Genomic DNA, 115,343 nt, shown 5'->3' with positions numbered 1-115,343 from the left:
TGGTGTTCATTGCCTCGCAGATCGATACCAGCGAGATGGGCGTCGGCTTCCCGCAGGATGTGGATCAGAAGGCGCTCTATTCCCAGTACAGCGTGTTCTGCGAGTACCTGACCAATCCCGAGAATGCCCGCCGCATGGTCGCCATCGCGGCGCAGAAGGCGCTGGCGGAAGGCGGGGTCGCGGTGCTGATCGTGCCGGGGGATCTGTTCACCCAGAAGCCCAAGGGCTCGCTGCCGTGGCGTGCCCATCGCTTTACGCCGGTGATTCGTCCCGGCGAGCAGGAGCTGGCCGCCGTCGCCGAGGCACTGAATGCGCCGGGCAAGGTCTCGATCTATGCCGGTATCGGCTGTCAGCACGCGCAGGAGGAAGTGCTGGCGCTGGCAAGACGGCTCAAGGCACCGGTCGCCTGGACGTCGCGCGCCAAGGACTTCATCGAGCCCAACAATGAGCTCGAAGTCGGCATGACCGGCGTATTCGGGCTGCAGGGCGGCTACGAGGCCGTCGCGGAGTGTGACACCTTGCTGCTGCTCGGTTGCAGCTTCGCCTGGACCCAGTTCTATCCGGACAAGGCGACGGTGATCCAGGTGGATCTGGACCCCGGCAAGATCGGTATTCGCCACCCGGTGGATCTCGGGGTCGTCGGTAGCGTCAAGGACACCTGCGCGGCGCTGCTGACCCGCGTCGACCCGCGTGATGACAGCGCCTGGCTCGACAGCTGCCGCAAGAAGTATCTCGAGGCGCGAGACGATGCCGCCGTCACCTCCGATGACGAGCGCCTCATCCACCCGCAGGAGCTGACACTGGCGCTGGATCGCCACGCCAGCGAAGACGCCGTATTCACCGCCGATGGCGGCAGCCCGATGGTCTGGTGCCTGCGCCATATTCGGGCCAACGGCAAGCGCCGCACGCTGCCGAGTCTGATGCATGGCACCATGGCCAACGCCTATCCTCAGGCCATCGGCATCCAGAAGGCCTACCCGCAGCGTCAGGTGATCGCCATGTGCGGCGATGGCGGCCTTGCCATGCTGATGGGGGACCTGTTGACCCTCAAGCAGGAGAAGATCCCGCTCAAGATCGTCATCTTCAACAACAGCACGCTGGGCTTCGTCGAGCTCGAGCAGAAGGTCGAGGGCATCCTGGATACCTACACCGAACTCGAGAACCCTGACTTCTCGCTGCTGGCACAGTCCATGGGGCTGTGGGAGCGTCGCGTCGAGGAGAAGCACGAGCTGGATGAGGCGGTGCAGAGCCTGCTGGCCCAGGACGGCCCCGGGGTGCTCGAGGTCAAGGTCAACCGCATGGAGCTGGTGATGCCACCGCATGTGGAGGCCGGGCAGGTCGCCTCCACCGCGCTTTACTCCGCCAAGGCGGTGCTCAATGGTCGCATGGATGATGTGGTCGACCTGGTGCGCAACAACTTCACCAAGCGCTGAGCAAATGATATGAGCCGGTAAACTGCTCAGTTATCTGTGCGAAGCTGATGCGAAAGAAGGCCCCGATCCTGTGGATCGGGGCCTTCTTGTGAGTGCAGCTATCGCACTATTACGTAGGTCAGCTCTTTACGTAGACCGCCGCGCGGCAAAGACCATCTCATGGCGTCGTTCACTTCCAGACCTGGGAAGAGAAGCCGCGCCAGTAGTCATCCATGTCGCGATAGCTGGTCATGTCATACAGGCTGAACTTGCGATTGAGGCGAGCGCCACCATCGCGGGTCAGCGGGTTCCAGGCCAGGCCGACAGTGTCGCGGCTGGAGTGCATGAAGAACGCATCCAGCGGCAGCACGATGTAGAGGCCCTTGTCGAAGCTACCCTCGCCGAAGTCGTCGCCGGCATCGGTGAAGGTGGCCCAGGCGCCCATGCGTGCGCCATTGGCGAAGCCGCGTGAGACATCCAGCGTCATGCCGACATCTTCTGCCAGGTAGCGGCCGAAGCTGGCCTTGGCCAACACGTCTTCATAGCCGGTATCCCAGTAGATGCTGGCATGGCCAGTGGTGGTCGAGTAATCGCGCAGGCCGAACTGCTGATCGAACTCGCGCTGCTTGACCCAGTTCACATCGACCCCGTAGGCCAGTGGTGAGCCCAGCGGGCGGTAGAGCACCTCCGCGCCGACACCGGCATACATCATCTCCAGAATGCCGCCGTAGGCCATGCCGTACCAATCGCGCCCGAACTGGTGAGTGCGGGTGTACTGCAGGTTGTCGATACCGACGTCGGTCTCTTCGATATAGCGACCGATATAGGAGCGAACCCTGGGCAGCTTGGAGTCTGAGATGTAATCGAACTTGTCGAAGTTATCGAACAGGGTCAGCTGTGCCGAACCGGAGAGCCAGCCGTGACGATCAGTACGCCAGGCGGCGGAGCCGCGCAGATAGGCCTGATACAGATAGCCATCCGGACCGCCGATGTTCTGGTTGAGGCCAGGCGAGAAGCCGGCACTCCAGCGATCATCGGGATTCTCGAGCAGCACCTTTTCACCGCTGTAGCGGGCCGCGCCTTCGCCATGCTCATCGGTCGGCTCGGTGGCCGCCAATGCATAGACGCTGTGGGTATAACGCAGCTGCTGGCGCGCATCGTGTCCGGCGCTGACGACATCGGCGCGCGAGTGGACATCTTCGCGCGTGTCCAGACCGCCAGAACGCAGGCGGTAATGGAAGCTCTCGAAATAGTCATCCAGCCGGTTGTGCAGCACGCGGTTGGCACGCCCTTCGGCCTGAGCGGTGGAGCGGAAACGCGTGCTCTCGCCACTGACGATCAAGGCGGTTCCCTCACGGGAGAGGCTATCGACGCGAATGCCCGATTGCGCCTGAATCTCGCGGGAGAGTTCAGGCCAGCTGACCTGGTTGCGCGTGGGGGCCTCGGCATTCAGACGCTCCGGCGGGCTATCCAGCTTGGCCTGCGAGAGCCCGGCGAGATCTACCCCGAAGTTGACGCCGAACATCGCGGTATTGCCACGCTCCCAGCCGGCCTTGACGGTCAGGTTGTCAGTCACGCTCAGGCGGGCACCCAGGTTGATCGGGCTGTCCTGCTCTTGATCGTTGTCCTGCGGCTCGCTTTGATAGTCATTGCCATCAAGCTCTGCCATCAGCACCAGCGGGTCCCACGGTGTCTGCCATTCCACGCCGCCGAAGATACCGACATCGCCCTTGAACAGGCTGTTGAGGGAGAACTCACCGCCCTGATCACCGCCAGTCTCGCCAGTGCCTGGGCGGTCGTTGTAGCTGTCACGCACCCAGCCGAGCGGGTTGCTGATATCACCGCGTGAACCGAGATAGCCCCAGCCCAGCCCCAGCGTGAAGTCGAGGTCATACCAGCGCTTGCTGGCGACCAGGTACTCGCTGCCGAACAGGCTGGTACCGCCCATGTCGCGCAGGCCGACCGCGACTTCGGGCAGATAACGACTCTCTTCCCACAAGCGGAACTTGGCGTCGACGCCCTTATCCAGGTAATCGCGGTCGCCGGCGATGGCTTCGCCATACAGGCGGTTGGTGACTTCCGTGTAGCGGAAGCCGACCTCCAGCCAATCGAGAGGCTGCAGGCTGACGTTATAGCGCCGGTAAGGTTCGACCTGGCTATAGGAGAAGTGAATGCTGCCCGGTTTCTGCATGCGCGCAGTCGGGGTCTGCATCAGGCCGACGCCACCGAAATCCGATTGCCCATGCCCGAGGCCACTGAGACGTGTCTCGATCGGCTGCGGACCATCCAGCAGACCGGCGTAGCTCATCGGGGCCAGCAGCACGCCCGCACTGAGCATGGCCAGCTGCCGGATGGCGCGCGTCAAGGGGGTGAGCCCGGCACGCGCCGGCGCCATGGAAGTGAAGTGCGAATGATCCATGCTGTCTGCTGCCATCCTTTGCCTGCCTGAGCACGAGGCGTCCTGCTGTGTCATTGTCACGTCGCTCATGGAGTGTCGCCCTGAGGGAGCGAGCCACTGTCCGCGTCATCACGGTGATCACTGTCATTACGGTTATCACGGTCATCACTGTCAGCGTATTGCCGCGCTACCTGCAGATAGTCGCGCTGCTGCGGTCCCCCCGTGATGGCATCCACGCTGCGGCACTCCTTGCCCGGCCATTGCAGACTCAACCACTCGGGCAGGCTGCGATTGACCCAGGCGGCTGCCGCCGAGATACGCGGCATGTTGACCACGACACGGTCGCCCGGCGCCAGCGTATAGGGCTGGTCATTCCAGGCGCTGATACCGCGGACAATGATCCTGCCGCCCAGCGTGATGACGCTGGCGTGTTCCGAGTCCGCCTGCGCGCCCGGCAGGCCAGCGATGGCGTCGTGCAGCGTCAGCCCGGGGCGCCAGTCCAGCTGACGCACGCCAACGGCACTCCAGAGCTGAATGCGCGTCTCGGCCTGGCATTGGCCTATCCAGTCACCCGTCGTGAGCGGGATGTCCAGCCGCGGAAAACGCCACAGGGCAATGGGATCGATCCGCCCGACCTGACGCCCCTCGACCGGTGTACGACCGATGATGCGCATCCAGTGCTTGAGCCCTTCAGCCGACAGCCGATCATCAAAGACGGCTTGCGAGCTCAGTTGACGCAGCTCGAAGAACAGGCGGCGCCCCAGCTCACGTGTCCTGTCGCGTGCCTGCTGGGTGGCCACGAACGCATGCGGCCACTCGATACCATTGGCATTCGTCAGCACGCCGAGCTGGCGCGATAGCGCCTCACTGATGGTCAGTGTCTGGGCGCTGGCATCCCGGTCTTGGGATGGGGCTGACGATGCTGTCGGAGTCTCGATGGCCAGCGCTGCGCCAGGCAGCAAGAGTGCACCGCAAGCAGACGCGAGCATCGCGACGCCAAGGGCGGCCTTCAGACGTTCATGCAGATAGCTTTTCACGACACCTCGACGGGCAAGAGACACGGCACCTCGATGGACAGAAGGCACGCTGCCGACTCGTGCAACCGGGGCGGCATGATCATGGCGCTGAAAGAAAATTTCTTGGCATTTACCACCAGCCACGCGCGACCTCCCAGCTCCAATAATGAGAATCCGGCCATGGTTGAACATCCGCCGCCCAGATTCTTGGTGCCGCATTGGCATCAGTCGCGGGGGGATCATTCACAGTAGCAACCGCATAGCGATTGACGCTACGCGAGCCATCTTGCCAGAGGATGTTTTCCTCACACTGGGCCACTGTCTGATCGCCCAACGGCAAGGCCTGCACGGAGGGGGCCGCGCATTGCCAGCTTGCCTGGCCCTGCGCATAGCCCTCTATCCCATCGGCGCGCTGCCAGCGTGAGTAAATCACGTAGCTGGGCGTGGATTCGCCCCTGTCCAGCGTAGACATCAGCGTGGTCAGGGATACATCGCGTCGCATGTCCAGCAGGTCGGTGTCGAAGCCGGCGGTACCGCTCAGCCAGCCGTTCTCCAGACGCACGAAGGCATGTTCCGCGGTTTCGAAACGTGCCAGCTCTGTCGTGCTCGAAGGCTGTCTTGCCTTCGACTCAACAGGCGTGGCGGAAGAGGGCAGGGCTGCCAGAGGTGTCAGCCCTGTGTGTTCTTGCTGATAGGTCGCGTCCGTTGCGTCCATGTCTTTGCGGGTCGCTGTCTCCAGAGACGCCAACACCACCATCCCGGTGTTGCCGTCATAGCTGAAGCGCAGCGTGGCATAGGGCAGGGCGCGCGCACGCTCAGCATCGAATTGATCGCTGCCGAGTATTGCGCTGGCCGTCTGCCCCAACTGCCCCTGCTCAAGCGCGGAGCAGCCCCCAAGCATCAATGCGCCGGACACAAGCAAAGGGGCCGCGAGGCGGCCCCCCATCATGATGGATGTCGGCTTCATGGTGATCAGAAGGTACCTGTGGTGCCGGTGGTGCCAGTCGTACCAGTAGACCCTGTGGTGCCAGTCGTCCCGGTCGTACCCGTTGTGCCAGTGGTACCGGTGGTGCCTGTCGTGCCCGTTGTACCGTCGCCATCACCCGGCTCGCCGCCTTCATCCGGGTCACTGCCGTCATCAGGGTCGGTGGTGCCGGTAGAGCCTGTGGTACCGGTCGTGCCGGTGGTGCCAGTCGTGCCAGTCGTGCCAGTCGTCCCGGTGGTGCCAGTCGTGCCGTCGCCGTCACCCGGATCCGTGCCATCACCCGGATCAGTGCCGCCATCGCCACCGTCACCCGGATCAGTACCGCCGTCGCCACCATCACCCGGATCAGTGCCGCCATCGCCACCGTCACCCGGATCAGTGCCACCGTCGCCGCCATCACCCGGATCAGTACCGCCGTCGCCGCCATCACCCGGATCAGTGCCGCCGTCGCCACCATCGCCCGGATCAGTGCCGCCATCGCCACCATCACCCGGATCAGTGCCGCCATCGCCACCATCACCCGGATCAGTGCCGCCATCGCCACCATCACCCGGATCAGTGCCGCCATCGCCACCATCACCCGGATCAGTGCCGCCATCGCCACCGTCACCCGGATCAGTGCCGCCGTCGCCACCATCGCCCGGATCAGTGCCGCCTTCGCCACCATCACCCGGATCAGTACCGCCGTCGCCACCGTCACCCGGATCAGTACCGCCGTCGCCACCGTCACCCGGATCAGTACCGCCATCGCCGCCATCACCCGGATCAGTACCACCGTCGCCGCCAGTGCTACCGCCACTGCTGCCGTCACCACCGGAGGCGACGGTAGCAGCGACACCGACCGCCGCCGCCAGGCCAGCGGCGACAGCTGCAATGGTGCCAGCGGCCATGCCACCAGCGGCGCCAGCGCCTGCTGCCGCACCGCCAGTACTGCTGCTTCCTGTGCTGGAAGATGCTGTGCTGGAAGGTGCCGAACCTGTCTGAGCCGGTGCTTCACTTTCGGCACGGGCTATCCCGGCAACCAGAGGAGATAAGGCCAGTCCCGCGATGACCAATGTTGTAGCAGTGCGTTTCATGTGCGTTCCCTTGTCTTCCCGTGTAGGAAATTCTCACGCTCTCTGTGTTGGCACAGGCGCTGATATGACTTGCTGGGCGATTGATTCTATATGAGAAACAATAGAGGGTGTTGGAGACTTGTCGTGCACAACGTTCTATCGCCTCGTGAGACAGATTTCAATACGCGAATGTTGTGGAAATTAACAGAGTTCAGGTTGTTGGTCGACTGACATCTAACCGTAAACAACCATCGAATATGATGATCGCGGCATCATGCTTGACAAGAATGGCCTCGGGCTCTCGACAATAATCGCAAGAAATGCGAGCCGGTAAAAATTGGCCAATCTCGGAAGAGAGCATACGGGCTTGAATTCTGGGTCGTCATACTCGTTATCTTTATCGGTAAGCCCATTTCAATACTGATTGATGATGCTTTGATGAGAAGGCTAGTCATTTTGTTATTGGTTAATTGGTACTTTGTGTAAATTTTTCGTTTCTGATTGATGCTGATGCGTATCTCGGTCAGCCGTGGCCGATCTAGGTGTCTCTTTTTGGATACGCAAAGATTCATGATCTAATGCCCTGCAATGCGGCTCCTGGCGCCCAGTGGTCCACATAATACTAAAAATATCAGTCATTTAGGTGTTATCGTCTCGCTTTCATGCCTTGGTGGGCGGCAGGGGAATATGAATAAAGGGTGGAACGAGAGTCCCAGAATGCAGTATCATGCGTCCCTTATTGAAAAGGCTGTGTTTCTTTTTTGCGACACAGGAAGGATGGGTCACCGGTGGAACGTCATGCCGCGTTGACGACACGCAGGAAGGATCTTGCGCTTGCGGTGATGGTGTCTCTACCAACGCCCGATAGATTCTCTCCTCAGCAGTGTCGGTTACAGGCTGTCATGGCGTGTCAGCCATTGGATTTGCAGTGACTGGTACCATCCAGGCAGTGCGAGCCGATAGGGTTGTACAAGTCTTATTAGTTCGAAACCTGAATACTGTACTCATTTGAACAAAAACAAGTCCTCATCTGATAGCACTGGCGATCTACAAGACGATTGCTCTGCTAGGGTTTGTTGCGTCTTGAATTTCGGGATTACCTTTCTGGTTGTTAAGTATTAGCTAATTGAATTTTGTGCTCGATATCTGTCCACGAGTTCAGTGCGCCGGATTTTCCTCAAGGGGAATGATCTTGTCTTGAATTTGAGGCGCCACTCGTAGCAAGGCTTTCTTGCGTCAGTGAAGGATTGATGCTGCCTGGGAAACAGGTGGCCAGGCACGACACAAGCTGGAAGATATCAAGATCTTCATGTCAGGGCCTCAGGGATGCGCCGTCAACCACCCTGGGGCGGTAGCGTGCCTAAAACCAGCTCACGCTCACGAAGCCGATTGAGTCGGGAAGACACATCGCAGGCCTTGCGCAATGCAGGCCAACATCAGACGGCTTTCTGGCTGTTCTCGAGATTCACCCTGCGCATCCTTTTCTACATTTTGTCTCTTCACCCTGACTCTTCTCCCTGACTGGCATGTCGGGTTTGGGCTGCTGAGCCTATTTTCGGTTGACGACTTTCGATTGACTACGTCGCGGCCTGACCACGACGCCTTCTCTTCCAGGGCAGCATGAGGCTGCCCATTCCATCTTGCAGTTTTCGGGGGTTTTACATGATCAAGGTCACCATGTTTGGCAAGGGCTGTGCGCTGTCGCCGCGCCCCCGCCTGGCAATGACCACCGCGCTGTTGATTGCCATGTTGTCTACCACGGGCTGTGCTTTCGCCCCCGGTGGCGATATGGACTATCAGACAGAAACGGCCCCGCTGGATGATGCGCTTGAGGTCAAGCCGATCACCTTCGGCATGGTAGATGCCCTGAATGACAGTCGTGGCCAGGGCCAGCGTGACAATCAGCTGCTTGAGCAGCAGTTGGCCGATTACGATTACCGCATCGGTCGCGGTGATGTGCTCAACATCATCGTCTACGATCACCCCGAATTGACCATCCCGGCCGGCTCTGAACGCAGCGCCATCGAATCCGGCAACAGCGTGCACAGCGACGGCACCATCTTTTATCCCTACATCGGGCGCGTCAAAGCAGCGGGGCTGACGGTCAAGGAACTGCGCGCCGTCATCGAGCGCCGCCTGTCTGGTTATATCGCTTCACCGCAGATCGATGTGCAGGTGGCGGCATTCAAATCCCAGAAGGTATACGTCACCGGCCAGGTGGAAACGCCTGGAATCCTGCCGATCACCAATGTACCGCTGACCATCCTCGATGCGGTCAATCAGGCAGGCGGCCTGTCGCCGCTGGCCAACTGGCACGACGTGGTACTGACGCGTGATGACAGTGATGAACACTTCTCGCTGTATGACTTGCTGCAGAACGGCGCACTGAGCAACAACCGCCTGCTGCGCGACGGTGATGTGCTGCACATCCCGGATGTGGGCAATCAGAAAGTCTATGTAATGGGTGAGGTGCAACTGCCGGGCAGCCTGGCAATGGGCAATTCGCGTATTTCACTGACGGATGCCATTGCCCAGTCTGGTGGTATCGATGAAGGCCAGGCCGATGCCAAGGGCATCTTCGTCGTGCGCCGTGCCGATACCAGTAGCGGCAAGCTGGCGACCGTCTATCAGCTGGATGCCCGCGATTCAGCAGCCTTCGTCATCGGTGCCGAATTCATGCTCCAGCCTTCTGATGTGGTCTATGTCACCGCCGCGCCGCTCAGTCGTTGGAATCGTGTCGTCAATCAGTTGATGCCGACCCTGACCGCCGTTTATCAGGTGACGCGTTCTGCCAGTGATTTTGATGACCTGCGCGGCGATGACTGATCCGCACGAGCATCTCATACCCCTGTTCATTACCATCTACCACTGGTTCTCACGAGAGCCGCAGCACTCGAAGGGTGTTTCATGAATCAGACCCCGCAAAATCCGACCACTGGGGCGATGCCAACGGCTGCCACTCGCGACAACGATGACGATGCCATTGATCTGGGGCGCCTGTTCGGCATCTTGGTTGATCACAAGCAATGGATCATCGCGATCACGGGTCTGTTTGCCGTCATCGGGGTGGTCTATGCACTGTTGGCGACGCCCATCTACAAGGTGGATGCCCTGATACAGATTGATGACGCCCCTTCGACCAACCCGCTGGCGGATGTCAATTCGCTACTAGGCAAGGAGCCGCCTTCCCAATCCGAGATCGAGATCATTCGTTCGCGGATGGTGCTAGGGCGCGCGGTAGACTTGCTTAATCTGGATATCACCATCACCCCGAAGCGCCTGCCAGTGCTGGGTGACTTTCTCGTAAGGCGTGGGGTGCAGCGCCCGGATTTTGCACAAGGCTGGGCAAGCACCTGGGCAGGGGAGAGCATTGCTGTCAGTGAAATGCCAGTCGATGATGCCATGCTCGGTAGCACTATTACCCTTCGAGTCATCGATGGTACACACTACGAGCTGTTTAAAGAGGACGAGTCGCTGGGCAAGGGTAGCGTCAATAAGCTAGAGAGCTTTGCCGACGGCCAGCTCAATTTGCGTGTGACCTCCTTGAGTGCTGCGCAAGGTGCGGAATTCGCGCTTACCCATATCAGCCGCATGCAGGCAATTCAAAATCTTCGTGGTGCTTTCTCCGTTACAGAGCAGGGCAAGGAAACCGGCATTCTCTCCTGGTCGATGACGGGCGAGAAACCCAGTGAGCTGCAGCGTACCCTGAACACTATCGCCGATATCTATTATTCCCAAAATGTGCAGCGACAGAGTGAAGAAGCGCGTAATAGCCTAGAATTTCTTGATAACCAGGTGCCCAAGGTGCGAGCGCAGCTGGATGCAGCAGAATCGCGCCTGAATGAATTCAGGACTTCACGTGACAGTGTGGATCTCTCGTTGGAAACCCAGTCGGTGCTGGAGCGTATCGTGAACCTGGAAGCTCAGGTCAATGAGCTTGAATTGACTGAGGCTGAAATCGCCAAGCGTTATACGCCCAGCCACCCGACTTACAAAGCATTGCTCGAGAAGAAGGCACAGCTAAAGCGTGAGATGGACAAGCTCAATGCTCAGGTGAAGAACCTGCCAGAAACCCAGCAGGAAGTGTTGCGCCTCACGCGCAGTGTCGAAGTGACGCAAGCCATCTATGTGCAGCTGTTGAATAAAGTCCAGGAAATGGAGATTGCCAAAGCCAGCACGGTCGGCAATGTACGTATTCTGGATGAAGCCGGTATCTTGCCCGGCGCAATCAATCCGAAGAAAGCCATGATCGTGATTATCGCGACACTGCTGGGTGGCTTGCTGTCTGTGGGTATCATTCTTCTGCGTGCAGCTTTCCGGCATGGGGTGGAATCGCCAGACCAGTTGGAAGCGCTGGGTCTGTCGATGTATGCCACCATTCCGCTCTCGGATGAACAGGGCAAGCTGAGCCGTAAGGTAAAGCGTGCGACGGACAAGCACTCACGTAAGATTCCCAATGGCTTGCTGGCTGCCCGCAATCCAGCTGACCTCGCGATTGAGGCGATACGCGGACTGCGTACCAGTCTGCACTTCGCGATGATGGAATCTTCTTCCAATACGTTGATGATTACTGGCCCTAGCCCGGGCATCGGCAAGAGTTTCGTTGCTGCGAACCTGGCGGCCGTCTGTGCCCAGGCCGGTCAACGTGTACTGGTAGTAGATGCCGATATGCGCAAGGGGCATATGCACTCCATCTTCGATGAGCGATCCGAGTGTGGTTTGAGCGATTACCTGGCAGGCAAGAAAACTTTGGAAGACGTTATCCGCCCGGTTCCCGCGCTTGAGACTCTCTCCTACGTGGCGCGTGGCATTGCGCCACCTAATCCCTCCGAGCTGCTGATGAGTGAACGTTTCAAGGACTTTCTGACTGCAGTAAGTGAGTGCTTTGATCTGGTTATCATAGATTCCCCGCCAATCCTTGCTGTCACCGATGCTGCCGTAATTGGTAAGCATGTAGGAACGACGCTATTGGTGACTCGCTTTGAGGTGAATACGCCAAAGGAGGTGGAAGTCTCTTTCAAGCGGCTGGCGGCCTCTGGTGTTGCAGTCAAAGGCGGCATACTCAACGCGATGGAACGCAAGGCCGCCGGCGCCTACGGCGAAAATTATGGCTATTACAATTACAGCTATAAATGATTTCATTTCATTGTGCTAAAAGCCGCATTGATTTCGAAGGGAACCAGATATGAAAGAGATAAGCTCTACCATGGAGCATCAGCGTCGTTATTCACGCCATTACGAGCGCTTGCTGGCTAGCAAGCGCCTGCAGACCTGCTTTGGTGTCTTGCTAGTCGTGGCGCTACCTGCCATGTACCGTTGGGGGGTTGATTTCTGGAATACTTCTACACTAGCACAATGGAATGCGATCCTGGGGACAGCGGCTGCCTTTACATTGTCCTTGACCCTTATCAATCGTCTTTGCCAGCTACCGGGGACGCGCTCTTTCACCTATGTTATCCCTACAGTCGCGGCTTCCTATACTTTACTGATCATCATCTGCAGTGGGTTGGAAATTGAAGTATCTCGCCTTCAGGTGGGTATCTCCTTTGCACTGGCCATTATCTTTGGCGGGGCTTTCTATTATGTCGACAGTAAACTGACCACCAAACGTATGGCAGTGGTGCCTTTCGGCAAGGCGCCTGCGTTGTGTGATGATCACAGCAAATCAGTGTATTGGTATCAGTTGGAGACCCCGACACTTGTAGGTATGAAACGAATCGATGCGGTTGTCGCAGATTTACGTGCGGACCTCCCTGAAGAGTGGCAACGCTTCCTTGCAGATTGCACGATTCACCGAATTCCGGTGTATCACGCAACCCAGGTACATGAAATGATTACCGGCAAGGTACTGCTGGACCACCTCTATGCCAATGAGTTTGGCTCACTGACGCCGCGTGAAGACTATGAAGTCATCAAGCGTGGCATGGACATTCTCGCTGCCTTGATTCTGATACCGTTATTGTCCCCCGTCATGCTGTTGACGGCGCTTGCCATTCGTCTGGATAGCCCTGGTAAAGCACTGTTCTGCCAGCCGCGTATGGGCTTCCATTGCCGTCCGTTCACCGTTTATAAGTTTCGCAGCATGTATGTCGATATGAAGGGCACCGGCTTCACCCAGGAAGGTCATGATCCACGTATCACACGCGTTGGTCGTTTTATACGCAAATGCCGCTTGGATGAGCTTCCCCAATTGTTCAATGTCTTGACGGGAGACATGAGCATGATTGGTCCACGCCCGGAATCTATGGAGCTAACAGAATGGTATGAAAAAGATGTGCCATTTTTCCATTATCGTCATGTTGTCAGACCGGGAATTACGGGGTGGGCTCAAGTAGAGCAAGGGTATGCAGCGGAAGTTGAGGGCATGGTAGAAAAGCTAGAATATGATTTTTACTACATTAAAAATTTTTCATTATGGTTAGACCTGTTAATTATAATCAGAACTATTAAAACTATAATCTTTAGTAAAGGTAGTCGTTAGATACGTGAAATATTGTTTGCAATTTAGGTGAAATGTTTTGTAAGTACTTCTTCGCAGAGGCCCGACGGTGATACGAATATTAGTGAATAACGCGCTGTGGAGCTCGGCTGCACAATTATTTAATAGAGGAGGGTTGGTAGTTGCATCGATTTTACTTTCGACCAGATTAAATACGGATAGTTTTGCAGCATATAGCTATTTTTACCTTACCGTTTCTATGATAGCTACTTATGCGGCCCTAGGAATGGGTGTGACTGCTTCAAAGTTTTTCGCAGAGAGTAGTATTAGTGAGGACAAACCACCAATAGGATCCTTATGGTTACTTTCGATAGTGTTCGGAGTGATAGTTTCAATAGTGCTTTTAACTATACCGAATTCGTGGGTTGATGGTGAGTTGGATACACCTAGTTGGTTATATGCGGTTGGCGTATTAATCATAACTTTAGGTATAATACCAAATGGTGGTATACTCGGTTTAGAAAAATATGCACAAGCAACATTCGTATCAGCCCTTTCTACTATAGTCCTTTTGGTCGGCACCCTTTTGTTTTCTACTAGTGGGAATTCTTCACATGCAATATATATATATATTGCTGCAAACTTAATACAAACTATCGGTACTGTTATTATTGTAACTAAGACTCTAGGAATTACGTATCTCAAAGACACAATTATATTTACTTCGGAGAGTTTTAATAAAATACTAATGTTTACAGGTCCAATGATAGGAGTATCTATACTTTCAGCATCCGGACCCTGGATAATGGGGAGAATTATGCTTACACAGCCAATGGGGAATGAAAATTTTTCTTTATATGCTATAGGTATGCAATGGTTCTCGTTAGCCTTATTTTTACCTGGTATGGTCTCTAGAGTTTTATTGCCTAGACTTATAAGGTCAGGCTTTGAGTATAACAACGTAGACGAAAGTAAGAAAACGGTGCGTTATGCTTGTTTAATCACAATGTTACTAGCCACGGTTACAGCATGTATATGTAGTATCTTGAGCCCCTGGTTACTTAGTATGTATGGGGATATATATACAGGTAAAAGCTGGGTGATAATAGGGTTTTTATTTTCAGCAGCTTGTTTAGCTCCAGCTAATACTCTAGGTAATGCGATCATCTCTAAAAACGGCCAGCTCAAATGGCTTATAATAACCTCTACATGGTTTATTATATTAATAGTTAGTTATGCTACTACAATTGGCCTCGGTATAAAAGGTTCAATTATATCTTTATTTATAGCTGCATTGACGATGTCGACTTTATCATATTTTATAGCTAAGCGGATGAATCTTGTATGATTAATACGATTAATTTGTATATAACTGATATTGTTTTTAAATTCTTACCAGAGACGCGATGCTATAAAATTAAACGAATGCTACTAAGATGGTCCGGGGTGAGAGTAGGTTCGAACGTTAGAATAGCATCTAGTGCAACGATAACAATGAATGGTAGTTTGAATATTGAGAATAATGTATGGATCGGTCATAAAGTTCTTATTGCTGGTGGAAATGCAGAAATTACTATAGAAGAAAACGTAGATATAGCACCATGTGTTACATTGGTTGCAGGTACTCACGAAAAATTCACTATCGAAGGACGAGCTGCGGGCCGTGGTTATTGTTTGCCTATTGTGATTGGTAAAGGGTCATGGATTGGTGCAAATGCAACTATTTTAGGTGGAGTTACTTTAGGAAAATGCACTTTAGTTGCTGCGGGGGCAATGGTAACTAAAAATTTTCCTGGAAATAATATTATAGCTGGCGTACCTGCTAGAGTGATAAAAATTAATTAAAGGGGTTTTTATGTGTATCACCAATGCTTTAGTAACATGTGTTATACCTACAAAGAATAGACATGATAAGCTTAGGCTTGCAATAGATAGTGTGTTAAATCAATCATATGAAAATGTTGAAGTTATTGTGGTTGATGACGGGTCAGATGAAAAAGTGGAAAATCACTACGATAGCCGTAGAGTTACTATAATAAATAATAAATTTAGTGTTGGTGGAGCTGCAGCAAGAAATTTGGGAATTAAAAGTGCGAAAGGAGACTTTATTTGTTTTTTAGATGATGATGATGAATATTTACCTACTAAAATTGAGGTTATGCTTAAAGAATTTGACAAGAGTACTGATGCTGTAGTGGCAGAGTGCTTACTGCTATCTGATGGAGAAGTTGCTTTTAATCCACAAACTACATTTTCTGGTAAAAATAACTTTGTAAAAAATAAAATACACAACAATGCTACTCTAGTTAGAGCAAAGGTATTTGATAATTTATCTTTTAATGAATCATTAGAAAAATTCCAAGACACACAGTTTAATGCAGACTTGTGCTATTTGTATAAAGTTAAATATATACCAATAGCGGTAGCAAATTGGAATTTATCTTGGTCTACGAATCAAATAACTACAGTTAGATATAGATTTAGAGATTTTACTAATTATTTCAGACTGATCAAACATTTTTTATTTAATACGAGAGCACCAATTTGGTTGATGTATAATCATGTGGCAATATTATTATATTTTTTAATCAAAAGAAGATAATTCATGGCGTATTCTTTAAATTTTAGGAAGCTTTCAATTTTTTTATTTACAGTCATGTTCTTATCGTTCTCATTAGCTTTGTGGAACGAAGGGATGCTTTTAAAAAGATTAGGTGAGTTGCTTAAGTGGCCTTCTCTTTTATCCATTTCATTAGTTAGTTTGTTTTTATATAGAAATAACAATTTAAAAAAAATTAACGTATTATCTTTATTGGTACTTACTTTCATTATATCGATTGGATTATCTACAGCGCTATCGCCTTATTTAAATTGGGGGGGAGTGGGGAATTATATTTTATATGTATATCTATTCATTATATGCTTTGTAATACCCGTAGGTATTAACGGTAAAGATTTAAACTATATAATAGCAGTATCCATTGGCTTTGTTTCGTCTATAACTGTTGTAATCAGTGCCGCTTCTTTCATGTCCACTTCTAGTTGGTGGGATGGAAGATATAGTGGTATTTTTCACAATCCTAATGGTATGGGCTCTATGGCTTTAGTTGCTCTATTAAGTGCTATAAGTTTTAGAAAAGATATGCCAAGGATACTTTTTTGGGGCTTAATATTTACTTCGGTGAGCATAGTATTTTTGTCACAGAGTCGAGCCGTTCTTCTAGGTTTAATAGTATGTATAATAATGCTGTCTTACAAGTATTTAGATTTTAGAAAAACTATTGGTTCTATATTTTTTGTTTCCTTAACTTTACTTTTATATATTATTTATTTTAAATCTAGTGAAAATTTTAAGTCACGAGATGTTGTAATAGGGTTGGATGATGCAAGGGCAAATATGCTCGATACTCATATATCATTATTCTTAGACTCCCCATATATAGGTCAAGGCCTATCTGAGAACATTAATGGTGGGAGGCTTGTGTCAGAGCTTGCATATGCAGATATATTATCTTTCTCTGGTATTATCGGTTTTACTCTATTCATTCTTAGTCTGCTATATGTATCATGGCAAGGGTTCAAAGTATTTAAAATGTATGATGATTACCATGTCGGCAACTACTTAATATTTTTGTCTGTTTTGGTAATGTCTATAGGTGAAGGTTATATTTCTAGTATTGGCAACTCACTCCCTTTATTTTGCTGGTTTTATTTTTCTACGTTTCGGTGTCAAAAAAACTAGTTTTATTTACAGTAAGTAAATAACTTATTGGCAAGTGGTAATCAATAAATATCGAATAAAGTCATTTTTAATGGAGTGTTCTTAAATGTCGATTAAAGATATATGGATATGGCAGCGTATGGTAACCCCTCATATGGCAAATTTAGCAACTAGTCTTGCCGCTATGGGGATCAATGTTACTTACGTAGCTGAATGTGAAATATCGGAAGATAGAAAAGCGCAAGGGTGGGTTTCACCTGATTTGCCTGGTGTGAATTTGCTATTTATACCCAATAGGTCTGAGATTAAAAATTTAATATCAAATGCTTCAACAGATAGCATACATATTTGTCAGGGTATGCGTGGTAATGGGAGTATAAGTTTCGCACAAAGTCAGATATCAAAGAAAGGGCTAAGACAGTGGGTAGTAATGGAGACAGTAAATGAATTAAAATGGCATAAATATATAAAAAGATTAGAGTACCGGAGGATTATTCATTCAATTAGTAAGAATATAGATGGTATTCTTGCCATAGGCCATACCACTCCTAGTTGGTTAGTGTCGAGAGGTATGCAAAGTAATAAGATTTTCCCATTCACTTATTTCTTACCTAGTTGCAAACCCTCTTATAATGTTGCGGATAGATCTATTGATAAGTTTGTTTTTCTTTTTGTAGGTCAGTTTATAGATATAAAGCGTCTCGATCTTTTAATTGATTCATTAGCAGAGTTAAAGACTAGTAATTATGTACTCAGGGTTGTCGGTTCAGGGCCATTGGATGATGAACTGAGAAAACACTCAGAAAAATTAAAAGGACAAGTACAATGGATTGGACGAAAGTATATTGATGAAATCCCTAATGAAATGGCAGCTGCAGATTGCTTAATCTTACCAAGCGCCCATGATGGCTGGGGAGTAGTAGTTTCCGAAGCACTTATGGCTGGAACCCCAGCGATATGTAGTGACAGGTGTGGAGTTGCTGGTGTGGTAAAGTCTAGCAATGTTGGCGGTGTATTTAAAGTTAACAATAAGGCTGATCTTGTTAAACATATTGAAAAAATAATTGTGCAAGGGAGGTTATCAATTGATGAAAAAAATAATATCGCAACCTGGGCTAGCTGCCTAACTATTAACGCCGGTGCTGATTACCTAATAAATATACTTAAGCATAAGTATGAGGGTGATGCTATGCCTAAGCCGCCCTGGGAAATATAGTTTAATACATTGTATTCATTTTATAATTAATTGGTGTGTGTGAATGAAGGTTTTAATAGTAAACTCATATTCTCGAAAGGGAGGGGCAGCTAAAGCTGCATATAGATTATTTGAAGCATTAAAGTATGAAGGCCTCGATGTTAATTTTAAAGCAATCCACTCTGAAGCTCCTAGCCTTCATAATAAAATCATTTATTTGCTGCGCGCTTTATTAGATAGGCTTCCAGGAATTTTAATTTCAAGGAAAAGAAACTATTTTTCTTTGGGTATGATTAGCAACAAAAATATACTTAAATATATTAATTCCAGCGACGCAGATATAGTACACTTACATTGGGTTAATGCTGGTGGCATGTCAGTGGCTGATGTTAATAGTATTAATAAGCCAGTAGTTTGGACTATGCATGATAACTGGGTTTTTACTGGTGGCTGTCATGTAATGTGGGACTGCAAGAACTACGCGACCGGTTGCGGTAAATGTCCAGAACTTGGCTCTTCTATTCAAAGAGACTTGAGCACAATACTTGCTCGTAGGAAAGAAAATTTAATCGCTAGCTCAAATATATTGTTTACCGGAGTCAGTGATTGGATGGTAAAGACAGCAAAAAAATCTGTAATACTCAAAGATAAACCTGTTGTTTGTCTACCTAATCCAGTAAATACAGAACTGTATAATTATAGATGCATGAAGCTCGCTAAAGAGCGTCTTGATATTAGTGCTGACAGTACGGTTATACTATTTGGTGCTGGTTCAAATTTATATGAAGTAAATAAGGGATTTAAGTTGCTACTTGAATCTTTAAGTCATCTTGAGAATGATAAGAATTATGAGTTGGTCGTGTTTGGCTCAGATGGAAGTGGCTTCGAATTAAGTTACGAATTAAATGTTGATGTTAGATTTGTTGGATACATCAATGATGAGGAAAAACTTAATCTGTTATATTCAGCTGCTAGTATTATGGTTGTTCCATCACTACAAGAGTCTTTTGGGCAAACGGCTGCAGAGGCAATGGCTTGCTATACACCAGTAGTAGCTTTTAATACTTCTGGACTTGTAGATATTGTTGATCACGGTGTAAATGGCTATCTAGCAGAGCCTTATGACGTTCTAAGTTTTGCCGAAGGTATTAGCTGGATAATCAATAATCCGCACTATCAGAAAATTAGAAGTGAAGCAAGGGAAAAAATTGTAAATAAGTTTAGCTACACAACCGTTGCCAATAAATGCATTGAGTTGTATGGCAATATGACATAACGCACTAAATACTTTCTATAGAGATCTCTACAATGTACATGAGAAGAGCATTAATTACTGGCGTCACGGGTCAAGATGGTTCTTATCTTGCGGAATTGCTTCTAGAAAAGGGTTATGAGGTACACGGCATTAAGCGCCGTGCATCGCTTTTCAATACGCAGCGGGTAGACCACATTTATCAGGACCCGCATGTCGAGAATCAGAACTTTGTTCTGCATTATGGCGATCTCTCCGATTCTTCCAACCTTACTCGCATCATTCAAGAGGTGCAGCCGGACGAAATCTATAACTTGGCCGCTCAATCTCATGTTGCCGTCAGCTTCGAATCACCGGAGTACACCGCCGATGTCGATGCTCTGGGTACCCTGAGAATCCTAGAAGCGATTCGCCTGTTGGGCCTGGAAAAGAAGACCAAGTTCTATCAGGCGTCAACTTCAGAGCTCTTTGGAGAAGTGCAGGAAGTCCCGCAGCGAGAAACTACGCCTTTCTATCCACGCTCTCCGTATGCGGCTGCCAAGATGTATGCCTACTGGATTACGGTCAACTACCGTGAGTCATACGGTATGTACGCCTGTAACGGGATTCTCTTCAATCATGAATCCCCGCGCCGCGGTGAGACTTTCGTGACACGTAAGATTACTCGCGGCCTCGCCAATATTGCTCAGGGCCTGGAAGAGTGTCTGTACATGGGCAATATGGATGCCCTGCGTGATTGGGGTCATGCCAAGGACTATGTACGTATGCAGTGGATGATGCTGCAGCAGGAAGAAGCTGAAGACTTCGTTATCGCCACCGGCAAGCAGATTTCAGTTCGTGACTTCATTCGCCTGAGTGCCCAGGAACTGGGTGTCACCTTGCGTTTTGAGGGTGAAGGTGTTGACGAACAGGCCATTGTTGCGCAGATCGAGGGTGACAAGGCCCCGGCACTCAAGGTTGGCGATGTGCTTGTGCGGGTTGATCCGCGTTACTTCCGCCCTGCGGAAGTCGAAACTCTGCTGGGTGATCCGTCCAAGGCAAAAGCCAAGCTTGGCTGGGAGCCGGAAATCACGGTAGAAGAAATGTGTGCTGAGATGGTGTCTGAAGATCTCAAGGTCGCCAAACGCCATGCACTACTGAAAGAGCATGGCTACGAGATCCCGGTTTCGGTGGAGGGCTGAGCATGTCACGCGATCTAGATCAGACGATTTTTGTCGCTGGCCACCGTGGGATGGTGGGTTCTGCTATCGTGCGTCACCTGCAGAAGCTCGGTTACCGCAACATCCTGACGGCTAGCCGCGAAGAGCTGGACCTGCTTGACCAAGCTCAAGTACAGGCTTACTTCCAGCAGCATGCTATTGACCAGGTTTACCTGGCTGCTGCCAAGGTGGGCGGGATTCAAGCCAATAATATCTATCCGGCTGACTTCATCTATCAAAACCTGATGATTGAAGCGAACATCATTCACGCTGCGCATATGGCTGATGTGGCTAAACTGCTTTTCCTGGGGTCTTCCTGTATATACCCCAAGCATGCAGAGCAGCCGATGCGTGAAGAAGCGCTTCTCACTGGCACCTTGGAACCTACCAACGAGCCATATGCCATCGCCAAGATCGCCGGTATCAAGCTCTGTGAGAGCTATAACCGTCAGTACGGCCGTGACTATCGTAGCGTGATGCCGACGAATCTTTACGGTCCGCATGACAACTTCCACCCGCAGAACTCTCATGTGATTCCTGCCTTGCTGCGTCGTTTCCATGAAGCCAAGCAGCAAGGGGAAAGTGAAGTCGTTGTCTGGGGTAGCGGCAATCCGATGCGTGAGTTCCTGCATGTCGATGATATGGCAGCGGCCAGTGTGCATGTCATGGAACTGGACGATAGCGCCTATCAGGTCAATACCTCACCGATGCTATCTCATATCAATGTCGGTACAGGGGTGGATTGCACCATCCGCGAGCTGGCAGAGACTGTACAACGGGTGATTGGTTTTGAAGGCGAACTTACATTTGACGCCAGCAAGCCAGATGGTACGCCCCGCAAGTTGATGGATGTTTCACGTCTCAAGGCACTTGGTTGGGAGGCGAGCATTACCCTGGAAGAAGGGCTTGTGGATGCCTATGGCTGGTTTATCGACAATCAGGACCGCTTCCGTGGTTGATTCTCATGCATGAAGCATCTGTAACCACTCAAGGTTGGCTAAGCAAGGATGACTTTCGGCACATCGTGTCGCATGCACCGCTTGTTTCCATGGATTTTGTGGTTACCAATTCTCAAGGTGAGTGGTTATTGGGGGAGCGGTTGAACCGGCCGGCACAGGGCAGTTGGTTCGTCCCTGGCGGGCGGGTGCTCAAGGGGGAGACTCTTGAAGCTACCGCTCAGCGCTTGACTCAGGATGAACTGGGACAAGTCGTGCCGCTTTCCAGCATGCGTTTCCTCGGTGTCTATCAACACTTCTACACCGACAGCATGTTTGATGCCGAGATCTCGACGCACTATATAGTGCTCGCTTATCAATTGAATATTGATATTGATCTCGCAATCTTGCCTCGCCAGCAGCACGGTGGCTACCAATGGTGGCCACCGAGCGCTATCGCCCAGGACCAGAAGGTACATGCCAATACGCGTGCCTACTTGCCGGCGGTATAACTTTGCAATCTTCACAAGGAATTCCCATGATCACTCCTGTCATCATGGCCGGGGGCAGTGGCTCACGGCTGTGGCCACTGTCGCGCCAATTGAATCCCAAACAGTTCTTGCCCCTCACTGGCGAGGGCAGCATGCTGCAGGAAACACTCAAGCGCCTGGAACCCCTTGAGCATAGCGCGCCATTGCTTATCTGCAATGAAGAGCACCGTTTTCTGGTCGCAGAGCAAGTGCGTCAGCAAGGGGGATCCGGCGCGCGTATATTGCTTGAACCTGAAGGTCGTAATACGGCGCCTGCGATAGCAGTGGCAGCGCTTCATGCCATAGCGGAAGACCCGAATGCCTTGCTGCTGGTATTGGCGGCTGATCACCTTATTCGTGATGTTGCGAAATTTCATGAGAGCATCGGTCATGCACAAATGCTGGCTGAGCAGAATCAATTGGTCACGTTCGGGATAGTACCGACGCATGCTGAAACCGGTTATGGGTACATCCAGCGTGGTGAAGGGCTCAATGACTTCGGTTTCCGCGTCAAGCGCTTCGTCGAGAAGCCAGACATCGATACCGCTGAAGATTATCTGGCCTCTGGTGGCTATTACTGGAACAGCGGGATGTTCCTCTTTTCTGCCCAGAGCTACCTGGAAGAGCTGGAACGCTTCCAGCCTGCGATGGTTGAAGCGTGTCGAGCGGCACTGGCTGGCGCGAGTCAAGATCTCGACTTTACCCGCCTGGATGCGGAAGCCTTCAAGGTCTGCCCATCAGACTCCATCGATTATGCCGTAATGGAGCGTACTGAGCGGGCGGCTGTTGTGCCGCTTGAAGCGGGGTGGAGTGATATAGGCTCCTGGTCAGCGCTGTGGGACGTCAAGGAACATGATGCGCAGGGGAATGCCTGTCATGGGGATGTTATGCTTCATGATAGTCATGGCTTGATGGTGCATGCAGATCACCGCCTGGTGGCTACAGTCGGTGTTGAAGACTTGGTCGTGGTAGAGACCAAGGATGCTGTACTGGTCGCTCACAAGGAACGGGTGCAGGAAGTCAAGAAGATCGTCGAACGCCTCAAGCGCGAAGGCCGGCAGGAGCATATCAATCATCGTGAGGTTTACCGACCCTGGGGTGTCTACGACAGCATTGATAAGGGCGATCGTTACCAGGTCAAATGCATTACCGTGAAGCCTGGCGCGAAACTCTCCGTCCAGATGCATCATCATCGTGCTGAGCATTGGGTAGTCGTCTCTGGGACGGCGAAGGTTACCATTGGCGACAAGACTCAGCTTGTCAGTGAGAATGAGTCAACCTACATCCCCATTGGCCAGGTTCATGCATTGGAAAATCCCGGCAAGATACCCCTGGAGTTGATTGAAGTTCAGTCCGGTTCTTATCTGGGTGAAGACGATATCATCCGTTTCAATGATCGATATGGGCGAAGCTGATGAGTTCACAGTTGAAAATCTCCGTCGTTACGGCCTGCTTCAATAGTCAGGCCACGATAGGCGAAGCGATAGCGACATTGAAGCGTCAAAGCTGGGGTAATGTCGAGCACGTAGTCATCGATGGGGCCTCCAAGGATGATACTGTCGAGGTGGCGCGTAAAACCCTGGGCCCGGTCGATGTGTTGGTATCAGAGCCTGACAAAGGGATCTACGACGCGCTCAACAAAGGTATCGTGAATTCTACAGGTGATATTGTCGGTTTCTTGCACTCTGATGATCTGTACGCGCATGACGAAGTCTTGTCACATGTGGCTGCCTGCTTTGAGGACCCTGAGATTGGTGCCGTGTATGGCGACCTTCAGTATGTGAAAGCGGCGAATACTGCCCATGTCATTCGCCATTGGAAGTCAGGCAGTTTCAGCACTGACAAACTGAAATATGGCTGGATGCCACCGCATCCGACGTTTTTCATGCGTCGAGAGCTGTATGAAGAGCTGGGGGGCTTTGATCTCGCTTACCGTATTGCCGGCGACTATGATGCCTTGCTTCGCTATCTTGCCAGTGACAAGGTCAAGGTACATTACCTTCCTGAGGTTTTAGTGAAGATGCGCCTGGGAGGTGCCAGCAATGGTAGTTTGAAGCAGATCATCCGCAAGTCACGAGAAGATATTTCCGCCATGATGAAGAATGGTGTTAATCCTGTGCTTGCGCTGCCTTACAAAAATTTATCCAAACTTCCACAGTTCATGATGAAAGGGTCGCAGTAAAGTTAGTGCTATCTTTTCATGCAATATCTCAGGAAGTATGTGCTTGATTCAATTTGTCTCAGGGAACTTATTGCCACTTTTGTGGTTATATAGAGACAGGATTTCTCGTAGCCTCAAGTACAAACGATAGTTGACACAGGATTGCAAATGAAAATTGCCATCGCAGGCACCGGCTATGTCGGCCTCTCCAACGCCATGCTGCTCGCACAGCATCATGAAGTGATCGCACTGGATATCGTGCCGGAGAAGGTGGAAGGCCTGAACCGTGGTGTCGCACCGATTGAAGATGCCGAGATTGACGAGTTTCTGGCGCGTGGGGACCTGAATTTCCGCGCTACCCTCGACAAGGAAGTGGCCTACCGCGATGCCGATTTCGTGATCATCGCGACGCCGACGGATTACGATACCACCACCAACTACTTCAATACTTCCAGTGTCGAAGCGGTGATTCAGGATGTACGCGACATCAATCCTGAAGCGGTGATGGTGATCAAGTCCACTGTGCCAGTAGGCTATACGGTAGAGGCGCGTGAGCGTTTCAATACCGAGAATCTGATCTTCTCGCCGGAGTTCCTGCGCGAAGGCAAGGCACTGTACGACAACCTGCATCCGTCTCGTATCATCGTCGGTGAGCGCTCCGAGCGTGCCGAGGTGTTCGCTGGTCTGCTCAAGGAAGGCGCGATCAAGCAGGGTATTGATGTGCTTTTCACTGACAGCACCGAGGCGGAAGCCATCAAGCTGTTTGCCAATACCTACCTGGCGATGCGCGTGGCCTACTTCAATGAGCTGGATACCTACGCCGAGTCACATGGTCTGGACGCCAAACAGATCATCGAAGGCGTGGGGCTAGACCCGCGCATTGGGCAGCACTACCACAACCCATCATTCGGGTATGGGGGCTACTGCTTGCCGAAGGATACCAAGCAGTTGTTGGCCAATTATCAGGAAGTGCCCAACAACATGATCCAGGCCATCGTCGATGCCAACACCACGCGCAAGGATTTCATTGCGGAATCCGTGCTCAAGCGTAACCCGCAGGTGGTGGGGGTGTATCGCCTGGTGATGAAGTCCGGCTCTGACAACTTCCGCGCCAGTGCCATGCAGGGCGTGATGAAGCGCATCAAGGCCAAGGGCGTGGAAGTGGTGGTATACGAGCCGGTGCTGGAAGAAGACACCTTCTTCGGTTCACGCGTCATGCGTGATCTCGAGGCATTCAAGCAGGAAGCGGATGTCATTCTGAGCAATCGCATGGCCGAAGAGCTCGCTGATGTGGTCGACAAGGTCTACACCCGCGATCTGTTCGGCAACGATTGATCCAGAGTTCTGATTCTTGATCAAGACTCAAACGCCGCATCCTTGTGATGCGGCGTTTTCGTATGGGTTCACAGGGTACGGGGTAGAGGGAGCAGTTGATGACTTTCATGCTGCGCGCCTGATGCCAAGGAGGAGGGTAGTTGTGTCAGGCTATCCCGCTCATCAAGCTCACGATGACTCTCTGTCGAATTCGGCCGAGTTGCCCGTATCACCGTTCACATCGTCATCATTGGATCAGGAAGGCCAGGTATGCCGCCATTCGCTTCTGCTGCGCGCTCGGATTCATCCGGAGTTGCTCCGTATTTTTCCCCTATGATCTCGCGCGCCGTTTCCTGCAGTGTCTTCCTGTTCGGCTTGCTCAGCCTGGTGATGCCTTCTGGCTATAGCCTGGGGCCGGCGTTGCTGGTGTTGATCAGTGGCTATTGCCTGCTGCGAGAGCCGCGTGCGCTATTGGGGGCTGCCCACAAGCAAGACCTGGCGGTAATCGGCGTGGTGGCGGGCCTCGCGGCCTTGTTGCTGGTGAGTATCCTGCTGCAGGGGGATGCATGGCAGACGACAGGCGTGCCGATTCGTCTGTTGTTGGCTGTGCCGGTGTTGTTGCTGGTGTTGTCGTGCCCCCCCTCGCTCGGCGCCATGTGGGGCGGGTTGATCCTCGGCAGTGTACTGACCGGCAGTTGGGCGATGTGGCAGAAGCTGGTGTGGGGTGTACATCGTGCGGGTGGCTTCACCAATACCATCAACTTCGGCGATATCTGCATGTTGATGGGGTTGATGTGTCTGGCAGGCCTTGGCTGGGCGATGAGTCAGGCGGGAGCTCGGCGGCGCTATTGGTTGCTGGCGCTGATGATTGGCGGCGCGTTCGGCATCATTGGCTCCTTGATGTCGGGGACGCGCGGCGGTTGGATCGGCTTCCCGTTTGCCGCCTGGGTGCTGTATCGCAGTTATGGTCAGGTGATCTCGCGGCGTGTGCTGCGGTTGGGCGTCTTCATGTGTGCCGGGGTGATCGCCTTGATGGTGATGACACCGGCGACCGGTATCCAGCAACGTGTCGAAGCCGGCGTCTCGGATGTCACGAAGTACGTGGAGGACCGCAATGCCGGCACCTCGGCGGGGGCGCGTCTCGAAATGTGGCGGGGCGCCTTGTTGATGATTGCCGAGCAGCCGTGGCTGGGCAGGGGCGAGACCGGTTACGCCGAGGCGCGCGATGCGATGATCGAACAGGGCGAGCTGAGTCGCCATGTGCAGGAGTATTCGCATCCCCATAACGAGTTTCTCGATGCGTGGGTCAAGCGCGGGATATTGGGGCTGCTTGCGTTGCTGGCCCTCTATCTGGTGCCGCTTCGCCTCTTCTATCGTCGCCTGGACAGTGACGACCTGACATTGCGCTCACTGGCTGTCGCCGGGGTACTGCTGCCGCTGACCTTCCTCGACTTCGGGATGACCTGGGTGATGTTCTCCCAGGCCAGCGGCGTGATGGTCTACGCCTACTGGCTGGCGATCGTCTGGGGTACGTTGCGCGCCCATGAGCGTCGCCTTGAGGCATCGCCGCCCTCCGCTTGTGATAAAGCCCAAGCCAAGCATGGCTGATCGGGATGTCTGCATGGAATGTCAGACCTGAAGAGGCGACAGCGTTCAGCGCTCTCGAGATTCAGCCCTTGGCGCTCTGGTGATTCGACGCTCAGGCGATTCGAGACTCTGGAGAGGCTTTGACCTGAGCACGCACGGGGTCTACAGTACGCGCAAATTTGAGCAGTCGCTCACGAATATTGACGAGCGGTGAAGCCTATTGCCTTGCCGCTCAGGAGAATGGATATGCAAGACAAGCTCAAGATCGACATCGTCTCCGATGTGGTATGCCCGTGGTGCATCATCGGCTACAAGCGCCTCGAGAGCGCCATTCAGTCACTGGGCCTGGAAGACAAGGTCGAGATCGAATGGCAGCCCTTCGAGCTGAACCCGGACATGCCGGCACACGGAGAGAATCTGCGCGCCCATATCGAGCGCAAGTACGACACCACGCCCAAGGCCAGTGCCGAGGCACGTCGCAATCTGACCGCTCTGGCGGCCGAGGAAGGCCTGGTCTTCAATTTCTTCGACGACATGCGCATGGTGAATACCCTCGAGCTCCACGTCCTGCTCGAGTACGCCGCCGAACAGGGCATGCAGCATGATCTGATGATGCAGTTCTACGCTGACTACTTCACCTTGCAGAAGGACATGTCGGACCGCGCTGTGATGGCGGACTCTCTGGCAGCGGTCGGGCTGGATGCCACGGAAGGGCTCGCGCAACTCGATGACGCCGAGGCACGTGAGCAGGTCGTTCAGCATGAGAACCACTGGAAGCAGATGGGAATCTCCAGCGTGCCGACCTTCGTCTTCAACCGTCGCAGGGCCCTGAGCGGTGCTCAGCCTAAGGAAGTGTTCGAGCAGGTGCTGAGCGAACTGATGGCAGAGCAATCTTGAGCCACTGACACCTGGCTCCGCCACTGATTCCTGTCGTGATAAAAAACGCGGCCCCGCTGAAAAGCAGGGCCGCGTTTTTCGTTGTGGGATGTATCAGCAGAGAAGGTGTTGCGAAAGTCCGATCAGCTTTGGCTCACGATTCTGACTTCCTGCGCTGACTTGTCACTCTGGCTCACAACTCTGGCTCACAACTCTGGCTCACAAATCTGGTCAAAGACCCGCCTTGATATTGCTCAGCTGCTGCATGAGCGTGTCGAGAACGGCGTCGACTTGCGCTTCGGTGTGCTCGCAGGAGAGGAAGAAGCGCAGCCGCGCGCTCTTCTCCGGCACGGCGGGGTGCAGGATGGGCTGGACGTTGAAGCCCGCCTCGAACAGCTGGTTGGAAAGGCGGGCGGCAACAATGGAGCTACCCAGAATCACCGGTACGACGGCAACGCCCAGGCTGTCGCCGACATCGAGCCCCAGTGCGCGGGCGCGCTTGAGGAAGTAGCCGGAGACATCGTGCAAACGTGCGATACGCTGCCTGGCATCGTCGCCCTGGAGCAGTTCGAGAATCTTCAGCGACGGGGCGGCGACCTGCGCCGGCATGCCCACCGAGTAGAGGAAGCCCGGCGCGAAGTAGCGCAGCATGCTGACCAGCTCCTTGCAGCCGGCGATATAGCCGCCGCAGCCGGACAGCGTCTTGCTCATCGTGCCCATCCAGATATCGACGTCACGCGCAGCGATGTCGTAATGCTCTCTCAGGCCAAGACCGCGCTCGCCGAGCACGCCGAAGGAGTGGGCTTCGTCGACCATCAGCCAGCAGCGGTACTTCTGCTTGAGGGCGATCAGGCGCGGCAGGTCCGGCACGTCACCGTCCATGCTGTAGAGGCCTTCGGTGACGATCAGTACTCGCTCGAACTTGCCTCGCTGGGCACGCAACAGCGCCTCCAGCGCGTCCGGGTCATTGTGCGCGAAGGGCATGCGCCGCGCGCCGGACAGCTGCGCGCCGACCAGCGAGCTGTTGTGGATCCACTCGTCATGCAGGATCAGGTCCTTCGGCCCGAGCAGATAGCCCAGCGTGGAGACATTGGTGGCGTGGCCACTGACGAAGACCACCGCATCCTCGACGTCGTAGGTGCGCGCGACGGCGGCTTCCAGCTGCTGGTGGATCGGACGCTCGCCGGAGACCGCGCGCGAGGCCGACACCGAGGTGCCATAGTGCGCAGCAGCGTCCGCCGCGGCCTTGACCACTTCCGGATGGCGCGAGTAGTCGAGGTAGTTGTAGCTGGCGAAGTTGACCAGCTCACGCCCCTCGATACGCGTCGTGGCACCGGCGCAGCCGTCATGCACGCGGAAGAAGGGTTCCGGCACGCCAAAGGCTGCACCGGCCTGCTGCATCATGCTGAGTTGCTGATAGCCGGGTTGGCGATCGAAGCGCACGAAGTCGTCGCTGATCTCCAGTGTCGGTGTCCTGGGGGCAAACACATCATTGTCAGCCTCGCCCGCCATGGCGGCGGTAGCTTGGGTGCGACGGGCACGCGCTTTGTCCAACAACTGTTGTTTCATGTCGCGGGGGTTGGGGCCGGAGGAGTGACGAGATGCCAAAGAGGAAGTCCTTGAAGTAGAAGCAGTCTTTTCCCCGATGATGAGTGTGCACGCGCAAGAGGGCAAGTCTTTGCAGGTGTGGGGACGAATCTCTCAGGCTTTCAGGAGGCGTCTTGCAGGCAAGCGTGCGAGTTCGTGAGTGCACTGAGATCATGCTGGTCGAAGAGGGGGACGGCACGGGGCGTTGCGCACACAATAATGTCCCTTATCGCGGGTAGCGTGCCACTTCAAGCGGTTAGGGGCCGCATAAAAGTGGCCGGCCAGCTGAGGTCGTGTCAGATGGCCGGCACTCCTTAACCCGTGGGCCCGAGAAAATCGCTGGGCAAGGGCGTGCGCGGTAAATGATCCTTGGCCTTGAGCCTGATATGCATATCGAGATCGTCGCATTCAATCCCCGGGTGTCGGCGAATGTGCTCATCAATCAGCTGAATGATGAATTCCGCATAACGCGCAGAGGCGAGCTCCACCGTCGAGACCGTCCGCCCCATGTGCTGGGCAATCACGAGATAGGTAGCGCCTTGTGTCTTGGCAAGCAGCAGCGTGAAGCCCTCCGCGCTTGTCATGATCGCCAAGGGGGCGTGATCCTTGAGGTCATGATGTGCATTGACAGACAGGATGGTCATTTCGTCCATGAGGGGGATCTCGTCTCGTAAAGGCGGGGGAAAGCAGCTGGAGTGGTTCACCGGACGCTCCGTGTTGTCCGGTGAACCAATGGCGCATGATATCGCAGTCTAGTCAGCAGCTCATTCTGCGGCTATGTGATTTTCTGCTTTTCTGGCAATAGGTTAGCGCAACTCAAGGCGAGTGAAGGGCCTCAGCAGGTAGGAGAGCACGCTGCGCTCGCCGGTCTCGATGTCGACCGTGGCGACCATGCCCGGCTTGATCGGCAGCGTCTCGCCGTTGTGCTCAAGCGCCGCGGTCTCGCTGCTGACCAGCACGCGATAGTAGCTCTCCTCGCCGCGTGGCGTTTCCTCCTCCAGGGTGTCCGAGCTGATGCGCTCGACCTTGCCCTCCAGCGTGCCGTAGACCGCATAGTCGTAGGCGCTGATGCGGATCGTCGCCGGCATGCCCGGGGCGATGAAGGCGACATCCTGCGGGCGAATGCGCGTCTCGAACACCAGGGTGTCCTCCAGCGGGGTGATCTGCATGATCTCCTCGCCGGGCGGTATTACCCCACCGCGCGTGGTGATGGCGATGTTGTTGACCACCCCGCGCACCGGCGAGAGCAGCCGGGTACGGTCCAGTTGGTCGCGGCGCTGCACGCTGGTTTCCTCGAGGGCGGCCAGTTCGGACTTCTTGTCGGCAAGCTCGGCGTAGGCGTCCTGCAGATAGGTGTTGCGGATCTCGGCCTGACGACCGTTGAGCTCGGCGATCTCGCGATCCAGCTTGAGCATCTCCATCTCACCCACGGCCCGCCGTTTGACCAGCGGACGGATCACCGCGAGCTGACGCTGGGACGCACTGATTTCCTTGCTGACCGCATTCAGGGCGCTGTCACGCTTCTTGCGCCGAGCTGTGAACAGCTCGCGCTCGGTGGCGGTCAGTGCCTCGTTGTCACGCATCTCCTCGGGGAACTCGATGCTCGACTTGTCCAGCACCTCGGCCTCCAGACGGGCGATGGTGGCGCGCAGCGCCTGCGCCTGACTCAATGACTCCATGTAGGCCGAGCGGAAGCGGGTCTCGTCGATGGCGGCCAGCAGCTGACCGGCCTCGACGATCTCGCCCTCGCTGACCATCATCTCGTCGAGGATGCCGCCCTCGAGGCTCTGGATGGTCTGCTGGCGCGAGGAGGGGATGACCTTGGCTTCGCCACGCGCCACCTCATTGACCTCGGCCCAGCTGGCCCAGGCGATGAACAGCGCGATGACCAGGAAGCTGGCCCACAGCAGCGGACGCGACCAGTGGCTTTCCAGCTTCTGGTCCGGTGCGCCCAGTTCGCGTTTGATGAGTTCGGGATCGAAACGCTGGCTCATGAGGCCTCCTGGCGCTGACGGGATGCGGAGGTGGCGGGTGTCTTGCCGGCCGATTGTCTGGCCATGATCTGATCCAGCGGGCCGTCCATGACGCGCTTGCCGTGGCGCAGCACCAGGGCGCGTTCGACCCAGCCGAGCAGTGACTTGCGGTGTGTGGCCAGCACCAGAGTGCGGCCGGCAAGCCAGGGGCCGAGGGTCTTGATGACGTGTTGCTCGGTGGCCTGATCCAGCGAGGCGGTGGGCTCATCCAGCAGCACCACGACCGGGTCCTGCAGGACCAGGCGGGCAAGGCCGAGGCTCTGACGCTGGCCGCCGGACAGGCTGTGGCGATCATGCAGCATCATGTCCAGCCCCAGCGGGTGGCGGCGCACGAAGTCGCCCAGCCCGGTCATCTCGATGACCTCCAGCAGGCGCATGTCGCTGACATCCCGCCCGTCGATGCACAGGTTGTCGCGCAGCGTGCCGCTGAACAGGCTGATGTCCTGCGGCAGATAGCCGATGGCGCGCTGGCGGTCGGCAGGATCGATCTGACTCAGGGCGAGATTGTCGAGGGTCAGCTCGCCACTGGTGGGCGTGAAGTAGCCGGCCAGCAGACGCAGCAGGGTGCTCTTGCCGGCGCCGTTGCCTCCCAGCAGGGCGAGGTGCTCACCGGGCGCGATGCTCAGGCGGTCCAACGCCAGGGCTTCCGGGGCTTCCTCGTCGTAGCGCCAGTGCAGATTCTCGGCCTGGTAGTGCCCGCGTGCCTGGGCGAGGCGCGCGAAGCGACGATCGCTGGGACGCTCGATGTCGGTCTCCATCAGCGCATCCAGCCCTTCCTTGGCGACCTTGACGTGCTGCCAGCGGCTCAGCAGCGCACTGATCTGCAGGGTCGGGCCGATGGCGCGCGACGAGAGAATCGAACAGGCGATCAGGGCACCGACACTCAACTCGCCGGCCATGATCAGGTAGACCCCGGCGATGATGACGCCGACGTAGGCCAGCTGCTGCATGCCGGTGCCCCAGCTGGTCAGCCAGGCGACGGCGTGGCGGAAGGTGACGCCGCGGTGCGTCTGCTCGGAGGTCAGGCGCTGCCACTGACGGCTGGCATGGCCCTCGGCGCGACAGGCCTTGAGGTTCTCGAGGTTGTCGAGGGTCTCGAGCAGCACGCCATTCTTGACCGCCGATTCCCGCATGCCTTCACGCGACAGGCGTGACAGCCACGGTTGCGCCAGCAGCACGGGAATCAGCATCAACACGATCGCCGCCACCGGCACCCAGACCACTGGGCCACCGAGCAGGGCGATCAGGCCCAGGAACAGCAGCGCGAAGGGCAGATCCCCACAGGCGCCGAGGGTCGAGGCGGTGAAGAATTCACGGATGGCGTCGAAGTCACGAATCTGGCTGGCCATCGCCCCGGTCGAGCGCGGCTTGGCGGCCAGGCGCATCTGCACGGCGTGGCGGAAGATGTGATCGTTGAGTTCGAGGTCGATCTTCTTGCCCGAGTTCTCGATCAGCTGCGCCCGCAATGCGCGCAACAAGGCTTCCAGCCCGATGGCGAGCATCACGCCGATGCCCAGCGCCCACAGCGTATCGACGGCGCCGGTCGGCACCACCCGGTCATAGACCTGCATCGCGAACAGGGCCGTGGCCACGGCCAGCAGGGCGGCAAGCGAGGAGGACAGCGCGACCTCGGCGAAGACGCGCCAATGCGACTTGAGCCGTGAGGTCAGCCAATGCCCCCTCTGGGTCTGGCTGTAGCCTTCCGCGCGCTCCAGCGAGATCTCGCCATGCGCAAAAAGCGCAATGCCGGCGTAGGCGGCAGCCAGCTCGGACTGTGACAGCCAGTAGACGCCACCGGACAGAGGATCGAGCAGCTTGTAGCCGGGGCCGCTGGGGGCGGTGTCCAAGTCATCGTCTGCCTGGGTGTTGCTCGACTCACTGCTCGATTCGCTGCTCGACTTGTCAGGCCACCGATGCGAGGCCTCATGGGACATCAGCACGCGACTGCTGCCGTCCTCCAGCAGCACGACACAGGGCATCAGGCTTTCGGGGATCTCGTTGAGCGGCGCCTGGCTCAGACGCGCGGCGATGCCCTGGCGCGACAGGGCCTGCTCCAGATCCTGCGGCGCCAGCTCACCCTTGGTGAGTGGCATGCCGTGTCGCAGGCGCTCGAGATCGATGCCGTGGCCCTGCAGGCGCAGCAACTGGCGAACGCTCTCCAGCAAAGGGGCGGGTTGCGTTGTCGCCGTGGCCGAGGAGGCGGTGGTCTGTGGGGCGCTCATGGGCTGACTCCCTGGCTGGCATGGTGATGAGAGTGGGGCAGCGAGGTGCGCGCCGTCTCTGGCGGGGTGGCAGCGGATTCAGCCCGATAAGGCGAGGAGACCAGCGGTAGCGCGCCCAGCTGGGTCGCCAGGTCATATTGATCGGTGAGCAGCTGGGTATTGAGCTCGATCATCTGGCGCCGTGCGGCGAAGATCTCGCTCTCGATGGTCAGCAGATCCTCGATATTGCGCGAGCCGGTGATGAACTGGTCGCGATAGCTGCTGCGCAGGCGTTCGCCGCTGCGCGCCTGCTGATCCAGCGCCTTGATACGTGCCTCGACCGCGGGCTGACTGGCTGACAGACGCTTTATCTGGCGGCGTAGCTCGCGGGCGGTGGAGGCGGTCTCGAACTGGGCGGCGGTCAGGCGTGCGCGGTCCGCTTCGGGCTGGCGCAACGGCGTCAGACCCTGGAAGACCGGTGCCTCGATGCGCAGACCGATGCTGGAGTCGCTGACCATGTCGTCGTTCGACTCATAGCGTGAACTGGTCGCCTCCAGACGCAACTCCGGCCAGCGCTCGGCCTCGCTCAGGCTCAGGGCGTGGCGCGCGGCATTCTGCTGGCTGACATGACTGCGATAGGCCGGCGCGTTGGTGATGGCGGCATCGGTGGTGGCGGGGTCGCGGGCCAGATCCGCCACGATCGGCAGCGGCGGCGGGGCGCTCAGGGCAACATCCCTGAAGGAGCGGCCGCTGAGTATCTCGAGCTCCTGACGGGCGGTGTCGGCATCGCCTTGCAGGCGCGCCAGCCACTCGCGGGCACTGGCAAGATCAACGGCGGCCCGGTCCAGCTCGACCCGATCCCCATAGCCCGAGAAGGTGCGGTCATTGGCCAGGCGTTCGAGGCTTTCGAGCTTGTCGATGTAATCGCGCACGCGGCGCATCATGGCGCGATTGGCGCCCAGATCGATATAGGAGGTGATCGCCTCCTGGGCGATTTCCATGCGGGTCTGATCCAGGGTGTCACGCTCGACGTTCCGCTCTGCCTTGCGCTGCTCGACCTCGGCCTCCACCTGGCCCCAGTCGTATAGCATCTGGCTCAGGGTGAGACGGTAGCCGCCTTCGGTGAAGTTGTCCTCGGTGCCGACACTGCTCTCCAGGCGCGGCCAATAGCCATCCTCGGCGATCTCGATTTCCGTCCCTGCGGCACGCACATTGGCCCGAGCGGCCTCGATGCGAGGGTCATGGGCAAGTACATCGCTCAGCACGGCGGCAAGATCGCGATTCGTCTGGGCAGTGGCCGGGAGTGATAGCGTCAGACCGATCAGAGCGGTAACGGTCAACCTCGGGGGATGAGAAGGTTGGCGCAGTCGCTTCCACTCACATAAGAGTAGAAAGCGGGATAATGGGGACATCGTGCCTCCTGGTCCCGTTGACTTGTTGCTGTCATCCCGTCGTCCTGACGTGATGAATAACGCTCAACGTCTTGTATACAGACACACAAAACAGCCACCCGTTATCGGGTGGCTGTTTTGTCCTTTTCTTGCTTAGGCGTTGTTGGTGGTGACCGTCACATCTTGATCGATGTAGAGAGTGGCGGAGCCTAGTGCATAGGTGTCATAGGTGGCACCGTTGATCACTTCCTGCCCCGTCATTTCCGCACCATCCGCTTGGACGGAATCGTTGCTGTCGCCTTCAATACGCAAGGTGTCATTGTCATCTGTCAGGTTTAACACGGCGTCAGTATCGAGTGTCAGGGTCGAACCCGTTTCACTACTTTCGCTGATATCCAGAACTTCGATATTAAGCATCTCGCTGGTGCCAGTATTCGTGTCCAGCAGGCTACTCAGGTCGATACTTTCACCGGTACCGTCGAACTGCACCGTGTCTTCGCCAAGGCCACCATCGATGGAGAAATCAAGCGTGGAGGTCACGATGGTGTCGTCACCCACTCCGCCATCAAAGGCATTGTCGCCAGCTTCGCCAAACAGCAAGTCATTACCCGCGCCACCGGTCAAGGTATCGTTACCCTCACCTCCGCGGAGGAGATCATTGCCAGAGCCGCCTGTCAGAGCGTCATCCCCCTCCAGACCGTAGAGGCTGACATTGATACCCGCTGCGCTGGCATCAAGAACATCAGCACCAGTCTCATCGATGAAGACAGAGCTCCCCTCTCCACTATCCAGGACATTCGCGTCCAGAAGTGAGCTAAGTGACAGGGATGTGGTGGCTCCATCATCATCCGTGGCGCTGACTGTCAGATAATCGAGGAGGCTCAGGCTGAGAAGATCGCTTTGATTGAAATCGAGCGTGCTCAGCAGCTCATTGATCTGCAGGTTGTCGATCGTCCCACCTTCAGCTGCCGAAATGGTGACAGATGCCGAAGGTGCCAGAAGTCCCAGCAAACCCGCACTGCTGGTGGTCTCCACCGATAGACCGAATTCCTCTGCAAGCGCGGTGTTGACCGTCAACTCCGGCGCACCAAGCAGACTGCTGAGGTCGACATTCAGCAAGGGTGAGAAGGCAATGGTGACACTTTGCAGATTGCCATCGGCGTCAGCCACGAAGAGTGCATTCTGTGAAAGGTCAACAAGACCGAGCGCATCGAGACCGACCAGGCCGAGAAGTTGCTGGCTTGCTCCCACAATGGTCGGAGCTGAGTTGGAAGTATCCGTAATCGATGGTGCATCACCAGAGAATTCCAGCTTGCCTTGAACCGAATCACCATCACCGTCTGTGTAGGTGAGGTCAACTTCGCGAGTGATGTCCTCCAGGACCGTGGTAGAAGTCGCTTCATCCACCAGCAGCTTACCTTCCGAGATCAAGCGCGCGATCAAGTCCGCACTATCTTCACCTCCTTGTAGAAGAGACGTCCCTTCGAAGGTGATGATTTGGTCAACCAGATCACTATCGGTTGTTTCACCCGTAAAGTCGCCGGTGGTGCTGATGGACAGCACCGTGTCGCCCCCTTGCTCAGCAAAATTCAGGTAGCGGGACAGGTTGCTGATCTCGGCCGTTACATAGCCCTCGCCTTGCAGCAGAGTCCGCAGGTCAATGATATCCCCCGGAGAGGCAGCAGTGAGCCCGTTGGGGTCAAAGTCAGTGATGATGTCTGTAGCCGGAGCGCCAGCCGTCCCCGCATGACCGTCCTCCCAGCGGAAGATATCGATGCCGGCACCACCGGTCATGGTGTCGTTGCCGGTGCCACCGATCATCAGATCGCTGCCGGCGCCACCATTCATCGAGTCGTTGTCAGCTCCCCCGCGCAGAATGTCGGCTTGATTGCTACCCGTGATGGTGTCATCGCCATCGTACCCGTACAGACGCGTGCTGGTATCAGCCGGAGCTGTGAGCGTGGTTAAGTCAGCATTGTCAGTACCGGTCAATACATTGGCCCCTGAACCACCGGCAGTCAGTAGTGACAGATCCAGTAAGTCGGTGGCACTGGTATCAACAGTGCCTTCACTATCAGTGGCGGACAGCGTCACGGTCGGCACCAAGTTAAGTCCCAGTACGGAGTCCGGCAGGAAAACGGTTGCCAAGAGCTCATTGACCGCTTGGGCATCCATGGTGCTGCCTTCAAGTGGTGTGATGGTGAGACCTGCAACATCACCAATGCCCAGGAAGCCTGGATCAAAGGTCGGCGTGACTTGGAGTCCCAGTTCGGTGGCAAGCTCTTCGTTGTAAGCCCACTCAAAACCATTAAGGCTCAGCACTGCGGTGTATTCGAGAGAGACAGAGGTCAGGTCGTTATCGGGGTCTGACACCGTGAAGATCTGCTGCTCGGAAATATCGATCAAGCCAAGCGCATCAAGGTTGATGATTCCCAGCAGTCCACCGGACTGGTTGATGGCGGGTGTCGGCGCCGTGTTGCCATCATCAACAATGGCGAGATCACCGTCATAATCATAGGTATAGGCACCCGTTACCAAGTCGATAGTGAAGGTTTCCCCCAACAGAGTTGTCAGGGTCATTCCATCATTTGTGACGGAAACGGGCGTCGAAAGATCAAGAAGCTCTGATGCGCCTGAAGTGGTGACATTGAAACCTTGGGTCAAAGCATCTTGTTCGATGGAGAAAGTCACTCCATCGAAAGTGATACTGCTGATATAGCCACCATCTGCCCCAAAACCAGCAACACCAAGCAAGTTGTCCCCTACAGCGTTGCCAGCGGCAGTGACATCGTGATGCAGGAAGGACGTCGAAAGCTCCGGAGTATCGTCGATAACTTTGACGCTGATACTGCTGTCAATCACTTCTTCGCCATCGGTCAATACCACACCAACGGAGAAGTTCAGGCTATCGGCTCCCTGAAGAGTGTGATCCAGCTCGGAGAATAGCTCTGTTGTGTAACTACCCCTATCATCGATGCTGATCTGCAAGACAGTAGCAGCGATATCACCAGCATTGTTTACTGCCTGTAGCGTCTTGCCATCCTCGCTCAAGACCCAGTCAAGCTCGGCACCGTCTTGAGTCAGGGTTGCATCAGTCGGTACTTCGAGAGCAAAGGAGGCGGTATCTGACACATTCGTATAGGCCAGCTGGCCCGTGGAGACAGTGTCGTCAACCGTAGCATCATTGTCAGAGGCAGGGAGTGCAGCGAAGCTTGCAAAGCTGAAGGCCATCAAGGCTGGTGCGGCTGCAGGGGCGCTAGTGCCGAGCGCATCCTCTGTAACAGCGGTGCTGCCCGTGCTGAGCGTTGCAACGGTGTCCTTGGTGCTGGTGTCAATGAAGTCGGTGCTATTGCCGGCTTCATCAGTGACATTCATGGTCACGGTCAGCTCCCCTTCGGCCAGACCGGAAAGGTCTTGCCCAGTGGTGCTGAGGATGCCATCCGTGATCGTGATATCCGCCACATCGACGCTAATGGAGCCACTCTCGCTATCGGTGATGGTAATCACGACATCGTTGCTATCGATGCCATCTTCCACTGCCCCTGTCAGCTGAACGCTGGTGATCTCATCAAGACTCAGCGTTTCGTCTCCACCATCCACGAAATCGATGGAGTTATCCGCCGCTGACGGCGCGGTCGCATCGATAACGACATCCTGCGAGGTCGCCGGGCCAATGTTGCCGGCGGCGTCCTGCACACGGAGCTGAACGGTGGCGGACTCGGTGAGGCCGCTGTCGTAGCTGACCGCAGTGCCGATTACGCTGGCTGCGGGGACATCAATCCAAGTGGTGCCATCGGTGCTGTACTGCAGAGTCTCATCTGCGGCCAGCGGCGCAGCCAGGGTGGCCGTGATGGTCAGCCCGTCATTGTCGCTGGTAATGAAGTCACCCGCGGTGCCGGTGTCTTCACTGATGGCGTCGATGGTGACGGTGGTGGTCGGTGTGGTCGTATCGATCACGACATCCTGCGAGGTCTTCGGGCCAGTGTTGCCGGCGGCGTCCTGCACACGGAGCTGCACGGTGGCGGACTCGGTGAGGCCGCTGTCGTAGCTGACCGCAGTGCCGGTCACGCTGGCTGCGGGGACATCGATCCAAGTGGTGCCATCGGTGCTGTACTGCAGGGTCTCATCTGCGGCCAACGGCGCAGCCAGGGTGGCCGTGATGGTCAGCCCGTCATTGTCATTGGTGATGAAGTCGTCTGGTATTCCGCTGTCCACACTAATGCTATCGATTGTGACCGTAGTGTCGGGAGCTATGGTGTCAATGATAATGGCTTTTTCAGCTACAGGACCGTCGTTACCTGCGGTGTCTCGCACTTTGAGCTGCACAGTAGCAGACTCTGTAAGGGTCGCATCGTCATGGTTGATGGCTGAGCCACTGACACTGGAAGTGATATCGACCCAAGTGACACCACCATCGACGCTGTAGAGTAAAGCTTCACCATCTTCCAATGGGGCATCCAATGTGCCCGTTAGTGTCAGGCCGTTGTTGTCACTGGTAATGAAGTCATCAGGCAGACCAGTATCGACACTGATGGCATCTATGGTGACTGTAGTGGCGGGGGCTACAGTATCAATGACGATAGGCCGCTCTGCCCGGGCGCCATCGTTACCAGCAGTATCTTGGACTTTGAGCTGTACGGTGGAAGATTCTGTGAGAGCGGTATCGACATAGCTGATGTTCGTACCATTGACGCTGGTGGTGATGTCGACCCAAGTAACTCCGTCGGTGCTGTACTGCAGGGTCTCGCCCTCGGCCAATGCCGCATCCAGGGTGGCTGTGATAGTCAGACCATCATTGTCACTGGTGATGAAGTCGCCAGCAGTACCGGTATCGTCGCTGATGGCATCGATTGTGACTGTGGTGGTGGGGGCAAGGGCATCGATTTCGGCATTCAAGGCTACGATATCGCTCGTATTCCCCGCTAGGTCACTCTGGCGGACTTGAATGGAATCATCGTTGTAGATGCCTTGATCCAGATCGAACGTTGCACCTATACCGATTTCCCAGGTGTTGCCACCATCGATTGAGTACTCCCATGTGGCGGCCTCTTCAAGGCCATCGACTGTAACCTCTCCAATGCTTGTGATGTTGTCGCCATCAATATTGGTATCAGTGGTCAGACTGAGGGTAGGAGTTACCGGAGAAGTGGTGTCGACCGTAAGGCCCTCCAGATTCCCCGTCTCGCTGGTGTTTCCAGCGACATCAAGTTGGCGGGCCTGGACGTCGCCTGTGGCGTAAACACCTTCGCCAAGGACAAAGCTGTTTCCAGTGCCTGCCTGCCAGTCTGTCCCGCCATTAACGCTGTATTCCCAAGTAGCGCCAGCTTCCAAGCCAGATACCAGGACTTCACCCTCGTTGGTGACACGATCTCCGTCTACATTCGAATCGTTGACGAGCTCCAGTATGGGAGCGTCGGGAGCGGTGGCATCGACATTGACGGCAATTGCGTTGGACTCGGCAGAGCTGTTGCCCAGTGCGTCAGTGATCACGGCAGTGGCGGTGTAGCTGCCATCGGCAATGGCGTCGGTGACTTCGACCGCAATGCTGTCGTTGGTGATGTCCTGGGCCGTGACAATGGCTTCACCGGTGATTGTGCCGCCGTTGCCGTCGTCGAGGGTCACGGTGACGGTGTCACCTTCTTCTGTGCCGTTAGTGAGGGTGACACTGGTCTGCAGACCATCGGCCAGTTCGGCAGCGGTCACGCCATCGGCGGCTTCATCGATGGTGAGGACTGGCGCATCGGTGCCGTCTTCGCCGCCCGGTGAGGTGGCATCCACGGTGGCCGTGGTCGGACCACTAGTGTTGCCCGCATCATCTGTCACAGTCGCGGTCAGATCCGCGCCATCTTCCTGGACAGGGTTCAGCGGGGCAGTGAAGTTACCTTCCTCATCGATGTCTGCAGAGCCGATGACATTTCCGTTGTCATCAGTGATGGTGACAGTGGTGTTCGGTTCCCCGGTACCTGTCAGTTCACTGCCATCAGTGGCCTCGAGTACGGGAGCATCCGGGGCAATGGTGTCCTTGGTCGCGCCATCGTCGAACTGGGCAGCGTTGCCGGCGTTGTCAGTGACGGTCAGCGTCGCGGTCAGCTCGCCTTCGGCCAGCTCGGACAGATCCTGGCCAGCGACCGTCAGGATGGTGCCATCGATGGTGATATCGGCGGTGTCGACGGTGACGGAGCCACCTGCGCCGTCGGTGATCACCAGCTGGACGTTGCCGCTGTTCAGGCCATCCTCGATGGTACCGGTCAGAGTGACGTTGCCAATTTCGTCGGCATTCAGGAAGCCGTCGTCACCATCGCCGAAAGCAATGCTGTTGTCGGCAGCGACCGGGGCAGTGGCATCCACGGTGGCCGTGGCCGGCCCGCTGGTATTGCCCGCATCATCTGTCACAGTCGCGGTCAGATCCGCGCCATCTTCCTGGGCAGGGTTCAGCGGGGCAGTGAAGTTACCTTCCTCATCGACGTCTGCAGAGCCGATGACATTTCCGTTGTCATCAGTGATGGTGACAGTGGTGTTCGGTTCCCCGGTACCTGTCAGTTCACTGCCATCAGTGGCCTCGAGTACGGGAGCATCCGGGGCAATGGTGTCCTTGGTCGCGCCATCGTCGAACTGGGCAGCGTTGCCGGCGTTGTCAGTGACGGTCAGCGTCGCGGTCAGCTCGCCTTCGGCCAGCTCGGACAGATCCTGGCCAGCGACCGTCAGGATGGTGCCATCGATGGTGATATCGGCGGTGTCGACGGTGACGGAGCCACCTGCGCCGTCGGTGATCACCAGCTGGACGTTGCCGCTGTTCAGGCCATCCTCGATGGTACCGGTCAGAGTGACGTTGCCAATTTCGTCGGCATTCAGGAAGCCGTCGTCACCATCGCCGAAAGCAATGCTGTTGTCGGCAGCGACCGGGGCAGTGGCATCCACGGTGGCCGTGGCCGGCCCGCTGGTATTGCCCGCATCATCTGTCACAGTCGCGGTCAGATCCGCGCCATCTTCCTGGGCAGGGTTCAGCGGGGCAGTGAAGTTACCTTCCTCATCGACGTCTGCAGAGCCGATGACATTTCCGTTGTCATCAGTGATGGTGACAGTGGTGTTCGGTTCCCCGGTACCTGTCAGTTCACTGCCATCAGTGGCCTCGAGTACGGGAGCATCCGGGGCAATGGTGTCCTTGGTCGCGCCATCGTCGAACTGGGCAGCGTTGCCGGCGTTGTCAGTGACGGTCAGCGTCGCGGTCAGCTCGCCTTCGGCCAGCTCGGACAGATCCTGGCCAGCGACCGTCAGGATGGTGCCATCGATGGTGATATCGGCGGTGTCGACGGTGACGGAGCCACCTGCGCCGTCGGTGATCACCAGCTGGACGTTGCCGCTGTCTAGGCCGTCCTCGATGGTACCGGACAGAGTGACGTTGCCAATTTCGTCGGCATTCAGGAAGCCGTCGTCACCATCGCCGAAAGCAATGCTGTTCTCGCCTTCCGCCGGCGGGGTGGTGTCAGTGGCGGTATCGACGATGACGGGGTTGGACGGGGCACTGGTGTTGCCTGCCGGATCGGTCGCGGTGGCGGTCAGTTCGGTGCCGTCTTCCGGCATCGGATCGAGCTCGACCGAGAAGGTACCATCCTCTCCCACCTCAGTGGTGGCGACCGAGTTGCCATTGCTATCGGTGATCTCGATGGTTGCGTCCGGCTCACCGGTACCTGAGAGGGTGGTGCCGTCGGTGTCGTTCAGGGTCGGCGTGTCGGTGACGGTGTCTTTGATGCTGTCAGCCGTGAATTCAGCCGCATTATCGCTGTTGTCAGTGACGGTCAATGTTGCAGTCAGCTCGCCCTCGGCCAGGCCGGAGAGATCCTGAGCAGCCACGTTGATATCGGTGCCCACAACGTTGATGTCCGTGCTGTCGACGGTGACGGAACCACCTTCACCGTCGGTGATGACCAGCTGGACGTTGCTGCTGTCCAGGCCGTCTTCGATGGTGCCAGACAGGGTGACGTTGCCGATCTCATCAGCATTCAGGAAGCCATCGCCACCATCGCCGAAGGCAATGCTGTTCTCGCCTTCCGCCGGCGGAGTGGTATCGGTGTTGCTATCGACCGTTACGGGATTGGACGGACCACTGGTGTTGCCTGCCGGATCGGTCGCGGTGGCGGTCAGTTCGGTGCCGTCTTCCGGCATCGGATCGAGCTCGACCGAGAAAGTACCATCCTCGCCCACCTCAGTGGTGGCGACCGGGTTGCCATTGCCATCGGTGATCTCGATGGTTGCACCCGGCTCACCGGTACCTGAGAGGGTGGTGCCGTCGGTGTCGTTCAGGGTCGGCGTGTCGGTGACGGTGTCTTTGATGCTGTCAGCCGTGAATTCAGCTGCATTATCGCTGTTGTCAGTGACGGTCAATGTTGCAGTCAGCTCGCCCTCGGCCAGGCCGGAGAGATCCTGAGCAGCCACGTTGATATCGGTGCCCACAACGTTGATGTCCGTGCTGTCGACGGTGACGGAACCACCTTCACCGTCGGTGATGACCAGCTGGACGTTGCTGCTGTCCAGGCCGTCTTCGATGGTGCCAGACAGGGTGACGTTGCCGATCTCATCAGCATTCAGGAAGCCATCGCCACCATCGCCGAAGGCAATGCTGTTCTCGCCTTCCGCCGGCGGAGTGGTATCGGTGTTGCTATCGACCGTTACGGGATTGGACGGACCACTGGTGTTGCCTGCCGGATCGGTCGCGGTGGCGGTCAGTTCGGTGCCGTCTTCCGGCATCGGATCGAGCTCGACCGAGAAAGTACCATCCTCGCCCACCTCAGTGGTGGCGACCGGGTTGCCATTGCCATCGGTGATCTCGATGGTTGCACCCGGCTCACCGGTACCTGAGAGGGTGGTGCCGTCGGTGTCGTTCAGGGTCGGCGTGTCGGTGACGGTGTCTTTGATGCTGTCAGCCGTGAATTCAGCTGCATTATCGCTGTTGTCAGTGACGGTCAATGTTGCAGTCAGCTCGCCCTCGGCCAGGCCGGAGAGATCCTGAGCAGCCACGTTGATATCGGTGCCCACAACGTTGATGTCCGTGCTGTCGACGGTGACGGAACCACCTTCACCGTCGGTGATGACCAGCTGGACGTTGCTGCTGTCCAGGCCGTCTTCGATGGTGCCAGACAGGGTGACGTTGCCGATCTCATCAGCATTCAGGAAGCCATCGCCACCATCGCCGAAGGCAATGCTGTTCTCGCCTGCCGCCGGCGGAGTGGTGTCAGTGGCGGTATCGACGATGACCGGGTTGGACGGACCACTGGTGTTGCCGGCCGGATCAGTCGCGGTGGCAGTCAGTTCGGTGCCGTCTTCCGGCATCGGGTCGAGTTCGATAGAGAAGGTGCCATCCTCTTCGACTTCGGTCGTGGTGATCGGATTGCCATTGCCGTCAGTGATTTCGATAGTGGCGCCCGGCTCACCGCTGCCGGCGAGGGTCGTGCCATCGGTCTCTTCGAGAACCGGGGCTTCCGGCGCAGTGGTGTCCTTGGTTGCGGAATCGCTGAATTCAGCCGCGTTGCCGACTTCATCAGTGACGGTCAGCGTCGCGGTCAGCTCGCCTTCAGCCAAGCTGGATAGGTCCTGGCCAGCGACCGTCAGGGTGGTGCCATCGATAGTGATATCGACGCTGTCGACGGTGACGGAGCCACCTGCGCCGTCAGTGATGATCAGCTGGACGTTGCTGCTGTCCAGGCCGTCTTCGATGGTGCCGGACAGGGTGACGTTGCCGATCTCGTCGGCATTCAGGAAGCCATCGCCGCCATCGCCGAAGGCGATGCTGTTCTCGCCTGCCGCCGGCGGGGTGGTGTCAGTGGCAGTATCGACGATGACCGGATTGGACGGACCACTGGTGTTGCCGGCCGGATCAGTCGCGGTGGCGGTCAGTTCGGTACCGTCTTCCAGCTCCGGGTCGAGAGTGATTTCGAAGTTGCCGTCATCGCCCACTTCGATGCTAGCGACGATATTGCCGTCGCCGTCGGTAATGTCGACGGTTGCACCCGGCTCGCCGGTACCGGCGAGGGTCGTGCCATCGGTCTCTTCGAGAACCGGAGCTTGCGGCGCAGTAGTGTCCTTGACACTGTCAGCAGTGAAGTCAGCCGCGTTGCCGACTTCATCAGTGACGGTCAGCGTCGCGGTCAGCTCGCCTTCAGCCAAGCTGGATAGGTCCTGGCCAGCGACCGTCAGGGTGGTGCCATCGATAGTGATATCGGCGCTGTCGACGGTGACGGAGCCACCTGCGCCGTCAGTGATGATCAGCTGGACGTTGCTGCTGTCCAGGCCGTCTTCGATGGTGCCGGACAGGGTGACGTTGCCGATCTCGTCGGCATTCAGGAAGCCATCGCCGCCATCGCCGAAGGCGATGCTGTTCTCGCCTGCCGCCGGCGGGGTGGTGTCAGTGGCAGTATCGACGATGACCGGATTGGACGGACCACTGGTGTTGCCGGCCGGATCAGTCGCGGTGGCGGTCAGTTCGGTACCGTCTTCCAGCTCCGGGTCGAGAGTGATTTCGAAGTTGCCGTCATCGCCCACTTCGATGCTAGCGACGATATTGCCGTCGCCGTCGGTAATGTCGACGGTTGCACCCGGCTCGCCGGTACCGGCGAGGGTCGTGCCATCGGTCTCTTCGAGAACCGGAGCTTGCGGCGCAGTAGTGTCCTTGACGCTGTCAGCAGTGAAGTTAGCCGCGTTGCCGACTTCATCTGTGACGGTCAGCGTCGCGGTCAGTTCACCTTCGGCCAGACCGGACAGATCCTGGCCGGCGACCGTCAGGGTGGTGCCATCGACAGTGATATCGGCGGTGTCGACGGTGACGGACCCACCTTCGCCGTCGGTGATCACCAGCTGGACGTTGCCGCTGTCGAGGCCCTCCTCGATGGTGCCGGACAGGGTGACGTTGCCGATCTCATCAGCATTCAGGAAGCTATCGCCACCATCGCCGAAGGCGATGCTGTTCTCGCCTGCCGCCGGCGGGGTGGTGTCAGTTGCGGTATCGACGATGACCGGGTTGGACGGACCACTGGCGTTGCCTGCCGGGTCAGTCGCGGTGGCGGTCAGTTCGGTGCCGTCTTCCGGCTTCGGGTCGAGTTCGATAGAGAAGGTGCCATCCTCGCCCACTTCGGTCGTGGCGACCGGATTCCCATTGCCGTCAGTGATTTCGATAGTGGCGCCCGGCTCACCGGTGCCGGCGAGGGTCGTGCCATCGGTCTCTTCGAGAACCGGCGCTTCTGGCGCAGTGGTGTCTTTGACGCTGCCAGCGGTGAAGTCATTCGCGTTGTTGCTGTCATCAGTGACGGTCAGGGTGGCGGTCAGTTCGCCCTCGGCGAGGTCGGACAGGTCCTGGCCAGCGACCGTCAGGGTGGTGCCATCGACAGTGATATCGGCGGTGTCGACGGTGACGGAGCCACCTTCGCCGTCGGTGATCACCAGCTGGACGTTACCGCTGTCGAGGCCCTCCTCGATGGTGCCGGACAGGGTGACGTTGCCGATCTCATCAGCATTCAGGAAGCTATCGCCACCAGCGCCGAAGGCGATGCTGTTCTCGCCTGCCGCCGGCGGGGTGGTGTCAGTTGCGGTATCGACGATGACCGGGTTGGACGGACCACTGGCGTTGCCTGCCGGATCGGTCGCGGTGGCAGTCAGTTCGGTACCGTCTTCCGGCGCCGGGTCGAGAGTGATTTCGAAGTTGCCGTCATCGTCCACTTCGACATTAGCGACGATATTGCCGTCGCCGTCGGTAATGTCGACGGTCGCACCCGGCTCACCGGTGCCGGCGAGGGTCGTGCCATCGGTCTCTTCAAGTACCGGAGCTTCCGGTGCCGTGACATCGATGGTTATTACGAAAGCATCAGATGGATCGCTGACATTTCCTGAGGCGTCGGTCGCAATGGCGGATAAGTTGTGTTCACCCTCAGCCAAAGGCTCGCTCAGCTCCAGACTCCAATTGCCCTCGGCATCGGCTTCAACAGTCTTGAGTAGGGTATCGCCGTCATAGACAGCGACCGAGCTGCCTGCTTCAGCGGTACCCATCAGGATCGGCGTCTGGTCGTTAGTGCTATCACCAGAACTCAGCTCGCCTGTGACTGGTTCGGCATTGTCGTTCACCGCAGTTATGAGCGGGGCTTCAGGAGCAGCTGCATCTACTGTTATTGGGGCAGATGACTCACTTTCATTACCTGCTCCATCTGTCGCAGTAGCCGTTAGCTCGGCTCCGTCTTCTTGTTCCGGCGATAGGTCGAGAGTGAAGTTTCCATCATCATCTACCGTCGTCTCACCGACAATTTCACCCTCGTTGTTGATGACCGTGATGGCTGAGCCAGGTTCGCCGGTGCCGGAAAGGGTGGTGCCGTCAGAATTTTCCAGCTCGGGAGCGTCAGGGGGCAGGGTGTCGATAGTGATAATGAATGCGTCGGAAGCATCACTTATATTGCCCGCGGGGTCTGTCGCCACTGCCGTCAAGCTGTGTTCCCCTTCGGACAAGGGGGTGGTCAATTCCAGAGACCAGTTACCCTCGCCATCAGCCTCGACGGTATCAAGTAGGGTGTCGCCGTCATAGATTGCAACAGAGCTACCGGCGCCGGCAGTGCCTGTCAGTGTCGGAGTCGTGTCGTTGGTATCGGCTCCGGATTCGAGCTCGCCGGTGCTAGGTTCAACATTGTCAGCGACTGAGCTGATGATCGGAGCCTCGGGGGAGACTGACGTGTTTGAGTCCTCGTCATCTCCACCGCCCGAGTTCACGCCCCCTAGCATCAAACCGGTGGCCCCGATGACACCCAGTGCCGCTAAGGTAGTGCCCGCCGCACTGAAGGGGGCTCCCAACACAGCGGACTCGATAGTGTTTTCGACGGGGATTGCTTCATAGGGAACGTTGCCCGGCGAAGTGCTTGCCATGTCAATGCGATAGATATCGCCCGCAAACTCATCACCTTCTAAGTACAGGTGGCTTTGTTCCTGCGGATCAATATAGAAGCCATCCAGGGTGATTACTTCACCATTCTGCAGCGTCAAAACCAGATCATCACCGGAGCGAGAAAGACTCGCGATATCTTGTGGCGTGATGTCCAGTGAGATGTCTGATGCTTCGTTGAGGTGGACCTCGGTTATCTGCTGAAGAACGGTATCTTGCAGCCCAAGTCCACTATGGTTTGCAACCTTCGCATTGACTGGCATGGGTAGTGCTCCCTTGATTTTTTTCTTTCAGATCCCCTCTTGTGGACGAATCATAAATATTGATCTGAGTCAGTACTACAGGGCTTTTGCTTGATTGATGCTTGTTGTTTCCACAATTTCTAGGGGGAGATTGTCACCATCGTTTACTAATAGTTTGTGGGGTTTATTATTTTTAGAGTGTTTTTGTCCTTTGTGTTTCAATACTGTATCATATGGTTACATTAAGTATTTATAAGGGGTTTATGTTTCTTCGATGTATATTTGAGTATCTTTTGGTTTTTTGTGAGGTGATGTCGATATTCCTTCGCTCATGTTTTTTGGTTAGACTAAATAATTAGGTCTAATGCTTGGTGTCATTATTTTTTTTGATGAATTTATTAACGCTGAGCAAACGATAATGGTGATTTTTTGAACACATGGTCAATTAATATAAGCTTTAGTCGCAAAATGATTCATGATGTGAGGCTATAGCAAGCATGATTGGTGGAGGCTAAGATATCGGTTTGTACCTATTGATGCCTGATTTAGAGCTGATATCTGCAAGAGGAGGTGTCGGTGTACCAACAGGAAGTGGCCATGCTAGACACGAATGAGCGGTCGATATTGCGTGAGTTTACCCAACAGAAGAAAGGGCGAAGAGAGTCATTGCGAGCTGCTGCATTGCTAATGATAGACGAGGGGCATGATGATAAAACTGTGGCAATCAGGCTAGGTGTTAGACGGGAATCGATCACCAAGTGGAAGGAAAAGTGGCAGGTTGAGAGGCTAGGGCTTCTGAGGGACAAGCAGAGGCCTGGGCGCCCTCCGAGATTTTCGGATAAGGATATGGGGCAAATAGCAGCGTTATTGCTCGAACATGATCATGATCTTGTCAAAGTGCAATTCTACTTTGAAGCGAACCATGGAAAGAAGATAAGTCTGACGACCTTGCGACGCTTTCAGAGGTCAGACAAGCTTTCCCCCTACCTCTAGAGTCAAGGCCATCTCCTAAGGATGTGAACATGACCTTGTCGATTCCGCTATGGAAAAACGGCAAGGCACCAGGAAGTCGGTGCCTTGCCGTAGCTAGCTAGCGTTTAACTACTTGCTGACCATCTCTCCGCGCTCTGTCAGCGTGGCCGTCTCGCCGCCATGCTGCTTCACCAGCTGCGCCATTGCCTGATCTTCGGCGCTGCTTTCGGCTTCTTCGCCGTCAGCATTGCCCATCTTGTGCATCAGGCGCTCCGCCAGTCGCCACAGAGTGGCGGCTTCGCTGATCATCATCACCGGAATGCTGATGCCCAGACGTGCCTCGACCGCCGTCATCAGCTCGACCCCCATCAGCGAGTCGAAGCCCATGTCGTAGACGCTCTTGTTGACGTCGATGGCGCTGGCATCGATCAACAGAATCTTGCTCAGCTCGCCCTTGAGAATCTCGACGATGGCGGTCTGCAGCGCTTCACCGGACAGGCCCGCCAGTGCCGCGGCGATATCATCCTGCTGCGCCTGGCTATTGTCATCCTCACCGGCGCGGCGGGCGATTTCCTCGAAGCGGGGCGTGGCGGCGGTCGGCAGGAAGCGTGCAAGCGCGCCCCAGTCCAGTTCCAGCACGCCCAATGAGCGTCCCGGCAGGCCGAGTGCCTGGGCCTGCTGATCTGCGCTGATCATCTCGCCGAGACAGGCCAGCGCGTGGTCTGCCATCAGCGCATCACCGCCGAGGCGATTCTTGAGCGCTTCGCGGGTCTTTTCGTTACGAGCTAGGAAGCCGGCATCCTCGATCGCACCCCAGCGTGCGCAAGTGGCGGGCAGGCCACGCGCACGACGGTTGGCGGCGAGCCCTTCCAGCCAGTGGTTGGCTGCCACGTAGACGCTCTGTCCCGGGTTGCCGAACAGAGTGGTGGCCGAGGAGTAGAGCACGAAGAAGTCCAGCGCATGCTCGGCACTCAGTCGGTCCAGCAGGCGCGCACCTTCCAGCTTCGGCGTCATCACGCGCTGGATGCGCTCGGCATCGAGATGGCGAATCAGCGCATCATCGATCACCGCGGCGGCATGGATGATGCCCTTGAGCGGGGCGATACCATCGCTGTTAGCGGACTTGCCGAAGCGTGCGAACACCTTTGACAACGCGGCGTCATCGGCGACATCACAGGCCAGCGCATGTACGTTTACGCCCTGGGCCTCGAGACGCGCGACACCTTGCTGCGCTTCTTCACTGGCCGCACCAGAGCGCCCGAGCAGGACCAGTTCACGCGCGCCCATCGCGGCCAGCCACTCGGCGCTGCGCAGGCCAAAGCCGCCCAGACCGCCGGTGACCAGATAGCTGCCAGCCGGGTCGATCGTCAGTGTCTTTTGATTGGCCGCTAATGCGTCGCGCTGAGTGGTCACTGCACTTGCACCCGCCCCCGCACTTGTCTGCTCAGCGGCGTGTTCGGCTACGCGCTGAGTGACGACGACCTTGCCGATCTGGCGGGCCTGCTGCATGTAGCGGAAGGCCTCGACCACCTGACTGGCATCGAAGGTGGTGTAGGGCAGTGGCGCTAGGGTGCCGTCCTCGAACAGCGCCATCATCTCGCGGAACAGACGTGTGGTCAGGCCCGGGCATTCCTTCATCAGCTGATCGGAATCGATGCCGAAGTAGCTCAAGTTATTGCGGAACGGACGCAGCCCCATCGGGGTGTTCTCGTAGAAGTCGCGCTTGCCCAGCTCACAGAAGCGCCCGAATGGCTTGAGCACGCGCAGGTTCTGGGCAATGGCTTCACCGGCCAGCGAGTTGAGCACCACATCGACACCGCGCGCATCGACAGATGGATCACGCTGCTGGCGTGCGGCGAGATCGGCCAGGATATCCTCGGCGAAGCCATGGCCGCGCGAGTCATAGACGTTGTCGATGCCCATCAGCGCCAGGAAGTCGCGCTTGGCCGGCGAGCCGACGGTGGCGAACACCTCGGCGCCCAGCCATTCGGCGATCTGCAATGCCGCGATGCCCACGCCGCCGGCGGCGCCGTGAATCAGTACCTTCTCGCCTTCTTCCAACCGCGCCAGATGCTTGAGCGCGTAGTAAACGGTGAAGAAGGTGGTCGGGATGGTCGCCGCGGCTTCCAGGCTGACGCCGTGGGGCACATGGGCCAGTGCCGTGTCGGCAATCACCAGACGGTCGGAGAAACTGGCCGGGCCGAAGCCGACCACGCGCTCGCCGACCTTGAATTCGGCATTGTCGCCAGCCTGAGTGACGATACCGGAGAACTCGAGTCCCAGGCTCGGGCCGGAAAAGCCGTGTTCGATGGCCTCATCCGACAGCAGGCCGAGGGTGTACATGACATCGCGGAAATTGAGGCCGGTCGCCTCGACCCGCACCTCGACTTCGCCGGCTGCCACGGCGGGCAGAATGCGTGGCTGCCATTCCAGATTGCGCAATTGACCGGGCTGGCTGAAGCCGAGGCTGACGGCGTGGCGCTGAGCGCCTGGGGCTTTAGAGGCTGATGTCTGCGAGCCTGACGACTGCAAGCGGGCACTCTCGCCACCAGCGGCCTGCTGAGGTGCCGCCACCTGACGCAGGCGTGTCGCGAAGCGTGCGCCAGTGGCATCCAGAACCACTTCCTGCTCGTGATCCGGCGCTTCGAGTTCCTGCACCAGCGCGCCCATCAAGGCAGGCATGCTTGCGGCGTCGTGCTCCAGCGTCGGCGTATCCAGCAGGCGAATGGCCAGCGACTGGCTCTCGTTGGCCAGGCTGCGCGCAAAGCCCCAGCTGGCCGCATCCGCCGGTGGCGTCGCTGCGGGGGCGCCATCTGTCTGCCACAGCGTCGCCACATCATGTGTCAGCACCCACAGGGTCGGGGCCACGCGGCTGTCGTCTTGCTCCTGGGCGCTGTCAAAGGCCTGGGCGATCTGTGTCAGCAGCTGTTGGCGTGCGCATTGGAGGGCGTTGGTGCTGTCCGTATCATTTTGCTCAGCTGTCGCCGCCGCGCTGGGCAGCGCGATCAGGTAATCAACGTCGCCAAGCTGCTCGATCAGTGCGGAGACGTCCGCGGGCAGACTGGCTGACAGGCGCTGATGGCTGACCTGATGACCACACGCGGTCAGTGAGTCGCTCAAGCGCGTCAGCAGTGCCTGATCCGCCGGTGCCTGCGGGCTATCCAGCAGCGCGATGGAGAGCGTGGCGGCTTGGCTTGCCACTGCTTCGCTTTCCACTGATTCACTCTCGATTGATTCACCTGCCGCCATCTGGCCTTCAGTGGTTTTCGCAAGAGCCGCAAGTGGTGCCTGAGCGGCAAGTGTCGCGGAGAGCCACCAGGCACCTGATGTTTCAATACCCAGCTGATCGCTGGCTAGGTGAACGCTGGCAGGCGCTGCAGACTCGATATCGAGGCCCAGCTGGGTCAAGAGACGCTGCCATTGCGCGATGCCCGGATGACTGCGCAGCTGCTCACCATCATCGAGGGCCAGAATCGGCCCGGCCCAGGTCGCAGGTTCACAGCCACACAGCAGCAGCTGTGCACCGGGGGCCAGATGGGCGATCAGCGCTGTCAGCAGCTCGCGCGCCTGTGACGGTGCCTCGAAGTCCAGATGTACGATGGCGAGCTGAGCCTTGCGGGTCGTGGCGGTGTCCTGGAAGGCCTCGCCCGCGATCACGTCGATCAGCGGCAAGTCATCCTGCAGGCGATTGGCTTCACTGAGGGCGCCGGCACTGGCGGCCACGAAGCGGTAATCCAGCGCGGCGTAGCGACCGTTGCGTGCATCCGCCTCGCACAGTGTCGCGAGACGCTGGCCCAGCCAGGGGCCGCCGGCACCCAGCTCCAGCACATCGAGGCGCTTGCCGGCAGGCAGTGTGGCAAGCGCGCTGCTGATGCGTTGATCGAGCTGTGCGCTCAACCACTGCCAGCCGGCATTGCCGACCGCCGTCTTGAGCAGCGTCGGGATCAGCGGCTGGCGCAGATGTTCCAGTGCGGCACTGGCGTCCGTCGAGAGCAGTGCCTCGCGATCTGCCACCGCTTCATCAGCGGTGCCGTCCAGCTGAGTCCCTTCTGACTGAGCGCCGTCCAACGGGATGCCGTCCAACGGCATGCCGCGATTGAGCCATTCATCCATATGCAGGTGCAGGCGACCGGCGGCATGCGTCAGCGGGAACTGGCCCGGGTAGTCGCGTACCAGCAGCTGCCAGATGTCATTGGCGGCGGGCAGATCCAGCGAGTTGATCTGCCAGTCGCCGTTGTCGAGTGCTTCCGTCAGGCCTTGTGATTCGGCCCAGTCGAGCAGGGCACGGCTGAACAGCGGACAGCGTCGCTGCCAGCGCGACAGTGCCTCGTGATCCAGGTGGGCAAGCTCCGGCTCGCCCGGCGCTGCGTGACGCAGCAGAGTCTCGTGGACGCTGGCGAGCATCAGGCTGTCGAGCAGCGGCTCCAACTCATCGCGGAAACATTGGCTGTCGGCCATCAGCATCTGTGCGCTGGCGGCCGCGTCGCTCTCACCAACATTCGCATCACCATCCTCATCGCCATCGGCAGCCTCTGTGGCCTGCATGGCGTCATTCACCAAGCCTGCGATATCCAATACCGGTGCGGACGGCTGAGTGAGCGGGTGCGGTGCGGAAGTCAGTTCGATATCCAGGTAATCCAGATGCGCCGTGCCATCACGTCCCAGGCGTACGGCGCGGAAGCGGGCCTCTTCGGCAACTGCCACGGCGCGGCCTTCGGCGTCGAACAGCTCGAAATCGGCACACAGGGAGTGCGGGCCACGCGAGCGCAGCACGACACGTGCCGTGACGATCTGCGAGGCGCGTACTTGCTCACGCACCTGCAGGCGTCCGACGCGCACCGGCACGAAGGCCATGCCATTGTTGGCCGCCATCTGGCCCTTGAGCACGCCCAGCAGAGGAATGAACAGCTGGAAGGCGCTGTCGAGCACGCCGGGGTGCAGGTGGAAGTCTGCGTCCTGGGTGGCCATTTCCTCGGTCAGCGAGAAACGGGCCAACACCTGCGGACGCGCAGTGCCCGGTGCGTGATGGTCGGCGCCCGCGTCGACCCAGATCTGCTCGGCGGCGCGGAAATGCGGGCCGTAATGCAGGCCGAGTTGCGCGGCAGCCGCCACGTGTTCATCGCGGCCGAAATCGGCGGCGCGAGTCGGCATGACTGGGGCGGCTCGCTCCAGCAGGCGTCCACGCGTGGCGGTGAAGGCGCGCGCCACGGCGTGCAGATTCCACTTGTCGGCATCTTCCGCGCGTGTCTCACGACTCTCCAGACGCATGGCGCCATTGGCGCTGTCCAGCGACAGGCGGGTCAGACGCAGCGTGCTGTCATCGAGCAGCAGCGGGGCGCGAATCTCGAAGTCTTCCAGATCCAGCACGTCGGGCAGGCTGTCCGCATCGGCGCTGTCGGCCTGCCATTCGTGGGCGGCGGCCAGGCATTGCTCCAGATAGCCGGCCCCCGGGAAGACGGCACTCTCGCCGACCTGGTGATCGGCCAGCCACGCGACCTTCTGGGTATCGAGCTGGGCTTCCCAGGTCAGGCGTTGCTGGGCGAGACGATAGCCGAGCAGCGGATGTACGTAATGACGATCCAGCAGACGCTGGCTTTCGCTGGTGGTCTGGATCCAGCACGGGATGCGTTGCCAGGGGTAGCTTGGCAGCTCGATGAACTGACCGGCGACCGGGAACAGGCCGGTGATGTCGACGGCGCCGGAAAGCAGCATGCGACCGCGCAGATGCTCCAGGGCATCTACCCCGGCATGGCGACGGTCGAGACTGGCGAGCACTTGGCCGGCAGGCGCCTCGTCACTGCGCGCCTTGAGGATGTCGTTCAGGTAGCTGCGCAGGATCGGGTGTGCGCCGATCTCGACCAGCAGGCGATGGCGGCCGAGGGCAGCGTTCTCTTCCGCCTCGGAGTGCCAGTTGACCAGCGACGTGACGGCGGCCTCGAACATGACCGGCTGACGGATGTTCTCCCACCAGTAGCGCGCATCCAGCTGCTCGCCGGCAATGACGCTGCCGGTCACGGTGGAAATGAACGGGGTATGGGTGGCGCGGGGCGTCAGGCCGTCGAGGGATTCGAGCAGGCCGGGCTTGATCGGGTCCATCGCCGGGCTGTGGAAGGCGTAATCCAGTCCCAGTACTCGCGCGAAGGTGCCCTGGGCGGAGAGCTCCTTGCTCAGCGCTTCCAGCAGCTCACGCTCGCCGGCCAGGGTGGTGCCGCGTGGGCCATTGATGCCAGCCAGTGACAGCGACGCCCATTGCGGCTGCTCCAGCCACTCGCGCATTTCACACTCGCCGAGACCGACGGCCATCATCGCGCCGGTGCCACGGGTGCGCCCCTGGTGGTAGCTGCGCTGGAAGATGACGCGGGTGGCCTGTTCTAGCGTCAGCGCGCCACTGGCCCAGGCGGCAGCGACTTCGCCGACACTATGGCCGGTGACGGCAGCGGGGCGGATACCGCGCTCGATCAGCCATTCGGTGACCGCGACCTGCAGCGCGAACAGCGTCGGCTGGGCGATCTCGGTGGCGTCCAGGCGGTTCTCGCCTTTCTCGCTCAGGCTGCCGTCCAGCTCCTTGAGCAGCTCGAAGCCATTGAAGTCGCGGAAGGCGGCGTCGAGGCGCTCCAGGCAGGCGCGCACGCTGGCGGATTCTTCCAGCAGGGCACGGCCCATGCCGGCCCATTGGCAGCCATTGCCGGAATACACGAACACCGGGCCACGTTCCTGCACGCTGCTGAGGGCGTTTGCGCCCTGGCGCGGCGATGCACCATTGTCGCTGGCGCTCGGCAATGCCGGCAGACGGTCTGCCAGGGTGATGCGCGGATGGTCACCGAGATCCCCTTCGCTGCCGAGGGTGTCGAGGTCCTCGAGCAGGGTGGTGAAGGTATCCGCGCTGAGCAGGGCACCATGCACATGGTGCTCGCGGCGGGCGGCCAGCTGCCAGGCGAGATCGTAGAGGCTTGGCGCAATGTCGTGGGCGGCGAGCTCACGAAGGTGCTCTGCCAGCTCCAGCGCGGATTGCTTGAGCGCCTGTGGGGAGCGGGCACTCAGGCGAAGCGGCGGCGTCTGTTCACCTTCAGTGTGCGGTTGCGCTACCGGCTTTTCGGGGGCGCTTTCCAGCAGCACGTGGGCATTGGCGCCACCGAAGCCGAAGGAGTTGACGCCGACGATCAGACGCCCGTCCGCCTTGAGCTTGCGCGGCTGGGTGACGATATCCAGGTTCCACTCGTCGGTACGAATCTTCGGATTCAGACGCTGGATCTTGATCGTCGCGGGCACTTCACGGTGCGCGATCACGCCCAGTGCCTTGGCCAGGCCTGCCACGCCAGAGGCAGTTTCCAGGTGGCCCATGTTGCTCTTGATCGAGCCGATCGGCAGCGGGCTGGCGCGCTTCTGGCCGATGGCGGCACCGATGGCGCGGGTTTCCAGCGGATCACCGACCGCGGTGCCGGTACCGTGGGCCTCGAGGTAGTCGATCTCGTCCGGGCTGATGCCGGCCTGCTCGCAGGCCTGTTCCATCAACTGTATCTGCGCCGCCGGGTTGGGCACGGTCAGGCCGGACTTGTAGCCATCGGTATTGACCACGGAAGACGCCACCACGGCGAGAATGCGATCGCCATCGGCGATGGCCTGGTCGAGATCCTTGAGCAGGAAGACGCCGCCGCCTTCGGAGCGCGCATAGCCGTCGCCGGCCTCATCGAATACCTGGCAGCGGCCGGTCTTCGACAGCATCGTGGCCTTGGAGAAGATCAGGAAACCGTATGGATGCAGGTGCAGGCTGATGCCGCCGGTCAGCGCCATGTCGGTCTCACCGCTTCTGATCGACTGGCAGGCCTGATGGAAGGCGACCATTGAAGAAGAGCAGGCGGTATCCAGTGACAGGCTCGGGCCGTGCAGGTCGAAGGCATACGACAGGCGGTTGGAGGCCACGCTGGAGGTATTGCCGGTCGCGGTATTCGGGCCGATGGCGCTCAGGTCATCCGCCATGCGATAGGAATAATCCAGGCTCGCGATGCCCATGAAGACGCCACAGCGTGAGCCGCGCATCTTCTCGGCCGGGATGCCGGCGTGCTCGATGGCTTCCCAGCTCATTTCCAGCAGCATGCGCTGCTGGGGGTCCATACTGGCGGCTTCGCGCGGGCTGATGCCGAAGAAGGCCGGGTCAAAGCCCGTGATGTCGCCCAGTGAACCTGCGGCGAAGCTGTAGCTCATGCCCGGGGCTTTCTTGTCCGGGTGCGAGAGAGACTCCTTGCTCCAGCGGTCGTCGGCGACTTCGGTCACCATGTCCTTGCCGGCCAGGAGATCGTCCCACAGGGTGGCCTGAGTGGTGCCGGGGAAACGGCTGGCTGCGCCGATGATGGCAACGCGTCGGGTCATGACAAGCTCCTGAACTTCTGAGTCACGGCACTGTGGCGAGCATGTTTCGCGGTCGCCTTCAGCAGCGCACTTCCTAATGTATCGATATTGATGACGCGCGGGTCGCCCTTGCGGCATTGCTCGTCAGTCTTGAAAGGCCCTTCGCAGTCGAGGGCCCACTCCATCAGCTCCGGGTCCTTATCGCGCACGGCCGCCATGGTCTGGCGGGCGGTGTCGTCGGACTCCGGCAGGGCGCTGGACCAGATGAAGCTGTCAGTCACGCCATTGGGCTCGCCCAGGGTCGTATAGACCTCGGGCATGATCGGCACATGGTCTCCATAGAAACACAGCAGCCCGCCGCGTGGCAGTCGCGCCAGCGCGGTGGTGAGCTGATCGATCATCGCATCGGCATTCACCAGGTGACGCAGATAGATGCCCAGTTCCTGACAGTTCTCCGGCAGGACTCCGTCATACCACTCCGGCAGACCTGCGCTATCGAAGGTTTCCAGGTGCAGCGGGCCATGATTCTCCATGGTGATCACCTGGATGAACAACGGCGTGTCACCGGCTTCCAGCAGGCAGTCTTCCACCTTGGCCGCCACGGCGGCATCGCTGATGTACTGGCCACTCTTGTCGGCATCGCTGAAGTGGGCGATGTCGAGGAATTCATCGAAACCGAGCTGTTTCAGCACCTGATTGCGCAGATAGAAGGTGCCGGGATAGGGATGGATACACAGCGTGCGATAGCCCATTGCCTTGTAGCTGGCGGCCAGGTTGGGCACGGCGCGATGCGCCAGCTGATGGTAGGGGTTGAACTGATGCACGCCGAGCTCTTCGGCGGTCAGGCCCGTCAGGAAGGCGGTTTCGGTGCGCACGGTATTGGCGCCCCAGGCCGGCACGGCCAGACGACCACACGGCAGGCCCTGGGCCAGGGCGGTAAAGTGGCAGCGGTCCAGGTTCGGCAGCAGATTGTCGCGTACCCGGGGATAGACGCGGCGGGCATCGAAGAAGGATTCGCTCTGCACGCTGACGACATTGGGCAGTGCCTTGGTGGCGTCCTCATCATCGAGTTCGCGCAAGGTGGCGTCGAGCTCGCGCTGTGCCTCTTCCAACGGATTGCGCAGCGGCGTCAGTGGGCGGCGCGCCAGCCGCGCATAGGCCAGCAGGTAGGCCACCATGCCCAGCTCGCTCAGGTCGAACTCGGGGGCCAGCATCACCTTGTTGGCCAGACGGTTGCCTAGGGCGTAGGTCAAGACGCTCGCGCCGATCAGTATGCTGATCAACGGCACCAACCATAGAGCGGTGTTGCCTGAGTCGGCGGCGGAGAAGCCCAGCGCGGGCTCGAGCCAGAGCCCCAGACCGATCGCCAGCGCCCCTGCCGTGGTCGCGGCGATGGTCAGCCCGATGCCGAAGAAGGGGATGTACAGGCGCGGGTGCTTGATGGCGTCGGTGAAGTACTCGAAGTCCTGGCTGAGGAAGGGTTCGCGCAGCGACACGTACTTGGTGTGGCTGACCTGCAGCACCACCAGCCACAGCGCATTGACGACGATCAGCGAGAACCAGGGGCGCTGGGTGATCAAGGTGCACAGTGACCAGCTGGCGCACCAGTACCCGACATGTGCCAGCCTGGCGCTGACGGGGCGACGCCAGAAAGCGGCTGGCGGTGTCGTCATCTGTTTCAGCAGCAGATGCTCAAGCCCCAGCGTCAACCCGAGGCCGACCAGCAGTGGCCCGGCCATGAAAGACACAAACGCAATGACAAACTCCATGTATTGCCGACCTCGTTAGCCTCTGCCGTCGCAGGGGCTGTGTAGTGTCCGGTCGAGTACTCGACCCTGATCAAGATCCATCGCGACGAGGGGAGTGACAAGTCGCCCCCTCGCCGCAGTATTTTCAGGCGCTCTGGTGTCCAGATCCTGATCGTTCCAGCGTGTTCAACTGACGCTATGGCGTTCCCGCCACTGTCTTCCTTATCGATCCTGCACGATGTACTCCAGTAGCAGGTACTGGGGTCTTACGCTAACTCATTGTCATGGCAATGGAAAAACGCTGAGCCCTCGCCTGCTGCTCATGGCGGGCCGGCCCACGGTTCATGAAAGCACAAGCCTGCCCGTGGCATGAGAGAGGCAAGCCCCGATCAATGAGTGTAATTGAACCACCCGAGCAGGCGCTGGGAGATTCCGGCGGGCAGGACGCTCAACCACCAGCACCCGAAGTTGAGCGGGAAGGGGAAGCTGATACGCGCCCGGTTTCGCGCTGCACCCTTGAGGATGCGGCGTGCGGCCTTTTCGGGTGGCATCTCGAAGGGCTTGGGCCCTGGCATGGCCTCACACATCGGCGAGGTGACATAGCCGGGCATGACGACGGTGACACCCACGCCATGGGGTTTGAGCCAGCTACGCAGGCCTTCGCCATACGCCTTGACCGCCGCCTTGCTGCCGCTGTAGCTGGGTGTCAATGCCAGGCCATGCCACGCCGCCAGGGAGCTGAGCAGTACCAGCTGACCACTGCCACGTTGTTTCATCGCCATGGCCAGATGGTGAGCCATGCCCAGCGTGCCGATCACATTGGTATGCAGTAGGCGGCGTGAATCCTCCCAGCGCTCTCCGTTGCCCTGGGGGCCGATATCGGTGTTCATGCCGGCATTGGCGATGGCGATGTCCGGCACGCCGCGCGCGCAGACTTCATCAAGCCAGGTGAACAGGGTCTCTTCATCACACAGGTTGAGTACCGTGCATTCCACCTCGGCGCCCAGCTTGCGGCAGTCGCTGGCGATCGCATCGAGTTTGCGCTGCTTGCGGCCGGTGAGGATCAGCGTGGTGCCCGTCTCGGCATAGGCGCGTGCCAAGGCGCCGCCGATCTCGCCCGTGGCGCCGGTGATCAGGACGCGCCGCAGGCGGCTGGCATCCTGCGCGGCTTTCGCACTGGCGTCGCTCTCTACAGGTCGGCTATCCGCTCGGTGAGTGCCAGCGGTGCGCTCAGCGTCGGTGGGCTCTGGCTGCTGGGGGGGCATGGCCGTCATCTTTGGTCTCCTTGAATCCCGACACCGAAGGTCGGCAGTTCCCTTGCGTTTCTCGTTATGGTCGGGTGAAAGAGGCTGCCATCATTGGCGTGTCTCACCGTTGTTGCGTAATCCAGCAGTCTTTTCGCATGTTCAGCAGCGACTCAACATATTCTCCAACGGTGAGCGTTCGGCGCACAGTATCTTGGAGGCGCCCAACACGGCCAGTTGCATGCCCGGCTTGCAGTAGAAGCCGCCATTGAGCTGCACCGTATGAATCACCGTATTGCGGAAATGTCGGAAGAGCGTGGTGTCGGGGCGCTGGCCCTGGGTCCAGAAATCATGCAGCGAACCCTGGAAGGTCAGGCCCGGCAAGTTGAAGATCGGGTCGCCCATGCAGAAGGTCGGGCAGCGATACTGCAGCGCCACGTTGCCGGTCGTGCTGTTGACCGTGATCATGCCCTTGGCCTGCTTCAGCAGCTTCTCCAGATTGCCGCTCTCCAGATAGACGATACGCCCGATCAGGTCGTAGCGGCGCTCCAATGAGCGAATCAGTCCCGGGTAATCCACTAGCCCCATGTCGAGGGGGTGGTTCTTGATCACCAGGCGTGCCCCGCGTGGCGCATTCAGGGCGAAGCTCTTCATCACCCGCTGTATGACTTCCTGCATGTTGGCGAAGCGCGAGTGGTGGCGTATCTGGGCATCGGTATTCAGCTGCAGCGGCAGCATGTAGTAAGGCGCGCCACTGCCCATCAGCTGATTGATACGCTTGGCATCACGCCGTTTGTACCAGCGCATCAAGGGCAGCCGTGTCGCATAGCCCGCGTATTCCTGCACGGCGTGAATGCTGTGCGGCCGGTAGCGCGGGAACAGCAGCGGATTGGCCGCGCCCGCCAGGTGGTAGGTGATGTCATGACGCGCGCGTTCGCTGAAAGGCGCCTTGAAACGCTGCGGCTTGGGGGCATCTTCGAGGTGTCTGCCTGCCTCACGGAACCAGTCAGGGTCGCGTGGCAGCAGGGAGTGGCCATTGACCCCTTCGCGCTCCAGCGTCACCCAGTAGGGACGGAAGTAGCCCTCTTCGAATACGTGGGTACGGATGCCGAGATATTCCGCCTTGAGCACGGCATCACGATGTACCGGGCGTCGGTCGCCGAACAATACCTGATCGGTGACGTGATGCTTGCGCCAGAGTTCGGCGATCCAGTCGCCGAGGTCTTCAAGCTTGCCGCGATAGGCATACGCCTTGTCGTGGCGCCAGTAAAAGCTGTCGCCGCTGTTGAAGTTGACCTTGATGACCTCATGGCCATCCTGCTTGAGCTTTTTCGCCAAATGCAGGAAGAAGGGCGAGCACACCCCCTGCAGCAACATGAAGACGCGACGGCGGCCGCCCCCTGGACGGGTGTGAGCACAGGGTGGCTGCCCCGGAGTGTGCAATTCAGCACCACGCGAGACGTCGGGCTGAACTGGCGGGCGTGTCAGGACGGCATCATCCGACATCTTGAGCTGGCGCAGTTTTTCGATCGCGCTAGCCATGGAGGTTGCCGGTGAGAGGTCTTGTTCCCCAAGGCTCTCTTGCGCGCGAGCGTCCGCGGGCACAAGGGCCGAAGCTGAAGCGGTGAAAGGCAATGCCAGACGTCCATGTAACATAATTCAATGCTTCCCGATGAATAAGGCGCGATAGCCTCGATAAAGACGGGTTTTCCAAGGCAGTGCTGGCTTCAAGGTACCTTTGCGAAGCTTGTCACGTTGTTGTTCCAGGATCGTGACGACTGTCTCGGCATTGCATAAGTGACCGTGCTCAGGGGCCACATACACGGGATACTCGATCAGAGCGCCTGCCACCAGGGCATCCACACTCAAGTGCCGAGTTCGTCTTGGGCACTCGACAAGGTCATGAGTCAGCCCCCAGCCAGCATAGAAGGGCAGGCCATGGGTCGTGACGGGCACACCTCGTATCAGGGCTTCAAAGCCCGCGAGCGAGCAGAGTGTGTGTACATGATCCACCTGCTCAAATAACCGACTGATATTGCCGGTGGTCAATTCGAGATCGTACATTCCGCCTTCAGTCGCCACCTCGCCACTACGCCCCCCTGTGACAACGTCGGGATGCGGCTTATAGATCACGTAGCTTTCAGGATGCAATTTTCGCGCCGCCTCAAGCAAAGCCTGATTGGTGCGTATCCCGGGACAGGCATGACGTATCGAGGCATCTGACTCCACCTGGCCGACGACCAATATCACGTCACGGCCCTTGGCCATCGCGCGAAGGTCCGGCAATTCATCACCTTCCGAATTGTACTTGCTCAGTCCCAACGTGATCAGGCGCTCGCGTAATTGGCGTGCGCGGCCTAACTCGGCATCGGTGAAATCATGATGCATCAACCACTGCTCCAGTGTGCTTGAGCGACTGGCGTCAAAATGCATGCCGAGCGGGTCGAGGATCAACGAAAGTGGCCGCGTGAGATCTACCCCCAGGCCGACTGAGCGCAAGAAACCGTCCTCGATTCGCCACAGAGCGCCCCCTTGTGCAATGACGGAGGCTTCCAGCTCTGCTGTGGTTCGGCTCGCCCAGCTCAGCACGCGGGTAGGGGGTGGGGCCTGTTGTTCGCGCTGCGACATCGCTTGCGGATCATGCGCGATGGTGACACCAGCAGTCTTTTGCAGCTTTTGCATTGCGATGGAATCGCTTTTGACGAAGTCGCAGTGCGCCAAGGGTCCCAGGAATCCGGGCAGGAAATTACGCTTCCAGCGCGAGTACCCCGGCGCTATCCAGTCACCTGCCAGTCTGGTAGCCATTCGCTTCTGGTCTGCAAGCAGCTGAATGATCTCTTCGAGCGTCGCGGCCTGCTGGGTATAGGGGTTGGCATAGCGGCTGTATTCGAGATAAGCCGCAGCAAACACCTGCTCAAGCGTGCGTGACTGGCCTCGGCGCGGACATTGCTGCCGATCATCCGTCAGGCCCCAGCCGGCATAGAACGGCATGCCGTGGCAGGTCACCGGCAGGCCTGCCATCAGGGCCTCGAACCCAAGCTGGCTGGTCACGACATGGACGCCATCGACCTGTTCAAACAGGCACCAGGGGTTGATGTCGTCACTCAGCAGCGTGCAGCCAAGCTTGCGCGCCTCCTCCAGCAGATAGCCGCGCTTCTTGCCGGCGATCACATCCGGATGCACCTTAACCCACACCTCGGCTCCCTCGATGGCGCAGGCCTCCCTCAGCATGACAAGGAAAGTCTCCGGGCTGGCCATGCCCCCAATGACAGACGCGTCCTCGGCGGTCTGATCGACGATGAGAAGTCGCTGCATGCCAAGCTTTCGGGCTGGCAGCCTGCGCTCTGGCGCATGGTTGTACTTGCTCAAGCGATGTATGCGCAGGCTATCGAGAGCCGCGCGCGCGCGCGCCAGCAACGCCTCACCCTGAAGCGTCGGCGCTTCATTGATCAGTTGCTCGAGATCGCTCGTTTGGCGCGCATCGTAATAGATGCCTTGATGATCGACCACCATCGCCATGCCAGGGTAACCGGCGCTCGCCAGGGTCAGAGAACGCAGGAAACCATCCTCCAATGCGACGTAGGGCAATCCATGTTCAAGCGCATATTGGCGCGCACGTTTCGCCGTGGGTTTATGTCCCCAACCGACGACACGCATGATGTTTGTCGAGGATTTCTGGCCCGCGAATTCTGGCGCAGTATTTATCCCTTTCGATGCCCCGAGTTCTGGCAAAGAATCAGCCTCGCTCGCTGCCGGTTGTTGTTCTTTTCCTACATTTTTTTTGCTCAGTGTATCTGTCGGGGTACGTCGTCTGGCAGCGAAAGATAAATTCTTGAAGGTGAGCGAGTTGTCATTGTTCTGACACGAAAGGGGTGTACGCCCCCTCGTCAGTGGCAGCAACTCGGGAATGAAGCAAGCAAGAAGTGGTTGGCGATAAATACCTGAAGAAAAACAGAGCGATGCCCCAGAGGTCGCGTCATTCGTGACATCTGCTGATCCCTGCCGAGCGTGAGAGGCGCAGGGCAGAGCACGCATGAGAAGCTCCCATCCTTGGTTCATTGCCGCCTTCAGCATGCAGGGTGTCCGTTTCAGATAAGAAAAGTGACTGCTTACTCGTGATGCTCAGCACGCTTGGTGAGACTGTCGTGTGAGACCGTTGACTCAGAGTCCGCAAATAGGGAAAGTACGCAAAGTGACGAACGAATTCAATCAAGTCTTTGCTTGCGATATTGGTAGCAGGCAAATAATTAACCTGTGCTTTATTTTGTTTGTCAGCTTTTTCACTGCACGCTTCAGCAGTAATAGCTTTACTGCTAAAGTGCCACGCTCTGCGATGCATTTTCATTAATGCTCGAGCTTCATATGAACGTGAAGCGCAGGGCTTGACCAGAAGAAGCGGCAGGACGCCAAGGGAACGCTAGTAGATGGAAATCGCGCAGCACATGGATGCTTTTGTCACCCTGGTGGTGACGGTAGGAGTGTTGGCAGGGCTTGTCTGGAATCGTTGGCCGGCGGAGTGGCTGATGATGGCCGCTGCCGTGTCGTTGATTCTGCTGGGCGTCATTTCTCCGGCGACCTTCCTGGCCGGTTTCGCCAATCCGGGCATCATGACTATCGGCGCGCTTTTCGTGGTCGCCGCCGGCGTTCAGGAAACCGGGGCGCTGCGCTGGATGCTCGAACGTCTGCTCGGGCGCCCCAGCTCGCCTTCTTCAGCATTGGCACGCCTGATGCCGATCACCTCGCTGCTCAGCGCCTTTCTGAACAACACCCCCGTCGTCGCACTCTTCATTGGCTTGGTTCAGGGCTGGTGCGCGCGCATGAAAATCTCGCCTTCGCGTCTGCTGATGCCCATGAGCTATGCCGCCATTCTCGGCGGTACCTGCACCCTGATCGGCACCAGTACCAATCTGGTCGTCGACGGCCTGCTGCAGTCCCAGGCCAACCTGCCCGGGCTCGGCATCTTTGATATCTCTGCGCTAGGCGTGCCTGTGCTGATCATCGGCACCCTGTGGATGGTGCTGATCGGCTGGCGTTTCCTCCCCCAGCGCAAGGGGCTGGTCGAACAGCTCGGCAATGGGCGCGAGTATTCCGTGGCCATGCGAGTGGCCGACAAGGGGCCGCTGCACGACAAGAGCATCGAAGAGGCGGGGCTGCGCAGTCTTCAATTCGGCTATCTGGCCGAGATAGAACGCTCCGGCAAGCTGCTGTCCATGGTCGGCCCTGACACCATCCTCCAGTCCGGTGATCGCCTCATCTTTGTCGGTGTCGCGGACACGGCGCATGAAGTGCGTGTTTTCCGCGGGCTGGAAAGCGACGCCGCAGGCCTGGATCTGGATCACCACCAGCGCCGTATGGTCGAGGCCGTCATCGCCCCAAGCTCCCCCGTCGTCGGCATGAACGTGCGCGAAGCGCGGTTCCGTACCCGCTATCAGTCCGTGATTCTTGCCGTGTCACGTGATGGTGAGCGCATCAACAGCAAGGTCGGTGACATCGTGCTGCGCCCCGGTGACACCCTGTTGCTGGAAGCCGCTGCCGATTTCACGCGTCTGCATCGCTATAACCGCGAATTCCTGCTGGTCAGTACGCTGGATGGCAATGGCATGCCCAACCTCACCAAGGCGCCCATCGCACTCGCCATCATGAGTCTGATGATCATCACGCACCTGGCGGGCATGGCCGAGCTGGTCGAGGCGGCGGTGGCGGCCGCCATTCTGATGGTCTTCACCGGCTGCCTCCCGGCCTCGCAGGCGCGCGCCAGCATCGATGGTAGCGTGCTGGTCGTCATTGCCGCTGCCCTGGGGCTGGGGCAGGCGATGACCGACAGTGGTGCGGCCCAGATGGTGGCGGACCAGCTCATGCAGCTGGGCGGGGGGTCGCCGCTGTTGATGCTGGCACTCGTCTATCTCACCACGACGCTATTTACCGAGATCATCACCAACAACGCCGCTGCCGTGTTGATGTTTCCGATCGCCATGGCGGTCAGCGAGCAGCTGGGGGTCTCATTGATGCCCTATGCGATTGCCATCATGTTCGCGGCCTCGGCCAGCTTTCTCACCCCGCTGGGCTATCAGACCAACCTGATGGTGATGGGCCCGGGGGGCTACAAGGTATCCGATTACATGAAGGTCGGTTTGCCGATGAGCCTCATCGTCGGCGTCACCTCGGTCGCTCTGATTCCGCTGATCTGGCCATTTACGGACTGACCTATGTTCTGCTTCGTCTGGCAGCCGCTGGCGAGCGTTACCCTTTACATCGTCAGCCTGGCTGGCGAACTCACACTGACAGGAAGGCACATGACGGATACGACAGTGAGCACGACCGACAGCATGACGCGCGCCATGTTGAATGCGCTGGAGGCCATTGCTCGCAAGGCGGGCGCTGCCATCATGGAGATCTACGAGAGCGGTGACTTCACGGTTGACATGAAGTCGGATGATTCCCCGCTGACCACGGCAGACCGCGCAGCGCACGCCGTCATTGTCGACGGTCTGAAGGCCATGGACGCCGAGTTCGGCGCCACACCGATCCTGTCCGAGGAAGACGCGGACATCAGCTGGGATGTGCGCAGTGACTGGACGCGTTACTGGCTGGTCGATCCGCTGGATGGCACCAAGGAATTCATCAAGCGCAATGGCGAATTCACCGTCAACATTGCGCTGATCGAGCAGGGCGTGCCGACCATGGGCGTCGTCTATGCGCCGGCCATCGAGACGCTCTACGTCGGTGCCCAGCAGGGGGAAGGCCAGGCCGCCATCGCCGAGAAGCAGGTTGGCGAGGGTGAGCGTCAGGCCATCGCCGTCAGTGACGTGCCGAGCAGCACCGGCAGCTGGCGCATCGTCGGGAGTCGCTCTCACCAGACCGAAGAGTTCAAGGCGTTCGTCGCCGACTTCGCTGCCTGCGATATCGTCGCCATGGGCAGCTCACTGAAGCTGTGCCTGGTGGCGGAAGGGGCGGCAGATCTCTACCCGCGCCTCGGCCCGACCTGTGAATGGGATACCGGTGCCGCGCATGCGGTGGTCGAAGCTGCGGGTGGCCAGGTGCTGAATGCCGAGACCCGTCAGGCGCTGCGCTACAACCAGCATGACAGCGTGCTCAACCCCTATTTCATCGTCTGTGCCAAGCCGGCCGCTCCCTGGGCATGAACCAGGCGCTAGACAGAGGGTAGGCAAGCGTCACCGGACTGACGCCAGAAGATGTCAGTCTCGTGTCAAAGATACTATGTTCTCTTCGCAGCGAGTTTTGAGTGTCAGCGTGTGCGGAGAGGATAAGGACAACTAGCAGAGTGATCTCAAGGAACCTGTAATGACTGCATCATCTACGGCCGACAAGCTCGGCATCACACCGGAACGTCAGACCCACCTCAAGCAGCTTGAGGCCGAATCCATTCACATCATCCGTGAAGTGGCAGCGGAATTTGCCAATCCGGTCATGCTGTATTCCATCGGCAAGGATTCCGCCGTCATGCTGCACCTGGCGCGCAAGGCCTTTGCGCCGGGCGTCCCGCCGTTCCCGCTGATGCATGTCAACACCACCTGGAAATTCCAGGAAATGATCAAGTTCCGCGACGAGATGGCCGCGGAAGTCGGCATGGAGTTGATCGAGCACATCAACCAGGAAGGCGTCGCGGCGGGCATCAACCCGTTCGATCACGGCAGCGCCAAGTACACCGACATCATGAAGACCGCCGGTCTCAAGCAGGCACTCGACAAGCACGGCTTCGATGCTGCCTTCGGTGGCGCACGTCGTGACGAGGAAGCCTCACGCGCCAAGGAGCGCGTCTACTCCTTCCGCGATCAGTACCATCGCTGGGACCCCAAGAATCAGCGTCCGGAGCTGTGGAACATCTACAACTCCAAGATCAACAAGGGTGAGTCCATCCGCGTCTTCCCGCTCTCCAACTGGACCGAGCTGGATATCTGGCAGTACATCTATCTCGAATCCATCAAGATCGTGCCGCTGTACTACTCCGCCGTGCGTCCGGTGGTGAAGCGTGACGGCCTCGACATCATGGTCGATGACGACCGTCTGCCGCTGGCCGAAGGCGAAGTGCCGGAAATGAAGTCCGTGCGTTTCCGTACTCTGGGCTGCTACCCGCTGACCGGTGCCGTGGAATCCACCGCCGCGACCCTGCCGGAAATCATCCAGGAAATGCTGCTGACGCGTACCAGCGAGCGCTCCGGTCGTGCCATCGATCACGACCAGGCCGGCTCGATGGAGAAGAAGAAGCGCGAAGGTTATTTCTAGGCCACGCGCCAGGTATCCGGCTCCATCGCCAGTAACGGCGATGGCATGCTTCAAGGCAAGCAAGACTCAACGAAATTGACAGGACGAGGGATGTCCCAAGCGCTGGAAGCGTCGCGCCTCGTACGCCACAAGACGCTCGCGCCGGACAGGCCTCGTTCAGGGAGAATGACAGTGTCACACCAGTCGACGATGATCGCGGAAAATATCGAAGCCTATCTCAAGGAACACGAGCAGAAAGACCTGCTGCGTTTCATCACCTGCGGCAGCGTGGATGACGGCAAGTCGACCCTGATCGGTCGCCTGCTCCACGACTCCAAGATGATCTATGAAGATCAGCTGGCCGCCATCACCCGCGATTCCAAGAAGAGCGGTACCACCGGCAAGGTCGATCTGGCGCTGCTGGTCGATGGCCTGCAGTCAGAGCGTGAGCAGGGCATCACCATCGATGTCGCCTACCGCTACTTCTCCACCGACAAGCGCAAGTTCATCATCGCCGATACCCCGGGGCACGAGCAGTACACCCGCAACATGGCCACCGGAGCGTCCACTGCAAGCCTGGCGATCATCCTGATCGATGCGCGTTATGGCGTGCAGACCCAGACCCGTCGACACAGTTACATCTGCTCGCTGCTGGGTATCCAGCACCTGGTGGTCGCGGTCAACAAGATGGATATCGTCGACTACTCCCAGGAACGCTTCGACGAGATCGTCGCGGACTACAAGGAGTTCGCCAAGGACCTGGAAGTCCCGGATATCCGCTTCGTGCCGCTGTCCGCGCTGGAAGGTGACAATGTCGTCTCCATCAGCGAGCACACTCCGTGGTACGACGATGCCGCCTACGAAGCGCGTCCGCTGATGGACATCCTCGAGACCGTCGATGTCACCGAGGACAGCAACCTGACCGACCTGCGCTTCCCGGTGCAGTACGTCAACCGCCCGAACCTCAACTTCCGTGGCTACTGTGGCACCCTGGCCGCCGGTACCGTCTCGCCGGGTCAGCAGATCAAGGTGCTGCCGTCCGGCAGTACCTCCACCGTCGAGCGTATCGTCACCTTCGATGGCGATCTCGACATCGCCTGGCCGGGGCAGGCCGTCACGCTGACCCTGACCGACGAGATCGATATCTCGCGTGGCGACATGATCGTCGCTGAAGATTCCGATCTGGAACCGTGCACCGCCTTCACCGCTGACGTGGTGTGGATGCATGAGGACCCGCTGATCGTCGGCAAGGAATACGAGCTCAAGCTCGGCACGTCCAGTGTCATCGGTCGCGTCGGTCGCATCATCCACCAGACCGACGTCAACACCATGGCGCGCAACGAAGCGGAGAACATCCCGCTCAACGGCATCGCCCGCGTGCAGGTCGAACTGACCCAGCCGCTGGCCATGGACAGCTACCAGCGCTCGCCGCATACCGGCAGCTTCGTGTTCATTGACCGTCTGTCCAACATCACCATCGGTGCGGGCATGGTCAAGGAGACCCTGAGTGCCAGCAACATCGTGTGGCACGACATGGCAGTCACCAAGCAGCGTCGCGCCGATCGCAACAAGCAGAAGCCGTGCATCATCTGGTTTACCGGCCTGTCCGGTGCCGGCAAGTCCACCGCCGCCAATGCGCTGGAGCGTCAGCTGTTCGCCATGGGCTACAACACCTACCTGCTGGACGGCGACAACGTGCGTCACGGCCTGTGTGGTGACTTGGGCTTCAGCGAAGACGACCGCGCCGAGAACATCCGTCGTGTCGGCGAAGTTGCCAAGCTGATGGTCGATGCCGGCATGATCACGCTGGTCAGCTTCATCTCGCCGTTCCAGGCCGATCGCCAGACCGTGCGTGACATGGTCGGCACTGACGAGTTCATCGAAGTCTTCGTCAACACGCCAATCAGCGTCTGCGAAGAGCGCGATCCCAAGGGCCTGTACCGCAAGGCGCGTGCCGGCGAGATCAGCGACTTCACCGGCATCAGCTCGCCGTATGAAGCGCCGGAGAACCCGGAAATCGAGATCAACACGGGTGAACTGAGCCTCGAGCAGACCGCACTCAAGCTGGTCAATCAGCTCAAGCACTACAACGTCATCGGCTGATGCATTCACGCCGATCAGCCCTCGCCGCAAGGCGGGGGCGTTTGCCGTTTCAGGACTCTCACATGACTTTATCCCGATTCAAACAGCGCTTGCCGCATGTCGTGCGTCTCGCGGCAGTAGCAGGCCTGGCACTGGCCATCACCGGTTGCGCGACCTCCTATCCGGAATCCACCGGTGCCGGCAGCACCAACCTGGCCAACCTGACCGGCGCTGCGTCGCTGCCGGCGGATGTCTCGTCATTTCTCGACAGCGCGGCCCCCGGCAGCGTGATTGCCGTGCCGACCAGCCCTTGGGGCAGCAATGTCGAAGTGGTCGCCCATGAGCGCTACTTCGCGGCCAGCGGGCGTATCTGTCGTGAGCTGACGGTCTCCAATCAGCGTGATCTGCCCAGCAAGGAACTGGCGTGCCGGACCAGCAATGACGGCAAGGCCGGTGAAGGCACCTGGGTGACCCAACGTTTGGTGACCGGCCTGCTGGAAGAGGCCCGCTGAGGAGTTTCTCGATAACTTTTCAGCAACTTCTCGGCAACTTTTCGGCACCTACTCGCTGAAAGGCCCGCACCTGGCTTGGCGTGAAACGACGATTGCAGGAAGCAGGCTGGTGTGGTCGGCTCTGTCATTCCTGACCGACATAGCTCTATTTTTTTTGCACGATTTTCTTTGCACTACGAGGGGCCTAGCCCGATGACGATTTCCAGATTCTTGCTCCGGGCCGGGTGCCTGGTGGCGGTAGCGTGCCTGAACGCCAGCCCGGCCATGGCAGCCGGCCTGGACAGTGGTACCATCCTGTCCAGCAATGACCAGGCCTCCAGCATCCCGCAAAAGACGGATAGTGTAGAAGACAAGGCGCGTGCTGATTGGCGCAGCGGAACCTACGGGCCGCTGACCTCCCGTGCGCAGACCGACCCTGATTCCCTGCCGCCGTTCGGCGAAAACCTCTTTACCGGTGGTTTCCGCGGCATGATGGCCGATGGCCTCAACAGCAGCTACACCATCAAGCCGGGTGACCAGATCACTCTGCGTGTATGGGGTGGGGTCGAGATGGAGTCCGTGCTGCCTGTCGATGCGCAGGGCAACATCTTCCTGCCGGGCATCGGTCCGGTGAAGGTGCAGGGCACCACCAATGCCCAGCTGGATGGCAAGGTACGCAGCGCCATTCAAGAGGTGTATCCCGAGAACGTCAGCGTCTACACCAACCTGCAGGGCGTGCAGCCGGTGGGTGTCTTCGTCACCGGGTATGTCAAGAATCCGGGACGCTACGCCGGTACCCCGAATGATTCCATGCTGTATTTCCTCGATCAGGCCGGCGGCATCGACCAGGCGCTGGGCAGCTACCGCAAGATCAAGATCAAGCGCAATGGCCGTGTCATCAATACGGTCGATCTCTATGACTTCCTGATCAATGGCGAGATCGCTCGTCCGCAGTTCCGCGATGGCGATACCGTCGTCGTCGAGGAGCGCGGCCCGGCGATCAGCGTGGTCGGGGATGTCGAACGTGATTACCGCTATGAACTCACCGACTCGCGCCTGAGCGGCGAAGACGTCCTGAATCTGGCGCGGCTGAAATCGGGTGTCTCTCATGTGCTGCTACGGGGCTCTCGTCCGGACGGCCCTATCTCGCGCTATCTGCCGGTGACGGAATTCCGCGCTGCTGACGTGCGTGCAGGGGATGAAGTGCTGTTCAGTGCCGACCAGCGTGATGAGACCATCGTCGTGCAGCTGGAAGGCAGCTTCTATGGCCCGTCGCGTTATGCATTGCCGCGCGATGCCCACCTGGGGGAATTGCTCAATGCCGTCGGGGTGCCGAAAGGACTGACCGATTACCAGAGCGTTTCCATCCGTCGTGAAAGCGTCAAGGAACAGCAGGCGCAGGCACTGCAGGATAGCCTCAAGCGTCTTCAGGCCACCTATCTCGGCGCGTCTTCCTCGACCACCGAAGAATCCGAGCTTCGTGTACAGGAAGCCGAGATGATCGAGAAGTTCGTCGAGCAGGCGAAGAAGGAAGAGCCGACCGGACGATTGGTCGTGGCACGTGAAGACGGCAACATCGCGGATGTGCGTCTGCAGGATGGCGATGTAATCACCATCCCGGAAATCAGCGATTCCCTGCTGATCAGCGGCGAAGTCGTGGTGCCTCAGGCCATGGTCTACACCCAGGGCATGACGGTGATGGACTATATCAACAGCGCCGGTGGCTTCACGCAGCACGCGGATGAAGACCAGATTCTGGTCGTGCGCCAGAACGGTGCCGTGCGTCGTGCCGAGGAAGTCGAGCTGCGTTCTGGTGATCAGATTCTGGTACTGCCGGAACCGCCGACCAAGAACCTGCAGCTGGCCACCAGCATCACGCAGATTCTCTATCAGGTCGCCGTCGCCACCAAAGTCGCGATAGACCTCTGATCATGGCTAGTGACATGAACGATGACATGAACGGCGAGATAAACACGCCAACTGAACGCCCGTCTGGCGACAAGAAGAGCGGGCCCAAGGCCCGCTCCGCCTGGGCTGTGACGCGTAGTGTCTGGTTCGCCATGTTCATGCGCGAAGCCATCGGCCGCACCATGACTGACCGTATGGGCTGGTTCTGGATGATTGCTGAGCCAGCATTACTGCTGCTCGTGATGATCGGTATTCGTAGCTTCATCCGGGGCGATAAGCTCATCGTCAATGCCCCCTTCATCCCCTGGATGCTGGTCGGCATGATGGGCTTCTTCCTGATTCGCGAGGGGATGATGCAGGGCCTGGGCGCCATCAATGCCAACAAGGCGCTGTTCGCCTATCGGCAAGTGCACCCTGTCGATGGCGTGCTGGTACGTAATGTGCTGGATGGACTGATTCGCACCGTCATCTTCTTGCTGTTCATGGTGGGTGGCCTGATGTTGGGCACGGACTTCCGCCCTGACAACGGCTTTCAGGCCATCGGCGGATGGTTGTCACTCTGGCTGTTCGGGCTGGGGCTTGGCCTGGTGACGTCCGTACTGGGCTCGCTGGTCCCAGAGGTGAGCAAGATCATCCGCATGCTCAACATGCCGCTGCTGATTCTGTCCGGCGTCATCATGCCGCTCAACCAACTGCCGCATTACCTGCTGGAATACCTGATGCTCAATCCAATCGTGCACGGGCTGGAATATATCCGACATGGGTTCTTCGAAGGCTATCAGGTGGTACACGGCACCAGTCTGACGTATTTCTGGGCATGGACGTTGTCTTCACTCGCGCTGGGGCTACTGATGCACGTGCGTTTCAAGGAGCGCCTGAAAAGCCAATGATTGAAATACAGAACCTTTCCAAGCGCTATTACCACTCGCACTACAGTCAAAGTGAAGACCACTGGGTGCTGAAGGATATCAATCTCACCATCCCGACTGGTGTCAGTGTCGGGTTAGTGGGTGCCAACGGCGCAGGTAAGTCTACATTACTGCGTTTGATTGCCGGTATGGACACCCCACAGAAGGGGCGAGTGATACGTCATTCCAAGGTGTCGTGGCCGATAGGACTGGCGGCAGGCCTGCAGAGCAGTATGACAGGGCGCCAGAACGTCAAATTCGTCGCGCGCATGCATGGCACCGAGTACGACATCAACAGCATCATCGAACGAGTCCAGGATTTCGCGGAAATAGGCCCGGCATTTGATGAGCCGATTCGCACCTACTCCTCAGGCATGCGTTCGCGTCTCAACTTCGGGCTGTCGTTAGCCTTCGATTTCGATGTCTACCTCTCGGATGAAGCGACAGCGGTGGGGGATCGCTCCTTCAAGGCCAAAGCTTCCAAGGCCTTCAAGGACAAGGTGGGGCAAGCCAGCCTGATCATGGTCTCGCATGGAGAAGGCATCCTGAAGGAGTTGTGTCAGGCAGGTATCTACCTGAAAGAGGGGCGGGCCTACTGGTATGACAGTGTCCATGACGCCATCAAGGCCTATCACGCAGACAGCGATGGCCCCCAGCTCGACAAGATGACGCTGCAGGCCCTGCAGAAGCTGCGCAAGGAACGGCGCGCTGTCATGGAAGAAGCCAAGTTGGCGCGAGAGGCCGCAGAAACTCTACCGCCGCGTGAAAAGAAGCCTTACGGCGATGCCCTGCGCGCTGCACGTGAAGCATTGCGGGAAGTGCGAGAGGAAATTGAATCTCGCCAAGCTAGCGCAGCTGGCAAGCCTGGCACTTTGTCAGATGAATGATCCAGTTGGCCACAGCTACGCATCACGCTGACAGTCACCAATCTGTTGGCACTCTCGAATTTACTCTCATCGTTTTCACTTCATTGCCGCCGCTGAACTCGGTGCGCGCCTTCAACGGGAATACGCATGACCTCATTTATCAAACGCTATCCACAATGGGCCGTTGTCTTGCTGTCCATCGTGCTTGTCGGTTTCTACTGGCTGGTATGGGCGGACGACCGCTACGTCTCCAAGGCGACAGTGGTGCTGGAAAGCCCGCAGGTCAGCGCTTCCAGTGAAGTCAGCTTCGGCTCGCTTCTTTCGGGTAGCCAGACCGACAGTGACCTGCTGCTGCTGCGTGAATACCTGATGAGCGTGGATATGCTCAAGAAGGTACAGGGAGAGCTCGATTTTCGTTCTCATTACAGCCAGCACGGTGATGTCTTTGCCCGCTTGGGAGACGCCGATGCACCGATCGAGGAACTCCATGATTACTACTTGAAACGCATCTCGGTAGAAATGGATGAGTATTCTGGCGTGCTGAATGTCAAGGTACAGGCTTGGGCACCGGAATTCGCACAGAAATTCGCCAAGCTGCTGCTGGAAGAAGGCGAACGCCACATGAATGAGATGGGGCAGCGTCTGGCGGAAGACCAGGTCGAATTCCTCGACAAGCAGGTCTCCCTGCTGGAAGACAACTTCGAGAAATCCCGACAGGACCTGCTGGATTACCAGAACAAGAATGGTCTGGTATCCCCGACTCAGACAGTCGAAAGCCTGAACACCGTCGTCTCCTCACTTGAAGCCCAGTTGGCCACCTACAAGGCTCGCAAAAGTGCTTTGGGGAGCTACCAGAGTCAGCGTTCGAGTGAGATGGTGCGTGTCGAAAGCGAGATCAACGCCCTCAAGAAACAGATAGATCTGGAAAAAGAACGCCTGGCACGCCAGTCCGGCAATGCGCTCAATAGTGTCTCCAGTCAGTACGAGACACTGCAGCTGCGCGCCGACTTTGCCAAGCAGACCTACTCAAACGCGCTGGCGGCACTGGAAAATACTCGAATTGAAGCAGCACGCAAGCTCAAGCAGGTGAGCATTCTGCAGAGTCCGATCTTGCCGGAATACCCGGAACAGCCGGAACGTCTTTATAACGTGACCATCTTCGGACTGGTCATGATCTTCCTCGGCTTCATCTTCAGTATGTTAGTCATGATCGTAAAAGATCATCGAGACTGATATTAGTCGTAACGCCATAATTAAAATGCAGGGGTTTGAGATGAAACATTTCGATAATGGAACTCTCGAAAATGAACTGGCAAAGCAGGATGAAAGTGTTAACAATGAAGGAAAACGTACTTCAGATGTAGATATTATTGATGTACCAGGAACTGAAATGATTCAATCTTTTATCGATAGTATAGAAGGTGGATCAATTCATGGGTGGGCATATGACCCAACAAGACCTGATAAACGGCTAATGATACAAGCATTCTCTGGTAACGAGCTACTCGGTGAGACGGTAGCTGAAAATTATCGACATGATCTTCTCGTAGCTGGTAAAGGTGACGGAAAGCATGCCTTTGAGCTGAAGATAAAATCTCCTGGCTCACAAGATATAGACAGTGAACAGTTTCCTATCATGCTGGTGGAGGCGGATACTGGTAGAGCTATCAATGATGTACCGCTGCTTTTAAATTACCCGGAATCTATCAGCTTCGAATTTTATGGTTTGCAGTGGGGGCACTTGCAAGGGCAGTTGACCGGCGCTGTACTGGATAGCGATCATCTGGGTTTCAACCTGGTTGATAGTAATGGCAAAGTGATTGGTCAGTCCGGTGCAATGAAGAAAGATAGTGGTCTATATTCTTTCAATATTCCTGTACCGAAAATCTTATGCGATGGTCAGTTACATGCCTTGACAATAAGCTTGCTAGGTGAACATCAGGCGGAAGCGACCTACATTGATGTATTCCCAAGTATTATCACACCTTGGGAGCATCTGACATCTAGCGGAAAAGAATTGAACTATTCAGCGCTATCCCGTACATCAGGCTATCGCTACGATTCATTTCAACGCCAGATTCAAGCTAATGCAGAAGACCCAAATTTAGTCAAAAATATCATGGTCGCGCACGAGGTCATGATTGAGGGTTATGAAGGCAGGAAAGAATACCCTGTTTTATCGCTCCCTGCAGTGGTAACTCCGGATGTCACAATCGTAATTCCGGTACATAACAAATTTTCGTTGACATATCACTGCTTAGCCTCGTTAATTCTGGCTTACAATCAGGCTACCTATGAAGTTATAGTGGTAGACGATTGCTCTACAGATAAGACGATTCAATTACCTGATCTTGTCAAGAATGTTCGTGTGATCACCAATGAATATAATCTAGGTTTCTTGCGTAACTGTAACAAGGCAGTAAAGGAAGCGTTAGGTACTTATGTTGTCATGCTAAACAATGACACAGAGGTAACCAGTGGTTGGTTAGATGAGATGATTGACACCTTCAAGCGATTCGAAGGTGTTGGAATGGTTGGCTCTAAACTTATCTACCCGGACGGCAAGCTCCAAGAAGCAGGTGGCATCGTATGGGGTAACGGACAGCCATGGAATTTGGGCAACCAAGGTAATTCACAGGCTCCTGAATGGAATTATGCTCGACAGGTGGATTATCTCTCCGGTGCCTCGCTGATGGTACCGCGGAACGTTTGGGAGGAAGTCGGAGGGTTCTCTGATGAGTTTGCCCCAGCGTACTATGAAGATACTGATCTCGCCTTCAAGATTCGTGATCAGGGTTATAAAACGGTGTATGCACCGTATTCAGTAGTGGTACATTTTGAAGGAATGAGTAATGGTCGAGATGAAAGTCAAGGCATCAAGAAGAACCAGCTGATCAATGCCCCCAAGTTTCGTGCCAAGTGGGTTGATAGTTATATGGCCAATGGTCAACCCTCATTCGATAATGTGCCATTCCATAAGGATCGTGGTGTAGCCTATCGTGTGCTCATGATTGATCACGCCATGCCTCGCCCCGACCATGATGCTGGTTCGTATGCGGCGGTCCAAGAAATACGCATGTTGCAAGCGAATGGCTTCAAAGTCAGTTTCGTGTCTGAGAATATGGCACATATGGGCAAGTATACAGATGCCCTACAAAAGATGGGCGTAGAGTGTTTCTACGCACCGTTCCAATCTTCGGTGAGTCAAGTACTGGAATCTCGTGGTAACGAGTTCGATGTTGTCTATATTACTCGCTATGACGTGGCGGAACGTCATCTCTCGGCGGTCAAGCAATTTACCTCAGCGAAAGTCCTGTTCAATAACGCAGATCTTCATTTCTTGCGTGAATTACGTGCCGCCTTGGCTGCCAAGCAGCAAGATTTATCAGGGCCGCTCGCAACGAGAGATCGTGAATTGGCACTGATGCGTCAAGTCGATGGTATCTTGGCTTATAATCCGACAGAACATGCCGTCATCATGAGCCACAATTTGCAAGCTGATAACTTGCATATCTGTCCGTGGGTACTGGATGGTCGAGGACATAAGACCCCGTATGAAGCACGCTCTGGTATAGCCTTCCTGGGGGGATATCGTCATATTCCTAACGTAGAAGCGGTAGAGTTCTTTGTCGAAAAAGTCATGCCACTATTGCGTAAACGACTCCCCGGGGTCGCATTTCACGTCTATGGTAGCTCAATACCCGATTCCTTCGATAAATATGCATCTGACGATGTAATTCTAGAAGGTTTTGTCGAGAGCCTTGATGATGTCTTCGAGAGTGCTCGTGTAATGATTGCTCCCTTACTATCTGGCGCAGGTATCAAAGGTAAAGTGCTGGAAGCGATGTCAGCGGGTATACCACAAGTGTTGACTCCTGTAGCGGCAGAAGCGACGGGGCTATCACACGGCGTAAGTGCCATGATTGTGGAAGATCCCCAGGCATGGGTAGAGGCTATCGCCGAGCTTTATGAAGATGAACTGCGCTGGCAGCAGGTGAGTGAAAATGCTTTAGCTTTGGCACGCAATAATTTCAGTTTCAATAACGGTGTCAAGGGTATGGCTAAGACCCTTGAAAGTGTTGGTATATACCCACCTAATCAAAAGAAAGCATTGATCTCGTGATGTAGATAATAAATCATATGGTCACTAATGTGTCCGCTTCGGCGGGCATATTGATCGCTATACTAATGTGAGGCTTTATGCGTACGGTCATCCTGCACTACCATCTATTCAAGAATGCCGGAACATCACTGGATGCAGCTTTCAAGGAGTGCGTAAAACCTGAGGAATGGGTGACTAAAGAGTTTCCTGGTCAACCGAATATCAATCGTGAGCAAGTAGCTCAGTGGATTCTTGATAACCCTCAAGCGAAGGTTTTTTCTTCTCATACGGCTCATTTGCCGCCACCGAAGCTCGAAGGTATCAAAGTACTACCTGTTATATTCTTGCGACACCCCATAGATCGAATTGCCTCGGCCTATGCTTTTGAGACCAAGCAGGGCGGAGATAGCTTCGGTGCAGTGCTTGCACGTAATACGGACCTTACGGGTTATATCGAAACTCGTCTTGCGCTACCTCATGATCGCCAATGTCGAAACTTCCATATGCAACGCTTGGCAATGATGTTCGGTGAGCAACAAGGGGATGAATTCACTCGAGCAAAAAAGGCGCTTGAAGATTTACCTTTCATTGGTATCGTCGAGCAGTTTACTGACTCCATGGCTCGTCTGGAACAGTGGTTGCAGGACGAGGGGTTTGAGGACATGTATCTTAAGCCCGTAGAAAAGAATGTGAGTCGCGATATTACAATGACATTAGATAATAAGCTTCAGAGTTTTAAAAAACAAATTTCAAAAGAAGTTTATGACAAGCTGCTTCAATCAAATAGTCAAGACTTGAGTATCTGGAGTAGTGTTTCAAAGGTTGAGTTATGATAAATATAATACTACATATTGGTCGACATAAAACTGGTACTTCTACACTTCAGAAATATCTTTACTCTTTCCCTAATGAGTTAAGAAAACATGGCTATGAATATTTCGAAGTGATTAAGAAAGGTTATGGTCATCACCATATTGCTGAGCCGTTAGCTAAGGGTGTTTTAAAAAATACAGTAGACTCAAACTTATTAGTTGAGCGTATAGCTGGTGAATTAGAAAGCTATCTTGAATGGTCATGTGACAAAACGTATATAATAAGTTCAGAAGCTTTTCAGAATACTGATCCAAAAGTCATAAGGCAGTTATTCCCTCAAAACAAATATAATGTCAAAGTTGTCGTGTATTTTAGAGAGCAAGCTGACTATTTGGCGTCTTCTTATGCCCAGAAAGTGCATGCCTCTCTATATACTGGGACTATCTATGATTATTATAAAAGAGGGTTTGATGTAGATTATTTGAAGTTTATAAATGCTTGGGATCATTGCTTTGGTAAAATAAGTGTAAGATTTTTTGATAAAAAGCTTCTTATACAAAGTGATATTGTCGATGATTTTACCAATAGCGTATTAGGTTTTTCTTCTGAAATTGATAAAGCAAATTTAAATGACAATAACCCAAGTTTAGGGCAAAAATATGTTGCTTTGAAATTAAAAATCAATAAGCTAATTAACGATAATAAAGTAGATAAAAAATTGATAACTGGAAAACAGTATAAAGAGTTAGGGCAGCGCTCACAGCGTGAGAATGATAACTCGTATGCATTGCCTAAATCTCTTTTGGATAAGGTTCGTAGCGATAGTGAGGCTATCAATAAAAAGCTTTTCGAATTGTATTGTCCTGGCTATGAGTTTTCTCTAAAAGAGCATGTCTTTAGAGAAGTTGTTGCATCCGAAGAAGAAGCATTATATACCCTAGAGGAAATATCGAAAGTTGATAATATTGTCTAGCAAATAGCCACAGAAAGGTGAGGTACGGGGTAAGTATAATGATCTTTATATTGTTATAAATGATTTAAGCTCTTTTTAGTGATTTAAGTTGAGGATGCTATTATGACTAAAAAGCATATTGCTATTTGCATTTCGGGCATGATTCGCTCGGATTTTGAGACTATACCTTCGTTAAATTTCCTTATAGAAAAACTCGAAAAAATTGGTTACTTAGTGGATGTGTTTATTCATACATGGTCAATTAGGCAAGTTTATGCCCCTGGAGGAATGAATAAAATTGAAAGAAGGGTACCTAAAATAGTTTTAGAAATGCTACCTCCTGAATATCGTAACCTAGAAGCATTTGAAAAATATTTCCCGAAAACTTTTTCTCTTCTTGAAAAACCCATTTTCGATGACTTTGACTCAAAAATACTAGAGAGAATTAATAATTTAAGACTGGTTAAAGTGGAGACACAAGAATCATTCCATCGCTGTTTAGACAAGCGATTAAAGAGTAATATTGTTTTCAAAAATTCTCTTAATCAAGCTAATATGTTCTACGGTATGTTCAGTGCTTTTGATTTAGCAAGGCAATATTCAGCTGAGAACTCCTTGGAGTATTCTGCTATTTTTCGAATGCGTCCTGATACGTTTATAGTTAGAGTGGACGAGGATTTGTTAGAAAATGAACTGAATGATAAAAAAATAAGAAGTAGAAATATTTCAGAAATTGGCTGCGGCGATGTATTTTTCTTTGGCCCCCCCAAAAACATGTACAGTATTATAGAATTATGGGAATCTATAGAAAATAATAAATCTACTGATTTGTTTGGAGATGGGCAGAAAAGGTTTGCTGAACCTCTTTTAGCAGAATGGTTTAAGTCTAGAGATATTAACTACGATATTGTTAAAAGTATACATGCTACATTGCCTATGCGTTTTGTAAATGAAGTTAACATGCAACATCCCGACCTTGTTAATACTCTAGAAGCAGAGGCACAAATGAATTCTGTGCCTTTCAATAAATATTAATGTTCTAGCCAAATTAGTATAGAGAGTAAGTGATGAAACGATTAATAGTCGACCTCGATGATACAATTAGTTATAAACAAAGTGGTGACTATAATGCCGCATTGCCAAATAACCAGCTCATTGATAAGCTTAAAGAATACAAGGCACGAGGCTTTGACATCGTATTAAATACTTCCAGAAACATGAGAACTTATCAAGGGAATATAGGTAAGATCAATGCCAATACACTCCCAGTTATTATCGAGTGGTTAAATGCACATGATGTGCCATATGATGAGCTTTATACTGGGAAGCCATGGTGTGGCTTTGAAGGGTTCTATATTGATGACAAGGCTATAAGACCATCTGAGTTTATTAATCATACATATGAAGAAATCATTGATCTTTTGAATAATGAAAAGCGAGAATTATAAAAAATGATTCTAATTAGCTCTGGCGCATATGTAGAACAAGATCTCTCCTATGAAGTAGGCCGCATTCCTCCTTCTTTTTTACCTTTAGGGAATAAGAGACTTTATGAGCATCAAGTCTCATTTCTGTCTACACTAGCACAAGATATATATATATCTTTGCCAGAGTCATTTGAGATACCCATTTTTGATAAACTGAAGTTAGAGCAGCTCAATGTAAATGTAATACATGTGCCCGATAATTTGTCGCTTGGCGATTCCGTTATGTTTAGCTGGACGGCAGCAGGCCTTCCTCTTGAGTCTTTGACAATTCTTCATGGTGATACACTTTTTATAGATTTCTTGCTGTCTGGTTGTGACTTTATATCTGTTCATAAAAATGTTGGATCTTATAGACGTGGAATTGTAGCGTTTGGCTCAAAAAAGCATTTTTCTAGCGACTTTGTTTCCGGAAAAGAATTAGTTATATCTGGAGTTTTTTCCTTCTTGCATCCTCATAAACTAATGCAGGGTATATTGAAAAGTAAAGGCGACTTTATTGAGGGTGTGGAGTACTATGCAGCTATTTATTCACTTGAAGAGCGGCATGATGGATTATGGTTAGATTTTGGTCACTTGCATAGTTTCTTCCGAAGTCGCTCATTGATGACTACTCAGAGGGCTTTCAATAATCTTAAAATAGAGCCGCGAACAGTAACCAAGTCTAGTAACAATGCAAGTAAAATTGCAGCAGAATCTAACTGGTTTTCTAATATCCCAGATAGTCTCAGATTACACACTCCTGCACTTATCTCTAAGTATTGTATAACTGATGATACACCGTCATATACTACGGAATATCTATATAATCTTCCTTTAAGTGATTTGCTGGTATACGGGGACCTCTCTAATTCTGCATGGCACTCAATATTAAGTGTGGCAAAAGAAGTTAGTTTTGATTTTTCTAAATATAATAAAATCGATATAGACGTTGATTCTTTGAATTTACTTTACTTGGAAAAAACACTGCAAAGAGTCAACGACATCAAGTCTACTGACTTCCAATATGCTCTTCATGAGTTTGAGACACAAGAAGGAATTACTCTCTACGATATTGCTTTAATTACATCCAGGTTCATAAGGCGCCCTGAACCAAGCGACGTGGGTGTTGTTCATGGCGACTTTTGCTTTAGCAATATTCTTTATGATAGCAGGACCCATGGATTAAAGTTGTTAGATCCACGGGGTTTAAACAGCAAAGGTGAAAACTGTATATATGGCGATATAAGATACGATATAGCAAAATTATATCATTCCGTTGTAGGATGCTATGATTATATAATAGCTTCCCGTTATAAAATAGAAGATGATAATTGTCTAAATTTTTATGATAACAAGCTGTCGGTCTTGGAAAATTATTTTGACGAAATTTTCTTTTTCTCAAAAGATTTCAATAAGATTGAAATACTTGCCATTAACGTTCATTTGTTTATTTCAATGCTACCTCTTCACTATGATAGACCAGATAGACAAAAAGCAATGCTCCTGAATTCATATCGCCTTTATAAAAAACTTATGGAGTTAGCACTATGATTGTTATTCCTATGGCTGGCCTTTCGAGTCGGTTTAGAAAAGAGGGTTTTCAACTCCCTAAATATATGCTTGAGGCTAATGGAAAAAGTCTATTTGAGCATTCACTGCTTAGCTTTGAAAAATATTTCTCAACTGAAAGGTTTCTTTTCGTAGCTTTACATTTCGAAGGCGTTGAAGATTTCATTCGGAATAAATGTCATCTTCTAAATATCATTGACTATAGAATAGTTATTCTAAGTAAGCCAACAAGAGGCCAAGCTGAAACGGTCTACTACGGATTGAAAGAATCAAATATTGAAACTGATGATCCAATATTGATATTTAATATTGACACGTTCAGGCTGGGTTATTCTAAGCCAGTGATGTTTGATATTACCGCCGTCGATGGCTATCTGGAGACTTTTGTTGGTGAAGGGAAAAATTGGAGTAACGTTTTGCCTGAAAGCTCTGAGAGCGATAAGGTAAAGTTGACTGCTGAAAAGCAGGAAATTTCCCAATACTGCTGTACGGGATTGTATGTATTTAATTCAGCCTCTTTGTTTGTAAGTTTGTTTGAAGAAATTAAATCTTCTAGTCAGGCTGATATGCAAGGAGGAGAGTTTTATGTTGCCCCTATGTACAACTCACTAATAGCTTCCGGCGGTGATGTAAGATTCACTGTAATTGATAAGGAAGATGTAATATTTTGCGGAGTTCCAGAAGAGTATTATCAATTCAAGAATAGTGGAATTCAGAAGAAGGCTTGTAATTCAGACTCCGGTGAATAACTGTGAGTATTTTTATATTATCCTTTCATCGCTCTCTCTCTTCCTCCCTTGCCAGCTGGCTGCACCATGCTGGATTGAATATGGGGCACTACTTGATGCCTCCCGCAGTTTCCAATCCGGGCGGGCATTATGAAGACATGCTGTTGGTTGATATTCACGAGCATCTATTGAAGATCAACGGTGCTGATTGGCGTTATCAGGATAAGGGAGAGCTCAACTCCTCACTGCGTATAGACTTATTGAATCGCTATATACAGCAGCGCGCGAACACGACCAAAGGGTCCTATGGGGCGAAAGATCCCAGAGCATGCTTGTTTCTGCCAGCATGGCGACAGGTGCTTGGCGATCAAGGGCGTTACCTCGTCCTTTTGCGACATTGGAGCGGCAGTGTGCAATCGCTTTATCGTCGTCATGGCGAGGCGTTAGCGGTAGGTGAGGGTAGCAACGGTTTGAATGTCAGCTTCTGGGAACAGCCTGAACAGGCAGCACGAATGTGGCTGGCTTATCATCGTCGCCTGATACCTTTGCTTGAGGAAAGCCGTGATCAGTGTCTGGTAGTCACGCAGCAAGCGTTGCTGCGCGGACTGCCCATCATAGAAAAACTCAATACGTGCTTCGGCTTGGCTTTGGACACTACAACCCCATCCCCGATTCGTCATTCATTGAGTCATGATCTCATCGATGAGGGTGTTCGCGAACGGCTGCCTGCTGCTTTGATTGAGGAGCTGGAGATAATGTGGCGGCGGCTGCTGGCATGTACTGACCATCATGCCGACAACGAGGTGCCCCAGTGGACACAAGAAACTGATGTAGCCCCAAAATCTACCCAGTTACTGCTTGGGCTTGCTGCTGAGCAGACCGCACTTGATATCTCCATTGATACCTCTGCAACATCTGCCCTATCGAAGAAGGACTTACAGCAGCAGCTTGAAGCATTGGCGCAGGATGTAACCCTGACACTCGATGCGCTGCATTGGCAACGCCGTATTGAACAAGAGCAACGTTTCTCCTCGGAATGCTGGGAATCCCTTGCTCGCGCACAACTTGGACGTGGTGATGTACTTGGCGCAGAGCAAAACCTTTGCAGGGTATTACTATGTGGGAAGTCACCGCCCTATCTATATCTGCTGCTAGGCACTTGCCGAGAGGCTGAGTTGGATGATGCCGGTGCTGAGCATTTTTACAGACTTGCCATTGCGCTTAACGATGCGAATGCCAACTTTCATGTTCGATTGACCAGACTCTGGTTAGCCCAGGGGGAGTATGGGAAGGCCGAGCGTCACTTGCGTGGAGTCATTGGCAGGAATGCGGGCAAGGCGCCACTGATTCACGCATTAGCCAATTGCCTGGATCAACAGGACCGAACCCAAGAGGCAATAGAGCTGCTTCAGAATTCCCTGAATGAAGCGAGTGGTAGCCTCCCGATGTTGGCGAAACAGCTTTTTACCTTGCGCTTGAAGCTGGCGCCTGAAGATTCCGACGAGATGCGCAACGCTCACATGCGCGATGCCGCGTCACGTCTTGAGGTCCAGGAAGCGGCTGTCAGAGCGCTTGCCTGTATCGCGGACCCTGCTTCTCGCCATGATCTTGCGAGACGTATCGCGACGACCTGGCAAAAACTCGAAGTGGAGCTGCTTTTGCCCTCATTACCAACAACCGATTGATTGACATTCAATGAATCTCATCGCGTCGTAACGCATGGAGCTCTCCGATGCATATCGTGATCATCGCTGGTGGTACCGGCTCGCGCCTTTGGCCTGTTTCTCGCGAAGCCCAGCCGAAACCTTTCATCCGCATGGAAGATGGCTATTCATTACTGCAGAAGACCTATTTACGAGGGTTGGCCGCCGTTGATGTAGAAAGTGTCACCACTGTCACTAATCGTGATTTATTCTTCCGTACTGAAGATGATTACCGGGAGTTATCCCCCAGTCAGCCGATGCACTACATATTGGAGCCGTTTGGGCGCAATACTGCACCGGCGGTAGCTGCTGCAGCGCTTGAGCTTCAGCAACGCTATGGCGATGAGGCGCTGATGATGGTGCTGCCAGCCGACCATTTGATTCAGGATGAAGCGGCTTTTGTCCAAGCCACGGCTAGTGCTGCCATGGCTGCTGCCGAAGGGCAGCTTGTGACCTACGGTATCCGGCCTACCCATGCTGAAACTGGTTTCGGTTATATCGAAGTCGGCGATGGTAGCCATGTCACTGACGGTCAGGCGATGAGCGTAGAGCGCTTCGTCGAGAAACCAGATCGTGATGCTGCCGAGCAGTATCTGGCTGGGGGGCGCCATCTTTGGAATGCGGGTATGTTCTGTTTCCGTGTCGGTACCTTGCTGGAAGAGTTGGCAACTCATTCATCGGAGCTGCTCAGCAGCGTAAAAGGGTCATTGGATTCGGCCGAGGCGAGTGAAATTGACGGCTGCAGTGTCACTCGGTTATGTGCCAAGACTTTCGGGACTGTAGTGGATGACTCCATCGATTATGCATTGATGGAGAAATCAGCACGAGTCGCAGTGGTGCCCTGCGAGTTGGGCTGGAGTGATATCGGCTCTTGGCTAGCGATGGCGGAGCTCACAGCACCTGACCCGTCAGGCAACCGTGTGACCGGCGAAGCAGAACTGGAAAACACCCATAACTGTTACATTCGTAGTGACAGGCGAATGATAGCCACAGTTGGTGTTCAGGACCTGGTGATCGTGGATACTCCTGATGCGTTGCTGGTCGCTCACAAGGACCAGAGCCAGGATGTGAAGAAGATCGTCCAACGGCTCAAGGTGCGGGGAGGGGGACTGCACCAACATCATGTAACGGTGCATCGTCCCTGGGGGACCTATACCGTGCTGGAGGAGGGTGAACGCTTCAAGATGAAGCGTATTGTCGTCAAGCCGGGCGCCTCTCTCTCCTTGCAAATGCATCATCATCGCAGTGAACACTGGATTGTCGTGAGCGGCACCGCCAAGGTAGTAAATGGAGAGAATGACATCCTGCTGCGTATCAATGAATCGACCTATATCCCCGCAGGCAATCGACACCGACTCGAAAATCCAGGGATCATTCCATTGGTGATGATCGAAGTGCAGAGTGGTGAGTACCTTGGTGAAGACGATATCGTCCGATTCGAGGACAGTTACGGACGTTGTTGAGGCAATGTTGAAAAGTCCTGAGTTTGAAGCAAAGCTCATGACAGCCATGTTAGTCTTTGATTGACAAGATGTTTGCCCACTTCATTGGCATCAGGCAAACCTGGATTACATTTCATGCTTTGCATGCAAGGCTGCCTCCCATGATATTGGGAGGCGGTAGCGTGCCTTTATTTAAATCACTGGCAAAAATCTTCTATGAGTAAAACATTTCTTATCACCGGTGGTGCCGGCTTCATCGGCTCCGCGGTCGTCCGTGAGCTGATTCGCTCCACTCAACATACCGTCATCAATCTGGATGCGCTGACCTACGCCGGTAACCTCGAATCCCTGGCGGATGTCACGGATTCCGAGCGCTATCACTTCGTGCAGGCTGATATCTGCGATGGCGAGAAGATGAAAGCTGTCTTCGCGGAATTCCAGCCGGATATCGTGATGCACCTGGCGGCCGAGAGCCACGTGGATCGCTCCATCGATGGCCCGGCGGATTTCATCGAGACGAACATCGTTGGTACCTATCAGCTGCTGGAAGCGGCGCGTCAGTATTGGAAGGGCTTGAAGGAGTCTGATGCCGAGAAAGCCGCTGGCTTCCGCTTCCATCACATCTCCACCGATGAGGTATATGGCGATCTGGAAGGGCCGGAAGATCTCTTTACCGAGACGACACCGTATGCGCCGAGTTCACCGTACTCTGCCAGCAAAGCGAGTTCGGATCACCTCGTGCGTGCCTGGCAGCGTACCTATGGCCTGCCGACATTGGTGACCAACTGCTCCAACAATTATGGCCCTTACCACTTCCCCGAGAAGCTCATCCCGCTGATGATCCTGAATGCTCTGGCGGGCAAGGCGCTGCCGGTGTATGGCGATGGCAAGCAGGTACGTGACTGGCTGTACGTGGAAGACCATGCCCGTGCGCTGATCAAGGTTGCCACCGAAGGGAATATCGCCGAGGCGTATAACATTGGCGGCCATAACGAGAAACAGAACATCGAAGTCGTCAAGACACTCTGTGCTCTGCTGGAAGAGCTGGTCCCCGAGAAGCCCGCGGGCATTGCCAAGTACGAAGACCTGATCAGTTACGTGACGGATCGCCCCGGTCACGATGTGCGCTATGCCATCGATGCCGCCAAGATCGAACGCGAGCTGGGCTGGGTGCCGCAGGAAACCTTCGAGACAGGCCTGCGCAAGACGGTCGAGTGGTATCTGGCCAATGAGAGCTGGTGGCAGCGCGTGCAGGATGGCAGCTACCGCGGTGAACGTCTGGGTACCGGGAGCTGATGATGACGACTTCCCATCGCTTTGGTCGCATTCTGATTCTGGGTGGCAATGGCCAGGTCGGGTTTGAGTTGCAACGCAGTTTCGCTCCCTTCGGTGAGGTGCATGCGCCGCGCCGCAGCGACGTCGATGCCAGTGATCTTGACGCTGTCGCCGCACTGATTGACACCTGGCAGCCCCAGTTGATCCTCAATGCAGCGGCCTGGACGGCCGTCGACAAGGCAGAAGAGGAGCGCGAAGGCGCCATGCGTCTCAATGCCGAGCTGCCGGCGTTGCTGGCAGAAAAGGCCAGCGCGCTGGGCGCGACACTGGTGCATTACTCCTCGGACTATGTCTATCCCGGCGATGGTGACCAGGCCTGGCGTGAAGATAGCCCGACGGCGCCACTGTCAGCCTATGGGGAAAGCAAGCTGGCAGGCGATGAGGCGGTACTGGCCAGTGATTGCCGTCATCTGGTGTTCCGTACCAGTTGGGTCTATGCCGCACGCGGTAACAACTTCATGAAGACGATGCTTAGGCTGGGGCGCGAGCGTGACAGCCTCAACATCGTCAATGACCAGATCGGCGCACCGACACCGGCGCGTCTGATCGCGCTGCTCACATACGAGGCACTGCGTCAGCAGATAGACAGTGGCCTGTATCACCTGGCGCCGCAGGGCACCACCAGCTGGCATGGTTTTGCGCAGTCCATCTTCCGTCAGGCCATCGAGCAGGGCGAAACCCTGGCGATCGACCCACAGACGCTGGGGGGTATCCCGACGGCAGATTACCCGACGCCTGCGACACGCCCTCTGAATTCGCGGCTTGCACTCGAAAAACTGGAGTACGCGCTCGGCATCGTGCTGCCTGACTGGCAGTCCCAGCTGGCGCTGACGCTCCAAGAACATCTGGATCGCTGAGTTATCTAGCCTATGAGAGTCAAGAGTATTCGCGTCACTCCGCCGTTCCTCAAAGCGCTAAGAGACTTCAATATCTTTCAGGCGCGCACAGGGATGAACAAGAAGCCCGCTCCTTATGTGAAACGCTGGAAGATCGGTGATGTCCTGAAGTTCACTGCTGATACCCGAATCGAGGAGTTTTCTACTCTGGCGAGAGGGGATGTGCTATGGAGTTCTGGAGCGTTCACGTCGTGTGCTTCCGCCATGCCATTGGTGACTCGGGGAGGGCGTTACGTTTCTATTGCTGAGAACGTCAAGGGCATGGGGTTCCGTCATCCTATCGAGTGTGTCGGCTTGAGCTCTGCACATTTCAATTTCGGGCGTGAGAACGTTCATGCTTACCTGCAAGCTTATGAGGCCCAGCACGATATCGCGCTCGTCAAGGACGAGGTACCGACACCGCAGCCCAATCGAAACCCGATCATTATTGGCAACGATGTCTGGATAGGTTCTGATGTGCAGCTGGCAGGTGGCATTACCATCGGGGATGGTGCAGTCATTGCGTCAAGAAGCTTGGTTCTGAAAGATGTCGCACCCTATTCGGTGGTAGCCGGTGCGCCAGCAGTGCACAAGAAGTATCGATTCGACCCATCGGTATGTGAGGCACTCAAGGAAATAAAATGGTGGGACTACGAGCTGGGCGATTTTTACCGGCTAGGTTTTGATTTTTCCAAACCTGACGATTTCATTGATAGATTTGGGCGATATCATTCTCAACTAAAGACGTTTACACCCCGTATTTTTCACCCCGAAAATTACATTCAACCTATCAGAAAACAGGGATAGTCATTATGGCGCGCAAGGGCATAATTCTCGCCGGTGGTTCCGGTACACGTCTGCATCCGATCACTCGCGGTGTTTCCAAGCAACTGCTGCCTATCTATGACAAGCCGATGATCTTCTATCCGGTCTCTGTCCTGATGCTGGCCGGTATCCGCGAGATCCTGATTATCTCCACCCCGGAAGACCTGCCGCAATATGAAAAGCTGCTGGGCAATGGTGATCAGTACGGCGTGCGTTTCGAATATGCCGTGCAGCCGAGCCCGGATGGCCTGGCGCAGGCCTTCATCATCGGTGAGGAATTCATCGGTGATGATTCGGTCTGTCTGGTGCTGGGTGACAACATCTTCCACGGCCAACACTTCTCTGATCAGTTGAAACGTGCGGCGGACCAGCCTAGCGGCGCGACGGTCTTCGGCTACCTGGTGCAGGACCCGGAGCGCTTCGGTGTCGTGGAGTTCGATGAGTCCGGCAAGGCGATGTCCATCGAGGAGAAGCCGCTGAAGCCCAAGTCACCGTATGCCGTGACTGGCCTCTACTTCTACGACAATGACGTGGTCGAGATCGCCAAGTCCGTGGAGCCGTCCGAGCGTGGCGAGCTGGAAATCACCAGCATCAACAATGCCTATCTGGAACGTGGTGACCTGCGTGTCGAGCGCCTGGGTCGTGGCTTCGCCTGGCTGGATACCGGTACCCATGACAGCCTGCTGGAGGCTGGCCAGTACGTGCAGACCATCGAGCACCGTCAGGGCTTGAAGGTGGCGTGCCTGGAAGAGATTTCCTGGGCCAATGGCTGGATCACCGACGAGCAGCTTGAGGAGCAGGGCACGGCACTCAAAAAGACCGGCTACGGCCAGTACCTACTCAAGCGTCTGGATGACAAGCGCCGCGGCAATCAGTGATACGGCGATCGATGACATAGCCTGCAGTGACATGCCCTGCAATGACATGTCCTGCAATGAAAGTTCATGATGAGCTGTATCATGCCTTTGGTACGAATTGGCTAAAGGCAATGCTAATGTAGTCAAGATCCCGCAGTCGTCCCGACCATGACGACGACTGCGGGAATTTTTATGGCAGGCGGCCATGGCTTCCCTGGCGAGCAGTGATGTGACGGTAAGATACGTACTCTTCACGCTGTATCGTGCCAGGCAACGCCGTCAGTGATGCTGCTGTCATCGGCAAGGCCGCTTGACGAGATAAGGCCTGGCAAGAGGTGGCTTGACGAGAAGAAACGTTGAGATATCTGGCTGCCAACGCTATTTCTGTCCCCGACAAGGAGCAATTCCCGCATGAATTTTGAAAAACTCGCCATCCCGGATGTCGTGCTGCTGACGCCAAAGAAATTCGGTGATGAGCGCGGTTTCTTCATGGAAACCTTCCGTCAGAGCGAATTCGTCGAACACTGCGGTGATTACACCTTCGTGCAGGACAACCACAGCAAATCCCGTCAGGGTATCCTGCGTGGCTTGCACTACCAGCTGAATCAGCCGCAGGGCAAGCTGGTACGTGTCACGCAGGGCGAAGTCTTTGATGTGGCCGTCGACATGCGCAAGAGCAGCCCGACCTTCGGGCAGTGGGTTGGTGCACACCTGAGTGAAGACAATCAGCAGATGCTGTGGGTGCCGCCGGGATTCGCTCATGGCTTCTATGTCATCAGCGAATCCGCCGAATTCCAGTACAAGTGCACTGACTATTACGCACCGGGTGATGAGTATTCGCTGAAATGGAATGACCCCAGCGTGGGTGTCGAGTGGCCGCTGGTGAATGGTGAAGCGCCGCAGCTGTCGGGCAAGGATGAAGACGGTGAATCTTTCGAGACGGCTGCTGTCTTTGCATGACGTGAACGGCATCATGCCAGTCAAGGAAATTTCCAGCTCGAACGCTTATGGATGGGTGAGAAGATGAAGAATACTCGTCAGGCACTCAGGGAGTTCGGTGCCAGTTTCATGGGGCCGGCCTTCCTGGTGTATGCAAAAGCAGTGGAAGCTCAAGGTGCGGGACGAGTACCGGTATGTCTGGCTCGCGAGGGCTGGTGCTTCGAGCGTCTGTTGACGCGTCTTCAGGCGCAGAGTCTGGTGACATTCGACAATTCACCGCAGTATCTCAAGGTATCTCGTACCTTGCTGTTCAGAGCCAATCTCGGAGAGGAGTTCCTCTGGCCACTGGCGCTGGGCAATGACTTCGAGGGGGGCATGCTGGACCTGATGCGCAAGCGTTTTGGTCTGCAGATGCATGAAGCCTTCAGTGTACTGCCGGTTGAATTGCTGCAGATGCACGTCAAGCTTCCTGAGCAACAGGATGAGGTCGTCCAATGGTTGGAACCTCGTCTTGAGTGCTTGAAAGCCCTGGTCGCCCCGACAAGGCAGGGCGTGATGGCCTACCTGAAATCATTGGGACTTACCGATGGTCCTGCCCCCATCATGTTGGACTTGGGGTATTCCGGTACTATCCAGAAGCTGTTGACGCGCATGATGCAGCGCGAAACCTTCGGTCTGTACTACGTGGCGACAAAGCCTGGCAAGAGTCAGCAGGGTGGAGCGACAGCCAACCTGGCTGGCGTCTTCCGTGAGGGAATCAGTTGGGGCGAAGGCCACCAGATGCTCGACCGCTCTCTGCTGTTCGAGTCGCTGATGACCGCTCCGCATGGGCAGGTAGTGGATGTTCTTCAGGACAGCGATGGTGGCTTCGAATTCTGTTACGGCCGGCAGGCCGCAACCCAGCGGCACTTCCATGACCTTCAGGAAGTCTTCGATGGTGCAATTGATCAGGTTGCGAAGTGGTTGGAAGCGGGGGTCAGCTTCACACCACAAGAAGTCGAGCAGATGTATGAAAACTTCGCGACGCGACAGGGGGCCATACCGCAATGTGCCTGGCACCTGTTCTTCGTGGATGATGACTTTTCGGGGAATGGCATCTTGAACCCGTTAGCCCTTTTCAACATCTGATCGAGAGCTGTCATGAAACCGTTCAATGTCTTTACCAAACGAAATTCTGCATCTCTTACCAAGGCCCAGCGAAGTGAATTCGAGCAAGCCGAAGCCTTGGGGCTTTTCGATGCCGGCTGGTATCAGCAGCGTTATGGCCAGAAATTTCTTTCTCCGGCGCATGCCTTCAAGGATTATCTCCACAAGTCACGCTTTGCTCCGATTCATCCGTCTCCAGCCTTCGATGGCGAAAGCTACCATCGCATGTACATGGATGTGTTCTACGACCAGCAGAGCCCGCTGTTCCATTATCTGAAGAATGGCAAGCGCGAAGGGCGTCAGCATGTGCCCTTGACGCCACGCTGGGTACCTCAGACACGCATGCCTCTGGACGCCATGCTGACAGAAGCGGCCAGTCAGTTGAAGATGGCGGTGTGTCTGCACGTCTTCTATGAGGACTTCATCGAGCGTTTCGCCCAGGCACTGGATGACATGCCCATCCAGGTGGATGTGTTGCTGACTCTTGCCAAGGGCGTGAACGAGGCACATGCACGCAAGACGTTCGAGAAGCATGCGTGCGTCAAGCGGGTAGAGGTTCGGCATGTGCCCAATCGTGGGCGCAACTTCGGCCCCTTGCTGGTCGAGTATGGCGATGTATTGCAGCAGTACGACCTGTTCTGCCACCTGCATTCCAAGAAGTCCCTGTATTCCGGTCGTGAGCAGACTCAGTGGGCCGATTACCTCACTGAATTCCTGCTGAGTGACAAGTCCGTCGTCAAGCGGGCCCTCAATGCCTTCGCTCAGGACGAGACACTCGGTGTCTATTACCCGACGACATTCTGGATGATGCCTAGCTGGGTGAATCACCAGACCATGAACAAGGGTTTCATGCGAGAATGGCAGCAGGCGCTGGATATCGCCCATGTCAGTGACTTCCTGAGCTACCCGGCAGGTGGCATGTTCTGGGCACGCCCACAGGCGCTCAAGGGTATTGTCGGCAAGGACTGGAAGTACGAAGATTTCCCCGAAGAGCCGTTGCCCAATGATGGCTCCAAGCTGCATGCGCTTGAACGTATTCTCGGCGCTCAGGCGGAAAACCTGGGCTACCGTCAGTTCTTCTATTATCCGTCCGGTGGCGATTTTACGGTTGACCAGAGCTACATCACCGCGAGCTACCACGGTTCCATCGAACAGCACATGCCTGCCATCCAGGCGCATCAGATCATCAGCTTCGATGTCTTCGATACGCTGGTTCGCCGCGAATTCACCGTACCGGATTATGCCAAGCTGAAGTTGGGCAAGTGGCTGGTGGAGCAGGATATCGCCTCCTCAGCTCATGATTTCGTGAAGACACGCAACGAGGCTGAATTCACGCTTCGCAAGCGTGCCAGCTTCCAGGGTGATATCCGCATCGACGCCATCTATGACGAATTGGCGGATGTGTACAAGGTCAGCAAGGATGTCGCGCAGGGATGGATGCAGCGTGAGTTCGAATTGGATCTCGCGATGATCCAGCCCAAGGACGAGATGGTCGAGTTGTTCAATCATCTGAGTTCTGCCGGGCATGTTCTGTGGGTCATTTCCGATACCTACTACACCCGTGATCAGGTTGGCCTGATGTTACGAAAGGCGGGTATCGCCGCAGCCTATCGGCTGATGGTCTCCAGTGAGGAAGGCAAGCGCAAGGATAGCGGCACCATGTGGGCGATGGTGAAGGAAGACCTCGCACGCGAGGAAGGCCGTCGACATCTGCATATCGGGGACAATGTCGTGGCTGATGCCCAGCGTCCCGGTGATATGGGCCTGACAACGTTCCATATCCTTCACCCGATGGACAAGTGGCGCGCCCTGGGTATGCCAGATGTGCTGACGGGCAAGGATGCACTGAATGAAGCCCAGATTCTGAAATGGGGCGCTCTGGTAAGCCAGATCGGCCGCAACCCGTTTATTGGTGAATGATGAAAAAAGATACTCTGTACCTTCACGTTGGTTGGTCCAAGACGGGGACATCTGCTGTTCAGTCGCAGATTCAGGCGCAACATGAGGATTTCCTTGCCAAGGGCATTCTCTATCCACAATCTTTGCAGTGGCCCGATCACTCTCATCATCCCTTCGCATTGTCCTTCAAGGGGAGTGGCGCCTATCAGAGCGACATGTCACCAGCGGATGCGCTGGAGAAGTTGCGCGTAGAGATGCAGGCAAGCCCAGCCGCAAGCGTGTTGCTGTCTTCCGAGCTGTCGCCGATGTATTTCAACAATCCGCGCTTCAAGGAATTCGTCGCGGAGCATTTCGAGACGGTCAAGGTCATCTTCACGGTGCGCCCGCAGTCGGAGTTGCTGCTGTCGCTGTTCAACCAGCTGGTGAAAGACCCCAACATCCGCTACGAGGCATCACTGTTCACCCTCGCCATGCGCAATGTGAGCTGGTTGAACTATCTGAATCACGTTCGTCAGTGGGAAAAGCACGTCGGTGGAGAGAATCTCTCCGTGATTCCCTACAGCCGACAGGTCGTGCAGGATTTCCTGGCCTCGTTCGGTGTCGAGTATCGCCCCGGTGCCAATCAGGCCGATGAGACAGCTATCATCAATCCGTCGCTGCCGACTCGTTGCCTGCCGTTGGTCCAGAGATTCGGTCGTGGACAGATGGGCAATGCCGAATTCGCGCGCCGTAGAGACAAGATCATCTCTCTGGCAGAGACGCTCGATAGTGACCAGGACAAGCACGTACTTTTCTCCGTCGCGGAGCAGCAGGCGTTTGATGCCCACTTCAAGCAGGGCAATCAGAAGCTGATCGAATGGTTCGGTCTGCCTGCGGGTAGTTTCAACAAGTCCGAGTATGAGCCCATCAAGGTACTGCCAGCCGCCACCTTCTCTTTGGGAGATTTGGCATGAAGCTGGTGTTGCACCCCGGGCATTCCAAGTGTGGGTCCACGACGATCCAGAAGGCGATCATCAAGAATCGCAAGCTGCTGGAATCGCATGGCTATGTCATTCCTGACCCGCAGATGCGCACTCCTGGTGACGAGGGTTTCAATCCCAATGGGGAGACGCCACGGGCCTTCTTCCGTCATGCGATGGAGCAGAAGGACCTCGAGCCACTGAAGGCCAAGCTGGCTCGCATCAAGGAGAAATACGGCGACAGCTCTCAGTCTGTCCTGATCAGTGCCGAGAATCTGGTCAACCAGTTGGGGGCGGCTTCAGGACTTAATATCCATCGCTTGCTGCGTGACACCTTTGTTAGTCATGAAGTGATCTATTACATTCGCCGTCAAGATCAGTTCATCATGTCGGCCTGGCAGCAGTGGGGCTACAAGAAAGGGCTGTCACTTCAGGCGTTCGTCGAGCAGGCGTTGAGGGGTAAGAACCCGAATTATCGTGTGATTGCCAGTGCATTTAGCAACCTCTATGGCAAGTCGAACGTCACGGTGGTTCCGCTGTTGCGGGATAGCCTGATCGAGGGGGATCTTGTCGCTGACTTCTTTGCACGGCTCGGAATCATCTCCGAGGTGCAAAAGCCGGAGGATTCCATCGACAACAAGAGTCTGAACCCATATCTGTGTGAAGCGCTGTCCAAAGTGAATCACATTTTCCGGGATATCCATGATGAGAGTATCAAGCATCAGCTTGAAAAGTCTCATTCCTCGGATCCCGCGCTATATATGCGCGATGATGATTATATGTCAGCTGAGGTACGCAGACGCATCCACGATGTATTTGCATCAGATAACCGATTCATAGCTAATAACCATGAAACTGGAGTTGCTTGGTATGAATTTTCAAAGCCGATTCCTATACGGGGAGAAACAGTAATATCGGCCGAAAAGGGGGCGCAAAGGATTCTGGAAGACTTAGGTGGTTTCTCGAGTCTAGGAGCGGGTGCCGCCGGTAAAATAAAGAAAAATATTGAAGTATACCCTGAAAGGAGTAGGACTCTACCGACAAGATTTCCTACTGACCATATGCTAATCAGTAAAAATTTACAGGAAATCGAACCTGCAGTCAGAGTCTTGCATCTAGCCAATGCTGATGTGTGTTTAAAGCCAGCCAAGGCTTTCTTGCTGAACGGTAGCAGTGTCAAGGCATTAAGTACACCTGCCGGCGAGCGTCACCTCCAGAATCGAAACGCAAAATTGCAGAAAGTTTCCGGACGTATTCTCGACTTGACAACCCCTGGGTCTAATTTATACAGCCACTGGCTGCTAGATTTACTACCTAAGATAAAGGCTGTGACTGAAGCAGGATATGATATTGGCTGCGATTTTGACAGGATCATCGTAAATTTCTATGGCTCTCGTTTTAAACGTGAATCATTCAAGTTGCTTGGTATCGATGATAGTATTGTCAGTGATTATACTAATCACTTGAAGTGCTTTACGGCGGAGGATATTGTCAGTGTAACGCCTTGCCGTCGTGCCCTCTATACTCCCCAATGGGTATCAGATTTTGTGCGTAGTCTTTTTTATACACCACAGGCGCTGAATTTCTCTAGCAAAATATATATCTCTCGTTCAAAAGGAAATGCACGGCGTATTTTGAATGAAGCTCAGTTAATCGAACACATCAAAGAATTGGGATACAAGACATACTACTGTGAAGATCATTCTATATCAGAAACCGCTGCCATTATGCGCAACGCGACTCATGTTATCGCGCCACATGGCGCTGGCTTGGCAAATATAGTTTTTTCAGAACCGGGTACGCAAGTCACAGAGTTATTCTGTGCACATCTTTCGGCAGAGTTTTATAAGTTATCTACTGCTAATGGTTTAATATACAGACCCGTACAAGCATTATCTAATGACAATGAACTTGTTGATGTTGTTAATATGGATTACGCGAATGATAGAGACTTTTACCATAGAATGAATATGACTTTGTCTGACGAAATTATTGAGTCGATGTGAATTTATTTGGAGTGTTAATATGGGTAAAGTTACTTATAGGGTCTGTGCCATAGCAAAAGATGAAGCTCCTTATTTGGCTGAATGGGTTTTCCATCATCACTATTTCGGTTTCGAAAGTATAGTTGTTTATATAAATCGTACTACTGACTCAAGTGTCGAGGTGCTTAAGGCGCTACAGCAGTATGTACCGGGTCTCGAATATGAGATAGTTGACTGGGTTGATTATTGCGGTCCTGAAATAGGCGGGAAGATTCAAGTTATTTCTTATGCCAAAGATATAGCTCGCTGTAAAGATTTAAATGTTGACTACTGGATGCCTTTAGATATTGATGAGTTTTGGACTCCTTCAGACTTCTCAACCAATATTGATAACCATGTCAGATCTATTACTGAGGGTCAGGAGGCTATTAGCTATCCTTGGTACTGTGAGATAGGCTATTCAGAGCCCTTTGCAATTTTTACTCCAAGTTCTAGATTCCATTTCGGCTCGCATGTGAAAACATTATGCCCCAGGCCGTGGGAAAGTATTAGACGTGTACGCATACATCGACCCGTTTTTTATAATTTAACAGTCGTTGACCCCTCTGGCGATCAAGCAATATTTCAGAAGGAAAGGCCCCAATTGCTTGAAAAAAGCAGTATAAAGAAACGATCAGCTTATATTATACATCGTATGAATAGGTCAGAAGTAGAATATTTTGCCCTTCTTAAAAAGGGGCAGCCAAAATCTAAGGATGATTTAAAAACTAATAGATCTGGATATAAAGGGGTAGAAAACCCTTCGCGTCGTAGGTTCAGTTGGCCTGAAGATAGCTACAATAAATATATGAATGCTCGGCAGGAGTTTTATAATAACACAGGTGTAGAATCGCTAGTTGTGAAAGATAAGCAAGAGATGTTAAGTAAGTCTAATTATGTTGTAGAGAAATTGAAATCTATGTCTTCTGGCGATCCTGAAGCCTTAGATATTGCATCCAAGCTGCTATCTGGCACCTCACATGCAATATCTTGATGATAGGTTGATATTAAAGGCGTCGGTACATGCTTAAAAAATGGATTGTCCCTACACGGCAGACAATGGATACCAGTTTAGAGTCTTTCTCCATCTGTCTCCACATTGGCTCGCCAAAAGCGGGTTCTTCAGCTTTGCAGAACTTCATGTTGAGTTCACGCAAGTCACTCGAGAGGCTTGGCTTCTACTATCCCGAACATGGCATCGACAAGAATGGCGTGTCAGGTGGGCATGGGCAATTGGGCGGGATCTTACGCGAGGGTGACTTCGAAGCCGCTGCAGCACTTGTGAACAAGTGGTTGTCATATGCACGCAAGAAAAAACTGAAACTCGTTTTATCTTCAGAGTCATTCTTCAATCAGGCGCAAGCACTTTACACCCTGTTGCATGAGCATCTCAATCTGGTGCCAGAGGAAATTCGTGTTATTGCCTTCGTGCGCGCCCCGATTGATTACTTGATGGGCAATCACAACCAGGGAATAAAGCGTCATGGTGAAACATGGCGTCTTTCCAACCATCTCGCACCAGTAATGCGCAACGGTAAACCCAGTCTTGCGGGGGCGCCATTGCTCCAGTGGGCAGATGCTTTCGGTGATGATAGCTGCCGCTTCTTGACTTATCAGAAGCCCAGCGCAAATCAGCCTCAGATTGAGGCGGTATTTCTTGAAGAACTTGGTGTGCCAGCCTCTGAGCTTGCGGCATTGCTTCCTGAGCGCAGGATTACCAATCGTAGCTATGTACGTTCTGCGCTTGAGCTCAAGCGCATCCTGAATACAGTGTTGAACAAGTTGCCACCCGAGATTGGACGTGAAATCGACTGGGCCTTGCAGGGCTACTCTGATCAGCATCCCGAGGAGGATTCGCTGGGGAGTCAGGACATTCCCGCACCGTTGTATCAGGAGATCAATGACATGTTCCTCGCTGCAATGGAACCTGTCATGCAGCGCTTCCCATCATTGGACCGAGATGTACTTTTTCCTCCTCAGGGCAAGAAAAGGGCGCGTACAGTTGAGTTATGCAACCCTTATCGTCCCTTGGCATACCTTGAGGCGCAATGTCCCAAGGAGTTGGACGCTATCAAGGAGGAGGCTTTGTCACAATATCAGAGTGGTCGTCAGGGCTATGCCTTCCTGAAACTTCTGGACCTCCTGGGCCTTGATTTTGAGGAGCCAGCCGCACGGACAGGATTGAGTGCGCGCGCGCGTGGCATCATCGCCAGCAGCAAAATGAAAGAAGCCGACCGCCTTCGAGAACTGGGCGCCTATTTTGAGCAACAGGGCCTGCTGGATGATGCCTTACTGCTGCTTCAAAAGGCATTGGAGACTCGCCCCGGGGGGGGAGGCATCAAAAAGATGCAACGACGCATTGCGGACAAGAAATCGGTCTTGGAGCAGGTAAATTCTTCCGATGCTTCCTGTGATGATATCACCGCACACTGAAGTCCCCCTCAGATGATGATGCAGTCTTTGACTTCGCCCAGTGTAGCGGGCGGAGTTTTGTCGTATGGTCGTTCGACGTCAATTGTCTCTGTCATCTTTTACCTGTAATGGAAGAAAGTTTTGCCGACACCACCGTTTCTTGAGGGATCGCAGCTCCAGTCCTCCGCTGCCAAAGCCCCTACCTTTCTTTCACTGCCTCTGCATATCCGCGTACCGCGTTACCTGCGAATCAATAGTGACCTTGCGCCTCTTGACGATGGGGAGTGGCGCTCGCTTTCCAGCACACCCGCTTTTCTCTGGGAAGGGCCTCGGCCGTTGCCAGGCTGGAACATGGTCGAGATAGACATGGAGCGCTCAGTTACGGGGGCTGCGGCGGTCATCACTTTTGAAACGGACGATCGAATTCATACGGTGGAGCTGCCGCTGAGAGCAGGCAAGATCACGCGTCGCATGCTGCGAGTGCCACGTGGAGTACGACGTATCACACTATGTCCCATCAACAGCCGTGGCACTTTCCGTCTCAAACATTTCAGGCTGGTATGGCTGACGCCTGGATTTGCCAAGGATCGCTTGATGCAGCGATTGGTGACGGCACATCGACATTTTCGTGGCTTGTCGAAGCGAGAAGTGACCCGCGCTATCCGGCAAGAAGTTCAGCAGACTGGTGAAAAGTGGTCAGTCGTAGCGCTGCGCCACTATGACAGTACGTTCATAAGCCTGTGTTCCAAGCACAATTATCAGCAGTGGATCGATATGGTCGAATCACTGGGGCAAAGCCTGACGAATGTCACTGCTACTGCTCGCTCAGCGGCTGAAAACGATGTTGATATGGTGCTCAGCCTAGGAATGCTGATTGATGAAAATGTCACCAAGGAAGCCTTTGGCAATAGCCTAGCGAGTCTGGTAGAGCAAACGCATGCACAGTGGCAGCTAGTGGTCTCAGCGACGAATAAGGCCGTTCAGCGGCATGACTGGTTAGCTGCTGCCTGCGAGAGTGATGCACGCGTCAGGCTGCTGACTGAGGAGGAGAGCTCATCCGATGGCGTAGCGGGCCAGCTTGAAGCACTCAGCAGCGAGATGCTGGGGGACTGGGTTGGGTTGATGACGGTGGGTGCTGCACTCGCTTCTGAAGCGCTGTCACGCTTCGTACAGTTGTTGGGGGAGAAACCGCAGGCCGGTTTCCTGTATTGCGATGAAGATCGTCTTGATTCGGCTGGACATCGCCATTCACCGAACTTCAAGCCTGGCTGGAATCCGGATCTATTGCTTTCCAAACCGTATCTGGGGCATCTGGGGCTTTGGTCTCGTGAGCAGTGGCAGGTCTGCCGCTATTCTCTGGGGACAGGGCATGCCGCGACAGTGGACACTGCCGATCTTATCCATCAACTGGCACTGGAGTTGATTGAACCGGTTCACAAGAGCCATCAGTCGCTGGCGTGGCGGGTGCCCCAGGTACTGGTGCATGTTCCCGATGATTATCTTCCTTCGGCAGTGACCGACCAAGGAAGCTGGGGGACACGGCATCTGGCACGTGTGAGCGACTACCTTGCACGCCATAATGTGGCGGCTGTCGCTGAACCGGGCAAGGTATTGGTAGAGGCCAAGGATGATGTCGGAGAGAACGTCCGCGTGAGATGGCAATTGCCGGAATCACAACCCTTGGTATCGTTGCTGGTCCCCACTCGGGACGGGGTAGAGATTCTCAAGCCGTGTGTCGATGCCATTCTTACACATACCGAGTATCGGCATTTCGAGTTGTTGATTCTCGATAATCAAAGCACTTGTCCGCAGACACTTGACTATATGCGCGAAGTAGCCGCACGTGATGAGCGCGTACGAGTACTGCACTGGGACGAGCCTTTCAATTATTCAGCGATCAACAATTTCGGTGCCCGCGAGGCACGTGGCGATATCATCGGGTTGGTCAACAATGATATCGAGCCAATGAACGGTGAATGGCTGACGGAAATGGTGTCGCAGGTCTGTCGTCCTGACATCGGATGTGTCGGCGCCAAGCTTTATTATCCCAATGGTACGATTCAGCATGCTGGCGTAATCCTGGGGCTTGGAAGCATTGCCGGACATGCCCACCGCTTCTTCAACCGTGATGAAGATGGTTTTCAGGGGCGACTGAAATCTACCCAGAATCTGTCAGCAGTTACCGCAGCCTGTCTGCTGTTGAGACGTTCGGTCTTTGATGAGGTCAACGGCCTCAATGAAGAAAAGCTCGCCGTGGCGTACAACGATGTAGACCTATGTCTCAAGGTGCGAGAAGCGGGATACCGCAATCTGTGGACGCCCTATGCAGAGCTGTATCATCACGAATCCATCTCGAGGGGGGCTGATGATACGCCGAAGAAGCGAGCACGCTGGCTCTCTGAATGTGAGTACATGCGCACTACCTGGGCAGAGCAGTTGGATAATGATCCGGCCTACAACCCCAACCTGACTCTCGTCCACGAAGACTTTTCGTTACGCTGAGCAGGGCACTGCCCCGTCGTGCCTGTAGCTGCCTATTGAACATCGTCTCGCAAGGAACGCCATGTCCCGTTCACGATTTCCGCTCAAGGCTCCCCTGTGGGGCCTTGCGCTTTTCACCGGTGCCAAGTCCTTCATCGCCAATCCGCTGATCGGGAGCGAGCGTCTGAATCGCCGCGGACTGCACGTCTGGCGCGTGAAGGCGGCGTCTCGGATCATGCGCTGGCGCATGGCCATGCTCAGTCGCGGCGTACCGAAAGCGGAGCGTGAGGCCTATCTGCGTGATGGCTACCTGCTCAAGCAGAACTTCCTGTCGCCAGAGCTGTTCGCGCGACTAAAGGCAGAGCTTGAAACCGTGCATGATCACGGTCCCGGTGAGGTACGTGAGTGTTGTCAGGGGGATACCCGCACGCATCGTGTATTGCTGGACCCGGAGATCCTGAGCGAGCTGCCGGTGGCTAAGCAAGTGCTGGCTGACCCACAGCTCAAGCGTCTGCTGCGTTTCTGCGCCGGCCATCGTCGCCTGCCCATCGTGCATCTCGAGAAGGTGTTCAATGGCGCCCGCGTAAGTGATGAGGCAGACCCGCAGAAGTCCCTGCACGTGGATACCTTCCAGCCGACCATGAAGTTCTGGCTTTATCTGGAGGAGGTGAGCGAGCGCAACGGGCCTTTCATGTTCGTGCCTCAGTCCACGCAGTTGAACAAGGGCCGACTGGATTGGGAATATCACATGAGCCTGACGGCGCGTGAGCATGCCAATCGCTATACCCAGCGAGGGTCCTTCCGGGTCGAGGAAGGCGCACTGGCCCGCTTCGGTCTCAATGCGCCCACGCTGTTCAAGGTGCCTGCCAACACGCTGCTGATCGCGGATACCTTCGGCATGCACGGCCGTGGCCCTGCCGAGGCGGGCAGTTCTCGTCTGGCGCTGTGGGGAATGAGTCGCACGACACCCTTCCTGCCGTTGCCGGGACTGGGCGGCGAATGGCTCAATCGCCTGCAGTATCGTGTGCTTAAGGCAGAGCGGGCGCGGGATGACAAGCGTGCCGCGGCGCGTGGTGTCGAGTCTTCCTGGCATATCGTGGCGCGTGAGCCCTTGCGTGCGCAGGACCCGTCCTGATGTCGGCTGAAGCTTCATCCTTGGCAGGCGTGCGGTGGGTCGTTCTCAGCGATGGTGCTCGACCCACCGAAGATATCTACTTTCTTGAGTCGGCCTCGCCTGCGCTTTGCCAGCAGGGGGCCGTCGTCGAGCGTTTCGATACACGCCGCTACCACCTACCGACGCGATGGGCATTGCGGCGCCTGGCAGGTGCCAATCTGTTGATCGTGCGCTCGCTGGGCGAGCGTTGGGTGCGCCTGCTCGAACGTCATCGTGAGCGCTTCGGTCGTATCGTCTATCTGATCGACGATGATCTTGGCGCCGTGACCCGTACCGATGGATTGCCTGCCGCCTATGTCGCGCGTTTGAGCGGTCTGGCGATGCGTCAGCCCGCACTGCTTGCGCTCGCGGATGAGGTGGTGGCCTGCTGTGAGGCGCTGGTGGAGAAGCTTGGGCGAGAGCACGCCAATGTCTCGTTGCTGACACCGCCAATGCTGGCGCCGGTAACTGAGCTGGCCGATTTCACACAGTCTGACTGGACCATCGGCTACCACGGTACCCGTGCGCATCGAGATGACATCGCGCACCTGGCGCCGGCACTCATGCCAGTAATGGCATCACATCTCCAACTACGCCTCGAGATCATGATGGGGCGACACGTGCCGGAATCACTTTCCGGTATTGCACGGCTGGAGACTCCGGAGGCGCTGCCCTGGAAGGCCTTTCAACAGTACCAGGCGACGCGCCGCATTCAGATCGGTCTCGCACCGCTTCTGGAGACGCCATTCAATCGTGGCAAGTCGTGGATCAAGTTTCTCGACATCACCGCGATGGGTGGCGTCGGTATCTACAGCCGCCGGGCGCCGTATGACGGAATCGTCGAGCATGGCGTCGATGGGCTCTTGGTGGGGGACGACCCCAGCGAGTGGCGGGCAGCGCTGGAGCAATTGCTGGCTGACCCAGCCGCCACGCAGGCCATGGCAGAGCGGGCACTGCAGAAAGCTCGAGATATTGGCGCTCTAGAGGTATGCACGAACTTCTGGCGTTCGCGCTGACTTGAGCGAGATGATCCCAACCCACAAGGCCCGCAGCTACCCCTGCGGGCCTTGTCATTTCTGGAGCTGAGGACGACCAATCTGACACTGCCGGCGGCGATTTGGCCTCCAACGCAGGTAACACGATGATTACATCCGATACACACCAGCAAAATTTGAGTGGTGTGATGCCCAGAAATCATTAAGCTCAAAGGAAGCGTCCCAGAGTCAGTGTGTGCTCTCGCTCGCGCTTGTTTGGCGGTGACGCCGAACGTGCCGGGACCATGAATGCCTCGAGTAAAGGAGACTGACATGACCGCCTTCCCGACCACTCCTCGTTGGATCGTCCTCAGTGATGAAGCCCAGGCGCTGGAAGATATCTACTTCTTCCTCCCTGCCATGGCCGCGTTGCGCAAGGAAGGCACACGTGTCGAGCGTTTTGAAACCCGCCGTTGGAAGTTCTCCCCCAAGCTTGCCCAGGCGCGCCTCACCGGCGCCTGCCTGCTGATCGCGCGGAGCCTGGGACGGGAATGGATCGAGATGCTGGAAACACACCGTGAGCAGCTCGGTCGTATCTGCTACCTCGTCGATCATCTGTATTCGCCTGAGCCGTTGGCAGCGGAGCAGGGCACCTCCACCCCTGAAGCAGGCGCTAAGTCTGAAGCGGCTCAGTTGCAGCAGCGATTGTTCGCGCTGGCGGATGAGGTCGTCGTGGTCAGCGAGCAGCTGGAGGCCGCTCTGGCGAGCCTGCATCCCAACGTCAGCCTGTTGACGCCGCCACTGACCGGCAAGCTGCCGGATCTGCATCATCTCGAGCAGAGCGATTGGTGCATCGGCTTTCACGGCACTCTGGCGCATCGTGAGGACATCCTCACACTGGCCCCGGTGCTGCGCGATATCCAGACGCGGCATTCGGACAGTGAGGTGGAGTTGATGATGGGTCGTCACCTGCCGCTGGCGCTCAGCGATATTCCCCGCCTCAAGACGATGGAGGCCGTCAGCTGGGAGGCCTTTCAGGATTATTGCTCGCGGCGTCGGATCGCCATCGGCCTGGCACCCTTGATGGAGAATTCCGACAACCGTGCCGCCTCCTGGCTGCGATTTCTCGATATCACCCGCATGGGCGGGGTGGGCATCTACAGTCGCCGGGCGCCCTATGTGGATCTGATCGAGGACGGCGTCGATGGCCTGTTGGTCGGGGATGACCCGGCTGAATGGACAGCCGCCCTCGAGCGCCTGCTGGGCGATCGTGATGCGACGCGTGCCATGGCGCACAACGCCCAGCACAAGGCCCATGAGGTGGGGGACCCCCTGCGAGTGCTGGACTTCTGGCGGGCCCGCAGCACGATGGCCACTTACCCCATGTGACACTGTCACTCGGGTAACGAGACACTATCCTCCTACACGCCAACACCCCATAGGCATTCCATCGCCTGTGGGGTGTTGGCGTTTTCAGGGTCTGATCTTCCCGCGACCTGACAGTGGGGTGTCAGATCAGCCCACCAGGCGTTGGGTGATGTGTGCGACGCGCTCACCGTACAGGCGTGCGGTTTCCAGATCACCGGCGGGGATCGCCTCAGCGCCTGCATCGGAGGGAGACTGCACCAGAACTCCGGCGGACCCACCGAGATGGTTCACGTCGTCGCGGGTGGCTGCCAGCGTGGTGGCAGGAGCGAGTCCCAGACTGACCCACAGGCCACCGTGCTGCATGGCCAGAGTCTGCAGGTAGTTCAGGGTCATCTGCTTGTCGCCGTTGAGGCTGGCGCTATTGGTGAAGCCGCCGAAGACCTTGTCCTGCCAGCCGCGCGAGAACCACACCTTGGAGCTGGCGTCGGCAAACTTCTTGAACTGCCAGGGAGGGCCTCCCATATAGGTCGGGGTGCCGAAGATGATGGCATCCGAGTCATTCAGTACCTGCCATTCCGCCTCACTGATCTCGCCCTGTGGGTCGATTCGAATCAACGTGGCACCAGCGCCTTCCACCACCGACTCTGCCACACGCTGGGTGTGTTCATAGCCTGAGAAAACGATCACGGCAATCTTGCTCATGCAGACATCCTCTGGGGTCATGACAGATTTCACGAACGAGGTCAGTCTAGTCAGGCCCGCGTCAGCGAGATACCGTATGGCGAGTGACGCTTTGTTGCATGAAATGAGCAGATGCAGGCGAGGGGTGGGCGGAGATGATCGATCGTATTGCGGCCAGTGAGGTGTTTCTGGCCAGCGTGGAGCTTGGCAGTATCTCGGCCGCTGCCGAGCGGCTGGACATGTCGCGTGCCATGGCGTCCCGCTATGTCGCGGCGGTAGAGACCTGGGCCGGTGTACGGTTGCTGCATCGTTCAACCCGTCATCTGAGCCTGACGGGGGCCGGGGAGCAGTTACTGCCCACTCTGAAGACCCTGGTGGCGCTCTCGGATCGGGTCGCGTGGCCGGGGATTGCCCAAAGTGACGAACCCTGCGGCCCGCTGCGTGTCAGTCTCAGCGTGATTGCGGCCCAATCCCTGATGGGCGAGGCCTTTGCCAGCTTCATGGCCCGATATCCGCGTGTGCAGTTGGAATTGCTGGCGACCAACGAGCGCGTCAATCTGATTGAGGAGCGCATTGATCTGGCGATCCGCATTACCAATGAGCTGGATCCTCAGCTGATCTGTCGTCCTCTGGGGCAATGCCATTCCGTGCTGTGTGCCGCACCTGGCTATCTGGCGGTTCATGGCCGCCCCACGCATCCTGAGCAGCTCGCCCAGCATCAGTGCCTGACCTACACGCATTTCGGGCCGGGACAATGGACGCTCCATCGTGATGATGAGGTCTGTCAGGTGACGGTGAGCGGGGGACTCAAGACCAACGAAGCTACCTTGCTGATGGAAGCCCTGCGTTGGCAGGGGGGCATCGGCATGCTGCCCCGATTCGCCGTTGCGCCCCTGTTGGCCAGCGGGGAGCTCGAGGCCGTGCTGCCGGAGTGGGCGCCCAAGCCACTGGGGATGCATGCGCTCTACAGCACTCGCCAACACATGCCGCTGGCATTGCGCGCGCTGATCGATCATCTGGCCGATGTCTTGGCAGGATCTGCGGAAGCGGGACCGTATCACACCGCCTCGGCTGTTGAGGAGGAGATAACCTGAGGGCGAGATCCTGCCCCGGAGGCGACGAGGGCTCATCGTCCTGTGTGACGGGCTGCCGGCAGGGGCTTTTCGCGATGGTTTTGCTATGCTGCGTCACCTGATCGTTTCCCCATGTATCCGTTGCAAGGAGTCTGGCATGTCGTGTCCCCCAGCGCCTGAAGTTCCCGAGTCCCTGCCATTGGCGGATGGCTCCTCACCAGTGCGCACGACGCCCCAGGCACTCCCCGAGCCGAGTCGTCTGGCGAGCCCGGCGGTCGCCCGCAATCGTGACGTGATTCTTGATGTCCTGCGGGAGGTGCTGGCACAGCGGCGTCAGGTGCTGGAACTCGCCAGTGGCAGCGGCGAGCATGCGGTGCATTTCGCTCACGGATTGCCACATCTCGAATGGCAACCCAGCGATGCCAGCCCGCGTGCGCTGGAATCCATCGCGGATTGGCGCGCCGAGGCCGCCTTGCCCAATCTCAAGGCGCCAATCCCGCTGGATGTGCAGGCCGAGTGGCCTGAGGTGGCCTGCGATGCGCTGGTGGCGATCAATCTGATCCATATCTCGCCGTGGCGGGTCACATCCGAGCTGATGTTGCAGGCCGGTCGCCGTCTCCCGAAGGACGGTGTGCTGTATCTCTACGGCCCCTACAAGCGGGGTGGGCAGCATACGGCACCCAGCAACGAAGGCTTTGATGTGCAGCTCAAGAGCCGCAACCCGCTATGGGGCGTGCGTGATCTGGAGGCGGTCATCGAGGAAGCGGAGCGCAACGGCTTGCGGCTCGACAAGGTCGTCGAGATGCCGGCGAACAATCTGAGTGTGGTCTTTCGGCGTTAGCGCAGGCGATGGCCGTCAGTAGGCCGTCGGAGGGGATAATTACACCTCATGTGACCCACTCACTACGACAATGCCCCGTCCTGTCGCCAGGTCGGGGCATTGTCGTGTCTTGGCGAAGGAAATGCGGCTGCAGGGGAGTGCGCAAGCGCTTGAATCGCCGACTCACGTTCAATAAGGGCCGTGATGTAGACGTGAGCGGTCGAGGAGCGCCGAGGCAGGCGCAATGCCGCCGGCGGTCAGGGAGGCGCGGCGCGGATGGCCGTCAAAAAGGCCAGCCTCAAGGAGGCTGGCCAGGACATGCGAGAGGCGGGAGTAGCGTCAACTTGCCGCTTGCGGCGCGGGCATCACGGCAGGGGGCGTGGAGCTATTGGCGCCAGGCGTCGTGCGCCATACTGCGATGTTGGCGTAGCCGTACAACAAGGTGATGGCCAAGACCAGCATGTGATACCAGAGGAAGGGCAAATACGACAGTGTGGAGACACCTAGCGTGGTCGCCATGAAGACCCCGCCATCCGTCCAGGGCACCATCGGGGTCGTGACAGTCCCCCCAGCTTCGGCATTGCGTGACAGGACACGCCGGTCGATGCCCTGGTCATCGTAATTTTTCTCGGTAATCGTGCTGGCGGTAATCAACGAGACGTAGGCTGCTCCGCCGAAGAAGTTACCGAAGAAGCCCCCCAGCATGGTAGAGAGCGTCAGGCGCCCAGGAGTGCTGGCCCAGCGTAGGAAGCCTTCACTGATGGCTTTGAGAATTCCGATACGCTCCATCAATCCGCCCAGCCCCAGTGCGAAGAGAATCAACACGACGACTCCCAGCATGGATTCAATGCCCCCTCGATTGAGCAGGGTGTTGAGAAACTCGACATCCGAATGCATCGCGTTACCGACATAGGCGATCTGAATCGCCTCAACCGGGCTGATCCCTTGCACCCACCAGGCACAGACGCTCCCCAGGAGTGCGCCAAAGGTAATGACTGGAATCGCCGGGTAGCTACGCGTCAGCAGCGCGATGATGACCACGGCAGGCAAGAGCAACCAGGGGCTGATCGTGAAGTGCTCTTCCAGGGCTTGCATGGCGAGGGTGGCGCGTGAGGTATCGACGTCGCCATTCACATAAAAGAAGCCCACGATGAGAAACATGATCGAGGCAATGACGATCGCGGGTGCGCTGACGAGCATCATCGAGCGAATGTGGTCGATCAGGCTGACTTTGCACAGTGAGGCGGTCATGACGGTGGTATCGGACAACGGCGACATCTTATCACCGACATAGGCCCCTGAGATCACCGCACCGGCGACAAGCGGCAGCGGTATGCCAAAGCTGTGGCCGATCCCTATCATGGCCACCCCGGCTGTCCCGACTGTCCCGAAGGAGGTGCCGGTGGCCAGCGAGGTGAGTGCGCAGATCACGAAGGCCGCAAACAGGAATATCTGCGGATTCATGACCGTTAGCCCGTAATAGATGATGCTGGGCACAATCCCCCCGGCGATCCATGTCCCGATCAGTGCCCCGACCGTGGTCAAGACCAGTACGGCCTCCATGCCGTTATGAATTCCATTGATGAGGCCTTCCTGCATGCTGGCATAACTGACCTTGAGCCTAAGCCCCAGCGCCATGACCAGAAACCATGAGGCAAAGAGTGCCAGTTGGATGGGAAGGTGGAGCACATTGATGCTCAGGAACATGATGGCAATGAATCCGACCATCACGGCCAGCACCTCACTGAGGGTTGGCAGCCGTATTGGGCCCGTAGTGGTAGACATGATCTCTCCTTTGCGTTGTTGTCGTTATTGCGATTAAAAGCGAGTGAGCCGATAGGGCGTCATCTCGGGGAGGGCACTTGCGAGGGAAGGCTGACGCGTGCTGGCGAGGTGGGCGACCATCTCTGCGGTGATCGCGGCTTGCGTCAAACCCAGGTGATGATGACCGAAGGCCAGAAGCACTCTGCCGTTGTGTACTTGGTCAATAATCGGGAGCGAATCTGGCAGTGATGGTCGGAAGCCCATCCATGGCGTGGCGTTCGTGGTGTCGAGGGGAGTCTCGAACAATCCTTCGGTCAACTTGTGAAGTTGCCAGGCGCGTTGCATGTTAGGCGGTCGTTTCAGTCCGGCAAATTCGACGGTGCCTGCCAGGCGAAGTCCATCTTGCATGGGCGTCATGATGAAGCGGCGCTCGAGTGATGTGACGGCGCTGGGAAGGCGGTCCGCTTCTCTCGGCAGCATCAGGTGATAGCCGCGTTCGGTATCCAGCGGGACGTTGACGCCCGTCAGGGCCTTGGTCAGTGCGGCGGAATGCGCGCCACAGGCGATTAGTACCCGGGACGCTTCCAGCGTTTGCGCATCATGCGTGCGCAATGCCACGCCGCTGGAGGTCAGTTTGCCTCCGACGATTTCCTGCGTCTGAAATTCGACACCTGTGTGCCGCGCTGCGCGAACGAGCGCCTCGGTTACCGTGAACGGGTTGACGACATGGCCCGTCTCCGGGAAGCACAAGCCGCCTTGAATCCGGGAGGAAAGGGCGGGCAATTGTTGACGGATCGCTGCGCCTTCCCATAGGTCGACGGTCACGCCCTGCGCGGCCATTCGGGCGTGGACGGCCATGAGATCACGGCGGGTGCTGGCATGCTCATGGATCAGGAACGAGCCATGGTCCTTGAGAAGGTCCTGCGCCCCGATGGACGAGAGCAATGCGCGCCAGGCCCTCAGACTGGATTCATTGAGGACCCGCAATGCCGTTACGCTCTGGGCGTAAGGGCTCGCGCGCAGGTTGAACAAGAGGCGGGTGAACCAGGGGGTTGCGCGGGGAAGGTGTCGCCAATCCAGACGCAGGGGCCCCATGGGGTCTGTCAGCATGCCCGGAATTTTTTTCAGTAGGCTGGCATCCGCAATCGGGAAGACTTGCTCGGTGGCCATGTGACCGGCATTCCCCCAGGAAGCGCCATACCCGGGGAGCTGGCGGTCAATGACTGTCACTTTCTTCCCCTTGCGAGCCAGTGACAAGGCGCAGGCCACGCCGATAATCCCTGCTCCGACGATCGTGATGTCGTCACCCGCTGTGACGGCCGCGTGTGTGCGGTTTACCGAGCCCATGATGTCTGCCCTGTGTTGTTGTTTTGTCGATTGTATAAAATATATGTTAGCGGGTCGTCCGGAGCAATAACCCTGTGACTAAAGTCGGGGGAGTGTCGCTAGGGCTGCCCCCGACTCGGCGCCATCGGGGACGCATCACCCGGCGCAGGCGGAGGAGGCTAGACGCCTGCGCGACTTTGAACGTGGCGATCATGGTCGCTCGAATGCTCGTCGATATTGCGCAGTCTCTGAGGGAGCGTCGGCCGTGCCGTTCTTGTGTGGCAAGACGAACGGGCCGATGGGGGATGACTCATTGGACCGTTAAGGCCAGGTGACTGGCCGCACCGCCAAGCAGAGGAGGTATCAATCATGACATGGTGAGGGGGAGCAAGAAGCCTGTGAGTGAAGCTAGGCTGGGGGCAGGAGGCGTGGGCTACGCGAAAGGGAAACTGGGATACATTGGCGTATCAGTCATCGGGGGGGGCGTTTAGGCTTGGGCAGGCCTGACTGAGCATGGCGGCAGGCATTCGTCTGCGATTCATGAAGCGATAGCGCATCCGTTAGGCATGCGCTTGGGCCCTCAGGTACCTGGTTTTATCGGCCCCTGTCCACTTGGCGAAGCGTACTCATGATCAGCGGCTGGCATCGGACCCGACATCTAAGGCCGGATAAGAAAACGGTAAAGAGGACGGGCAGAGATCGCGCACGTTTGCCTCCTATCCGGCGGGTTGCGCGGGGCGGCAGGAGGGGGGCTTCGCTATTTGAAAGGGCCCGCCGAGACAGCGTATCAGCGCCCCGCTGCGAGGGGGGCAGGTTAGAGGCGTTCCTCGGGGAGCGTGCGATTCTCCAGAAGCGTAATAATGCCATCGCAGGCCTCCTTGATGTGGACTTCCAAGAGGTGGCAAGCCTCTTCGATCTTGCCGTGGCGCGCGAATTCCAAGAGTGCGTGATGCTCGCGCTCTGCTTTTTCGATCTCTTGGGTATACAGCAGCTGCATACGAATGTAGCGATCGGACTTGGTATTGAGGTGACTGATCAGCGCCATCGTTTCTGGCAAGTTGGCGGGCGCATATAGCGTTTGGTGGAAAGCAAAATTGTATTCGCTCCAATTATCGATCTCTCCGCGGGCGTCCAAGGCCTCATCGTATTTATTGAGAATTGCCTCCGCCTTATCTAAATCTTGCGCTGTCAAATGATCGATAGAGTGGCGGAGTACGTAAGTCTCCAGCAATATTCTTAGGTCAAATAATTCTCGAATCTTGGCGATGGAGAGCTCCGTGGTGAAAGCACCACGGTGAGCATGGAATTCTACAAGCCCTTCGGCTTCCAAGGTGAGCAACGCCTCGCGGACAGGAATGCGACTGACACTGTAATCGCTGGCCAGTGCATCCTGTCGCAGTTGAGTTCCCCCTTTGAACTCACCGCTGAGGATGCGGCTTCTCAGGTCGTCAGCGACGAGTTGAGCTCGAGTCTTGAACGCTGCCATGGGAACTCCCTGTCATCGGATATAAGTTTGCACATTGTATACAAGGAGTCCCAGAAGTCTATTTGTCGAGCTGCGTGGAAGCCTCGAGATAGAGTGGTGCGCCCATTGAGCTCCTCCCCCCAGGCATACATGGTGTGCCTGGGGGGCACTACCGGCGAGGCCTGTCACCGGTAGTGCACGTGAGCTCATTGTTCGCGGCTGCCATTCACCAAGCGTTTCAGGGAGAGGGGGTTCCCCTGTTTGAGCGCATCTGACAGCAAGACCTCTGGGAGGTCTTGATAACACACCGCACGCAGGAAGCGCTGAATGGCGGCAGTGCCAACAGACGTTGAGCGGCCATCGGATGTCGCCGGATAGGGGCCGCCATGCACCATGGCATCGCAGACCTCTACGCCTGTTGGCCAAGCGTTGGCTAGGATGCGGCCGGCTTTTCGTTCCAATATCGGGAGTAGGCTTGAGGCGAGAGCATAGTCGGCTTCGTCCATCTGAAGGGTTGCTGTCAGCTGGCCTTCCAGACCTTTGAGAACGCTTCGAATTTCCTCATCACTGTCGCACGCTACGATAAGCGCAGTCGCGCCAAAGATTTCGGCTTGTAGTGAGGTGTCCTGCAAGAAATCTGTCGCAGTGGTCACAAATAAGCCAGTGCGACATTGATTCGCTGCCTCGCCTTGGGTGCCACGAGCGATTTCGCGTGCCTTGTCATTGCGCTTTAGTGCGTCGACACTCTTTACATAGGCGTCATGGATGCCTGGGGTCAGCATCGTTTGGGAGGCGCTTTGCTCTACGGCTTGGCGTGCTGCACCGATAAAGGCCTCCAGGGAAGCCCCACGTCGGGCGATCAGAAGGCCCGGGTTGGTGCAAAATTGTCCTGCTCCCATGTTCAGCGAGGCGATAAATGCTGCGCCCAGAGACTCGGCGCGACATTCAAGTGCCGATGGCATCAA

74 protein-coding genes (2 of these 74 running past the window's edge) are annotated in these 115,343 nt (G+C 55.9%); 54 read left to right on the top strand and 20 right to left on the bottom strand.

Annotated elements, in window-relative coordinates:
- Positions 1 to 1,433, top strand: the 3' portion of a protein-coding gene (locus tag U0O11_RS10965) for a thiamine pyrophosphate-dependent enzyme (protein WP_324689986.1). Its footprint begins 298 nt before the window's first position; 1,433 of the gene's 1,731 nt are visible here — the last part of the coding sequence; the start codon falls outside the window, past its left edge; the stop codon is at positions 1,431 to 1,433.
- 169 nt (positions 1,434 to 1,602) lie between these two features.
- Here the strand turns inward: U0O11_RS10965 and U0O11_RS10960 are convergent, their stop codons facing one another.
- The 4 genes from U0O11_RS10960 to U0O11_RS10945 all read right to left on the bottom strand — a co-directional run bounded on the left by U0O11_RS10960 (position 1,603) and on the right by U0O11_RS10945 (position 6,733).
- On the bottom strand, positions 1,603 to 3,831 hold the full coding sequence (locus U0O11_RS10960; protein WP_324689984.1) for a YjbH domain-containing protein: 2,229 nt from the start codon (positions 3,829 to 3,831) through the stop codon (positions 1,603 to 1,605).
- 65 nt (positions 3,832 to 3,896) lie between these two features.
- Entirely contained in the window at positions 3,897 to 4,871 is a 975-nt protein-coding gene (locus U0O11_RS10955; protein WP_324689982.1) for a hypothetical protein, read from the bottom strand.
- Between the two features lie 85 nt (positions 4,872 to 4,956).
- Positions 4,957 to 5,793 (bottom strand): hypothetical protein, encoded by an 837-nt coding sequence (locus tag U0O11_RS10950; protein WP_324689980.1) that lies wholly within the window; start codon positions 5,791 to 5,793, stop codon positions 4,957 to 4,959.
- Positions 5,702 to 6,733: a hypothetical protein gene (locus tag U0O11_RS10945; RefSeq protein WP_324689978.1), complete on the bottom strand. Its 1,032-nt coding sequence runs from the start codon at positions 6,731 to 6,733 to the stop codon at positions 5,702 to 5,704. The genes U0O11_RS10950 and U0O11_RS10945 overlap by 92 nt, the downstream gene beginning before the upstream one ends.
- Positions 6,734 to 8,528: 1,795 nt before the next feature.
- Between U0O11_RS10945 and U0O11_RS10940 the strand changes: the two genes are divergently transcribed.
- From U0O11_RS10940 to U0O11_RS10860, 17 genes are all read left to right on the top strand, one after another.
- Positions 8,529 to 9,692, top strand: a complete 1,164-nt coding sequence (locus U0O11_RS10940) for a polysaccharide export protein (protein ID WP_324689976.1) — start codon at positions 8,529 to 8,531, stop codon at positions 9,690 to 9,692.
- A gap of 81 nt (positions 9,693 to 9,773) precedes the next feature.
- Complete coding sequence (locus tag U0O11_RS10935) at positions 9,774 to 12,002, top strand: polysaccharide biosynthesis tyrosine autokinase (RefSeq protein WP_324689974.1); 2,229 nt, start codon at positions 9,774 to 9,776, stop codon at positions 12,000 to 12,002.
- Between the two features lie 49 nt (positions 12,003 to 12,051).
- Positions 12,052 to 13,347 (top strand): exopolysaccharide biosynthesis polyprenyl glycosylphosphotransferase, encoded by a 1,296-nt coding sequence (locus U0O11_RS10930; RefSeq protein ID WP_324689972.1) that lies wholly within the window; start codon positions 12,052 to 12,054, stop codon positions 13,345 to 13,347.
- Positions 13,348 to 13,429: 82 nt separating this feature from the next.
- A complete protein-coding gene (locus U0O11_RS10925) occupies positions 13,430 to 14,653 on the top strand; it encodes an oligosaccharide flippase family protein (RefSeq protein ID WP_324689970.1) in 1,224 nt (407 codons plus the stop codon).
- Between the two features lie 158 nt (positions 14,654 to 14,811).
- Entirely contained in the window at positions 14,812 to 15,150 is a 339-nt protein-coding gene (locus U0O11_RS10920) for an acyltransferase (protein WP_324689968.1), read from the top strand.
- A 10-nt stretch (positions 15,151 to 15,160) separates the two neighbouring features.
- The gene (locus U0O11_RS10915; protein ID WP_324689966.1) at positions 15,161 to 15,907 is read left to right on the top strand and encodes a glycosyltransferase family 2 protein; all 747 of its coding nucleotides are present in this window, start codon (positions 15,161 to 15,163) and stop codon (positions 15,905 to 15,907) included.
- Between the two features lie 3 nt (positions 15,908 to 15,910).
- Positions 15,911 to 17,047, top strand: a complete 1,137-nt coding sequence (locus U0O11_RS10910; protein ID WP_324689965.1) for an O-antigen ligase family protein — start codon at positions 15,911 to 15,913, stop codon at positions 17,045 to 17,047.
- Between the two features lie 85 nt (positions 17,048 to 17,132).
- Positions 17,133 to 18,242, top strand: coding sequence for a glycosyltransferase family 4 protein (locus tag U0O11_RS10905; RefSeq protein WP_324689964.1), 1,110 nt, complete (start codon positions 17,133 to 17,135; stop codon positions 18,240 to 18,242).
- 43 nt (positions 18,243 to 18,285) lie between these two features.
- A complete protein-coding gene (locus tag U0O11_RS10900; RefSeq protein WP_324689962.1) occupies positions 18,286 to 19,497 on the top strand; it encodes a glycosyltransferase in 1,212 nt (403 codons plus the stop codon).
- Between the two features lie 38 nt (positions 19,498 to 19,535).
- Positions 19,536 to 20,654 (top strand): GDP-mannose 4,6-dehydratase, encoded by a 1,119-nt coding sequence (gene gmd / locus U0O11_RS10895; RefSeq protein ID WP_324692520.1) that lies wholly within the window; start codon positions 19,536 to 19,538, stop codon positions 20,652 to 20,654.
- Between the two features lie 2 nt (positions 20,655 to 20,656).
- A complete protein-coding gene (gene fcl, locus U0O11_RS10890; protein ID WP_324689960.1) occupies positions 20,657 to 21,631 on the top strand; it encodes a GDP-L-fucose synthase in 975 nt (324 codons plus the stop codon).
- A 5-nt stretch (positions 21,632 to 21,636) separates the two neighbouring features.
- Positions 21,637 to 22,119: a GDP-mannose mannosyl hydrolase gene (locus U0O11_RS10885; protein ID WP_324689958.1), complete on the top strand. Its 483-nt coding sequence runs from the start codon at positions 21,637 to 21,639 to the stop codon at positions 22,117 to 22,119.
- Positions 22,120 to 22,145: 26 nt separating this feature from the next.
- On the top strand, positions 22,146 to 23,552 hold the full coding sequence (locus U0O11_RS10880; RefSeq protein WP_324689956.1) for a mannose-1-phosphate guanylyltransferase/mannose-6-phosphate isomerase: 1,407 nt from the start codon (positions 22,146 to 22,148) through the stop codon (positions 23,550 to 23,552).
- Positions 23,553 to 23,563: 11 nt separating this feature from the next.
- Positions 23,564 to 24,319, top strand: coding sequence for a glycosyltransferase family 2 protein (locus tag U0O11_RS10875; RefSeq protein WP_324689954.1), 756 nt, complete (start codon positions 23,564 to 23,566; stop codon positions 24,317 to 24,319).
- Between the two features lie 147 nt (positions 24,320 to 24,466).
- Positions 24,467 to 25,633, top strand: a complete 1,167-nt coding sequence (locus tag U0O11_RS10870) for a nucleotide sugar dehydrogenase (RefSeq protein ID WP_324689952.1) — start codon at positions 24,467 to 24,469, stop codon at positions 25,631 to 25,633.
- 249 nt (positions 25,634 to 25,882) lie between these two features.
- Positions 25,883 to 27,220 carry an O-antigen ligase family protein gene (locus tag U0O11_RS10865; protein WP_324689951.1) on the top strand — a complete coding sequence of 446 codons (1,338 nt, stop codon included), beginning with the start codon at positions 25,883 to 25,885 and terminating at the stop codon, positions 27,218 to 27,220.
- 225 nt (positions 27,221 to 27,445) lie between these two features.
- Positions 27,446 to 28,096 (top strand): DsbA family oxidoreductase, encoded by a 651-nt coding sequence (locus U0O11_RS10860; RefSeq protein WP_324689950.1) that lies wholly within the window; start codon positions 27,446 to 27,448, stop codon positions 28,094 to 28,096.
- Positions 28,097 to 28,306: 210 nt separating this feature from the next.
- On the opposite strand, the gene U0O11_RS10855 is transcribed toward U0O11_RS10860, so the two are convergent.
- The 6 genes from U0O11_RS10855 to U0O11_RS10830 all read right to left on the bottom strand — a co-directional run bounded on the left by U0O11_RS10855 (position 28,307) and on the right by U0O11_RS10830 (position 48,460).
- The gene (locus U0O11_RS10855) at positions 28,307 to 29,644 is read right to left on the bottom strand and encodes an aminotransferase class I/II-fold pyridoxal phosphate-dependent enzyme (protein ID WP_324692519.1); all 1,338 of its coding nucleotides are present in this window, start codon (positions 29,642 to 29,644) and stop codon (positions 28,307 to 28,309) included.
- A gap of 332 nt (positions 29,645 to 29,976) precedes the next feature.
- Positions 29,977 to 30,315, bottom strand: a complete 339-nt coding sequence (locus tag U0O11_RS10850) for a hypothetical protein (RefSeq protein WP_107336470.1) — start codon at positions 30,313 to 30,315, stop codon at positions 29,977 to 29,979.
- Between the two features lie 153 nt (positions 30,316 to 30,468).
- On the bottom strand, positions 30,469 to 31,656 hold the full coding sequence (locus U0O11_RS10845; protein WP_324689947.1) for an HlyD family efflux transporter periplasmic adaptor subunit: 1,188 nt from the start codon (positions 31,654 to 31,656) through the stop codon (positions 30,469 to 30,471).
- A complete protein-coding gene (locus U0O11_RS10840) occupies positions 31,653 to 33,917 on the bottom strand; it encodes a type I secretion system permease/ATPase (protein WP_324689945.1) in 2,265 nt (754 codons plus the stop codon). The genes U0O11_RS10845 and U0O11_RS10840 overlap by 4 nt, the downstream gene beginning before the upstream one ends.
- A complete protein-coding gene (locus tag U0O11_RS10835) occupies positions 33,914 to 35,161 on the bottom strand; it encodes a TolC family protein (RefSeq protein ID WP_324689943.1) in 1,248 nt (415 codons plus the stop codon). The genes U0O11_RS10840 and U0O11_RS10835 overlap by 4 nt, the downstream gene beginning before the upstream one ends.
- A 279-nt stretch (positions 35,162 to 35,440) precedes the next feature.
- On the bottom strand, positions 35,441 to 48,460 hold the full coding sequence (locus tag U0O11_RS10830) for an Ig-like domain-containing protein (RefSeq protein ID WP_324689941.1): 13,020 nt from the start codon (positions 48,458 to 48,460) through the stop codon (positions 35,441 to 35,443).
- Between the two features lie 576 nt (positions 48,461 to 49,036).
- Here U0O11_RS10830 and U0O11_RS17660 point away from each other — a divergent pair.
- On the top strand, positions 49,037 to 49,432 hold the full coding sequence (locus U0O11_RS17660; protein WP_442872627.1) for a helix-turn-helix domain-containing protein: 396 nt from the start codon (positions 49,037 to 49,039) through the stop codon (positions 49,430 to 49,432).
- Positions 49,433 to 49,540: 108 nt separating this feature from the next.
- Here U0O11_RS17660 and U0O11_RS10825 read toward each other — a convergent pair whose 3' ends face one another.
- From U0O11_RS10825 to U0O11_RS10805, 5 genes are all read right to left on the bottom strand, one after another.
- On the bottom strand, positions 49,541 to 57,778 hold the full coding sequence (locus tag U0O11_RS10825; protein WP_324689939.1) for a type I polyketide synthase: 8,238 nt from the start codon (positions 57,776 to 57,778) through the stop codon (positions 49,541 to 49,543).
- Entirely contained in the window at positions 57,775 to 59,496 is a 1,722-nt protein-coding gene (locus U0O11_RS10820) for an LTA synthase family protein (RefSeq protein WP_324689938.1), read from the bottom strand. The genes U0O11_RS10825 and U0O11_RS10820 overlap by 4 nt, the downstream gene beginning before the upstream one ends.
- 398 nt (positions 59,497 to 59,894) lie before the next feature.
- Positions 59,895 to 60,779, bottom strand: a complete 885-nt coding sequence (locus U0O11_RS10815; protein WP_324689937.1) for an SDR family NAD(P)-dependent oxidoreductase — start codon at positions 60,777 to 60,779, stop codon at positions 59,895 to 59,897.
- Positions 60,780 to 60,911: 132 nt separating this feature from the next.
- On the bottom strand, positions 60,912 to 62,291 hold the full coding sequence (locus U0O11_RS10810; RefSeq protein ID WP_324689935.1) for a capsule biosynthesis protein: 1,380 nt from the start codon (positions 62,289 to 62,291) through the stop codon (positions 60,912 to 60,914).
- A 117-nt stretch (positions 62,292 to 62,408) separates the two neighbouring features.
- Positions 62,409 to 64,823 (bottom strand): capsular polysaccharide biosynthesis protein, encoded by a 2,415-nt coding sequence (locus tag U0O11_RS10805; protein ID WP_324689933.1) that lies wholly within the window; start codon positions 64,821 to 64,823, stop codon positions 62,409 to 62,411.
- A gap of 368 nt (positions 64,824 to 65,191) precedes the next feature.
- On the opposite strand from U0O11_RS10805, the gene U0O11_RS10800 reads away from it, so the two are divergent.
- The 33 genes from U0O11_RS10800 to U0O11_RS10640 all read left to right on the top strand — a co-directional run bounded on the left by U0O11_RS10800 (position 65,192) and on the right by U0O11_RS10640 (position 107,270).
- Entirely contained in the window at positions 65,192 to 66,952 is a 1,761-nt protein-coding gene (locus U0O11_RS10800; protein WP_324689931.1) for an SLC13 family permease, read from the top strand.
- A 90-nt stretch (positions 66,953 to 67,042) separates the two neighbouring features.
- A complete protein-coding gene (gene cysQ, locus U0O11_RS10795; protein WP_324689929.1) occupies positions 67,043 to 67,891 on the top strand; it encodes a 3'(2'),5'-bisphosphate nucleotidase CysQ in 849 nt (282 codons plus the stop codon).
- A gap of 160 nt (positions 67,892 to 68,051) precedes the next feature.
- Complete coding sequence (gene cysD, locus U0O11_RS10790) at positions 68,052 to 68,993, top strand: sulfate adenylyltransferase subunit CysD (RefSeq protein ID WP_035158792.1); 942 nt, start codon at positions 68,052 to 68,054, stop codon at positions 68,991 to 68,993.
- A 165-nt stretch (positions 68,994 to 69,158) separates the two neighbouring features.
- Positions 69,159 to 71,075 carry a sulfate adenylyltransferase subunit CysN gene (gene cysN, locus U0O11_RS10785; RefSeq protein WP_165873953.1) on the top strand — a complete coding sequence of 639 codons (1,917 nt, stop codon included), beginning with the start codon at positions 69,159 to 69,161 and terminating at the stop codon, positions 71,073 to 71,075.
- Between the two features lie 62 nt (positions 71,076 to 71,137).
- Positions 71,138 to 71,566 (top strand): DVU3141 family protein, encoded by a 429-nt coding sequence (locus tag U0O11_RS10780; protein WP_192839359.1) that lies wholly within the window; start codon positions 71,138 to 71,140, stop codon positions 71,564 to 71,566.
- 192 nt (positions 71,567 to 71,758) lie between these two features.
- Entirely contained in the window at positions 71,759 to 73,474 is a 1,716-nt protein-coding gene (locus tag U0O11_RS10775) for a polysaccharide biosynthesis/export family protein (protein WP_324689923.1), read from the top strand.
- Positions 73,475 to 73,605: 131 nt separating this feature from the next.
- Complete coding sequence (locus tag U0O11_RS10770; RefSeq protein WP_442872657.1) at positions 73,606 to 74,343, top strand: ABC transporter permease; 738 nt, start codon at positions 73,606 to 73,608, stop codon at positions 74,341 to 74,343.
- Complete coding sequence (locus U0O11_RS10765; RefSeq protein ID WP_324689922.1) at positions 74,340 to 75,248, top strand: ABC transporter ATP-binding protein; 909 nt, start codon at positions 74,340 to 74,342, stop codon at positions 75,246 to 75,248. The genes U0O11_RS10770 and U0O11_RS10765 overlap by 4 nt, the downstream gene beginning before the upstream one ends.
- A 126-nt stretch (positions 75,249 to 75,374) precedes the next feature.
- On the top strand, positions 75,375 to 76,460 hold the full coding sequence (locus tag U0O11_RS10760) for a chain-length determining protein (protein WP_324689920.1): 1,086 nt from the start codon (positions 75,375 to 75,377) through the stop codon (positions 76,458 to 76,460).
- Between the two features lie 40 nt (positions 76,461 to 76,500).
- Complete coding sequence (locus tag U0O11_RS10755; RefSeq protein WP_324689918.1) at positions 76,501 to 79,350, top strand: glycosyltransferase; 2,850 nt, start codon at positions 76,501 to 76,503, stop codon at positions 79,348 to 79,350.
- 77 nt (positions 79,351 to 79,427) lie between these two features.
- Positions 79,428 to 80,162 carry a sulfotransferase family 2 domain-containing protein gene (locus U0O11_RS10750; RefSeq protein ID WP_324689916.1) on the top strand — a complete coding sequence of 245 codons (735 nt, stop codon included), beginning with the start codon at positions 79,428 to 79,430 and terminating at the stop codon, positions 80,160 to 80,162.
- Positions 80,159 to 81,115: a hypothetical protein gene (locus U0O11_RS10745; protein WP_324689914.1), complete on the top strand. Its 957-nt coding sequence runs from the start codon at positions 80,159 to 80,161 to the stop codon at positions 81,113 to 81,115. The genes U0O11_RS10750 and U0O11_RS10745 overlap by 4 nt, the downstream gene beginning before the upstream one ends.
- A gap of 102 nt (positions 81,116 to 81,217) precedes the next feature.
- On the top strand, positions 81,218 to 82,129 hold the full coding sequence (locus tag U0O11_RS10740) for a hypothetical protein (RefSeq protein WP_324689912.1): 912 nt from the start codon (positions 81,218 to 81,220) through the stop codon (positions 82,127 to 82,129).
- Positions 82,130 to 82,161: 32 nt separating this feature from the next.
- Positions 82,162 to 82,542 carry a capsular biosynthesis protein gene (locus U0O11_RS10735; RefSeq protein ID WP_324689910.1) on the top strand — a complete coding sequence of 127 codons (381 nt, stop codon included), beginning with the start codon at positions 82,162 to 82,164 and terminating at the stop codon, positions 82,540 to 82,542.
- Between the two features lie 3 nt (positions 82,543 to 82,545).
- Positions 82,546 to 84,111 carry a hypothetical protein gene (locus tag U0O11_RS10730; RefSeq protein ID WP_324689908.1) on the top strand — a complete coding sequence of 522 codons (1,566 nt, stop codon included), beginning with the start codon at positions 82,546 to 82,548 and terminating at the stop codon, positions 84,109 to 84,111.
- Positions 84,108 to 84,878: a glycosyltransferase family 2 protein gene (locus U0O11_RS10725; protein ID WP_324689906.1), complete on the top strand. Its 771-nt coding sequence runs from the start codon at positions 84,108 to 84,110 to the stop codon at positions 84,876 to 84,878. Before U0O11_RS10730 ends, U0O11_RS10725 begins: the two co-directional genes overlap by 4 nt.
- Before the next feature lie 80 nt (positions 84,879 to 84,958).
- Positions 84,959 to 86,542, top strand: coding sequence for a tetratricopeptide repeat protein (locus tag U0O11_RS10720; RefSeq protein ID WP_324689904.1), 1,584 nt, complete (start codon positions 84,959 to 84,961; stop codon positions 86,540 to 86,542).
- Positions 86,543 to 86,589: 47 nt separating this feature from the next.
- A complete protein-coding gene (locus U0O11_RS10715; RefSeq protein ID WP_324689902.1) occupies positions 86,590 to 88,023 on the top strand; it encodes a mannose-1-phosphate guanylyltransferase/mannose-6-phosphate isomerase in 1,434 nt (477 codons plus the stop codon).
- Positions 88,024 to 88,218: 195 nt separating this feature from the next.
- Entirely contained in the window at positions 88,219 to 89,298 is a 1,080-nt protein-coding gene (gene rfbB, locus U0O11_RS10710) for a dTDP-glucose 4,6-dehydratase (RefSeq protein ID WP_324689900.1), read from the top strand.
- A gap of 2 nt (positions 89,299 to 89,300) precedes the next feature.
- Positions 89,301 to 90,194, top strand: a complete 894-nt coding sequence (rfbD, locus tag U0O11_RS10705) for a dTDP-4-dehydrorhamnose reductase (protein WP_324689899.1) — start codon at positions 89,301 to 89,303, stop codon at positions 90,192 to 90,194.
- A gap of 93 nt (positions 90,195 to 90,287) precedes the next feature.
- Positions 90,288 to 91,019, top strand: coding sequence for a CatB-related O-acetyltransferase (locus U0O11_RS17655; protein WP_442872626.1), 732 nt, complete (start codon positions 90,288 to 90,290; stop codon positions 91,017 to 91,019).
- A 5-nt stretch (positions 91,020 to 91,024) separates the two neighbouring features.
- Positions 91,025 to 91,915, top strand: a complete 891-nt coding sequence (rfbA, locus tag U0O11_RS10695; RefSeq protein WP_279838671.1) for a glucose-1-phosphate thymidylyltransferase RfbA — start codon at positions 91,025 to 91,027, stop codon at positions 91,913 to 91,915.
- A gap of 390 nt (positions 91,916 to 92,305) precedes the next feature.
- Positions 92,306 to 92,854 (top strand): dTDP-4-dehydrorhamnose 3,5-epimerase, encoded by a 549-nt coding sequence (gene rfbC / locus U0O11_RS10690; RefSeq protein WP_324689896.1) that lies wholly within the window; start codon positions 92,306 to 92,308, stop codon positions 92,852 to 92,854.
- Positions 92,855 to 92,917: 63 nt separating this feature from the next.
- Entirely contained in the window at positions 92,918 to 93,961 is a 1,044-nt protein-coding gene (locus U0O11_RS10685; protein ID WP_324689894.1) for a hypothetical protein, read from the top strand.
- A 12-nt stretch (positions 93,962 to 93,973) separates the two neighbouring features.
- Complete coding sequence (locus U0O11_RS10680) at positions 93,974 to 95,899, top strand: rhamnan synthesis F family protein (RefSeq protein ID WP_324689892.1); 1,926 nt, start codon at positions 93,974 to 93,976, stop codon at positions 95,897 to 95,899.
- Positions 95,899 to 96,831, top strand: a complete 933-nt coding sequence (locus tag U0O11_RS10675) for a hypothetical protein (RefSeq protein WP_324689890.1) — start codon at positions 95,899 to 95,901, stop codon at positions 96,829 to 96,831. The genes U0O11_RS10680 and U0O11_RS10675 overlap by 1 nt, the downstream gene beginning before the upstream one ends.
- Positions 96,828 to 98,843, top strand: coding sequence for a glycosyltransferase family 61 protein (locus U0O11_RS10670; RefSeq protein WP_324689889.1), 2,016 nt, complete (start codon positions 96,828 to 96,830; stop codon positions 98,841 to 98,843). The genes U0O11_RS10675 and U0O11_RS10670 overlap by 4 nt, the downstream gene beginning before the upstream one ends.
- 19 nt (positions 98,844 to 98,862) lie before the next feature.
- Complete coding sequence (locus U0O11_RS10665) at positions 98,863 to 99,855, top strand: glycosyltransferase family 2 protein (RefSeq protein WP_324689888.1); 993 nt, start codon at positions 98,863 to 98,865, stop codon at positions 99,853 to 99,855.
- 29 nt (positions 99,856 to 99,884) lie between these two features.
- Positions 99,885 to 101,294, top strand: a complete 1,410-nt coding sequence (locus tag U0O11_RS10660) for a hypothetical protein (RefSeq protein WP_324689886.1) — start codon at positions 99,885 to 99,887, stop codon at positions 101,292 to 101,294.
- Between the two features lie 330 nt (positions 101,295 to 101,624).
- A complete protein-coding gene (locus U0O11_RS10655) occupies positions 101,625 to 103,775 on the top strand; it encodes a glycosyltransferase family 2 protein (RefSeq protein WP_324689884.1) in 2,151 nt (716 codons plus the stop codon).
- Positions 103,776 to 103,836: 61 nt separating this feature from the next.
- Positions 103,837 to 104,889: a phytanoyl-CoA dioxygenase family protein gene (locus U0O11_RS10650; protein WP_324689882.1), complete on the top strand. Its 1,053-nt coding sequence runs from the start codon at positions 103,837 to 103,839 to the stop codon at positions 104,887 to 104,889.
- On the top strand, positions 104,889 to 105,923 hold the full coding sequence (locus tag U0O11_RS10645; RefSeq protein WP_324689880.1) for a glycosyltransferase family protein: 1,035 nt from the start codon (positions 104,889 to 104,891) through the stop codon (positions 105,921 to 105,923). Before U0O11_RS10650 ends, U0O11_RS10645 begins: the two co-directional genes overlap by 1 nt.
- A 291-nt stretch (positions 105,924 to 106,214) precedes the next feature.
- A complete protein-coding gene (locus U0O11_RS10640) occupies positions 106,215 to 107,270 on the top strand; it encodes a glycosyltransferase family protein (RefSeq protein WP_324689878.1) in 1,056 nt (351 codons plus the stop codon).
- A gap of 126 nt (positions 107,271 to 107,396) precedes the next feature.
- Here the strand turns inward: U0O11_RS10640 and U0O11_RS10635 are convergent, their stop codons facing one another.
- On the bottom strand, positions 107,397 to 107,951 hold the full coding sequence (locus tag U0O11_RS10635) for a flavodoxin family protein (protein ID WP_279854856.1): 555 nt from the start codon (positions 107,949 to 107,951) through the stop codon (positions 107,397 to 107,399).
- Positions 107,952 to 108,085: 134 nt separating this feature from the next.
- On the opposite strand from U0O11_RS10635, the gene U0O11_RS10630 reads away from it, so the two are divergent.
- Together U0O11_RS10630 and U0O11_RS10625 are read left to right on the top strand one after the other, a co-directional pair.
- Positions 108,086 to 109,024 (top strand): LysR family transcriptional regulator, encoded by a 939-nt coding sequence (locus U0O11_RS10630; protein WP_324689875.1) that lies wholly within the window; start codon positions 108,086 to 108,088, stop codon positions 109,022 to 109,024.
- Positions 109,025 to 109,160: 136 nt separating this feature from the next.
- Positions 109,161 to 109,844 carry a DUF938 domain-containing protein gene (locus U0O11_RS10625; RefSeq protein ID WP_324689873.1) on the top strand — a complete coding sequence of 228 codons (684 nt, stop codon included), beginning with the start codon at positions 109,161 to 109,163 and terminating at the stop codon, positions 109,842 to 109,844.
- A 318-nt stretch (positions 109,845 to 110,162) separates the two neighbouring features.
- Here U0O11_RS10625 and nhaC read toward each other — a convergent pair whose 3' ends face one another.
- The 4 genes from nhaC to U0O11_RS10605 form a co-directional block, all read right to left on the bottom strand.
- Entirely contained in the window at positions 110,163 to 111,608 is a 1,446-nt protein-coding gene (gene nhaC, locus U0O11_RS10620; RefSeq protein ID WP_324689871.1) for a Na+/H+ antiporter NhaC, read from the bottom strand.
- A 33-nt stretch (positions 111,609 to 111,641) separates the two neighbouring features.
- Complete coding sequence (locus U0O11_RS10615; RefSeq protein ID WP_324692517.1) at positions 111,642 to 112,970, bottom strand: NAD(P)/FAD-dependent oxidoreductase; 1,329 nt, start codon at positions 112,968 to 112,970, stop codon at positions 111,642 to 111,644.
- A gap of 757 nt (positions 112,971 to 113,727) precedes the next feature.
- Positions 113,728 to 114,399 carry a GntR family transcriptional regulator gene (locus U0O11_RS10610; RefSeq protein ID WP_324689869.1) on the bottom strand — a complete coding sequence of 224 codons (672 nt, stop codon included), beginning with the start codon at positions 114,397 to 114,399 and terminating at the stop codon, positions 113,728 to 113,730.
- A gap of 185 nt (positions 114,400 to 114,584) precedes the next feature.
- Positions 114,585 to 115,343, bottom strand: partial view of an aldehyde dehydrogenase (NADP(+)) gene (locus U0O11_RS10605; protein WP_324689867.1) — the 3' end only. 819 nt of this gene lie beyond the right edge of the window; 759 of the gene's 1,578 nt are visible here — the last part of the coding sequence; the start codon falls outside the window, past its right edge — the gene reads right to left on this strand; the stop codon is at positions 114,585 to 114,587.

The organism is Cobetia sp. D5 (assembly GCF_035666195.1).
In the GTDB taxonomy this organism is placed as follows: domain Bacteria; phylum Pseudomonadota; class Gammaproteobacteria; order Pseudomonadales; family Halomonadaceae; genus Cobetia; species Cobetia amphilecti.
This window is presented reverse-complemented; position numbering and strand designations above follow the sequence as displayed.

What these genes read in the sequence shown, in the direction of transcription:
- U0O11_RS10960 (WP_324689984.1), bottom strand. Translation starts at nt 3,831, where the DNA reads ATGGATCATTCGCACTTCACTTCCATGGCGCCGGCGCGTGCCGGGCTC.
- U0O11_RS10950 (WP_324689980.1), bottom strand. Translation starts at nt 5,793, where the DNA reads ATGAAGCCGACATCCATCATGATGGGGGGCCGCCTCGCGGCCCCTTTG.
- U0O11_RS10940 (WP_324689976.1), top strand. Translation starts at nt 8,529, where the DNA reads ATGATCAAGGTCACCATGTTTGGCAAGGGCTGTGCGCTGTCGCCGCGC.
- U0O11_RS10935 (WP_324689974.1), top strand. Translation starts at nt 9,774, where the DNA reads ATGAATCAGACCCCGCAAAATCCGACCACTGGGGCGATGCCAACGGCT.
- U0O11_RS10930 (WP_324689972.1), top strand. Translation starts at nt 12,052, where the DNA reads ATGAAAGAGATAAGCTCTACCATGGAGCATCAGCGTCGTTATTCACGC.
- U0O11_RS10915 (WP_324689966.1), top strand. Translation starts at nt 15,161, where the DNA reads ATGTGTATCACCAATGCTTTAGTAACATGTGTTATACCTACAAAGAAT.
- U0O11_RS10910 (WP_324689965.1), top strand. Translation starts at nt 15,911, where the DNA reads ATGGCGTATTCTTTAAATTTTAGGAAGCTTTCAATTTTTTTATTTACA.
- U0O11_RS10905 (WP_324689964.1), top strand. Translation starts at nt 17,133, where the DNA reads ATGTCGATTAAAGATATATGGATATGGCAGCGTATGGTAACCCCTCAT.
- U0O11_RS10900 (WP_324689962.1), top strand. Translation starts at nt 18,286, where the DNA reads ATGAAGGTTTTAATAGTAAACTCATATTCTCGAAAGGGAGGGGCAGCT.
- gmd (WP_324692520.1), top strand. Translation starts at nt 19,536, where the DNA reads ATGAGAAGAGCATTAATTACTGGCGTCACGGGTCAAGATGGTTCTTAT.
- fcl (WP_324689960.1), top strand. Translation starts at nt 20,657, where the DNA reads ATGTCACGCGATCTAGATCAGACGATTTTTGTCGCTGGCCACCGTGGG.
- U0O11_RS10885 (WP_324689958.1), top strand. Translation starts at nt 21,637, where the DNA reads ATGCATGAAGCATCTGTAACCACTCAAGGTTGGCTAAGCAAGGATGAC.
- U0O11_RS10880 (WP_324689956.1), top strand. Translation starts at nt 22,146, where the DNA reads ATGATCACTCCTGTCATCATGGCCGGGGGCAGTGGCTCACGGCTGTGG.
- U0O11_RS10870 (WP_324689952.1), top strand. Translation starts at nt 24,467, where the DNA reads ATGAAAATTGCCATCGCAGGCACCGGCTATGTCGGCCTCTCCAACGCC.
- U0O11_RS10865 (WP_324689951.1), top strand. Translation starts at nt 25,883, where the DNA reads ATGCCGCCATTCGCTTCTGCTGCGCGCTCGGATTCATCCGGAGTTGCT.
- U0O11_RS10860 (WP_324689950.1), top strand. Translation starts at nt 27,446, where the DNA reads ATGCAAGACAAGCTCAAGATCGACATCGTCTCCGATGTGGTATGCCCG.
- U0O11_RS10855 (WP_324692519.1), bottom strand. Translation starts at nt 29,644, where the DNA reads ATGAAACAACAGTTGTTGGACAAAGCGCGTGCCCGTCGCACCCAAGCT.
- U0O11_RS10850 (WP_107336470.1), bottom strand. Translation starts at nt 30,315, where the DNA reads ATGGACGAAATGACCATCCTGTCTGTCAATGCACATCATGACCTCAAG.
- U0O11_RS10845 (WP_324689947.1), bottom strand. Translation starts at nt 31,656, where the DNA reads ATGAGCCAGCGTTTCGATCCCGAACTCATCAAACGCGAACTGGGCGCA.
- U0O11_RS10840 (WP_324689945.1), bottom strand. Translation starts at nt 33,917, where the DNA reads ATGAGCGCCCCACAGACCACCGCCTCCTCGGCCACGGCGACAACGCAA.
- U0O11_RS10830 (WP_324689941.1), bottom strand. Translation starts at nt 48,460, where the DNA reads ATGCCAGTCAATGCGAAGGTTGCAAACCATAGTGGACTTGGGCTGCAA.
- U0O11_RS17660 (WP_442872627.1), top strand. Translation starts at nt 49,037, where the DNA reads ATGCTAGACACGAATGAGCGGTCGATATTGCGTGAGTTTACCCAACAG.
- U0O11_RS10825 (WP_324689939.1), bottom strand. Translation starts at nt 57,778, where the DNA reads ATGACCCGACGCGTTGCCATCATCGGCGCAGCCAGCCGTTTCCCCGGC.
- U0O11_RS10820 (WP_324689938.1), bottom strand. Translation starts at nt 59,496, where the DNA reads ATGGCCGGGCCACTGCTGGTCGGCCTCGGGTTGACGCTGGGGCTTGAG.
- U0O11_RS10815 (WP_324689937.1), bottom strand. Translation starts at nt 60,779, where the DNA reads ATGACGGCCATGCCCCCCCAGCAGCCAGAGCCCACCGACGCTGAGCGC.
- U0O11_RS10810 (WP_324689935.1), bottom strand. Translation starts at nt 62,291, where the DNA reads ATGGCTAGCGCGATCGAAAAACTGCGCCAGCTCAAGATGTCGGATGAT.
- U0O11_RS10805 (WP_324689933.1), bottom strand. Translation starts at nt 64,823, where the DNA reads ATGCTGAAGGCGGCAATGAACCAAGGATGGGAGCTTCTCATGCGTGCT.
- U0O11_RS10800 (WP_324689931.1), top strand. Translation starts at nt 65,192, where the DNA reads ATGGATGCTTTTGTCACCCTGGTGGTGACGGTAGGAGTGTTGGCAGGG.
- cysQ (WP_324689929.1), top strand. Translation starts at nt 67,043, where the DNA reads ATGACGGATACGACAGTGAGCACGACCGACAGCATGACGCGCGCCATG.
- cysD (WP_035158792.1), top strand. Translation starts at nt 68,052, where the DNA reads ATGACTGCATCATCTACGGCCGACAAGCTCGGCATCACACCGGAACGT.
- cysN (WP_165873953.1), top strand. Translation starts at nt 69,159, where the DNA reads ATGACAGTGTCACACCAGTCGACGATGATCGCGGAAAATATCGAAGCC.
- U0O11_RS10780 (WP_192839359.1), top strand. Translation starts at nt 71,138, where the DNA reads ATGACTTTATCCCGATTCAAACAGCGCTTGCCGCATGTCGTGCGTCTC.
- U0O11_RS10775 (WP_324689923.1), top strand. Translation starts at nt 71,759, where the DNA reads ATGACGATTTCCAGATTCTTGCTCCGGGCCGGGTGCCTGGTGGCGGTA.
- U0O11_RS10770 (WP_442872657.1), top strand. Translation starts at nt 73,606, where the DNA reads ATGTTCATGCGCGAAGCCATCGGCCGCACCATGACTGACCGTATGGGC.
- U0O11_RS10765 (WP_324689922.1), top strand. Translation starts at nt 74,340, where the DNA reads ATGATTGAAATACAGAACCTTTCCAAGCGCTATTACCACTCGCACTAC.
- U0O11_RS10760 (WP_324689920.1), top strand. Translation starts at nt 75,375, where the DNA reads ATGACCTCATTTATCAAACGCTATCCACAATGGGCCGTTGTCTTGCTG.
- U0O11_RS10755 (WP_324689918.1), top strand. Translation starts at nt 76,501, where the DNA reads ATGAAACATTTCGATAATGGAACTCTCGAAAATGAACTGGCAAAGCAG.
- U0O11_RS10750 (WP_324689916.1), top strand. Translation starts at nt 79,428, where the DNA reads ATGCGTACGGTCATCCTGCACTACCATCTATTCAAGAATGCCGGAACA.
- U0O11_RS10745 (WP_324689914.1), top strand. Translation starts at nt 80,159, where the DNA reads ATGATAAATATAATACTACATATTGGTCGACATAAAACTGGTACTTCT.
- U0O11_RS10740 (WP_324689912.1), top strand. Translation starts at nt 81,218, where the DNA reads ATGACTAAAAAGCATATTGCTATTTGCATTTCGGGCATGATTCGCTCG.
- U0O11_RS10735 (WP_324689910.1), top strand. Translation starts at nt 82,162, where the DNA reads ATGAAACGATTAATAGTCGACCTCGATGATACAATTAGTTATAAACAA.
- U0O11_RS10730 (WP_324689908.1), top strand. Translation starts at nt 82,546, where the DNA reads ATGATTCTAATTAGCTCTGGCGCATATGTAGAACAAGATCTCTCCTAT.
- U0O11_RS10725 (WP_324689906.1), top strand. Translation starts at nt 84,108, where the DNA reads ATGATTGTTATTCCTATGGCTGGCCTTTCGAGTCGGTTTAGAAAAGAG.
- U0O11_RS10720 (WP_324689904.1), top strand. Translation starts at nt 84,959, where the DNA reads ATGGGGCACTACTTGATGCCTCCCGCAGTTTCCAATCCGGGCGGGCAT.
- U0O11_RS10715 (WP_324689902.1), top strand. Translation starts at nt 86,590, where the DNA reads ATGCATATCGTGATCATCGCTGGTGGTACCGGCTCGCGCCTTTGGCCT.
- rfbB (WP_324689900.1), top strand. Translation starts at nt 88,219, where the DNA reads ATGAGTAAAACATTTCTTATCACCGGTGGTGCCGGCTTCATCGGCTCC.
- rfbD (WP_324689899.1), top strand. Translation starts at nt 89,301, where the DNA reads ATGACGACTTCCCATCGCTTTGGTCGCATTCTGATTCTGGGTGGCAAT.
- U0O11_RS17655 (WP_442872626.1), top strand. Translation starts at nt 90,288, where the DNA reads ATGAACAAGAAGCCCGCTCCTTATGTGAAACGCTGGAAGATCGGTGAT.
- rfbA (WP_279838671.1), top strand. Translation starts at nt 91,025, where the DNA reads ATGGCGCGCAAGGGCATAATTCTCGCCGGTGGTTCCGGTACACGTCTG.
- rfbC (WP_324689896.1), top strand. Translation starts at nt 92,306, where the DNA reads ATGAATTTTGAAAAACTCGCCATCCCGGATGTCGTGCTGCTGACGCCA.
- U0O11_RS10685 (WP_324689894.1), top strand. Translation starts at nt 92,918, where the DNA reads ATGAAGAATACTCGTCAGGCACTCAGGGAGTTCGGTGCCAGTTTCATG.
- U0O11_RS10680 (WP_324689892.1), top strand. Translation starts at nt 93,974, where the DNA reads ATGAAACCGTTCAATGTCTTTACCAAACGAAATTCTGCATCTCTTACC.
- U0O11_RS10675 (WP_324689890.1), top strand. Translation starts at nt 95,899, where the DNA reads ATGAAAAAAGATACTCTGTACCTTCACGTTGGTTGGTCCAAGACGGGG.
- U0O11_RS10670 (WP_324689889.1), top strand. Translation starts at nt 96,828, where the DNA reads ATGAAGCTGGTGTTGCACCCCGGGCATTCCAAGTGTGGGTCCACGACG.
- U0O11_RS10665 (WP_324689888.1), top strand. Translation starts at nt 98,863, where the DNA reads ATGGGTAAAGTTACTTATAGGGTCTGTGCCATAGCAAAAGATGAAGCT.
- U0O11_RS10660 (WP_324689886.1), top strand. Translation starts at nt 99,885, where the DNA reads ATGCTTAAAAAATGGATTGTCCCTACACGGCAGACAATGGATACCAGT.
- U0O11_RS10655 (WP_324689884.1), top strand. Translation starts at nt 101,625, where the DNA reads ATGGTCGAGATAGACATGGAGCGCTCAGTTACGGGGGCTGCGGCGGTC.
- U0O11_RS10650 (WP_324689882.1), top strand. Translation starts at nt 103,837, where the DNA reads ATGTCCCGTTCACGATTTCCGCTCAAGGCTCCCCTGTGGGGCCTTGCG.
- U0O11_RS10645 (WP_324689880.1), top strand. Translation starts at nt 104,889, where the DNA reads ATGTCGGCTGAAGCTTCATCCTTGGCAGGCGTGCGGTGGGTCGTTCTC.
- U0O11_RS10640 (WP_324689878.1), top strand. Translation starts at nt 106,215, where the DNA reads ATGACCGCCTTCCCGACCACTCCTCGTTGGATCGTCCTCAGTGATGAA.
- U0O11_RS10635 (WP_279854856.1), bottom strand. Translation starts at nt 107,951, where the DNA reads ATGAGCAAGATTGCCGTGATCGTTTTCTCAGGCTATGAACACACCCAG.
- U0O11_RS10630 (WP_324689875.1), top strand. Translation starts at nt 108,086, where the DNA reads ATGATCGATCGTATTGCGGCCAGTGAGGTGTTTCTGGCCAGCGTGGAG.
- U0O11_RS10625 (WP_324689873.1), top strand. Translation starts at nt 109,161, where the DNA reads ATGTCGTGTCCCCCAGCGCCTGAAGTTCCCGAGTCCCTGCCATTGGCG.
- nhaC (WP_324689871.1), bottom strand. Translation starts at nt 111,608, where the DNA reads ATGTCTACCACTACGGGCCCAATACGGCTGCCAACCCTCAGTGAGGTG.
- U0O11_RS10610 (WP_324689869.1), bottom strand. Translation starts at nt 114,399, where the DNA reads ATGGCAGCGTTCAAGACTCGAGCTCAACTCGTCGCTGACGACCTGAGA.